Origin of the sequence: Ruminococcus sp. YE282 (genome assembly GCA_900101355.1) — a bacterium.
Lineage (GTDB): Bacteria > Bacillota > Clostridia > Oscillospirales > Acutalibacteraceae > Ruminococcoides > Ruminococcoides bromii_A.
In genome coordinates this window covers 115,344-207,456 of sequence record FMUV01000001.1, presented here as the reverse complement: position 1 = coordinate 207,456, position 92,113 = coordinate 115,344, and the positions used below count along the sequence as shown (strand labels likewise).

The window sequence follows — 92,113 nt, the reverse complement described above, 5'->3', positions numbered from 1 at the left end:
CCCCCCCCCCGAAGCGTAGCGTTCAACAAGTTCGCCAATCGGTTTTATTTTGAATGTATTTTTGTGCGGCATTGCCCAAACTCTATTTACGACCACTAAAGAACCTCTTAATTCTTTCTCGTAAGGTCGGCTCATATTTCGGGCATTTGCACGGCTTTCTATGAACAGAGTTGTCTCTACGACAACGTGTGTATTCTTTGCCTAAAACTGATTTCATTTTGTGCTTACAACTCATTTTTATCTCCTATTTAATTCCAAAAGGTCGGCAAGGTCATAATCCATAGTAGAAAACCCGATTCTTTCAAAACCCTCTTGATTTTCTAAATCTACGATATTCTTATCAAAGCAATCTTCGGCGTTCTTTAATGCCTTAAAATCCTTCATAGATTGTGTTTCGTCAAAACGATAACGAAGTTTAGCAATCCAAGCATCTTTTAGAGCGCGAGTTGGATATACGATTACTTGTTTGCTCGCCGGATGTCGCGCAAGTTCCTTTCTGACTTCCTTGTGAGATGAAATGCAAACGATATATCCTTGCTTGCACAATGCTCGTGCAATATTGCAGTAGATGATGTGCCAATTCGCGGGACGTTCGCCATCCACAAAGAAGTTGCTGCTTTCGAGGTCAATCACACGATTATTGTGAAATGCAAGAGTTGATTTGCCAACGCCTTGATAACCTACGACTACTTTTCCGTATTCTGAATACATTGTTTTTCCTCATTTTCAATGATTTTATATGCTGCTCTTAAACCACTACTACCAATGTTTGTGGTTAGAGTACCTATTGTGTTCTGGTCATCTCTTACTCTGCTATTATAGTCATCATAAATTATTGTTTCTCTCCCCCGGATTTCGCGGGAATAACAGCACTATCGCCGTTCTGAACCACATCAAACAATCTATCGAGTGCAATTTCAAAAGCTCCTATCCCAGAGAAATAACTGCTCACTTTCAAATCATCGAATAGATAAGGCATTGCTTGATATAGTTCATAAAATATGTAAAACAATACATCGGTAACTATTGAATTTCCTGCTTGTTTATAAAGCTGAGAACTTGACCTATCATTGCCTTTGTAAAACTTATCGTTCAGTGCTTTTCTTGCTCTTTCAAAAGCCTCATCAGAAAATCCCATTAGTCTAAAACATTCTTTTGGGGTTAATTTTCTGATTCTGAAACCATCGGAAGAATTATTTATCATTTTTATTCCACTCCTACTTGCTCTTTGTGTAGGACAAAAATCTGTCGTTTTCTCCCCCCCAGCCGATGTCGCGGTCGTCATAAAAGCAAGGGAGTTCTGTATGTCTTAAATCCATATACTAATTGTCCTTTATTTGGATAATTTCTTTATTTATTTCTTGTACCCAACGCTCTAATAGATACGTTGCCTGTGTTGCTCCACAATTTGCTTGAAGCGCGGGATGAATAAATCTAATCTCTCTTTTTCTGGTTTTTGTGCCATCTCCTGCTTTATGAGCGAAATTATTCGGAGTCAACAAACATATCGGTATTCTCATTTGATTTCTCCTGAACCAACACCAAAACTTTTGGCGGCTCTTTGTAATCTGTCGCTCTTAAAGATTGGCAACTCCACCGAACGAGAGAACGCGAACCCTATCCTGTACCTCTTTTTGCGGATTAAGCGAACCAATAACCTCGATTCCACTATCTTTTCTCATCTTTTTCTTCCTTCACGATAACCATTGGTTGATTTCCTCCCCCCTGACAAGTACGAATTGTCGGGCAATAGTATTCTTTATCCCATACATTACCGGCATATCCCGTACCGAACTGTTTACCATAAACATTGCCCAAGAGGACGGTGTTATCTTTGTTTATCATTTACTCTCACCAAATATAAATATGTATATCCGCCAGTATTACCGACAGGAGATGAATTTAACGCCATAGCAATATGTTCGGAATCATAAACTCTGTTGCCTTGCCGATATTGTTTTCCAAAATTTATTTCTCCAAAACCACAGACTAAAAGTGGTTTGTCGGTATTCTTTGAACTAAATGATAGATTCTTTTGATTTTCTTTTATCATTCGATATTATCCTTTGCGAATGTTTATAATCAGTAGCGTCAATACATCGACTTAGACCGTTTTTACTATAAACCATATTGGATTGGTGTTTTCCTGTGCCATTATCAATAAATCCCATTGATTTTACACTTGAATCGCATCCCATTGGTGTCGGTCTATACTTCCTCTCCCCCCCGGCGCGTACAGCATTAGAATAACTCTTATCTAATTTACCGCTGCTAACTAAATCATTAATTAGCTCCTGTGCTTTTTGGGTGTTAATATAGTATTTTTGATCAACCTCATCTTCGAGCATATCCTTGAGGCGAAGTCCATTGTCAAATCCTTCGGGAAATTTGAACTTGCCATTATCCAAATCTTTTTGAATGATAATCAAATATACTCTTTCGCGGTTCTGAGGAATACCATAATCTTTAGCATTGAGAACCTGATAATAGGTGTTATAACCGTATTCATTAAGTTCATCAATAAACATTTGAAATGTATCTTTGAACTTTTTACCGACAATATTTTTGACGTTTTCATAAATGCCCCATTTAGGCTTATTTGCGCGAATGACACGCAACCATTCAACTAAGAGTGAACTGCGTGTCTTATCAAGGTTTTCGCTTCCGCAATTAGGACATTTGTGCCGCTCAGAATAATGCACGGTCAAAGGATTATATTCGTGTTCACAATCCTTGCACTTCCATTTGCTTCCTGCTTGATTGCCCGCAACGCTGAAATCCTGACACGGGCTTCCGCCACAAATCATTGTGAAAGGTTTGATTTTGGTTTCATCGACCTTTGTTATATCTCCGAGGTTAAGACTTTCATCTGCTCCGTGGATTGCACAATAACTTGTCGCTGCGTATTTATCAAATTCGCAAAAGTTCGTAAGTTCATATCCGTGTGTCGTTGAATTATTGTTTTTATAGACGTTTTTAGCATAGTAACCCCTCTATTTTTGAGGGGTTGCGTATGATTAATATTTCGGATTAAGCAATAAATCAAAAGAAAAGTTAGAAAGATAGGTAATTTAAGACATATATGTGCAATAAAAACAATATTTTATTTACTGTGAATATTTTTTGTGCTATTTACTTTAGAGAACGACAAAATCCTGAATAAGCGAATAAATATCGGTCTCACATTCGCACCAAATGGTGTTCCAGTCAACATCGTGCGCGGTGTGCTCTCTGCCCTCCTGCGCCCTCTGCGAAAGAATCAAGGAACAAAGCAAAGATTTTGCCGACATTTCCCACGGCATACCATTCTCATCCTTACCCTTAACTCTTACATCTTCCTTAACTTTACAAACTGCTTCGTGGAACTTCTTTACATCATCAATGTTGGTTAATTCAATTCTTACTCTCATTTCTTTTCACCTCTTTTCGTTTACAAGGCTATTATAGCACTTCTCAAAAAATTTGTCAATATGTTTTTTGCTATTTACATTAAAAATTTTTATCTCCCAAACAATACTCTGCTTCGGTGATGATTTTCGTTCCGTATTTTGCCGCAGCCTTGTTTTTAGAACTGCCGGAGGTCTTATCATTCGTAATCAAATAATCTGTCTTTTTAGTCACAGACGAAACAACCTTGCCGCCAGCGGATTCAATATTATAAACCAAAGCCGCGCGGTTATCAAAATGCTCTAACTTACCTGTGATACAAAATGTTTTGCCACTCCGCCAATCATCTTGATTTGTTTTGCTCAGTGCCGGCATTTTGACATTTAGATTATTATTCAACCTCATTATTAAACCCGCGTTAGCAAATACATAGTCATTAATTGCATTGCTCGTCAGTTCGCCGATTGATGGCAACTCGCTCCAATCGTATTCACCGGTTGCTAACCATATCAGAGTGCTAATAGCGTTTCTATCTATGATAGGATTGAAATTTCGCGCACATTCCTCTGCGATAATCTTTGCCGTGGATTTGCCGATATTCGGAATACCAATCGCAACAATAACATTTGCCATCTCGCAATCTTTGCTATTTTCTATGGCTTGGAGCATATTATTCACGCTATCCTCGCCAAAGCCAGACAGTTTGGTAAGCTCATCCTTGCGGTATTTCAAATCATATAGGTCGGCATAATCCTCGATAAATCCTTCGTCAATCAAAACCCGCAATCTTTCGTCTGAGATACCGACGATATTCATAGCGTTTCTGCTTGCGAAATTCGCTATTGAATCGTGCAGCACAGCTTTACATTGCCGATTTGTGCAATAAAGCATTTCTCTGCCGTTATCATTTTTGATAACAGTTGGATGTCCGCACGAAGGGCAAACTTCGGGAATTTTATATGTATTACTTCTTGAAAGGTTTTGAGTAACCATAGGAATAATCTGATTACTCTTAATGACCGTAATTGTATCGCCTATACCAAGCTCAAATTCCTTTATGCAACTCACATTGTTCAGCGTTGCCCGCGAAACAGTTGTACCGTCAATTTCGACCGGCTCAAACACAGCAACAGGATTAACTTGCCCCGTGCGGCTCGTAGCCCATTCAATATCCTTTAACGTGGTTTCGTTTTCTTCTTGATAGAACTTAAAAGCAAGAGAATGGCGCGGATGATGACCCGTCATTCCGAGCGATTCACCATATTTAATATCGTCAAACATTCCAACCATACCATCAATAGGTATGCTCATAGACTTACATTTATCCTTGATTACTTCAATTCCTAATTGACAACTCTCGTCATTGATTTGGTTTACCATTGTATCAAAATAATCACAAGGCACAATATCAAATCCAAGATTATTCAAGGCAATCAATCTGCGATAATGCGAGTCTATTTTCTTGTCTTTCCCTATTGAATATAACTTCCACGCCAAAAACTTGACATTTCTGCTTTTGACTATTTTGTTATCGAGTTGCCGAACAGTGCCACTCACGAGATTTCGCGGGTTGGCGAACGAATTTTTGTGTACATAATCCGCCAAATCTTTACCTTGCAGACCTTTCGCTTTACCCTCTACCTCTGCTTTTTTAATAAGAGGATTGTTAATTCGTTCAAAATCCTCCTGAGAAATAATACATTCCCCATCAATGACTAATTCACCATTATAGGGAATTGTTAGAGGAAGATTTGAGAATACTCTTGCATTGACGGTAATATCTTCTCCGATTTCGCCATCACCGCGAGTTTCCGCGCGGAATAACTTACCATTTTTATAGGTAATAGAGCAAGTCAACCCGTCTAATTTAGCCATAAGCAGACAATCTCTGCTTTTGAAATAATCAGCAAATTCGTTTATTTTCGTGGTTTTATCAAGAGAAAGCAACGGATGGTTATGCTTAACCTTTTCTAATTTGCTTGATACGGTATATCCAACGGATTGAGTGGGCGAGTTTGACAAAATCAACCCGCTCTCCACTTCCATTTGACAGAGTTTATCATATAAACTGTCGTATTCCCTGTCGGTAATTAAACTCGTATTTTGATTGTAATAAGCATCTCGGTACTTGTTTAACTTTTCAACAAGTTCTTTCATTTCCGCGACATCAAACAATAGTATTACCTCTTTTCTTGCCGACTAAAGATACACAAATCACCAGCGCAACCGTATATAATATCACGCCAATCAGAACAACGCTCGTATAACTTCCCGTGCTATTCAAAATCAGTTCCGAGGTGTTATTGCCAGTTAATCCCGCGATAGCCCAAGCAGACAAAGCAAGTCCGTGGATTTGGCTTATCTTCTTCATTCCAAATCTTTCTGACAGAAGTGCTGGTAAGGTCGAAAAACCGCCGCCATATCCTGCGTTGATAATAAATAGAAAAGCGATTACCATTATTCCAAGTGCGATATTTGTTGCTCCTTCGACCGCGTGGAATAGCACGACCATAGAAGAAATTACTATACAGCTTGTGAAAATGATAATGTAAATTGAATTGCGTTCCTTAAGTCTATCGGATAGTGTTGAATAGCCAATCCGCCCGAGAGCATTAAATCCTGCGGTAAACGAAGGAACGATACTCAAAATCAGTGCCAAACTTGCCGCAGTTGCGAATGTAACGCTCAAAATCTGCTTTTCATAAGAAATAATCATTAACCCGCAATGGATATTCAAGAAGAACATTAACCAAATGCCGATAAATTGCTTATTCTTAAATATAGTGAGGGCGTTGAATCCCTCGTTTGTCTGTGGTTCAACCCAGACTTCGGGCTTTTTAAGTAATATGTGTCCGAGGAACATCAAGCAGAAATATGCCACGCCAAGTATTATAAACATTGGTGCTATTCCAAAACTGCCCTGCAACCACTCCATAATAGGCGTTGCAATGGCTTTTGCGAGTCCAAATCCCATAATTGAAATTCCTGTTGCAAGTCCTTTATTCTCGGAAAACCACAACATAAGAGTTTTCACGGGAGTTAGGTAACCGATACCGAGTCCGATACCCATTATTACGCCGTAGCATAAATATATTCCTATCATTGCCGCCCAGCCTGTCAAAAACTGAATTGACAATCCTGTGCCAATCATTCCCGTTGTAAAACAGATGCAAGCAATCAATGATGACTTATGTATGTCACGTTCCACGAATTTGCCGACAAAAGCCGCCGACATTCCGAGGAAAAAGATAGCCAACGAGAACGCCCAGCCGACAGCAAAAGGCGACATACCAATCTGTTCAGCTATGGATTGTTTGAACGTTGACCAACAATAGACCGTGCCGACGGAGCAATGTATCAAAAGCGCGGGAATCGCAACCCTAATCCATTTGTTATTCATTTTTTGCTCCTTAATTTCCTATCGCTTTATTTATAACGGCATTAATATCTATTAAATCAGCCAGTTTTTCACCAATCCGCGATTTCACTTCGGTTTCAATCATCTTTTTTGCTTCGTCTCGTATTTTGATTGCTATATTATCAATTTCATATTTTAGACTGCTATCAACAATTTGATTAAGTACATATTCATATCTTGGCTTTGTAGGACGATATGAGCTTCCCTTTGTAACATTTCCGCTTGAATCCACCTTTTCCGTTAGGAATGAATCACAACGAGCTTTTAGTTTTTCGTTTATTGTTACATTTTTTTCAACAACATCGCCATAAGCGTCCGTAATGGTTTTCGGCGTAGAAAAAAAGTTCACAATTATTTGATTAAACCTTTTCGAAATAGTTTCATCGACCTTGCAAAGTTTTTCTTCTAATTTCTTTTTGGCTTCATCTTCAATCGAATTATCAATTTTAGATATTATCTTGTTTACTACCGTATCAGTAATCTCATCTCGCAAATCATCGTCTAAATTTTCAAATTCATCAATGTAATCTAAATCTAAAGTAAAAGTTATTTTTGCCATATCAATCTACCTCTCCATTGTCAATTTCAAACGCCTCAAGCACTTTGCGGTAAACCCATCTGTTCGGATTATACCAACGGCTGTCGAAAATCATATCGTCATTTCCTGTATAGTGTTTGAGGATTGCCGCTACAACTGCGGAAGAACGAGAAATGCCGGCATCGCAATGCACCAAAATACGCTTATCCTTGTATTGCTCAACGAACGCAACAATCTTTTTGGCATCCTCGTCGGTCATAAGGTCGTCAATGGTTGTTATAGAGCCATAAACGTCGTAATCGCCGGGATTGTCAGCATCCATAAATTCAATCGAAAGAATAGCAATAACTCTATTTTCGTCGTCTGCTTCAATAGGATAGCCAGTATAATCTACGTTTGGCGTGGAGATTGAGATAATCACAGAATCGGTTTTATGCTTGATTTGACAGTATTCAGAAGCCTGAAATCGGCTGAGAATACCTATTGAAATATTATTTATATTATAAACCCTCATTGTTAATGTTCATCTTCTTCCCACGGTATTTTCACCTTGTATTTTGATTGATAATATGTTGTTTTCACTCCCGAATTTTCACACCAATTATTCAAGAACTCCTGCAACTCATCAAACTTTTCATCTGAAATATCGCTTATAGCATCCTCATATAAATCTTCTGTTGCCCTTTCGATAATGCTATCCGCGCTAATCGACATTTTATATGGTTCTGTTGCCCATACATATTCTGGTCGCGGGTCATCTACACTATGATTTTCATACCAACACTCAAAGAAATCTTCCCAATCGGAAAAGTAACCATCGTCATATCCGTAGTCCTCGGAATAGAAAAGCGACGATTTTTCTAACACTTCCTGCGGAGCTTCAAATGCCTTCATCAATTTTTCATTTTCTTTGTTTTGCAATTCGATGAAATCAATTTCTCTTTGTTTTTCGCAATTACATTTTGTCCGATGTCTTGGAATAATTTCGCCGCAATATTCGCACCGATGAACCACGCCATTATAACAGTCCGAGCAAAATCTTAAAGATTGATGTTTGTATGGGAACGTTGGCAAATGATTATTGTTTGTACTATCTTCTAAACCATAACTATTGTTGGCAATAACAAGCCCAACACCATTGCAGGTAGGGCAGATTTCTTCGTTGCCGTGCAAATCCTTATGTAATTTTACCGTAATGTCAACCGGTTTAATATCTGAATTACTCATTTTATAACCTCAGTTACTTCAACATATCCATCAAATTTACTGGCTTACCGTCAGCTCCGATAATTGGGGTGCTGATTTCTTCAATGTGTTTATTATATGCCGCACTTTCTTCTGGTGTGAAATCTCTCATTTCCTCAATCGGCGGGAGAAGCGATTCCGCGATTTTTAACGCTTCTGGCTTTTCATAGCAGAATAACTCAACAATTTCCAAATCGTCGGGATGAGATAATTTACCTCTATAACTTCCCTCAGTTATTAAATATTCGTAACGAATAGCATAGGTTTTTAGTGCGGTTTCGCAACTACCTTTCTTTTCCCAAAATTTATGTTTTGGATTAGTTATGTTATTTACGAATTTGCCGGACTTTTTATCGCGAACGGCATATAGTTTTATTTCTGTATCAATCAATAGTGTTTTCTCCACCACTCAATAAGCTCGTCCGCAGTTCGCGGAGTGTAGTTCATATAATCCATCATACAACCAACATTGATAATATGACCTCTGTTCAAATGCTGATAATCTCGACCCGCCAATTTTGCCAGTTTACGTTCACCAATTATATCACAAACATAATTTTGCCTTAAATCTTCCTCGGCTGTGCGATTATGCGTATGCCCGCAAAAATGCCAAACACCCTCGTTATAACTTGACCGATAGAACAAAATCGGGTAATGGCTCATAATGATACGTTTGCCGTTGTCTGTTATTTCTTTGTAGTCTGTGATTTGGCAGAATTTGTTTTTGACTGCTGCCGGCGGGTTCTTCAAATCGTGATTACCGCGAATCAAATATTTACTGCCATTCAGTTGGTCGAGGATTTTGAGCCATTCACTCTTTTCCTTGCTCCAACAAAAATCGCCGAGTATGTAAACGACATCTTCTTTGGTTACTTTCTCATTCCAATTCTTGATTAGCGTTTGTTCCATTTCAAGCGTGTCTTTGAATGGGCGACCGTCAAAATGGATTATGTTTGCGTGACCAAAATGCTAATGTAAGTCAGAAATATAAAAATTCTGGCTCATTTTACATCACCACCTTATTTTTACGTTATTCCCAATTTATCTTTTATTCTTTTCTCTCTTTTTCTCAATTCTTCTAATTGCTGATTTAATGCCTGTTTGCTTTCTCCTGTTTTTAGCAACCACGAAACTTCCTTGCAAAACTCATCAAAATCAAAATTTCCTTTTGTAAGTTCATTTGCCATACGCTCCATTATCATCTCAGTATAAGCCTCATAACGATATGGCGATGGTGGATATGGGAGCGCACCAAAAAAGGAATTACACCATTCTCGAATCATTGGGAACTTTCTTGATTCTATAATATCGAGCGCAGACTTCACTTCGATTATTTGTTTTTGTATATCCTTTAATTCAGTTAAGACATCATTATCTGAAACTATAATTTCTTCCTTTTCTGCTTCTTTCTCTTTTTGAGATAACATTTTTAGCAATAACCACATTAGAACCCCTCCGTTAAATCACATATACTTCCGCACGAACATTCAACACTTACGATATATCCGAGTCCTGTGCCTGTGATGTGAAATGTATCTGCGCCGCCGGCAGCTCCGACGTATCTAATACCGTTCTTGCGGAAAGAACATTTATGCCGCTTCCGCCATCTATCATACTTCTTTTGTTGCTCGTCCGACAACTGAAAACGAAAATTCTTTGGCTCTTTCGGCTTCTCACTGTCAAGAGGAATCTTTTTGAAGAACTCTCTTGCTTCTTTTCCTCTCAGTATCTTAACAGGAATATTTCTTTTCTTTTTCATCGTGTCACCATTTATCAAAGAACCAAACGCCTTGATAATCTAATATGTATTGCTGTGTTCCGTGCCAACCGCCGGGAGAATTATTCATATATAATATTCTATGCTGCACCGCCGCATTTCCGTCGAATATCCAGTCAACAGCTTCGTAACTGCTTGAATTTGGGTCGCCGTTATATCCGTAATAACCCATACTTGAAGTGACGGAGCTTGCGGAATAGCCATACTCAGCCATAGCATCTCTTATGGATTGTGCAATCAAAGCGCAACCTGTAAATCCGCCGCCGCCAAACTCACCCATAACAACACAAGCAATTTGGTATCGCTCGGAATCCGATAAACTGAAGGATTGTGGAGTGTAGTTTGGGTCGGGATTGTCAATATCCAAAAGATATTCTACTTCTTTTGGCTCGGTTTCCGCGACTTCTTCTACCTCATTATCCTGCGAATCTGCGTTTTTTGGTTCTTCCTCTTGCGGCTCTGTTACAATCGGCTCAGTAGTTTGCGCCTCTATTGGTTTTGGTTCTGTTGGTTTTGTAGTTCCCGCGACGGTCGTTTCAATCGCTTTTGCGGTCGTCATATGAACCGTCGCCGTTGTTGTTACTTCATCTATTGTTGCTTGGTCGGGTGTCGAGGCTTCATCGGGTGTAACCACTTCTGGATGTGGAGTGTTTACCGCCACGATGGATGCACTCGCAATCGCCAAGAACATAACTGCTATTATAATTCCTTTTATTAGAGCTAACTTCAAAAATCGCGCTCCTTTCTCAATCCTCCGCCTTATCTTTCATTTCTTCGGCTTTTATTTGCTCATACATTCTTTCGTCAACAATTTTTTGCCATTTTTAAGCACGAAAATAGGGTAATTATGAAGAAAAATAACAAAATTATACCAAAAATTATCAATAAAACTCCCATTTTATTTTCTCCTTAAAAAATCAGCGATTCCGTGCTAAATCCGGCAGCTCCTTTATGACCTCCGCCACCAAATTTACCCGCAAGCTCTGCGCAATCAACCTTCTCCGAACGTAATGAGTAATTCCAAGCCTTGCCGTCATAGGAGAACGAAACCAACAACTCATAGTCATTAACATTTGGGATAACAAAATCGTCTGTTCCCATTAAAGCCATATTGACAGCAAATGCCTTGTAGCCAAGCGCGTCAGTTTCAAAACCTTTCTTCTCACAATAGTCTTGCATATAGTTATAACGGTATGCCGTGATAGTCTTACCATTATCAATTATTGTTTGAATATTTTTTGGCAAATTCCATTCGTCAACTGAACCGCGATATTTAATCTTGAACAAAGAATCTTCTGTTAAAAGAGTTTTCCAAATATCATCTTCCGGCTCGTGTGGGAAAAGTGAAAATCCTTTTTCAAAAAAATTTGTGTTATCTCCGTATTCAAATTTCCATACATCATAATCTGCGATAAACTTTGTAAACCACGGAGCATTTTTATCTAACATTGGCTTAAAATCGCGGATAATCTCGCCATTTGAATTTGTCATTTCATTGAGATAGATATAAGTGAGCATACATCCCGCGATTCCGTCATATCTCAGACCGGCAATCTCTTTATCATAATCCTTGTACATTTCAATCGCTGACTTGTGGTGGTCAATAAAAACGACGTTGGGCGTGATTTCGAGAAGTTTGTCCATCTGCTCGGGCGGGATAGAATAATCCACAATGTAAACTCTTTCATCTTTATGAATTATATCAAACGGGAAATCAATGCCATAATCAATCTTAAAGAAATTTTTACCGTACTTATCTGTAAGTCCACATTTGTTTACCCAAAATCCCGCGCATTTGCCGTCATTATCGGCGTGATAAAAACAAATCATTTCTTATTCCTCTTTTCATAAAAATCATAAGGTCTTGGAACAAACTTCATTTTTGTGCCGCTTCTATCTTCGTATGTTGATTCTTCAATCATCAAATCGTTTTTATTGCAGTAAAGATTAACAGCCTTTAATGCAAGTTCCGCCGTATCTTCGGTTATCTCTAAACTGCAACCGATACCAAAATTAAGATTTGCCATATCATTCACCTAACTTGATACACTTGTTTTCCCACTTCTTATACGCATCGAAGTAGATTTCGTTCTTGTCGCCATTGTATGTAATCTCGTAGTACATACCGTCGAAAAGCGTGGTGCTTGCGAGTGCCTTATTGTTCTGCAAGGTTTTACAAAACCAAACAATAAAGACATCATCTACTGTAATCTGTTTGTTATCGGACTTGTCCAAATGCTCATTAGCATATTCCGCAACAAGCTCCTTAACCTTAAAAATAAAATCTTTTGAACCCATATTTATTCCCTTTCTTTCTTAAATGGTATTATCTTTTCGTGCGGAGGATTATCTGTCGGAGTAAGTGCGCTTGAACCTACGTATTTAGTTTTTGTTCCGCATCTTACTGCACGGCTTGTCATAATATGTACATAACCCGCAAGGAGCATAATACCTACATTCTTCTCGCATAAACATTAGCAGCACTTCCTTTTGCAATGCCGCGCGAGGTAATCCTTCAGCATAACATCGTGAATGTCGTGAGAAATCAGAATGTCGTCCTGCATTGCAATATCAATACCATCATTCATCATTTTCTTTATCTCGTTCTCATTTGTTACCCACATACAACACAAATCTCCGATTTCTTTTTCAACCTCGGTGAATGTATCTATGAGCATATCCTGTTCTTGCTGAGTAGAATAAACAAACATAATGTGTTTATCGGTACGCCGCGCTAAAATTTTCGTCCAAGCCTTATTTAATGTATGCAACATAAACTTTAGTCCTTTATCCTTACCTTATATTGTTGTATTGTTTCTATGACTTTATCTGGTATTTTACCTCTATATGTTTCAGCAAGGCGACATATTTCGGATTCTTTAGCCTTTTTATAAGCCAAAAATGCTTCTAATTCAGTTGTAAATAAACCAAGATATTTTGTTTTCCCATTTATATTGCAATTTGAAATAAATTTTCCATTAGGTGTTTGCGAAACACCTATTGCGTATTTACCCCCTATTATTACTCCTATTGCAAATAATAGAATTAATTTTATGAGGAACATACATACATTTTTGTGGGCAATATTCTTTATTATCCCTTTCTAATATATCTTTATCTAATTCAACTCTTTCATTTTCTAAAAGGTAATAATTCTCATAATGCCATTTGGCAAAATTTTGATAATTCATCCATTCATCGCAAACAAAACAATCTTGATAAGTAATTTCTTTATATTTACTCGAATAGCATCTTGTAAGCATTGAACCCCATTTTACATATGCAGATGTCTTAATGCCATTTTCTCTTGTTTTATATTCACCGATGCCCAGAAATCCCTTATTCAAATAGCTTGGGAATAATGGATTTAATATAGAACCATTGCAAAACTCCATATAAGTAGTTTCATTAACTATATATCCATTATCAAATTTTACATCAATATTATGTCTATCTCGATAATTGATAATAACCATTTGCAATCCCTGTTTATTAATATTCTTTTCACCTATTCGATAAATCTTTCTTTTACTATTCATATAATCCTTTTTATATCTTCAAAAATAACATTATATTTTCCAAAAATATTATACTCATTTTTGTGCAAATGCCCGCTCCAAAATTCCTTAAACTTCAACCCGCGCTCTAACAATTCGTCAAAGTAATCAATCAATTTATCGGAATCGTAATATCCAAACCATTTGCAAACTTCCCTCGGCGGGCAATGCGTGATAACATAATCAACTGTCCAGTTCACCTTTTCGAGATTCTTTATTCCGCGCTTCATTTCAGCACTTGTCGGCAATTCGTCTTTCCACCAAGAAATTTCGTCAATCCTTAACATCTCACCCATTTTGGTTCGTCTGTTATAATCGTCAACTAAATCTCTCAGGCTTGCATAATCTTTTTGATAAAGAATACCGTCTTGAATGTCGTGGCTTTTTGCGCCGCCAAACGTGAATATCTTTTTACCGTTAATCTCAAAAACGTAACCACGCATTAAATGATAGACGTTATCCCTGATTTTATGCGCCATCCCGCCGTGGAATTTTACGCGCGGAAATTCTTTTAATCTCGTATGGTTACTATGGTTTCCGTCAACAAATAATGTTGTGAATGGTTTGTTGTTTAACCAATCGAGCCAGTAACTTTCTTCCGGCGAGGATAACTTGTAATCCCAAACTCCCGCGAAATCACCACAAATGATAACGTAATCATCTCTTGTCATTTCCTTTTGTGCGGAAAATCGCTTTGTGCTAAAACGATTAAACTCAGCGTGGGTATCGCCGCTGATGTATAAAATTGTACCACACCCCCATTCAATCTGTTATTTCTATCTTATATCTTAATAATGCGTTATAACAATCTTCCGTTATATTTTTGAGTTCAAATTCTTGTTTTGCTCTTTCTTTGATTATTTTTTCTTTTAATTCTTTATATTTATAAAATGCAATAGTTGGATTTTGAAATCCATATAAATGAATTTTTTTCTTATCAGTCAATATGCCATCATTAACTATCACATCGAAACAATCATCTCTTTTATTATAAATTACACCAACTGGATATTCGCCTCTCGCGCTTTTGTGATTGGTAAGCAACAGATTTATATAATATGGCACTAAACAACATTTTGAAGGTTCATATATTTTATTTCCCTTTTGTATAATATCTTTGTCAATCGTATATTTTTCTGTTTTCCACTTTTCATAATTTGATTGACTATGTAACCATTCGTAAAAATTCGGATAATACAACCATTCTTTGCAAACAGAACATCCAATGTATGATTTATTTTTATTGCTTCTATTATTCTTATAGCATCTTTCCAACATTTTTGACCAAACTAAATATTCTTTACAAAGTTGTTTATTTTCACGAATAGGATATTTATTCCCGACAATTCCTACTCCGCAAACAGAAATGCTATTAGGATTTTTTACTCCACCAGCCCGGAAACTATTCATACTGCATTTTACAATCGTTCCATCATCAAATTTCACAAAAACATTATGACAATCTTGATAATCAATAATTTCCATCATTTGCCCAACATTATTCATTCGCTTTATTCCTATATTATTCAAACTTAATCTCTCTCTTTATTCGTAAATATTCAATAAAATAAGGGAGTGCTATCCGCGCTCCCTCAAATTTACTCTGACTTCATCGCGCGGCGGTACGCTTCTGCCTGAATCTCAATCTGTTCCTCTCTCAGCTTTGCCTTGTGCTTTGCTCTCTTTTTGCGGATTCTGTCAATCTTCCTTTGTTCGGCATCTTTCTCAGCCTTTTTCGCCGCGATTGCTTCTTTGATTTCTTTCTGCTTCTTGTCGTAGACCTTTAAGCCATAATCAACGAGCTTGTTGTACGCGGAAGTGCCGCTCGCGCCCTTTAGCACCTTGTTCAAAATCTTCTTTGTAATGCAGATTGACACACCCTGTTCGAGAGAGAAGGTGTCGTTCTCGCTTAGAACCGCCTTTTCGGAAGTGCCGTCGGCAAACTTGACGATTACAACCTTGTTGTTGATAGATTGAACGTCCTCGATTTCGGGAATAACCGCATCCGTGACAATATCAAATAGCCCGGGAGAGACGATATAAGCAAATTTTACCTCACCGTCCTCTTTAATCATTCTGTTTCCCGTTACTGTTAAAGCATAACTCATTTCTTCATTCTCCTTAATCATTGTGTTAAATTCCTCTTTGTGTTGATTGTAATATGTGAGAAGCGCATCATTTGGAATTTTGCCATCCACAACACGCACAAATCCAGGATTTGGATTAAGATACGCTCTAATTTCGCTGCGCGCATATTTTGTTACTTCTTCTGCTGTCATTTCTTTTTCTTCTTCGGGCGGTGCCCAATATCCAAGCAAAGTGCTTTTACGCAATTCTTTTGGTAGTATTTTATCGGACAAACCCATTGTTTTTATGTATCTTTCAAATTTGCGAAAAGCACACAATCTCGCTCAATCCTCCTTTTATGAACAATATCGTCATAGAAATCCCACGGAATCGGCGTATATTCACCCGTTACATCTCCCGTGATGTCATATAACCGACCATCAATCTCAACCATAAAATGGTTTTCAGTTAGGTCGTACATAAGTTCTGCTTGCGGAAATCTGCCACAGAGGATATACGCAAACCAATAGCAACACCCGCGAGTGAAAACTTCGATTGTTTCTTTCGTGCGGAAACGCTCAATGAACTTTTCGACCTCAGACATAAATCAAGCCCTCGATATAGTTACGACCCTCGCCTTTGAAAATCGGGATTTCATTGTCGATTCTCCATTCACTTCTGCCGGTCTGCTCGTTCACGGTTTTAATACAACAACTCCCGCGCTGAAATTTTGTCGGCAAATCATTCCAGTTAATGCCCTTTTCACTCAAAAGCATTTCTTTGATTTCGGTTGTGTTTTTGCTGTGCATTTGCTTGTCGGAGAAATTTGCGTGACCGACCATTTGGATGGAGTTGCGTATCGCATCCTGTTGTTGCCATAAGATGTTGTTGCACACTTCCTCTTTTGGAATATTGAAAATGCGGGCATCAAACATTGCACCTTTATTATAAAGTGCTTCGCAATGTCGATTATAAATATCTATATCCGAACTCGTAAATGAATTACCCTTATCTGATTTTTCATACCAACAATTATTTTGATAATCAAAAAACTGCTTAAATACCAATGTAGCCATACTTGCGGCAACACTCGCACATTTCTGAATGTTGTAATCAAACCAAGCACAAGTATCAATACCCTTATAATCAACTAAAACCAATGTGATTTCATCTGATTGAGTATATCCAAGAACGCAACCTTGAATGTTTTCACAAAGATATTTCATTGTTGCTTGCATAGCGTTGGAAAGGACATCATCAAATGGTTTCTTAAACCCTCTGGTGAATATATGAAAACTTTTGCCATCTATCCTAATGATTGCGGGAGTTCGTGTTGTCAAATATGTTCGCGTGACATATTCATACTTTTTCATACGTTTGTCGAACTCACTGTATTTTTTACTCATTTCAATCCCTCTTTTAATTTTGGTACGGGCGACAGGACTCAAACCTGCGACCCCCTGCTCCCAAAGCAGGTACTCTAATCAAACTGAGTTATGCCCGTATGTGTAGACGTTTTTGGTGAGAACGTCCGAAACTCATATGAATGAATAATAAAGGACTAAATTAATCTATACTGAGCCACTTTCTTGGAAGTATATTCGCAAACAGTTTTACCAACTACTTCAACCAAGCCATCATTCACAAGCTCTGTTAATCGCGGAGCCGCAAAATTTCGTTCCGATGTCGGCGTTAATCCGCGCCTGTTCATCTCAACTGCTACTTCCTTCGCGGTCATCGTGCGACCTTTTAGAATGTGCAGGATTTGATTGTATCGCTTTTGCCGGTCAACTTTCTTGTTGGATTCTCGCCTTGTTTCGTAAGTGGTCATAAAAATCGCCCTTTTCTTTTGTAGTGCGCGGAATAGAGTTATCACCGCGCCATAGGCTCTGCTCCCTGCCCTTTGTCGGATATTTTTTGTACAGAGTTTTCCGCGTTCTCTGCCAACAACAACAACGCCGCCGCTGCGAACAACGAACAACAACGGCTGGTACGAGCGGTGGGACTCGAACCCACACGCCTTTCGGCAACAGATTTTGAATCTGCAACGTCTACCCGTTCCGTCACGCTCGCAAATGTCATCAATACCGCTCCAACGGGATAATTCCTACTCAATGCCTAAACACTATTCAATGTCCTGCTATTTGTGATATCTTGATTTAACGTATCGGTACTCACAATTCATATACACACGTGAGTTGCAGTTTGTCAACCTATCGTAATAGGATTTTCTGAAAGTTCACAATTCACACATATACGCAAGTTACAACCAAACCTTGCTTGCAGTTGCTCTGACTTTCTTACTCACAATTCATATATACAGTAGAATGGGTTCACAATTCATACATATGCGTGAGTTATAACCCTTGAAACAGCATTATCACGATTGCCATTTGTGCTCACAATTCGTATATACACGTGAGTTATAACTTATAACCGACAAAATTATTGGTGTCAAGAAAGCTCACAATTCATATATACCCGTGAGTTATAACAAGACGTTTGAGTAAATACTTGATAGCCTTTTGACTCACAATTCATATATCCGTGAGTTATAACCATTTGAGTTGGAATAGTTCTTCGCGGTTAAGCCTCACAATTCATATATACCCGTGAGTTATAACCGCAACATATTGTGTTTGATATTTCAATTCGCGCATATATAGTGATTGCATAAGCAATATCTACTTTGTATTGCCGATTTTACAGCATATACTACCGATTTCTTATGCCTACTTGGTGCGAACCTCCCACATAATTTATGGTTACTTGTGGCTCGCACAGGGCGGCGTTGTGCCTGCAACCCTTTTATTATCAGTGCTATGCACATAATAATTGAAAATTATTATTCAATTTTTCAAAAATTTCTTTGCCTTTTTCTTCGCCGTAATAAATTAACAAAGCATAGTAAAGAATATTTATTGCGGCATTTACATCTCTATCGTGAAACGTTCCGCATTTTGGACATTGCCACTCTCTGATATGTAAGCCCAACTTTGGTCTAATATATCCGCAGCAACTACACCGTTTACTTGATGGCGACCATTGACTGATGGGTTGAATGATTCTGTCATACCATTCTGCTTTATATTTAAGCATTGACAAAATTTCTCCCATAGCGGCATCCGACAAAGCATTTGATAAATGTCTGTTTCTAAACATACCAGTTACATTCAGAGTTTCAATACCAATGAACGAATATGTATTTATAATCTTTGTGGTTATATTATGATTATAGTTCTCCCTCTTACGAGCGATTTTTCTGTGTAATTTAGAAAGTTTAAGCTGTGTTCTCTGATATGTTTTTGATACAATCATATCTTTGTTCTGCTTATAGCCATCTCTAAATTCTTCGTTAGACCAACCTTGCCTTCTGCTCAATCGCCTATTCAAAAATTTAATATGCTGTTTTTCTTCATCCTTAAATTTTCGATTTTCAAATTTTGTATTATCAGAAAGAATAGCAATATCTTTTATTCCAACATCAATACCACCAAATGTATTTTGTGGATTTGCCATTGACTTATAAACATTGGTCAGTGAAAAAACAATCCAATAATCACCACAATTATCCTTTTCGATTTTAATAGTAATCCTTTTGTTTGGATTGGATTTGAAATAATCTATAAAATTTATTTCCCCGTATCTATCAAAACGAATTTTTTTATTCCAACCGCGAATTTTACACTTTGCAGGATTTGAGCGTGTGCCGCCAAATTTCTCTGGCAGTTTAATAAACAATACATTTTTATTATCGGTTTCAACTAATTTACCTAATACATCTTGATAAGAAAAACTCTGTCTTGGCTTTTTCTTGCTATAATACTTTGGTTTCTGAAATTCGATTGGAAGTTTGCCGAGCGATTTCTTAACATCGGACATAAGACCAATCTTTGCTGTGATTGCAGAAGCCGGAGCATTAGCGATTACGGGATGTTCTTCGATTAACTTGTTCTTATACTCTGCGGAAAATGCGTAATTCAAATTCGGGAAATGAATTATATCGCCCTCTTTGTACTTTTGCTTTTGTTCATAAGAGTAAAGACGTTGCCGATAATCAAAATCGCTTTCATTTTTCTTTTTCTCAGGCTTTGATTCCTTTTTTGGCTTATATGGCTTTGCAGTAGATTCAATGTTTCCATTAAAAATATCGTATAAAAGGCAATTATGATAACAATGAATAGCTTGAATTGCCTTATCAAAACCTTTAGCAACCGTTTTATTCGGATAAAGTCGGCATTTCATTGTATATTGTGAAATTTTATAGTATTTCTTATCTGTACTCAACGCAAACTTCTCCTTAAATGATTTTGACTATGTTTGTGGTACTCCGAGATGGGATTGAACCAATCGTCAATCGCTTATAAGGCGAACGCTCTAACCTATTGAGCTATCGGAGCATATGGTGCGGGTGACAAGACTCGAACTTGCACGGGCAAACGCCCATCGGGGCTTAAACCCGATGTGTCTACCAATTCCACCACACCCGCATTTTTGCCGTCTATCCGGCTGTCAAACGTCTTTCCGCTTTGCCTTTAAAGGAGGTGATTATCATATCGAAATTTCGTTAATGTCTGTGATTTGAATTGACCCACCGAAATCAGGATTTGCAATATAACCCGCGCCCTCGGCTTCATCTGTCAACTTGTAATCCTTAAACTCCTGCTTTGTAGTATTAACATTGCAATAAACAATCCACGCGATAACAGGAATTAAAAGAATGAGCATTTCGCCGCCAAATGCTTGACTTCCTCTTTCGACAATCGCTGTGGCTCTTGCGAAAGTGAAAATTATACCAGTTATTGCAATTACCGTGAACATAATGCTCAAAATCTTTTTCATATGGTTCTCCTTAATTTTGGTGCGGATAGAGGGACTTGAACCCACACGCCACAGGGACACGTGAACCTAAATCACGCGCGTCTACCTATTCCGCCATATCCGCATTTATGTTTTGTGCTATTTATTTTGCGGGAATTTGAATATCGTACATAACTGCTGTCTTACCACTTGACCACCACCCAAAGGTTGGATGAGCGGGAATCGAACCCGCGATTGCAGTTTGGAGCTGTAAGAAGGATGATACTCGTTAGCCGCCCAAATTCAATTATTGTTCGGAAATTGAAACATCGACTTTTCGCTGTTGCTCTACCAACTGAGCTACACCCTACATTCGTAGCGTGGTGGGACTCGAACCCACGACAAACAGATTAACACTTTTTAGAAGGATGATGTTTCTTAGCCGATTAAACTATGTAAAAGTGGAAATTCAAAATTCAATAGACAAACTACCAATTTTGTTCCCATACGGGTAGAAGGATGAATTTTGTTAGCCACAATAGTTTGTTTAACTTACATTTAAGATTATATCATAGAATGATATTTCTGTCAATATGTTTTTTGCTATTTACATTAATTTTTTTGCGGAAATTATCGTAACAAAATCTTATGTATTTAGTCGCGCCTAAAGCGCAAGTTCTTTTTTTAGAAGGATGTTATGATTTAGCCGCAGGATGTGAATTAAAGCGCGGGAATTGTGCAATCAAATTTTGGGGCTAACCACGACGGTTAGCATTATTTTCTTCATTATGTAAAAATAGAAGGATGATTGCACTTAGCCGCAAAAATGAGTGTAATTGCGGAAATTGAGTTTCCTACATTGTAAACCACACTTACAACAGGAGTTGAACCTATCATTAGAAGGATGGAATCTCTTAGCCGCCAAATTGTATTATAACAGCTCTCCGACAAGAAAATCGAAGTTATAGCTGTCTATAATCGGAACTTCCGTTTTGTCGCGGAGTGTGCGAGAAGGTAATCCCGTAACCTCGTCAACGGTTTCGACAACCTCATAAGGAATCGTCTTATCATTGTCGAAGATAATATCCGCCGCGTTTCTGTCGGTGGTTATCTCACCTCTTGCAAAAGCATTGAGGTAAACCAACTCATACAGATTGGGCTTGTTGAAATGAGTGAGCGCATAGCAAGTAGCAGTTGTACCTTTGAGATTGCTTTCAAGGTTATTGCCGCCCAATCTCGTCTGTGCAATGCGGAGGTTCATATCACACCAAATGAATTTGCGCTCCACGCAGTCGAAGATAACGGGAATTGCAACGTCACTCTCGGAAGTGAGGTCAATCTTCATCTCAACCGTCTTTGGTTCAAAGATTTCACCACTATCAACGTCCTCACGCTCCATCCAACCGAATCGGCAGTTGGGCATTTCAGAGAACTTCTGCCTTGTGAAACTGTAAACCTGATAGACGATATATCTTCCTGCATTTCTTGCAACGGAATCAATATCCACATCAAGGAACTCAGCCACGCCGTCGCCGTTTACAGACCCGCCGTTCGTGATGTCGCCGGAATGACAAGCGTTGTACTTCTTAGAGCGGAGATTAGTATAGGAAACGTGTTCAACGTAGTTCCAATTCTCATCATAGATTGCCGCTGAAAGGTCAATGTCAACTCTGCCATCGTACATATCATTGCTACCCATATTTGTCCACCAAATAAATCCGCGAACAGCTTTTGCCTTTGGATTGATGGGCAACTTACTTCCGCGCACAACGATTTTATTCGCGGAACTTGCGCTTCTCTGGCTGAACGGCACGAGATAGTTCTTGAAATCGGGATTGATATAAACCTTACCCATAGGCTCTTTCGTCTTGAACTGCGCGACCAAAGCCTTGTTGCAAGTATCAACAATTTGCTGACAAGCGGTGACAGAAATTGCCGGCAGGTCATTCGGGATAACCATAGCTTTTGCAACATTGCCCTTCGGGAAGAACACTCTTATAGGCATTTTCTCGCCCTTGCGCTCGATAAAGTGTTCTCTGACCTGCAACAGAACAGGAGTTGAAACTTTCTCCGCGACTTCCGCAAACGCAGCCGTGATATATGCAATGTGCTTTTCATCGCTATCTCTGAGCAACTTGTCAAGCTGTCTTGCAAAATCGCCGGGTCTTGATTTCAGCATATTTGCCGCCTCAAGCATATCGTTTTTGAGAATAGCTGCCTGAACCTTGCCAGCCATAAACATAGGCTTCTTCTCGTTGCGGAAGGTATAGAAAGCACCTCTGACGTTGTTGTACTTCTTCATATACCAATACTCGCCAACGTGGAGCATTTTGCCAATGTACAACCACTCATACTTATAGCAGTACAAATCCTCCAAGATATTTCCGCAATTTGCAAGTAAGTTCATTATAATCCTGCGTTCTGCTCGACGAAGGTTTCTGTACTGAGTCTTTGTCGCAAGGCTGATGTCGCCGTCAGACAATGCAGTGACCAAACGAAGAACATCTGTCGCAGTTTTGAAATATTTTTCGATATTTCGGCTGGTTTTAATCGGAGTTTGCTCAATAATGAGTTTTCCCAAGAAAGCAACGTTTTCTTTGAGCGGAATCTCGTCCGGCAAAAATTCTGCATAATTTGGCATATTTTTTATGCAAGTTGCTATGTCATTTCTGTCATTTTCAGACAGATTTGTAGGAGATTTAAGCAAATTTTGCAAGATTTCGCCTACGTTCTTGCAATTTCCTGTCGATAAAACCGTCATTTTATTGTCATCAATTAAAGGCAGTCTTTCCTGCTTCTCGTACTGCGGGAGAAGCGTTCCAAACGACCAATAATGAATAATGGCGTTAATGAACAGTTCCGCATCGCTTGCTTCCATTACCTGCTGCGGGAAGTTCGGGTACATAGGATTGTACTGAACGTCTGCGCCGACAAGTTTCTTCAACTCGGGAATGAGGTCACGATAGAATGACTCTAACTCCGCGCGGTTATAGTGAAACAGAATTTCAAGCACATCGCGGGCAAACGTAAATCCAAGTGACTGAACATTTTTGAGGATTGCGCCGACCATTGCCTTTTCACTGTCGGTCTGTCCATAATCCGGGTTTACATTTTCGAGAATGAGCTGATTTTTTCTTCTCAACAAAATTTCATTTAATACATTCATTTCTTTTTCTCCTTTTTTGTTTTTTAATTTCGCGGGAATTGCAAAAACTATAATTTCATATGGTCGAAATCCACCTCTGTATGTGAGACGGAAGAAGGAAGTTTCTACATAGCCGCTAAAAAGGTAACGGGAATTTTGCAATCTATGAGTGGTATCGGATTTACAGTCCAATGATAGAAGGAAGATTACAAATAGCCGTCTATGGTGTGCGTAGTCAGGCTCGAACTGACAATCTCTTGATTAAAAGTCAAGTGCATTACCAATTTTGCTATACGCACAAGTATACTCCTCGTCTTTCCGAGGTGCCCAACACTTTTTGGCACTCAACCAAGTTGTATTACACTTGTTTCGCATCCACAATGTCGCGAATCACTGTGAGAGGTCTTGTGAGTTGGGCGTATGACCTTCTAAAGCCCAACCGATGGGTGGAATCGAACCACCGACACCGCGGATTATCCGTCCGCTGCTCTACCTGACTGAGCTACATCGGCGTATACCTTTGTCTTTCCAAAGTGTCAACGCGACTTTCCACGCGGTCATCGTGCTTTCCTCCGATTTTTCGGCAACGCACCACACAAATTTTATGTTGGCGAGGCAAGTGTCGAACTTGCGCCTCCACCCTTCCGGTGGTGTTCTTTACCCATTAAACTATCTCGCCATATGGGTGGAAGTGTAGGGGTCGAACCTACGCTAATAGCGTCACAAGCTACCGTGCTACCGTTACACCAACAACCACATATTTAATTGTATTCCGTTCCGCAATATTCGCATTGATTTCCGTGTAATACTGCGCCACAGTTCACACAATTTGTTGGATAATGTTTTGGCTTGCTAATATTATCATTTGTAACTTTCTCTATATTAAGCATCTCTCTCATTTCATTCATAGTAAATCCGTTACAACCCAATTTGAGACAAGTTTCTAACAACTCATTTATATCGCTATCGCCATTCACAGTTTTATCCATAACAGGAGTATGTGGAATACTATGAAGTAAGTGTTCGTGACATTGTTTCTCTTTTTCATTTTGGATTATTGCACTAATAATGATTATTAAATTCAGTAATATAGGAACAACAAATGTAATTATTATTTCAATCATTTTCAGCACCAACCTATATGGAGCGAATAAAGGGATTTGAACCCTCACAATCAGATTGGGAATCTGATATGCTACCATTACATCATATCCGCAGGTTGCTCGTCTTTCCGAGCCGCCAAGATGAATTTATTCCGAATCCAAGAATAAACTATCTAATGAGAAGAAGTTCAAAATGAACTTATGGTAGCGGGTGCGGGAATTGAACCCAGCGTCACGCGATTGAAAGCCGCGTATCTTAACCTCTTGACTAACCCGCCACATATATGCCTCGTCTTTCCGAGGTGTCAGATGGTTATTGGTTGTCAAATCCCTACGTCAACCACCAATCGCGGATAGCTTCTTGACCGTAGTGCTACCAACTATGCTGCTAATTATACGAGCCGAACAGTTCACCCCTTATAGTTGGGGAGGTCTTTCACCAGCTCAATCAGCATTGGAGCAGATAACGAGATTTGAACTCGCCCATTCAGCTTGGAAGGCTGATATGCTACCAGCTACATCATATCTGCAAATTGCCCGTCTTTCCGGGCTGTCCGGAGTCGTAAAAACAACACACCCACCACCAACTCTTTTTAACGATGTGAGTTAGGTTCATCGGGTGAATACAAAGATTCCACTACCACCAATCCTTTTTATAGATGTGGATTTGGTTCATCTTTCTTCAAAACCTGGACTTTCCCACTGTCCAGCGACTCCCTTCCCTCACCATAGTTGCTCACGTTATTACTAACTTTATTGCCTTCGTAATGCACGAAATACGTGCAATCGGGGGAGTCCCTGATGCCCTTAGTCGATTCTCGTTTCAAAAGGAACAGGATGGACTACTTATCCTCGACATATAGCAACTTCTCTGAATTTCTTCTCCATCACTTATATCAGTCCTGCTATTCCGCACCGCATCCTTTAGAAACATAGCCGGAATCAACCTCTTTCTATCCGGCATTGGCAAAACCCTCATTTCCCTTTGGCATTACAGTAATATGCCAAATTAGGAAAGCACACTAACAAATTGCCTAACCCTATAACTGGTGGAACTGACGGGAATCGAACCCGTGTCCAAAACACATACCCACACTAACTCTTTTCACGCAATAGCCGATTTTGCTCCGTGGCAATCTGCAAACCACAACATTGTTTTAATTCGCGGGAAACGAATGGAGATGTAAGGAATTACACCCACTCCAACACTTACCTTTTACGGAGGCAAGAAACCGTTGTTTGCTATTCTATTTCCGTCCGATAAGTTAGACCGAATAGCAGGTGCTTATCGGAATCTCACGCTACGGCTCTCTGACCGAGAACTGCTAAAAGCGCGGGATGAAGCGTAACAACAGTAGTGTCGTTTATTTTTAAGATGTACTTTAAGGATGTTACATTCCTGCGAAGTTATATGTTTTCTGCGCCCTGTCGAATCTATTTCAGCCCCATATATACGGTTTTTCTTACTCCATTTCTTCACGCGAAATCCTCTGCGAAAAACCGCAAAATCCAAGCATTTTAACACGCAGCCGCTATCTCAGCATTGTCTGACTGACAGACTTCACGCCCGCTTCTCATTGGGCATCGCTCGTTATTCTGGGTCAACGAGAACCATTGGCGGCGCGGGTGAGACTTGAACTCACACACCGAGATAAACCCGGCTACTATTGTCTTAGCAGGACAACTCCTTACCAATTAGGATTACCGCGCCATATAACCCGCGACTTCCGCCAAAGTCATAATATGTGGTCGCTCTTTGCGAGCCGCGAGCCATTAAATTTATTGACTATTGTTATCTTTTGCGGTTGAAAGTAGGTTGTCATCCTAATCTGTGTAATCAATATCTCGCAGCCAACCCGGAATATGATTACTTGTAATCTCCGATATACAAGGCACGAATCCTGCCTTACCCATTCGCTTTCCATAGGTCAGAATGAATAAACTTCCCTCGGCTTAAATTGAAACCGTACTCCACGCTCTTATTAAGTAAAACGCGCAAACCTTACTTCCGATAAACAAAAGTATGAAAACAAACTCTTTTGGCTAAAGGCAGTTCGACCTCTGGCTGGGCTATCTGGATTTGAACCAGAGATGGCAGAGTCAAAGTCCGCTGTGTTACCGCTACACCATAGCCCATTGAAAATCGAGCCATAGGACTCTCACCTATGGGAGTAGAGGTTGATTCAACCCGCGCGTAGTATCATCAACGGTTTTCTTCTATTCTCATTTTCCTGTCACTACTTTTTCATAATCTGTGCTTTTAAGAGATTTTCTTTTCAGCCAGAACCAGCAGGAATCGAACCTGCTTTCCGCGCTAACTATCGCGCGATGCTAAACCAAACTACACAAGGCTCCTAATCTCTGCCGCCCGATAGCGAATTTGTACGGATTCAGCTAACGGTTGTACGTCGCGGCGCACTTCATATGGCTCTATACTCACTACTCGATTTATATTTTTTGTGCTATTTACATTAAAGATTTTAAGAATTGCCGACCCACATCGGCTTCTCTTGACTACATTTAGAATTATACCACAACTCTAAAATTTTGTCAATATGTTTTTTGCTATTTACATTAATTTTTTTTTGAAAAATTTTATTTCAACGGTCACTCCCGCTTTTTTGGCGGTTTTAATCATATGCCGTGTTCCCTTGCTCTGACCATCCCAAAATGCCAATACATATCCCTCACAATCATTTTGCTTGATATAATCCAGCATTTGAGTATTGCGAATATATCCTGCACTCCGTCCAAGGTTATTCCAGTCCGCAGGAAAACGCTTTAATTGAATACATTTCTCTCTTGCGTATTTCTCTCCGAGTTGGTCTGCTCCACGGGCTGCACCACTAACAATAGTAAATCTCCTATTCTGGTGGTCTTTGATAAATTTAGACAGTTGTTTCTTTAGAAATTCGTAATCATTGAAATCTCTACTTCCGGCAATAATTATTCTTAATTCTGTTTTCTGCTCATTCATTAATTCATCCATAAATAAATCCATTTCATAAATCAGTTTAAAACAATTACCGTGAGAAGCGTGATTTCGCCACGATTGATATATCTCATTAAAGCGTTTTCTCTCCATTCTGCCATCAAAAACTAACTTTGCATATTTTCTCAAACGCTTTTTAATATGTCTTTTGTTATCACTGTTAAGTTTGCGGATAATCTTGCCCTCCTCGGTAAGATATGTATGAAATCCGAGAAATCGTATTCCCTTACTCATTGAAACAATCTCGGTTTTGTTATTCAATGTTAATTTGAGATTAGCCAAATATTTTTTAATTTTAGCCAAACATTCTTTGAGATATTCTCTATCATCAGAAAGTAAATAAAAATCGTCCATATATCGACCATAATACTTGCAACCTAATTCCTTGGTTATGTAATGGTCAAGACCGTTAAGATATATAAGTGCGAAAACTTGACTACTTTGATTTCCGAGAGGTAGACCATCACCATCCACACTGTCAATAAATGAATTACAAATCCATTGAATATCCTCATCAGTAAATAATTCTTTAATCAATTTCTTCATTACATTATGGTTAATTGAATAAAAGAATTTAGTTATATCACATTTTAAAATATAACCATTACAACCGCGTTCGGAATAGAAATCTAATAGATGCTTCGATAATCTATCCAAACCAAACAAAGTACCTTTGCCAATCTGTCCGGCATAATTATCAAGTATAAATTCATTATTAAGTTTTGGTATCAACACATAATCGCATAAACAATGTTGTAATACCTTATCGCGAAATGAACCAGATTTTATAATTCTTTCTTTTGGTTCTTTAACTACAAACTCTGAATACGGCGAAATTCGATATGTATGGTTTAAAAGACGTTGCTTCATTACATAAAGGTTTTCGAGTGCCATAATATTAAATCTCGCCGCACTCTTTATCTTACCTTTGCCTTTTAACGAAACAAGGTAAGAATTATAGAGATTCCCAAAATCAGTAAGTGTTTGAAAATCATCCATAATAATCTTTTGTATTTATCCCAACCTCCGTGAGAAAGGTTATGCGCTCTTTTGATGATGTGGCGTACTCCTTGTAATCGCTGTTGTTGCGATTTATAGTCCTCACTAATCCACCAGAACGGGCGCACACCGTAAGTCCAGCCACAGTCATTCCAGTTCGGAACACCGTTGGAATTGACGTAGCAAACGTTGCGAGCAACAGCGCATAACCTATATGTATTAATTTATGTTTTTCTCCAAGCGAGCGACATAAATTTAACATCGTGTGCTAATCGTGTCCATTCCTCGCTTATTGCAAAACTTATTAGTTTTGCGTGCAAACTATATCTTGTTAAACTTAAAAATTTGTTACAAGTCGTAATTGCTTTAGTTTGTAAATCATATTTTGTTGTTCGGTGTTGCAGAGTATCCGCCTTGAATGAATTAGCATCAATTAAATTACTATATATATCAAGAGCGTATTCTTGCAACTTGTCCGACAACCTGCGAAATCTAACAGGATAATGATGGCGGTTGGTTGTAGCATCAAACACCGCAAAATACAACTTTTCCGCCTTATTTCCTATCTCAAATTGTGATTCGTCCATTTAAGAGTTCAAGATGTCAAGATACCAAGACAGAAGATTTCAAGATACAAAACGGGCGCACACCGCAAGTCCAGCCACAGCCACACCAGCTCGGAACACCGCTGGAACGGACGCAGCAAACGCTGCGAGCGTAATCCTTATCGAGAACAGTTACGTCTGTTGCTGTCCAGAACGTCTTGCCAATCGCGGGAAGCTGCTCACGATAGCGGCGATAATTAGCCATAGTAAGAATTGATACATTATCCTTACATACAATGCCCTTATTTGAACCATCATCACACATAAGATTGACCGTATGGGGAATGATATTGTCTGCTCCCACAGCTTTTACAAGTCCCCTATAAAATTCGCCGTTGCAATAATCACGCACATAACTCTTGCGATAGTCGCCGGAAGTACCAAACTCCATTGTTTTCGCAATATCCTTTGTAACAAGCGCAGTTGTTTCGTTTGCGTGACCGAGGACGATGTATTCACGTTCGCCAATAGTTGCGGTTTCACCAGGCTTATACTCTGAAAGCGGTTTGCCATTTGGCTTAACATCTACGATAATTGCAACAGAACCGTCCAAATTATCTTTAACCTCAACATTGACGTTGGACGAATTGTTGATTACATTAAATTTCATATTATATACCTCTTTTTTTAAAATTCTGTTAAGAAATTTCATATTAATTACTCCACATAAACCGTTATTTTCCCATTATAAGGAAATGTCGGCATTGGTAACAGCTTAAATATATTCTTTTCGTGCATAGCGACAATTCGCTCTCTTATAATACTGTCTGCACATACTCCTGTGCGGATATACTTATTCAGAACAGCATATGAGAAACCGATAATCCGAGGATTTTGCCAGTCTGCTAGTCGCGATTTTTCGCGGCGTATGCACATTCCAAGCCGTAGCTCTCGGAGTATCGTTTCGTTGCGCCCTCATCGGGATAAAAAGCCATCAGCGGACTAAACTCAATTTCATAATATATTTTCTGTATTGCCTTATCACAATAATATTCGGGAGATTCTACGATGATTTTATCAATCAGTGCCGCGCTAACATTAGAACGAGGGTCTAACACAAATACTCTATCGAAATCAAGAGAGTTGATGAACTCCGCGAAATATTTGAGTGTGAATACGTCATTTTCTCCTTTTACTCTATCCTGCCGAGCATTTGGGATATACGGCATATCCAAACTGACATTATATCCAAGATTTTTAAGGTGCTTAGTCAAGAATAGGATTGCCGCCATTTCCTCATCGCTCTCGTAGTTCCAAGCAATGAGAGCATACGCTTATGATGATTCTTCTAACGAAATATTGGGAAGATTTGGTATCAGGCGCAGAGTTCCGTCGGGAAATCTCGACAAAGTGATTTCGTCGCCCTTAATCCTAATCATTTTGCTACCTCCAAAATATCAATCTGACGCATCTTCATTGTGGTAAGTGCCGCATCGTGGGTTTCGGGAGTTACGCCCGCGCAGCAAGACGGGTCAACGACAATCTGGGCTTCGAGCAGAAAAGCCTTCGCCATAATCGCGTTACTTGCAACGCAAATGTCCGTGCATAGTCCGATAAACTCAACATACTCATAACCGATTGCGCTAATGTAGTTCATAAGGTCAAGCGAACCGAAAGTATCTTTTAGGAATGAAACGCCCTGAAATACCTTTGCATCCATCTTTTCTTTGACAGCCTTTGCAACCTCCGCGCGAAGTTCCCAACCGTCCGTATTCTGTACGCAATGTACGACCGGCAAATGCTTGCCCTCGTTGGCTTCAAGGTAATTTTCGCCGTGAGTGTCGGCAGTAAAAGCGATGTCGCCATCCCAATCGTTGATTTTGTTTACCACGTTTGGCACGATTTCCACAGCTTCGGAAGTTCCGAGCGCACCGTCAATAAAGTCATTCTGAAAATCTACAACAACAAGTAATTTTTTTCATTCTCTGTTCTCCTTATGTATTATTATACCTTTTCGATTTTGTAGCCCAACTTCATAATGAGTTTGAGTGTTTCCATCGCGGTATTGCGGTCGTATTCCTTTTCGGAATCGGACAAATCTCCATATGGAACAAGACAAGGATGTTGCTTTAGTTCATCATTTCTCGTTTCGCCATATGTCCATCCCTCTTTAACCCGACCTTCCGTCCATACATCGTGGACGCTCTCTGTAATTTTCTCGCCCAACTCAACAATGTCAGGACTTAGTGTAACATCTGCCGTATCGACAGGCTTTGGTACATACATTATAATTCTCCTTAACGATAGTAATTATTGTTTCGCGGAATAATCCATTCGTAATCCCGCCATCTTATGTACAACATATGTGGATATATTTGGATTCGCGGCTTGTTATAATAAAGCCATAGTTTTAATTTCTTCGTTCCGACCACCCCGAAAATAACTCTGTGAATTTGCGCGGCTTATACACTTTATTCTGTGCCTCCGCCACGCTGTCCGAAAGTGCCTTGATTGCTTCTTTGGATATTGGGCAGCTCTTTATCTTTTGCAAAACCTGCATTTCGTTCTTGTATTGCCGGCGTTGCTGAAGGAGATTCTGCAACATCTTGAAACATATCCAACCTTGATAAGCATTGAACTTACCAAACTCTATATAATGCTCAACATCTACAATCTTTTTGTCCACGTCGCTCAGTTTTTCGGAGAGTTCACTTGTGCGATTATCCGTCCCGCCGAACAGGTCAAGCAACTGCATAATCCGCTTTTGCCAATCCGCGATTTCGTTGTTTTCAATTTCACGAAAGCAAATTTCGCTTTGCCGCTCCGTTTCAATCTTTTCAACGATTTCCTCTGTCTTGTGGTACTCGGGCATATAATGGCTGCGGATTGACGTTGTAATTGAGTTATTGAGAACATTCATTGCGCGTTTCAAGTCAGGAAACTTATGTGCCGCGTTTGAGCTTCTTATTGGTATATACTTATTCCCGCTCTTATCAAGCGTGATGTAACTTCCTTCTCCATTTGTCAATACATAATATCCCAACTTCTGCACCTCGTATTAAATGTTTTGTGATATTTATTTTAATTTGTTTGTGTTAGGCTGCCTTTCGACAGCCCAACTTTTATTCTTCTTCTGGTTTAACAAACATTCTCAGCCGCCTTTTCAAATGAGATACGTTTTCATATTTGAAACCATACTCACGCGCGGCTTGCTGCAACTGCTGAACGGCTTCGCTATCATAATTAGACAAGAGCATTTCATTAACTCTGCCCTCGCCAAATTTGCCGACCAAATAATCATAGAATCCAAGCAAATAAAGGTTGCTATAATTGATATGCGTGTTATACTCATTGTTTACATACTTGCATAGATAAACATTGATATTCTCACGCATAACCTTCAGCGGTCGTTCATCAATCTCATCCGCCTTGCTTGCTCTAACAATGAACTTGAAATAACTTCCGTGCCAGCTTGCCAACACAAAGTTCCGCCAACCCTCTAATTCGGTCATTGAATTAAACTTTGTAAGCAAATTATAACATCTGTCCGACAAATGAATTGTCTTGCCCGGCAGGAGAACAGCCTTCATCTTGTGGTTTACATCTTGTTCCTGCATTTCCACGATTTCAGTTGCGTTCTCAAATCCGTTATAGTAGAGCAACATAATCAATTCGATATAATCCGCGCGGGCTTGATTGTCGCCTGAGTGAAGTTTGCATATAATATCCTCAACCATTTCCCAAGAAAAGCGTTCCTTGTTTTCATAGAGCCGATTATACAACTCTGTGCCGCGCAGTTTGGGATTGCGGAATGGATTTTTTATAACTTCAAATTCTTCAATGTAGTAATCAAAAACTTTGCGGTATATGACTAACACTTGGTCTAACGAGTAATTGTTCATTACTGTGTTCGTTTCCGCGCTGTTCCTGCGTGTTTTCATATTAGACAAGAAGCCAATTATCTCATCAGCATCCATATCGACAATTTCTTTGCCGATTTCCATTTCATACTCATATAATTGTTCTTCTCTAATTAGTTTTCGTTTACTTGCGTATTTCGCACCTTCGGGGCTTCCAAAGAAACGGTCTAATAACTTTTCTGTTGACACTTTACCCATAATTCACACCTCAAACAGATTATTACACATACATTATAGCAAAGCCGATTATAAATGTCAATCTTTTTTGCTATTGTTTTTAACAACCCGCGAAAATCGGGAACTGAACGATAATCGCCCTGCCGATGCTCGCCAAGATTGCGTGGTCGCTAATTGCTCCGATTTTTCTTTCAAGACTTTCAATGGAAACCGTTGTCGTCTGTTCGACCATCATTGTGCTTGGAGTTTTTAATCCGAATATTGCGTAATTCCAAAGTTCAACGTGAACTGGCAGTTTCCTCTTATTCATCTTGGATGTAATAGGAATAACATTTAGCGTGGAGCTATATGTATTATTCTGATTGTTAGACAGAATGAACACAGGTCTATAACCACTCTGTACGCTTCCGCCCTTGTCTGTGAGATGGCACATCCACACTTCACCAAATCGAGGGCGAATCTTTTCATTAATCTTTAACATAAATCCGCACCTACCTTGTGTAAGAATATGTAACCCGCGTAGGCTGGATTTAGTGCCTCTATGTGAATTATTCAGTTGTCAGTTGAAAAGCATTAACACTCCTTCCACCCGTCGGGTTATCTTGTAACACTATTGTAACACAAGGTAACAACTTTGTCAATATGTTTTGTGAGATTTATTTCAAAAATTTTTCTTCAAGTTCCGTAGGTGTTCTTGCTCGTCCGAGTTTCTGTGCTTTGCCATCAACTATTTTATAAAGGTAGTAATAATCTCTGTTGTTGGTTTTCGCCGTGATATGGTAAACCTCGCCTTTTTCAGAGGTGTATGTCACCCATATTGTTTCCGTTTTCGGGATTCCTGCGATTGCAGTCATTTATTCCTCCGTATAACCGATATTAGATTTGCCGTATTAAACAGCACAAGCGTTGCGTTTAACCCGCCTAAAACGATTTGGAAAGGTCTGTCTGTTGCAATCCCAACATATAAACACAACACAGTTGCAGCCACACTTAAAACAAGTGCAAGGACAATCAGAGCGATTGATGCTTTCATTATCTCACCTCACTTTTGCGATGGAATAACCGATACCAAAAATGACTCATACGCTCAGCTTCTTCTGCTTCTTTTTGCTTGCGTTCTTCTTCCTCTTTTGCAAGCCATTTCTTTTCTCTATCCATAAGATATTTTTCACATTTGCTTTGATATGCAACATTGACAACCTCATAATCATCACTGATAATGCGAATTATATCTTCCGGCAAAAATGTGATAATAAATTCTTTCCCAGATACCCTTTGAATACAACGAATAGTGCCTTTCATAGACTGAAATTCAGAGTATTTATTCGCAGGGATTATCGCTTTTAACGAAACATTGTTACCCTCTCTAATTAAATCAAACTCAACGCTAATTCTTTCGTCCTTCCACTTAAATGGAGTATTCAAAGAGTATTTTTCGTTTTCGCTATAAATACAGCCATCAAGTAAAAAATTATTATACATACAAAATATACCTCATTTCTGCAATCCGTCAATCATAGCGAGAAGATTATTCATAGCCTCAAGGTGAACGGCGGGGTCTGTCGTTCCGGCATTATCCGCGCCAGCCTTATAAGCCATCTTGATAACATCTCGCAGGTCGTTTACGTCAATACTCACAACAGGAGCTTCCGCGACTTCTGTGAATGTCTTTTCACCCGTCACATAATCATCAAAGAACTCGCCCATATCGTCGAAATACTGGTCAACCTTCTTCTTGGTTAATCCAATGTAGCTCTTTGTGGTTTTTGTGTCGGAATGGTTGTAGATAGTTTGCAGAAGTTCCATCGAGTCATAATCGCCCGCGTGGAGCATACGAGAAACCATACCGAAAGTCTTTCGTGTACTGTGCGTTCCGACGTTATACTCAACACCGAGTTCGTCCGCAGCTTTCTTCAAGCAAAGGCGATAAGCATTATAAGAAATAACTCTACCTTTGTAGTTTCCGCTCGTTTGAACAAATACGTAGTTCTGATAACCGTTATCCGCAGGATTCACGCCCGTTTTCTCGACATACAGATTGATTGCTTTTCTTACTGCCGAGTTGATGTGCGGGTTAGCAAGTTTATCTGTCTTGTCCTCTACGATTTCAAGCAAATCCGCGCGGAATGTACCGTTTGCATTAAAGAAATGCTCCCATCTCAGTGCAAGCGTATCACCTGCGCGACGTGCCATATTGATACCGATGACAAAAGCAAGGTAGCACTCCCACTTGCCGTGGTCTGCAAACCAATCCATAAATCTGCGGATGTCGCTGACCTGAATGGGATAAACCTCAGACTTTTTGCCGCGCTGCTTGTTGCACTTTACGCGCTTGGGCGTTCCGTCCTTTTTGAGTTTCGGCTGTTCCGCCGGAGCTTCCATATAAAATTCCTGATTCGGGAAAAGAAATGGAGATGTAATTGTAAGTGTATTAGCGTTCAACATTATAATCACTCCTAAATGTTTTTTACTATTTACATTATACCTCCGATTCTTTCATTTGTCAATAGAAATATGAAAGTTTTTTGCTATTTATTTTAGATTTTTTGATATAATCCTTTTCGCTGATTTATTCTCATTTTCGCAAGAAGATTTTTAATGTATAAATTACCACGCTTTATAGTTTTTAACTGCTGCTGGCTCAACTCTAAATCGGCTAACATCTCTTTAATATAAAATGTTTCGCCAATAGACTTTTTATCAAGCCATTCTAAAACCCTTTTAACATTACTTTTGCATTGTCTTTGTCGAATTTTAAGTTCAGGCACAACAACTACTTTGCCATCACGCACATAGCGCAATATAATCCATTCAAAATGTTTTGGCAATAAACTATTTATACCATAATTAGATTTATCCTTATTTTGACGGAGAAATGTTTCATATAATGAAATCAAATGGCTTTCTAAAGCATATGCTTCGCTTTTATTTATCACCTCGATATAATCAATGCGATAAAATCCATTTTTACACCAATCATCTTGGTAATTATGGTTATATACACGCCTCATCAATTCGTTTATCGTATTCCCAAAATTCACGCCAACATATTCAAATTGGTCTGTCATTATATTATAATATCTATATACAAACATATCTCACAATCATTTGTGCTATTTATTTTACTTGCGTTTATTTGCGGACGAGATTACACGTCCCGCCCACATACTATATATTGTGTTTGGTTTTTCTTATACCACTATATATTGTGGTTATTCCGTCGATAAAAAACATATTTTATTTGCAGTCATTTGCGGGTGAGGATTTGCACCTCACATAAGACCGATTATTACCAACACGAGCCTCTTTGCTATGGCTACTACGCCTACAAGTTGCAAAGGGTGGAATCGAACCACTGTCTGTCTCTACCTCTCGTTATAGCGTCTACCTATTCCGCCACCGCAAACAACTCTTAGTCCGTTTGAATATCGTTGAGTTTATTTTTCAACTCTTTAAGACATTTATCACAAAGCCTAATACAAATAAATGAACCGCTGCCGTTTTCGGTGGAAATATGCGTTAAATAATCAACAGTATCATTCCATTCCGATTCATAATTCGTTGCTCCGCAATTATTGCAGTTAAAAAATTTTTTGTCTGTCCGTCTTTCAACGTTTAACATTCATAACACCTCTTAATCGAAATACACCTGTTCGAGTAAAGCCTTGTTCTGAGCTTCAATTTCAGCCGCGCGGTCGGACTGTTCCTCAATGTATTCATCAAGGTTGTCATAGTAGGAATTTTCGTCCTCAAAGTACCAATCTTCCCACTCGCCGCTTTCTTCATTGAAGTATTCCAAGCCGCCCGTGTTGGCATAATCCGGCTTAACATTGTGGTTATACCGGAAACAGTCATAGGTCGCAAGGATATTCATTACCTTTTGACCTTCTTCGGGCGATTCGACAGGAATGTAAAAGGCTTCCATTGGAACTTGCGGAATCCACCACACTCTCAGTTTTGTCATAATAACCTCATTTCTCATTTATTATTGTTCGCGCTTCATCAAGATATTTTTGCCGTGCCTGTTCTTTGGTATATCCATAGTATTGCTTAATTCCTTCCAATCCATAGATAACCCAAGCACCACGGATATTTTTCTCGATAAAGAATATTATTCCTCTACGCTGAATCTTCGGCATTGCTTGACCTTGATATTACTGCTTGTATTCATAGTTTTCCGCGCCGGTTAGATACTTCTCATAGTCCACGCGGATTAACTTCTGGTCGCCAATCTTCTTCGCTCCGCTGCCGAAAGCAATCCTGCCGTTCGCGCCGACAAAGTTGATTGTCTTGTTTCCGTTGACCGCCATAATCTCAGCATAGCAGCGTTCCGTGGGTTTTGCGCCGTCCGCGAAGTTAAAACCCTCATCTTCGGCTTGCTGAAGGAACTGCTCGCCGACCTCTACATTGGCAAGAAATACATATACTCTGCCATTCTTTTTGCTTAATTCTTTGATTGTTCTGTTGTTTGTCATTGTTTCAAATCCTCTCTAATTTATCTCATTAGAGGTGTAAAAGATTCCCATTGGTTCTATATCATTGTAGCGATACAGACAAGCATTACCACCTTGCCACTCGGTAGGTTGGTGTACGGTCATTGGGCTTGTTCCCTTACGCACTCTTAATGGTCTTTATTATTATATCACGGTTTTCCGCGAATGTCAATAGAAATATAAAAGTTTTTTGCTATTTATTTTAGTTATACCTCGATGTTATTCCATCTTTTGTTTCGGTCATATTTCCACTGAATCGTACCGTCGCTCAGTCGGACAACGACATCCTCAATGTTATCCAAAGACAAAAGAAATTTTCTGTACTGTTCCCTATCCGTTTCCGACATAGAGATTTTCGACAAGGTTCTGTCAATCTGATAGATAGACCATTCCTCATCCGACATCTCGGACTCGATTTGTAACTGTCGCTCCTCTGCTTTGATTACTTCCTCGGCTTCTTCGTATGTTTGGTAAATCTCATACGTTGCCTTATATGTATTTAGCAATGGCGTAGAAAACGGCGTACTTCTCTTGACAATCTGCCATCCGTCACCTTTAGAAAAGTTGGTTTCGATATTACTATAATCCACGTCGCGACGATTAACGATAAATCCGATGTCAATAGCTCGCCTAACATCCTCGGCTTTGCGCGGAGAAAGATGTTTAGCTTCTTCCGCGACTTCGGGCGGGTAAGGCAAATATGTCACCTTATATAATTCCGTGTCATACGTCCAGTTCTTCGGTAATTTCTTGAATGGCGTAGGAAATTGCATTTGGTCAATAGGAACGCCGTCTATGGCTCTTTTACGCGGAACGTCATATAGTGCAAGGCTGACCGCGCCGGGATAATGAAAGTCAATAGTTCCAAAATCAACTCTCCGTTTACCTATTGAACCGCTAATAAAGAACACTACCATTCCTATTTTCAACTCACGGTTGATTTTATCTAATTCAAACTGCCGTCTTGCTTTTTCCGCCCAATCGTAGCCAAGAGCCTTCCGCTCGGCTTTGGTCGGGTCATAATCATAAAGAGTGTTAGTCATTTATATACCTCGTTTCTTTGCATTACCACGGTGCTTTTTCATTCAAACATTCACACCATAAATCTTTATATGCCGATTCAATTTCAGCCGCGTATTCGTCTTAACCTTTTTCTTCCATAAGTTTCCGATAACTCACAAGAAGGTTATACGCAGCCTTTACAGCTTTATCGTGTCTATGTGATTTCTTTCTTGAATCTTTCATTTTATCCTCCTGCATTAAATACAAAAGTGATTATTACACCACATAGTATTGTTAAAAGTACAAGCAAAAATAACCCAAACATCACAATCAATGTGATTAATAGCCATTTTGATTCCAAAAAACTGATTTTATCAAGTATTAATTCAATCAATAAGCGGAATATAATATATGCCCCTGTAATTATTCCACCAAAGAGGAAACAAGTAGCTATTCCTATAAAATTTTCCATAGTTTATTCCTCCGTAATTGGTATAACAATATCTTTGTTTAGTATCAAAATGCTATCACAATCCCAGCCGTACAGACACCAATACAGGCTATCAAATGCAAATGCTCCAACTTCATCGCTCAGACGATAATCAATAGCGTCATAACCCAAAGACATTATTTCTTCAAAATCAGGTTTATAATCAACGATTCCAGCTTTGCCGAGCATTGGCATAGCTTTTACATCATCTGCACATAGTAGAGTAAGGATTTTTGCATTTTCTGCAATCGTGAATTTGAAATAATTATCCGCTCTGTAATGGTCGGTACGGTAATTCTCACCTTCACACCATCGTTTCCAACTGTATCGAGCACCAACTTCGGAAGCCCATAACCCGCCAATAGGCTTATTTCGCGGATAACAATTTTGAATTGGTGTAAAACGCTCTTTGTCGAATTGTTTTGAGCCATAATGGATGTATGTTTTCATTTAGTTTTCCCCCCCCCATAAAACCCACTAAAAACGGACAAACTATTTAGGAATATAATATCATTCCTAACTTTTTTTCTCCGCAAAAACCGCGCGTAGGACACGCTTAAATCGAAAAGAAAGCCATTTATGCAAAAGCGTTCCTCACATACGATTCTGCATCATCTTTTACGTCGCCTTCCATCCTGCCCGGCGCGACCAATCCAACATAATTGTCGTTGTAAAATTTCCACGGAGTAATCTCTGTTCCGCACTCAATGGTAATATCTGTGCCATTGAAAGTTTTCATAATATCATACAGATATTTGGAATCCAACAGAATATGGAATCCTTCGGGCAAATTCCCGCCCAAAATATCCACACAACCTGCCGTTCGGAAATCAAACGTCCTCGTGGTCGTCGCAAGTTTTCCGTTAAGCTCAATACAATGAATATGCGTTTTATCCTTTGAAACCGCAGCATATTCCTTTGCAATAGCACACAATCCCGCAGAGTCCGCGCTGAAGCTGAATGAGTGTTTATAACTGCCGTCGCCATCGACAATCCGCGCAAAAACGCAGAAGTTTCCATCAATAACCTTCGTTGCGAGGACATAATCGTAGCCAACATAAAAGATATATTTGCCGCCGTCCTCATAGTAAAGTTCCAACGAATTTGTTTCTGCTTTGATATTGGAAACTTTCTTCAACATTTTGTATGTATAGCCGGGAATTACAGTGTCGAATGTCCTTCCCTGTTCGCACCACGGGTTTAAGAAACTCAATGCGTGATAACCGTCTATTGCGATAATTCCATACTTGCCGCTGTTGATGTTATATCCCGTGTAAATAACTCTTGCGGGGTCAGGACTCAAGCAAGGCGCGAGATTTTCCAAAACCTTAATGAAGTCTGCTTTGTCCGGCACGGTCATAATCGCGGATTCGCGCGGAGGATTATTCGGAAACTCGGGCATAAGTTCATTCTGAGATTCGGGATAACAAGGTATCTCATTCTTTTTCTTTCCGTTGGATGCGCTGAATTTTATGCCGTCCCGCTCGAATGTAACATCGCCGCTGACTGTGTACAGTTTCTTAATGCTGCTGAGTTCGACAATAGCAGTTCCATTCTCGATTACCTCAGTGTTCGCCGTGATGGTTACATACGCCTCAAGGTCTGTCGTTCGGAACATAACAGTGTCATCGTTAGCAATAATCTGCACACATTCAAGTATGGGCAGAGGTGATTTCTTCGCAGCAACAACGGCTACGCGCTCGATAATGTTTTTGAAGTCTTTAGCTGAGAGTTTGAATTTCATAATTTCTCCTTAGACCGGCTGCTTCTTTTGCGCCGGATTGTATGTATAATTTTCCACGAATTGCCTGACCGCATTTTTCCCTTGATACACCAACATTTGACAAAAGAAATAATCAATGTATTCGACGGATTCGATTTCCTTCGTTCCGCTTGAAAGAGTTATATATCCTTCAATGTCGTTTTCAAAAGATTTTCCGCTCTGTTTACAGTATTTCTTTATTATGTTTTCAACTGCCCACTTAATCAAACGATGGTCGCTTTTTGTAAAGTCGCCAAAACATTCATAACAAAGATACGATGTGCGAGATTTTTCTTTTGAAACATATTTCAGCCTATCCATCGGGAATTTCCGTCCGCAGCATCCGCAAGTTCTGTTTTGATTTTTGTTTGCCCTACTTTGGCATATCGGGCAACGCTTAATTACATTTGTATAGCTTTTGTCAATCATAAAAGATTTTCCGCAATCCTGACAAATCACAGAAATGTATTCGTCGCTTTTATTAAATGGCAAGGTTATCACTTCCAATCTACTTCATATCTTCTCTCTTGTAATAGTCGGCATAATTTCCATCGCGCAGGAAGTGTCCCAGTTTTTTTATTTCGTGTATTTCTAACTCCTGACCCGCGCGACTACCCTTCGTATAGACTAACCGCTGTCTTATGATTTTATCCGATTCACTAAGCCTTCTTGTGTGGATTCCAACGCCGAGCTTTAGCATATTTTTTGCTCCGCCGGTTTTAAGGATATACGAACAAATTTGTTTCGTTGCTTCGTTCATATGGTCATTCGTCAATGGAACGCCCAAAAACAATTTATCGCAGAGTTCAAAATATCCAAAACAGTTATAGACCATAGTTATTCCTCCTTGTTGAAAACATAGGGAACGCCAACCCGATAAGGATATAACGTAAATGAATTGCCCGACCAAGTATGAATAGCGTGTTTGCTCGGCTTATCGCGCCTAATAGCAACGCGCTTGTTATCTCTGAACATATCGGCAATCTGCGGCGCATATCCGTGATTTTCGATGAAGTCAACCAAATTAAAGATATACGATTTTTCCGTTACCTTAACATCAATGACTACTTGATATTTCAAAAGCGGCGTTCCCTGTGATGTTGTATATGCTTTTCCAGTGCTGAAATCTTCGTAATATTCCGTTGAAACATATCTGCCGGATGTAATCTCTGACATTACAATTCCTCCGTTAAGCCCTTATAGTGTCGCATAAGAATACCAACTGTCGTGTCGTTCAGATAGTACACATTCTTTCCGATTTTCACGCGCCTATTCTCTACCATATCCGCGACTTTTTCCACGAACGCTGCGGCAGTTTTAACACTTGCAAGTGCCGTTTTGACATATGATGCCTGAACGTGCGGCAGATAATATTCCGCTGACCAAATATTGTTTCTGAGTTTGGATAATTTAACCACACAACAGAAATCATTTATCTTTTTTACGCCCTCGATTTCCGTGGTTTCAGTCTCTTTTATGATGTCATCCCGCGCGGATTTGAGCAATTCAGATATTGATTGCTCTATCCGCAGAATTTCCTGTAAACTTACAATGTCGTTCATTTCACACCTCATATCCAAGCATCAGCAGCGCAAACGCGGGTATATTTTCCAACGACCTGCATAGGCTGTTTACATTCGGGATAGCCCTCATCGCATTTTCCAAATTCTTCGCCAGAGCCGCAACCGCAGAGGTCAAGTCCGAAATGGTTTACGCAATGATTGCAACAGTAACTTTCCGGCAACCTCTCGATTTTGCGGAGGTCGATGTTCGGGAAGAACTTGCGGAGATTTTTCTGCTTGCAAGAATAAGCATCGCCGTTATTCGTATATAACGTGATTGCTCCGCAGGAACATTTTTGATATTCAGTAATGTTTACCATTATGCTTCCTCCCTCTGATAGATTGCTTTGCCGCGATACATAATCTTGACAATATCCTTTGTTGTCAGCCTGTTCTGGTTTTCTCCCCATCCTCTGTCTGTCGCGCCGATTTCAAAGAACATTCTCTTTGCTTCTTCGCCGTTCATAAATACATAAGTAGAGAAGTAATCAAACTTGCGGATTAACACTCTCTGAATGTTCTGCGGAGAAATCTTTGCCGATGACTGCTTGTTGTGCTTTTCAAACCACACAACAACGTTCTTCGCTTCGGTGTTCCTGATTGCCTCGGCAATTCTCAGTTCGTAATCCTTAACAACGTCGTGTTCTGCGATATATCTTGCTGTCGCAACTTCGCGGGACTTTCTGCTGTTGTAAATTCCTGCGCTTCTGTTCACACATTCTGCGAAAATTTCCTGTTCGTTTTCAAACCCGGCAAGGAGCTTCGCAATGTCGTATTCAGTTACTTTGGAATCCCTGTCAAGCTGACCTTTGTGCGGTTCGCCGTTTCCGAGAAGTTCAATCCTTGCAAGTTCTTCAAGCCTTGAATCCTCATAGCTGTCCACGCCTGTCGGAACAAGGTTTTCATAATAGCGCGGGAAGAACTCGTTTGTGAGTTTTTCATTGAGTTCATTGTAATAGTCGCCAAGCCATCTCACGCCATCTGGTAATTCTTTGCCAGACCTCGTAATTTCATAGTCGCTGAACATATAAGTGTCAACGATATAAACCACATTATCCGCAGCGATGGCAACCACCTCAAATTTCTTATCCAAATGAACAAAGAAATCCTTGTCGAAACCATACTCACCATAGATGTATGTTGCCTTGCCGACGGTATCTTTGATGAGGTGGATAATCTTGCCGTTCTCACCGAAGGTTGTGTTTGTTTCTTTTGAATTGCAAAACTCAACTAATTTATTAATGTTGTCATATGCTCTTTCTAATCCTGTCATAGCGATAACCTCCTAAAATGTTTTGTGATATTTATTTTACCCGATTTATTTATGAGCGGATGTCCGCCCTTTACTGTTACCTATTCTACCACAAGTTTTATAACTTGTCAATATGTTTTGTGAGATTTATTTTAGATTTTTTGAAAATGTCCGCCGCAGCCGGTATGGATAAACCTTTCGGGATTGCGCGTAAACCTACTCGCTCTTGCCCTGCCGATTACTTTACCGCATTTCTCACAGCGGAACTGATACTTATATTCTATCTGTCTTGTGGATTCAATAACTCCCTTATCCTCCGCGCTGTCAGTCCTTTTAATTTCATAACCATAGGCTGAATAAATGCGGCTTGCAACAGCTTTCCAATTTGCGCCGTGGTTCATACATCCGTCTACGCTATGCGCCAGCTCGTGCAAGATTGTATTCATCAGACCGTCCTCGCTGTTTTGCTCGTCAAGAAGGACAGCATTGATATTGATTGTATAACCGCCGGGAACTTTTCTACATTGACCCCAACGCTTTTGTGCTCGTGTGTTCACAGTGCAATCAATAATGTTTCCATATTTAATGCCGATGGAATCCAACATATCCATAGCCTTGCAACGTACTCTGTTAAATCTCTCATAACATACACTCCTTTATATTTCTGTAACCAAACCTTGATTACAATAACCAGTATAACATAATGTTCATAGTATGTCAATACCTTTTTGAAAAATTTTTTGTGTGATTTACATTAGATATGAAGAAACCACAGGAAATAGCTCTGTTATTGCGAGAATCGCTCTGTATCGCGTTTTTATAATAAAGGAATGAAATTACATTAGTGAATAAAAAGTCCGTCAGAACGCAAATAAAACCATAAGAGAAAATGGCGGGATATATAGTCGTAAATTTAATATATCTCTAAAATCCGTCAGAATCGTCTGTATTGCATTTTTAATGTTAGCAATGAATTGATATTACTTAGTGATAAAAGTGCAGGAGAAGTCAAATCTCGCAAAAAGAAAAGGTATTTAACCATAAGAAGGATATTTGGATTGTTGGTTGCGAAAAATCCGGCAATGCTGTAAACCAACAAGACAAATTAAGGCTGCAAGCCGCACCAATATCCTCTTATATAATATATATATATATATATATATATAATTAAGAATAGTCTTAAATGAGTGTATATAAATTAAGAATAGTCTTAATGTTATATATAATAATTAAGAATAGTCTTAAAGGAGTATATAAATTAAGAATAGTCTTAAATTAATACATAGAAATTAAGAATAGTATTAATTTATATTAACACTATTATATACTGAACAGTATATAATAGTGAATAGTATATAAGTATATAATAGTGTGTTGTTTACCACCTTGTTTTTATCGAACATCTTGTGTTATGGTTTTTGAAACGGTGTTAAACAAATCTATCTTTTTTTATTAGAAGAATCAATTTAGTTCCGCAGGAGCTAAATTGCAAATATCATTCGTGCTATACATAATCCTTTAACAACAGAACACTTGTCTATCCGTCAAAAGTTTTCTGTTGTGGTTACAAAACTGCGGATGGGCAAGTGTACTTTATTATATACTTTAATACTAAATATAAATTAATGTATGAATAGTATATAATAAAGTGTATAATAATTAAGAATAGTCTTAAATTAATATATAGAAATTAAGAATAGTCTTACATATATATAACAATTAAGAATAGTCTTAAATATTATATATATAATTAAGAATAGTCTTACATATATTACATAGAAATTAAGAATAGTCTTAATTATATATATATATATATATTATATAAATACTATAATCCCGTCTTGCGCGGCAAGCCGTGATATTTTCCTTCTATGGTTTAGGGAACATTTATGCTGAACACACAACATCAATGTTCCCTATTTTGGTTATCTATTAATATCTGCGCGAATCAAATCTTTTATATAGCCGGAAACATTATCAACAGCATCCAAATGGTCAAGAATATCCTTGTCTTGCGGCAACCATAGAAAGAAAGATTTTTGTTTTTTCCTTTCTTTGTTTTCCTCGTTCCATTTGCGTTGTGCTGCACCTTTGGTTTGCTTTACATACTCGGCATTGTATTTGTTTTTATGCTGTCTCGCTTCGTCTGATAGTTTTTGCGCCATATTTAATCCTCCGCGCGGGATATACTTAATAAATCCATAGAACCATACAAACATTGGTTACTGATTTTCCGCGCTTTTGCTCGTGCCTGTTGAGCATTTGTAGCCTCAATTTCTCTTGTGGTTTCATACCCGCCATTTTTTAATTGTGGATTACTACGCCAGAATTTAGCAATATATGTCATAGTGTGCCTCACTTTCTTTTGGATAAATTTTTAAGATATTTCTGCCGCGCCTTTTTGTCCGGCAACTGCTGAATTGTTTTGCAATGCTCCTGAATGTTATCTATCGGCGGTAATGTGGGTTTAGTAGCATCCCTAATAGCAATTACCGCCCAAGCAATTAAAATTAAAACGACTGCAAGTAAAGCCATATAATCACCTCAATTTTTCCGTCTATGGTTATTATAATATACTGTTCATATTATGTCAATACTAATCCTCGAATTTTTTATCAAGGATATAATCGTATCGCTCAATAATATCGTCCTCGTAGTTTGTGTTTGGATTGTACATCAAATATGTAACGATTATTGTGCCGGTCGTGTACTCTAAATCACATCCGTTATAACTGATATAATTGTACTGCTCGCTATCCGTGTTGAGAATCCTGCCGTCGCCTTTGCGTTCCTTGTTGGTTACAATTCCGATTACACGCTCGACAATAGCCCTTTGAAGATTTGTGCGGTTGGTTAGCATTTCCGCCGTTAATGTTTTTGTATCGTAAATATCAAACTTTTTATATCCTTTGTCTGCCATCTGCATTACATAATTATCCTCGATGGGATAATAAGGCAATACCGTATGTTCCGCGCCGTTGAATGTGAATGTCAGGTTTGTTTTCTTTGCGGTTGCTCCTGTTGTTTCTGCCTGTCCGCAAGCTGCAAGAGAAACAACCATAATGATAATCAATGTGATAGCAATAATCTTTTTCATAGTCTAAACTCCTTTATTTTGGCTCGTGCCGCGATTTTTTCCGTTGGTAGTATGTTTATATTCCTTGCCGAGAAAATGCGATACAGGCAAATTCTCGCAAAAATAAAGCTATTTATGCGAGTACAAATGCGCTTGCATTTGATTCTCGGCGTTTTAGAATGTTTTGTGCTATTTACAATTTGTAAATCTTAATGCAGAGTTTGTCGCCATCCGCGCGGATTTTGCTCACGCGATAGTCAGAGTATTTTGATTTCTTAACTTCTGTCGCTGCTCCGACAAAACACTTGCGCCCCGTGTCCTCTCTGGTTAATCTTATTATCTGCTTGTCCTCTCGTTCAACGATGCAGCAGATGTCATATACAGAAACTAACATATTAGCACCTCTCATACTTTCTTGCAAAAAGTTCCATATCGTCCGGCAGCAGATTGTCGTTTGCATACTGCTCGGAGATTTCATTGTGAAGCCTGTCAACAAACCTTGTGAACGCCTTGATTATCTTCTCGGCATCGCCTGTTGTCTTGCGGAAAGAAACCTTTGTGTACTTGCAATAAAGATATGACTCATCCTGCGGCGGCTTGTGCTTGATTGAATTTCTGATAGCCTCAAGGGTCATCGTGTCCGGCAGTTCGTTTTCTTCCGTCCAGTTTCTCGTCGGAAGGTCGATTGTCAACTTTGTGTAAATTGCATCGTTCTCCGCGATTCTGTGTGGGAACTCGTCATCACCTGCACCGAGGTAACAATCAATGATGATGTATTTTCCGAAACCTTTAATAAGCGTGCAGGTGCATAAACTCTTAGGAAATTTCGCGGCATAAACTGCCATAATCCTGTCCTGAAACTCCTTAAATTTCATTTTGTTTACCTCCTTAAAATAATTCGTCCTCAGTTCTGCTTTCCGTATATGTTACGTCTTTGAATGTTCCGAGGCGTTTCTTCGTTGCAGAGATTTTATCGTTGTCGTTATCAACAATATAACCCTCTCCACTTACGATATATCCGCCATCTGTCTTTATATATTTGATTTCGTTATCAATCGGGCAAACAATAACCCGATTTTCCTCTGTGCCAATGTTGAACGGCTCAGAAATGTATATGTGTTTTGTGTTTAATCTTCTTACGAAAATGCGGGATGTCATTATAATCACCTCTTAATGTCAATCAAATTCTTGTTTTATTTACGCTATGTTTTCTAACGCCATCTGAATAATGAAATATTCTATGGCTTTGTCGTCGGTTAATGCTTGCTTTAATTCTGGATGTGAATTGATTTCATTCATACAGATTGATTTCAATTTTTCCATTTGTTTTGTTTGATTTTGGCAATCGTGCATATAATAGATATGGTAAATCATATCTTCAATTTTTCTGCTCCAAATCATTTTGCCACCTCCCGTTTTAAGGTCGTATTATTCTTTAATAATTATCGTTCTCTGTGTAGCCGTCCGCCTTTGCCTGTGCTAAAATTGACTTCATATCGGTAGCCTTGATTTCCGCGCCGTCAACTACAATCCGGCGGCAGAACGTTGAATACTCTTTTTTCTCTGTATCTATCCTCAGATAGTTACGATGTCCGTATGTGTTTCTCTTTGTTTTGAACTCTAAAAGCATAATCAACCTCCGCAATGTTTTGTGTTATTTACTTTAGATTTTGAAATACAAGGGGGATTTCCGCTCCCTCATTACGCTAACCATTATAACATACTATGAATATTATGTCAATAGTTTTTTGAAAAAATTTTGCGGGTTATGCGCCGACAATCCAACCGATGCCGCGCACCTTATATTTGATTTTGCAGCGGTCAAGAATTGGCAGTATAGTCGCCTGTATGAACTCGTATGAGCGTTTTTCCGTTAGGTTAATATAGATACTCTCTAACAGGCGAAAATCCGTCAGAGACAAACCTCGCGGGATTTTGCCCTCATTATATGCTCCGTCTATAATCTGCTTTAATTTTTTCATTGTCTGCTCCTTTACAGCTTGTATATTTTGTTTTTCTTTGTGCCTGTTCCTTTTTTATACTCGGCAATCCAAATGACCTTACCGCCCTTTAAGTGTCTGAAATGTCCGCGCACATTGAATTGACCGCGCGGAGAACGTCTCTCGCCTTTCCGCTTTACGCTCAGTTTGCCCGAAGGCTCTTTGTTGAAAAGATAAATCACATTGTCGCGCTTGATGTGTGTTTGCTTTTGCGCGGGCTTTGCTTTCGATTTTTCCGTTGTGATGCTATCAATAATATCAAGTTCCTGCTCTGTATATTGCACATCGTCGCCATAGACTATTAGAGCCATAAGCGCAAAATACATTCCGACAATATCCTCGATGAATGTTTGTTGTGCGCCGAAACCTTTGGCGGGCTGCTTTGCGATTTTCCATTTGCCTGTAATGATTTCAATTTTATAATTGAATGATTCATTAGCCACAACATAATGGATGTTTAATATATTTTCCGTTCGTAGATATTTGACCCTTGATTTTACGTCGGGCAAAATGACCTCGATGCCTTTCATCGGATTTGCGCCGCGCCTTACAAGGTCTTTATTCCTGTCGCGCCACGCGAACAGTGCCTCAACGTCCTTATTCTTTAGAATACATCTATCCATTTTGCCCTCCTTGTCTTATTTTCTGCCGTATCGTTTTAAGATTTTGCGGCACTCTCTTTTGCTTTTGCCGGTCATCTCGATTAGCATATTTTCCGTGTCTTTGTGCGTGTAGTGTTTGTGTCGGTCTGCGCCGGCAGCTCCCGCCGCTCCGCAAACCGCGAGGATTCCGATAATAATAATCAGCGGCATAATCTCACCTCTCCTTATTCTGCGGCTCTCTGAATTGCATATGCCGCATCGCGCTTTTTCTTGTATTTTCCGAAACACAAAAGCGTTGAATACTTTTGTTTCTCTGTATCGAACACACACCACCAAACCTTGCCGTCCAGTGCCGTTCTTTGTCTGGGTTCGAGCATATTTTCCTCCTTGATTATTTCATATTCGATAATCTGCAAAGCTCAGAGCAACGGAGATGTGACGGAAATAATGACCAACTTTTTCCATTTTTATCTGTGCCGTGCCAGCCGTATTCATCTTTTTTCGCTTTCATTTTTGTACCGGGATTTCCGGCGGATGTTGCTGTCAAAAATTCAACGTCCATTTCTGTGATATGTCGCGGGATTCTGTTTGCCATATTTTCCTCCTTAAACCTGATGGATTGTATAGCGCAGAATAGCTCTACCCCTTACGGAATTGTCAACGACTTTTCCGTTATAGTTATAGCGTTTGCCGCGCACCGTTTCATATCCTGCCATCCACGGACAAGAGCTGTTTGCAAAATAATGTTTGCACTCCCAAAATCCGCCGTTACCATACGGATTTACTTTCATATGTCTGTCACGGATTTTCTGTGCGCCGTCAAGTACGGACTGTTCCTCCGGTGTTACGTCGCGTTCTCCGGCGGCATAGATAGTCAGAGATTTTCCATCATATTCAACCAGCTTTGCGCCGTTAAACCTCAACTCGCTTTCTTTTCCGTCGGCGGTCACAAGAATAATTGCAACTGTATTGACCCTTGCAACCTCGCGGATTCCGCGACAAAAATCAGGGATTTCATCACCGGTTTTGCCGAAGCGTTCGGTTAATTCAAATTTGATTTTGCCGGCTCGCGCCTGTCTTTTAAGTTCTGCTAATGACATAGTGATTCCTCCTTGTTTACCATCCTGATTTTACAACTTTTCCGTCAACAAATACTCTATAAGCCATTCCCAGGTCTTTCGCGTATCGGACGGCTTCTCTGATGCTCTTACATTCGCGCGGAGTCATACAATAACCCCACTTTGTATTGCAAATTACTGTACATTTAATTCCCTTTGCCATTTCGTTCACTCCTTTGAATTTTTCCGTTAAACCATAATTAAAACGGTCAATATATAATCGCTTTAATTGTGTTTTAATTTGCCCGTCAAGCCGATAGCACAGCTATGTAATTATTTAATGAGATTGACCGCTAAAAACTTGATACCCTTTAGCAGCCACGCCGGAGAATAAAAGATGTTTGTTGCGATTCTTCCGACAACATTCTGACCGGCAATAAACTTTCCCGCCATTTCCTTTGCCGACATCCGCTTGCTGACAATGCAGTTAAAAACGATATAAGCGATTCCGACGGCAATGATAATAATTTTTCCAACCATTTCAAATACCTCATTTCTTTTGTTTATGTTTTGTGCTATTTATTTTAGGCTGTCAAGAATTTTTCCGTGACATCCTCATCAGTAAAGCAATTACGATGTGTGCCAATCCGTACCGCGCGGCTGATTTTGTAGCCGTTCTTCGTTGCCGTTCTTTTCGCATTTTCAATGCAGTTTGGATGTTCGGCAAGATTTGCGAATAATAAGGACTCCGCGCCGTTCTTCATTCCGTAAACTCTTAAAGTTTCCATTTATTTCCTCCTTGTCAATTTTTCCGTGTTATACTCTTACACACGCCGGAGCAGTCCCGCGGAATTTCCAACCGTAAACCGCGCCTATATAGTCGCCGAGTCTGACCGTATAGCGGTTAATATCTGCCGTTGTTGCTTTTCCGCAGTAGATTTTATAAAGCAATTTTTCCTTCTGTCCGTCAGAGAGTCCGGGCTTCCACATTCTGTATAAATAGGCGTTTGTGCCGTCGTGATGGGCTTCTGTTCCGCGTAAATTTCCGTACTGGTCAACATACCATTCACAATATGAAATTTCGCCCACGTTTGAATAAAGGCAGCTTTCAAGGTCATCAAATTCGCGATAACCACAGACGCGCCCGTTCCATCTTCCGATGTCGGCAACGCAGAGGATGGACTCCGGCAGGTCGATGCCTTCCAGATTTTCGCGCTCGTCGTCAAGGCGCATTGCATTATCTTCCGCGATGCGTTCGTCCATTGCATAGCCTTCCGGCGTTTCCTCGTCCATTTCCGCGCAAATCTCGCGGATATCTCGCGCATAGTTTTCCACTTCTTCCGATGTCATAAAAACGACATCACACCAGATTGTATATTTTTTCATAGTAATACCTCCTTGAAATTTGGCAGCGGCTTGCAACGCTCCGCCTGGCTGCATTATACCGGCGGGAGTCTGTCACCTCCTCACGCTCCCGCGCGGTATGCTCTGCATTTGTATATATTTATTTTGTTGTTTCTTCCATCATCTCGCGGAAGGCGTAGCACACACGGGCGGCGGCTTGATATAATGCGCGGGCTTGCGTGTCTAACCATTCCTCCCGAGCGTTCGGGCGGCGTTCGCCGTTTCTTGTCTTTTTCAGCTCCGACGGCGTGCAGAGTCTTTCTGCGATATCCCCGTTATAAATCAGGCTGCAACCTCCCCAAGAATATTGTTCCCAGTCGCTCGCGCCGTTGAGCATCCACTTTTTAAGCTCGGCAGTATCGCGGGCATCGCGTTCGTTATAGTTGCGGGCTTCCTCGTATTCGTCCACAAGCTCAAGCGCATACTCACGAACTCCGCGACTCCACGCGCTGCGGGCTTGCCTTGTTTCAACTTTATTTCTTAAAGTATCAATATTTAACATAGTAATAACCTCCTTAGTATTCTCTATTATTAAATTTTTCTATTGCCTCGGCATCGTTGCCGGCGTGAATTTCTGAATAATAACATCCGTCACGGGTAACAATATATTTGTACCCTATACTAATTAAAGCATCAAAATAATTTCTTGTTAATTCCTGCATAATAGCCTCCTATAATTTAATAGCAATTAGTTTGTATAAGCTCCCGCGCCGCGTCAAGGCTTGCTATTTTTGCGGGAGTACCGGCATCGCGCCGGCGTTATTTGTTTATATGTTTTGTGCTATTTACTTTTAGATGAAAGAAATATTGACCTCCTCCCGCTCCGTCATTATTGTTTCTTGATTTAATAATTCTTTGAGCGTCTCGCAAATTTGCGCGGCGGGAATATCGGCATCGCTTGCAATTTCTACGCGGATGGACGGCTCAAAAATAATATTGCCCGTGCTGCCCATCTTGTAAACGCCTTCGGCATCCATCATTGTAAATGCAAAAATATTATACTGGTTTAATAATGTATTTGCTATAATCTTTTTAGCATCGCCGGCTTTTATGATTTGTGTTTCTGTATCTTTATCATATAAGCCTATTGTAAATAATGTTTTAATCATTTTTGTTTGTCTCCCTTCTCTTATCTTGATTTAATTATAACATACTATTAATAGTATGTCAATAGTTTTTTGAAAGTTTTTTAATAATTTTTTGTGTAGATGTTTTGTGTGATTTACTGTACCTATAATATAACATACTATTAATACTATGTCAATACTTTTTTTGAAATTTTTTTGAAAAATTATTGATTTGTCACATTGCACAATGCAAGTATAATGTAATTGTATAATATGCACAACTCTATTATATCGGTATAATTGCGCCGGTATAACTAAATATAAATAGCTCTATTTGTGCAAGCATCAAAGCGTATTTATATTAAATATATATTAGTAATATAAATATATAATCAAATAATAAAACGCAATACAAATAAAATAAAAGCATATTAGAATAATATGGATATTTAGCGCGGGAGTCAGATATAAGTTCCTGGACGGCTGCCGGGTTAGATATAAATATTTTAATATGGTATAGTGCTAAAATATATTTATATGCTAAAGATTGTTAAAATATTAACAATATAACGCGCGGGTTATGATTTAACGCTTTAATATGTTAAAATATTATTGCTGCTAAAAAGATTGTTAAATTAATAACAATGTTATGCAAAAGATTGTTAATTTTTTGTCAATGTATTGAGATGGTAAAGATTGTTAAAGTTTTGTCAATGTAAAAAGCGGTAAAAGATTGTAAACAAATATAAAATATTGTAAAAGATTGTTAAAAATTTAACAATGTAAAGTAATTTACTTTACACCTTCCCGAAAAATCTAAAACTATACAAAATGTTATATAATCAGAATTACAAATTGTATATTGCTAAAATAGAATAATATCACAATAAAATAAATGTTTTATAGTCAAAAATCAACTTCATAAAATGCACAAATATGAAGATACCGCCGGAATAGCCCAAAAATAGAGGGGGGCTTTAACATAGTAAAGCGATAAAGCGTTACCGTCAGGAGTGTTATGTGTCCCATTCTATCCACATTTCTTCTACTAACCAAACCCCATCCTATCCCTCAAAAATAGAGGTTTACCGAAAAATCAAATTTTTCATTACAAGTCACCATAAATAGACGTTTTGCAATACATACCGAAACAGTCATTCCTTAATAGCTACTCCGCGAAAATAGAGGGTTTACTGCCCAAAAAATTCGATTATCGAAAACCACCTATAAAAACCACATCAGAACAGTAATCACAATCCCTCTATTTTAGACGGTTTCTTATCCCGCAGAATTTAGCTGATATGGTTTTTCGGATTATGTTTTAACAGATAACCCGCGAAATTTGCGTGATAAACTATTCCGAATTTATGCAAAAAATAATCCGAATGTTGGTTAAAAATATACCCTACCGTCAGGTAGGGAAGGTGTACTTTATTATATACTTTAATACTAAAGATACATTAATGTATGAATAGTATATAATAAAGTGTATAATAATTAAGACTATTCTTAATTTCTATGTATTAATTTAAGACTATTCTTAATTTATATATAACATTTAAGAATAGTCTTAATTTATATATATATATATATATATATATATTATATATATTAATATATACTATTTACTTTATAATGCAAAAATCCGGCGGAGTTCGCAGACTTCCCTCTGTGGCTTCTACAAAAAAATAAAAAAAATTAATGTAAATAGCAAAAAACATATTGACAAAACTTTTGTAAAGTGTTACAATAGCTATGGATTGAATAAATAAACCGCCGCGAGGTGGGACTACATTTACAAACAAAGAAAGGAGGTGCTTATGATTGAACGATAGACCGCCCAAAGAATACACGAACGAAGAATGGCTATCTGATTTTGAAAACCTTAAACGAACAGTCATTCCCGCGCAAGAGGACAGAATGAGGGTAATCCCCGATACTCCCTCTTATGGTTCATATCACGGTAAAACTCAGTATCAGAATTATTGCAGCTTTATCAATAACATTTTGAGGAACATCCGGCGCGGAGAGGTTGATTACTGTTATTACATATATCAAATAGCGGATTTACTAAAATATGAGAAAGAAAGGTTAGAGGTTCAATGGTTACAGTCTGAACGCTGTTTCCGCATATCTCTAAAATAAATAGCACAAATGTTTAATATTGATATTAAGAAAAAGAACAAACTTATACCCATTGTGGTTATCTTACTAATCGCCTGTTTGGTTTTAGTTATCCTATTGTTTTCTAAATGCGGGAACGAACAGCCGGCGCAAAATCTAAATCCTGATGATGCCGCTGTTACTTGGAACGGAGAGCAAGAAGTATCAAAACCAACAGTTGATAATAAACCTGCCATCGCTGTTCCCGGCATAAAAGAAATGATTTTTATTGCCAACCAAAAAGAACAGAAGGTTAATCTTTATAACCCGCGAGAAAACAACTGCTACTTTCAAATGAACTTGTATGCCGAGGACGAGCTTGTTTGGAAGTTGGGCAACGTTTCTCCCGGCGATGGATTTTATGATATTGAATTAACCAAGACTTTGCCTCAAGGCGAACGGCAGGGTTATCTATTAATCAAATGTTACAAACAAGACGGAACGGAATTAAACTCCGCGAGGGAGGTATGTGAGTGGAGCAAAAAAGCCCACATAAGCTCATATACAAAATAGAGAGCAAAATGTTGAAGCGGAACAAGTGGAAACTTAACCTCCCGCTTGAAACCGCGTGGAAAGAATGTCCAAGCGTTATTGTGGCTCTGAACGATAGTCAATGTCTGAGATTTATAGATGAAATCAACGGCGCGGAAAACGTAAGTGAGAAAATCTATAACTTACAAAGAAGAATCCGCAATATCAAGAAGAAACCCAAAAGCATTGAAAACAAACGATTGATTGGCAATTACTATAACACTCTATATCATCTTCAATTCCAACAAGATTATGTTTGTGTGGTTATGAACTCCAAAAAGGATTACGACCGCGCCAATCAAGGATTTTCAATTACATACGAAAACAATCATACAGTAAAATACCGCCGCTTGCTCGGCACAAATGGCGGTATCAAAAACTCAACTATTGTCTATGTCAATGAACTTCTATACGACAAGATAAAAAGCAAATTAGATAACGGCAGGAAAATGGATATGAAGCTTGTTCCCGCCAAGCTCGAAGCATATCAAGCCCTTATCTGTTCTGGCTCAATTCCGCTGCCAATGCCAAAAGGTTTCATTGTGGTTAAGGATTGCATAACGAAATTCAAAGAGGATGTTTATGTGATTGATGATAGCGGTGACGGAGAACCAAAACTGACGTTTGAGAAAGATTATGAAATTGAACACAACGGCTCGGATGGGTTTGGGTTAATGTCTCCCTCATACTCCCGCGAAGTAAACGGCTACCTGACAGGGTGTGAAGATACCCTGTCGGGTATGACTGTTAGATACGCTTGGACTAAAGGGATGCTTTATACTATGGATTTTGTGGAGTTTGCGGAAAAAATTGCCGGCACATACGAAATCATAGATGTTTGGGGGCAAAAGCGCGATGTCCGCGAAGCAGATGTTATCCTTACGGAATCTATGTTAAAGTTGTGGGATTCATATGACAGTTGGGAAGATTACTTTGAGAATTGTCAAAAAAACAATTATGAGTTTGCAGTAACTAAAACCACGCCTCAAGAGCTTGAAAACGTAAGAGATACAAACTATCAGTTTTTGCAATCCTATCAATTCACAGATGAGGAAATCAAAGAGTTGTGTCAGCCGACGGTTGATGAAATAAAGTCTGTTATTGGTTTGGATTACAGAAAGAGTTTAGCATTTCTCGCGGGATTTAGTTTAACTGAGGATAATTGTTTCACAAAAGATACTGAGAGTTATGTTAAAGCGTTAATGATTGAATCAGATATGATTAACGACCCATTCATCCGTAGAAAGATATACAGTATGATTCGCAAGCGGATTGAAATGGGCGAACGCGGAGCAATTCGCATTAATGCAAATTTCGCTATGGTTAGCGGAGACCCTTATGCCTTATTGCAATCTATCTTTGGTTTGGAGATTACAGGATTACTAAAGGCAGGAGAAGTTTATCACAAATATTGGATTGATAAAGGAGCGGAGGAAATCGCTTGTTTTCGCGCTCCAATGAGTCAAAGTTCCAACATAAGGAAATTAAAACTTGTAAAATCAGATATTGTTGCTTATTGGTTTAGATATATTCAGACGGCTTGCATTATCAATGATTGGGATTCTACGGCAGAGGCGGAAAATGGGTGCGATTTTGACGGAGATAGTTTCTTCTGTACGGATAATAGAGTTCTTTTGGATAATACCGATAATCTTCCTACAATTATTTGTTTACAAAAACGAGCAGAAAAGGTTATTGCCTCAGAGGAAGATATTATTGCTGCCAACAAACTTGCGTTTAGTGATGAAATAGGCGAAGTTACAAACCACGTTACAGCAATGACGGTTGTACGTGATAGATTTCCAAAAGATTCTGTTGAATACGAAATGTTGACATACAGGATTAGATGTGGGCAGCATTTTCAGCAGTGTTGTATTGATAAATGCAAAGGAATTATTGCAAAGTCTATGCCAGAGTATTGGTATTCAATGCGCAGCTTAAAAATAAAAGAAAATGATACACAAGAGGTTATTGATTGGAAAACAATCAACGAGCGAATTGCCGCGACAAAGAAACCCTACTTTATGTGCTATGTTTATCCCAAGCTCAAATCGGAATACAACAAATACGTTAAGAACAATAATAACTCAGCAATCCGCAAATATGGTAAGTATGGAATAAAGTGCGTAGACGATATTCGTAACTATCCCGCGCAATCGCCTGAGATGTCGGACTTCATAAAATTCTACGACAAACTCTCCCCTGTTGATTGCGGCGACTCGACAATAAATCGTATCTGTTGGTTTTTTGAGGATTCGTTTAGAGATTGCTTATCTAATATCAGCGAATATATGATTAAAATAACTCAAAAGCCGTTTGATTATACGATTTTGAAAAGTAAAACTGAATATAGCAAATCAGACTATGTAGGAATCTCAAAGATTTTTAATGATTATAAAGCCAAAACCAAAAACCATATGAAAAATCTAACCGAGCGCAAGGTTTCCTCAGAGCAGGAGTTCGCGGACTATATGATTATGATAAATCATTTCAGAAAGCAATGCTTTGAGATTTGTCCGAGTGAAGAAGAAATGTGTAATATCGTTTTGGATTTATGCTATCAAAGTGAAAATTCAAAGAAGTTTGCTTGGGATGTATGCGGCGATGTTATTATCAAAAATCTGTTACAGAGAAATGATAATGTAATTCACTTCCCGCAAGTGGTTTCCGGCGAGGGTGAGTTTGAATATTGTGGTCGGCAGTTTACAATGAAAGAATTGGAGGTGGATTATGGGAAAATTGACCCCGATGAGGGCAATCCGCGCCAAGTGTCTTGACTGTTGTTGTGATAGTCCAACAGAGGTAAAACTGTGCGATATTAAGACTTGCCCTTTATACCCCTATAAAAGTGGGCATAAACCGAGAAAAGGTACTGAGGAATATAATTTCATTACCGAGGGTAGTTTTACAAAAAAATGTGCCTCTACGCCCCCTCTAAATGAAAAAGAAAGCCATTTACAAGGAGGTGACGAAGAATGATTGTATTAAATGAGAAAGATTATGCTATCGAACACCTTGAAAGTGGCGATGTCGGCGAAAAACCGTTTTTCACATTATCTATGATTGCGAAGTATTATTATCACTGTTTGGGATATAAGAAAAGCAAAATCAATAAACTGCTAAATGAGTTTATGCAGAAAAATTATTTTGGCTATCAAAACGATAAACTCACTTGGGAGGAAACCATAGATAAAATTGTTAGGAATGTAAACAGGTATGAGTTACTTGAACTCGCGGGAGTTAGTATCACGGAATCTGAGCTTGAAAAAATAGCTACGCTTGATAATCCTGAAAAAGAGCGGGTTATGTTTACAATCTTATGTCTTGCCAAACTTGGGCAGTTAAGAAACCCGAATAGTGACGGCTGGGTAAATGAAAGCACAAAGGATATTTTCAAAATGGCGCGGGTTTCCTCTAAACGATTTGACCGTGAATTATGTATCGGTGAATTAACCGATAATGGTTTTCTTGAATTGCCGCTGCGAAACGCAAACAACAGTGTGAGAGTGACATTCATCGACAATGAGGGCGAACAGAAGCTATTGGTATCTGACTTCCGTGAACTTGGATATGAGTATTTGAAATACAAGGGCGGCAATTTTATTCGATGTGCTGAGTGCGGGATTTTAACTCGCGGGAATAAATATGGTAATAAAAAATATTGTAATAATTGTAAATCATATAATCCAATGCTCGTAAAAATCATTAAATGTATTGATTGCGGCAAAGAGTTTGAGGTAAATTCCAAAGATAACTGTACTTGTAGATGTGATACTTGTAATTTGGAGTATAAAAGGAAGTATTACCGTGAATATAGAAGAAATCAAAGGGAAAAACAAAAGAAATGAACCATTATGTATATTTAACTACCAATTTAGTGAATGGCAAGAAATATATTGGAAAACATTCAACCGATAAAAGTATCGAAGATGACAATTATTTAGGTAGTGGAGTGCTAATTGCTAAAGCAATATCAAAATATGGCAGAAATAGTTTTCGCAGAGAAATATTGCATCATTGTGATTCAGAGGAAGAAGCGTTTAATTTGGAAATAGAAGAAATTAAAAAGCGCAACGCCATTGATGATGATATGTATTATAATCTCGCAACTGGCGGAGAAGGAATTGCCGTTGGTTCTGCTGTTGCTCCTGGCAACTTCAAAAAGCACCCAGAAATATATAATCCTAAAAAATATATTTCAGAAATTAATAGAGATTTTGTTAAGGCGCAAGGTCGGACACTTTTCAAGTTGAAGTATTATTGTATGTATTTACGGTTAAATGGATTTTCTAAATCAATAGCTAAAGATATTTTGATTGAAATAAGCAAAAAGGCAAAAGAAAAATTTTTAACAAATAATGTCAGAAGAAATATTTTTATGCAAGAATTAATTGACCAAATATATGGTTTATCAGAATCTCAAATCGTTGATTTTATAGGTAATACAAAGTTTACTTTGTACGAGTCGGAGCTAAATTATATTTGCGGGATAAAGAATAAAAAAATAAAAAAGATTGCATTTGGAACATTAATTTATTATAAACTAAAGTCAAACAATAATTGCGACTACATTGAATTTAATAATTCTGCAATATGTAAATTAGGTAAGGTATCAGTTAAAAAGCAAGAACGACAGAATTTAATAAAGCAATTAGAGGATGATGGTTACATAGAGATTTATGGGAATCGTTACCGTATTCCTTATTGTGCTAACGAAAGTGCTTGCGATGTTTATAAAACAATTTCTTCTTTTACGATAGATGAAAATATATATTTACTCTTAGAAGAATATGTGGGTAATCAAAATGTATCAAAGTGCGAAAAGTGTGGTTCATTTATTATGAACAATAAGAACAGAACGAGAAAGTATTGCGATTATTGTTCAACCTATAAATTGCAGAGATACAAAATTCAAAAATGTATTGATTGTGGCAAAGAATATGTTATATCGGCGCACTCACGTCAAATTCGTTGTGAAACTTGCCATCGCAATGAAAGAAAAAGAATCGACAAAGAGCGTAAATATCGGTATAGGCATAAAATTTGTTCATAGCGCAAATATGAGAGAAATCAAAGAAATTTGTGCATTTTTCACAACAAAAACGCCCTATTTTAGAGGGTTTACAGGGTATTTTGTGCAATTTACACAAACGAATCCTTTTATTTATATGAGTGGGGGATAACCCACTTATACTCTCATTTCTTTATCTTTCTCTTTCAGAATTGGCGTTGGCGCGGCAAAAGCTGCGTCGGCGCATCTTAAAACAACGCGGCTAAACACAATCATCCTTCTACATTATCTACATTATAAAAAAGACTAACTATCTGCTTTTACAATTTAATCGTTGTATGAGTAGATGTAATTGATTGTGCAATTCCCGCGATTTACATATTTTGCATAATAGTTCAATCAAATGGCGGATTAGTCAAGCGGTCAAGATACTCGGCTTTCAATCGAGTGGCGCACGGTTCAACTCCGGCATCCGCTACCATATGGGTAGGTATGCAAGTCTGGTCAAAGCAAGCAGTCTGTAAAACTGTTTCGGCAACGATTCAAAGGTTCAAATCCTTTCCTGCCCACCATATGGCTTTATAGTTTAACTGGTTAAAGCACCGCCCTGTCACGGCGGAGTTTAGGGTTCGAGTCCCCATAGAGCCGCCATATATTCTCGTGTAGCTCAGTTGGTAGAGTTATACTGATTTGATATTTTATTAAACATCGTTTGTTTCTATTGTTTTTAGAAATCGAAAGTTTTTTGTTCACAATCGAATACATTTGTCAAAATACAAAGTTAGGACAGAGAGTCGCTCTCTTTTTGTTGCTGCAACAACAATTACTAACTTTGTTTTTTTATATCTTTTTGCAGAAAGGAAGTTTTATTATGATAGGAATATACAAATTTACGAACAAAATAACAGGTGAATCTTATATTGGACAAAGTACAAATATAAAAAGAAGATATAATCAACATAAAAAATAAGAGTGATGTCAAAAGAGATACTGGTAAATCAACAGAAAATTCTTACTTTCATCATATGCTTAACTATTTTGGATTTAACAATTTTAATTTTGAGGTTATCGAAGGATATAAAAAAGAAGAATTAAAAGAAAAAGAAATATATTATATTGCTAAATATAACACCAAATATCCAAATGGTTATAATCTCACTGCTGGAGGCGATATGCTATACTATAAAAAATTAAATCAAGATACTGTTAATAAAATAATTGTTGATTTAGAAGAAAACATTTTAACTGAAAATGAAATTGCAAAAAAGTATTCACTGCATTTTAATACAATCTCTCAAATAAATGTTGGAAATACTTGGAAAGATGACAATAAACAATACCCGATTAGGCAAACTGCAATAAAAAACAATAAAAAATCTTTTGCACAAAGGCAAGAAGAAAATAAAGATGTTTCTATTAGAGTAAAAAGAGATTATGCGTGTTTGCAGTGTGGTAAAAAATTAAGTGGAAAATGCAAAACACTATTATGTCCTGATTGTTATAACAAACAATTAATTCAATATATACCAAGTAAGAAAGAATTAATTGATTTACTATCAAAAAATTCTTTTGTAAGTGTCGGTAAAATATATGGAGTAACAGACAATGCGGTTCGTAAATGGTGCGATAAATATAATATCCCGCGACATTCATCATATTATCGAAATGCCGCTTAATACCCGCAAGGGTAATATGCTGAAATAGTATAATGGTAGTACCGTAGATTTGTAACCTACTAATCCGAGTCCGACTCTCGGTTTCAGCTCCAAACATAGCGAAAGCTAAATTTACAAAAGGTGGTTACACCAAAATTGAAAGAAATAACAAAAAAGGAAATGGAAGCACTAATTGAAAAAGGTGTTATCCGCAATTCAACAAGAGGTTATGTTAAACAAAACGGCGACATCGTAGGATTTTATCGTACCCGCCACAGAAGATACTTAGAGGACAAATATGTAGACATAGCCAAAAAACTCACATAAGGAGCGTATATGGCTAAAAAGAAACTAAAATCAAATGGCATATTCTTCACGGGAAAGGCATCCGAGGATGTAACGGGTTCTCAGTATCTTATTAAATTCGGACATACCCAATGCTTGCTTGAATGTGGATTATTTCAATCTAACGATTACATAGAATCATATCGAGCAAATTCCGCGAAATATCAGTTCAAACCCTCAGAAATTGATTTTGTTTTCCTAAATCATATTCATATCGACCACTCAGGTTGCATAGGTAGATTAGTCCGCGAGGGTTTTCGTGGTAAAATTATAGCCACAAAAGAAACTGCGGAATTGCTAAAACCAATGTTATTAAACTCCTGTGCAATACTTAAAGAAGAAGCACGGATTTTATCTCGAAAATACAAGCGAGATTATAAGCCTCTATACGAAGAAGAAGATGTTTACAAAGCATTGGAATTGGTTGAGGTATATAACGAATATAACAAAGATTATGTTTTGAACGACAATGTAAGTTTTCAATGGTTAAGAAATTCTCATTGTCTTGGCGCGGCTCAGTTGTTACTAACACTCCGCGACAAAAATTCAACGAAAAGAGTTTTATATACGTCAGACATCGGAGCATTAAAATCCAAAAATCATTATGTTACGAATACTGAAATTCCGAGCCGGCACATAGATGTTTGTCTTTTAGAGAGTACCTACGGATTGGCTAAACGGCAAACCAAAAAGAAACGCTCATATGACATCAAATTGCTTGAGTCCGCGATAAATACAGTTATCGAGCGCAAAGGTACGGTACTTCTCCCCTGTTTCAGTTTTAGCCGCACACAAGAATTACTTACAACATTATACGAAATTTATGGCGCACAGAAGAATTTCTGTACGCCTATTTTTATTGATTCAATGTTGAGTTGTGAAATATCAAGAATGTATTCACGATTGCTCGATGGAGATAACGCTGAAAAATGGCGGGAAGTTTTTGAATGGGAGAATGTGCATTTCATTGAAGATAAAGACGAATCCAACAATGTTATTGCAAACCGTATGCCAAAGATAATTATTTCTTCTTCTGGATTTTGCACGAACGGCAGAATTGTCGGATATTTGAAAAGATATTTACGCGACCCAAACTCAATGGTTATCTTTTCTGGTTACACAGGCGATAACCCATCTTACTTGTCTTATCGGATTAAGAATTATCGTGATAACAAGTTCATTAAGATAAATGGCGAACAAGTGCCAAACCGCGCGGATTGTATAAATCTCACGACTTTCAGTAGCCACGCAAGTTTCAACGATTTGGTGGAATACGGAAGTTCGCTGAATACAAACAAATTGGTTTTGGTACACGGCGCGGCAGATGCTAAAAAGTGTTTGGCTGAGAAATTAGAAGAAGAAATATCAAAAAATGATAAAACATATCGTGTCATTCAATCCTTTAAGGGAATGATGATACATTTATAGGAGATACATTATGGTTGAGAATATTGAAGAAATGCGAGATATAGAAGAATCGTTTTCTTATGATTATAACGATAAATTCATAATGGAAGATAATCTTGATAGAAGGATTTATCTTAATTCTGAAATAAACGAAAGCGCGGTTGACGTAATTGTATATCAAATTATGCGTTGCAATCGTTTAGATAGAGATATTGACATTGAAGATAGAGAACCGATAAGGCTGTATATAAATAGCCCCGGCGGTTCAGTAATTGACGGTTTTTCACTCATTGACTGTATCAAATTATCAAAAACGCCCGTTTATACAATCAATTTGGGAATGTGTTTCTCTATGGCTTTATTAGTTTTTATGGCGGGTCATAAGAGATTTAGTTTCCCGCACAGTGAATTTCTATTGCACGACGGGCAAAGTTCAGATGCTAACAGCACAGCAAAAGTGAAAGACTATTTAGATTTTTCAATTAATCAAATCGAGAAGATGACCAAAGATTATGTTATTGCACAATCCGCGATTTCGGGGGATAGCTTCGACAATAATTATCGGAGAGAATGGTATTTCCTACCCAAAGAAGGCAAAGATATTGGTGTTGTGGATTACATAGTCGGTCAAGATTGTGATATGGATGAAATTTTATAGGTTTGCGGATATTCTTTCCGCTAAACTTCAAGAAAGGTGGAAAGAGATTGTTTAGAAGATTTGAGGATGAAAACGAACAGAGTTATTTATGGCGACTTGGACAAGCCAAAGACAATGGATTAGTTGAATATAGTTGGGACGATATTGCCGATATTATGAATAAAGAATTTAGAGATGATATTTCAGATTATCGTAGTGAAGCGGCATATAGGAAACCATATCAACAAGCAAAGTGTTTTTATGAATCTGGCGTGTTTAAGGATTTTTCGCAAGAGCAGTACATCGAGGAATTAAGAGAAGCCAAGCAAGAGGTCAGAAAAGCAAAGCAACAATTATTCGACGAGCGCACAGCTTATAACAAGTCACTCCGCGAACAAGCTCGTCGCGAATCAATGTTTGATATTGTAAAACGTGCCATTGAAGAATACCGCCCGATTAGATTTGACTATCAGCCGCCAACTGCGCGGAAGGGCGATAACGACCTGATTATTCATTTAACGGACATTCATTGCGGAGTTAATATCAATTCGCCAATGAATCAGTTTAATACTGAAATCTTGAAAGAGCGTTTACAAAAATATCTCGATGAGATTATTGAAATCCAAAGAATGTATCAGTCGGAAAATGCTTACCTGATTTTGGGCGGCGACAATATTAGCGGCATCATCCACTTAAATGCGCGGATTGAAGCCAAAGAAAATATTATTACTCAGATTATGGTCGTTACAGATTTGATAAGCGACTTCATTTATGAACTGAGTAAAGTCTTTAATAAAGTCGAAGTACATACAACCGCAGGAAATCATTCACGCTCAACCGCGAGTAAAGAAGAAACCATAAAAGGCGAGAATTTTGATTTATTAGTTCCCTACATTTGCGGGAAAGACTTGAAAAACGTTGAGAATGTTGAATTTGTCAGTAATTATCTTGATTGCGATATAGCTACTTTTATGGTTAGAGGACATATGGTTTATGCCACGCACGGCGACAAAGATACCGTCAAAAATGTGGTTTATCATATGACTAATTTTGCGCGGAAGGCTAAATTGCCGCTGCCGGATATGTGTTATTTAGGACATAGACACACAAATTCGATGGAAACCATAGACGATGTTAAGGTTATTCAGAGCGGTTGTGTTGACGGAATGGATAGTTACACAATAGACTCAAGACTTGTCGGCACACCAGAGCAAACCGTTACTGTGGTTACAGAAAAACATAGAGTGAAAGCATTATGCGATATTCCACTTGATTAGAAGGAGAGAGAAAAATGGGAAAGAATGAGATTGTTAAACAATTAGCCGAGCGAATTGACGGAAATATTACCGAGGAAACTACGCAAAAATATTCGGAAGTCTGCGATACGCTCGTTGACATATTTACCGATGCACTGATTGAGGAAAAGCGAATTTTGTGGAAAGGCTTCCTAAGTATGGAAGTTAGAGACCGCGCCGCGAGAAAGGCGAGAAATCCCGCGACAAATCAAATTGAATTATTCCCCGCAACAAAAGTTGTTAGGTGTAAGGTAAGCGATACAATAAAAAATATTATTGCTGAAAAGTGAGGATAAGAAAATGAAAGAAAAAACTTTTGATAGCATTATAGACCTCGGTTGCCATATGTACGATGTTGCCGAGGGCGGAAAGACCATTACCGCAGTTGTTTTTGAGGAAGGCGCGAAAGAATTGTGGCAATGGCTTATTGATTATGATGAAACTAAAACTGGCGTTATCTTTATCCACGGAGATTATGAAAAAGAGTATTATGTTACTCTTACTAACGAATTTGTGTTAAGTATTGTTCCTGTTTTTATGGATGAGGGCAAAATGCTGAGTGCGGAAACAGACATTATGTTATTTGATGGTGATGTTTCAAATAAAATTGCGCTCGGTAATAATTGCGAACAGTATGAAATCGTTTACGAAGATGACGACGATGATATATATAGCGTTCTTCTTGATGACGAATTTGACGGTCTTTACGATTTCGATGAGGACGACGAAATTTATGATTTCTTTGAAGAAGATGACGAAGATTGCGGCGAATGTTGCGAAGATTGTTCAAACTGCGAACGCAGGCTTGCAGTTCAAGCAATAGGTGCTGCTTTGGATTATTTCAGTTACATATTGAACCAATATGATAATGTAGATGATTAAATCGGAGCTACCCGTTTGGGTGGCTCTTTTTAGTTAAAATTGCAGAAATTAGTTGAGATGGAGGTGCGGCAAATATGCCGAAGCAAAACGAAAAGCGGGTTTGCTGCGCTTGCGGTAAACCGCTGGCACTAAATAAATATTATAAAACATATAGCAATTTATATACAGATTCTATGTTGCCGATTTGCAAGGATTGTTTCTCCCACAAATTTTGGGAATACGGAAATCTATATAAAAGCAACAAAATGGCTATGCAGAGAATGTGTATGTTATTTGATATATATTTTAATGAGGATATGTTCGATAGTTGCGATACCAACAACGAAACAGTTATTGGAAACTATTTCAGAAAATTAAATATGACACAATATCGCGGGAAAACTTTTGAGGATTCTTTGAACGATGGCATTTTTGAATTGTCGGGAGACAGGAAGAAAGTAAAAGGTAAACGTGTAGCTATCGTTGACGAATATGACAATGTACAAGAAGAAGCACCCGATGAAAAGATTAACCCTAAAGATTTGGAAAAGTGGGGAGTCGGATTTGACCTTATGGATTACTCAATCCTGAACTCTCACTATAAATTCCTCAAAAATTCAAACCCGAATTGCGATAGTAACCAAGAAATATTTATTACGACGTTGTGTTATACCTATATGAAACAAATGAAATCTTTGCGGGAAGGCGATATAAAGACATATAAGGATATGTCTGAATTATACCTTAGAACGTTCAAAGAGGCGGGATTAAAAACCGTTAAGGACACTACTGAAAGCAAGGATTTTGTTACAGGGGTTTCTATTGCGACTATTGAAAAATATACTCCTTCAGAGTTTTACAAAGACCAAAAGTTATATAAAGACTTTGACGGAATTGGCGAGATAATTAAACGTTTCTTCACGCGCCCATTGAAAAACTTACAGTTCGGCACGAACGAGCAGGACGAAGAATATTCAATACAAGACGGTGATGAAGATGATTAGTACGACAAAGACCGCCAAGAAACAGACGGTAGTTACGATTGACCCGCGCGTAATGAAAAAACTCTACGAACACGCAGATGAGAAACAGAAAATGTTATCTCAGAATTTCCCAAGTACAACGCTTTTGGGCGATGCGAATTTCTTGGGGCATTTTTTATTGTGGGTAACTTTTTGGCGGAGAAATCTGCATAGGTTTGCTACTGACTATCTCGGACTATCACTAAAGTTGTATCAGGTGATAATGCTTTACTTGATGGGGGTTAATAATACATTTGTTTGTATCGCAAGCCGCGCGAGTGCTAAATCATTTGTTATTGCGATTTACGCTTGTTGTAAGGCTATTCTTTATCCTCAGTCAAGTATTGTGCTTTGTTCGGGAACGAAAAATCAGGCAAAATTACTGGTGTCGGAGAAAATTGAAAAGGAATTATGTTCTTGGTCGCCGGTGCTTAAACGAGAGATAAAAAAGATTATTACAAATAACAACAATGTTGAAGTAATCTTTTATAACGGAAGCAAAATAAACGTCGTTGTAGCCTCCGATGCTGCACGCGGATATAGAGCCACGGACATAGTAAGAGAGGAATGTCGTCAAATTCCAAAATGGATTGATGATAGTGTTCTTTCGCCGTTCAAATTTATTAGACCTACTCCCTATCTATCTACACCATTCTACTCAAAAGTAGCTGAGTTGCAAGAGGATGCAACGGATATATATATTAGTTCAAGCTATTTTGATAATGGCGGAGAAGATACTTGGATGTGGGAAATAGTTGATATGGCATTTGATGATATGCTTAATGGAAAACCATCTTGCCTGTTAGCCTTTGATGAAACCGTCGCTCTGTATTTTGGCATTAAAAAGCGCGAAGATTTATTAAAAGAGAAGAAAAAACAAGATAGGCTTACTTGGTTATTAGAGTTTAAGAATTGTCGCTTAAAAGATAACCAATCAGCTTATTTCTCATATAAGTTACTAAGCCAAAATCAAGTAAATAAGCATCCTTTCTATCCACGCACTTTAATTGATTTTAGGATGGGAAAGAAAAATCCTTATGATATTCCAAAACAAAAGAATGAGGTAAGAATAATATCCTGCGATATAGCTTTTGTTACAAATAAAAATAACGATAATTCTATTTTTACTTGTATGAGAGGTTTACCGGAAGCCACGACTATCCATAGAGAAAATCAAGAATCTATCACTATTGATAACGGTTATCGTAGAGTGGTTTCATATATTGATTCAATGCAAGGTGGAGATGTTACAAAGCAAGCATTGAGAATAAGACAATTATATGAAGATTTCGGCGCAGATTTCATAGTATTGGACACAAGAAATGGCGGTATAACAATTCTTTCTTTGTTATCAAAGGTTATGTATGACGAAGAACGTGGGAAAGAATATTCCCCTTTAGCTTGTATGAATAATGATGAATATAAAGCAATGACCTATGTAGAAGGAGCAAAAGAGTGTATTTATGCTGTAAATGCAACTCAAAAATTAAACAGTGATATTGCTCAGAATTTCAAAGGAACATTGCAAGCGCAGAGAATTGATTTGCCTGTAACTTTTGAAAAGGCAAAAGAGGATATTCTGCCAAACATTAAGGAATACTTAGAAGCCGAAGATGGAGAAATGCAAGCATTTTACGAATCTCCATATTTAGAAACGCAAGCACTTATAAGTGAAACTACAAGCCTTCTTTATGAGAGAAAAGAACAAACTGGCGTGATTGTTGTGCACGAACAAGGTAAAAATCGCAAAGATAGATATACCAGCGTTTCTTACGGGGATATGTTTTTCACACAACTTGAAAAAGATTTAATGAATAATATTCAAGAATATGAAGTGGGCGTTTTTGTTAATTAGAAAGGAGGTAGAAAATGTCGAACAAAAAGAAAAGATACTATCAAAACAATAGACCATATAATAATTCAAAGCCTGTTGAAACAAATAGCATAGAGATATCTTCTACCGCCCCCGTTGCTGAATTTAATTCATATTCAACAAGCCAATCATTGTCTTACTATTATTTTGGTTTGGATATATTGGAGTTATATGATACCAAACAACTTATGGCGATGATACGTGACCCAATGGGGCATAATAAAGAACTCCGTGAAATTGCGCGTATGTTATACAACACAAATGGCACTTATACTCATACCGTAGATTACCTTACTGCAATGTTGACATTGGACAAGGTTATTTCTACAAGCGGAAAAAGTAAATCTAAGAAAAAGAAAAATCAGGAAGCAATGAACTCAACGTTGAAAATGATTAAAGACAAGGAATTTATTAGAGATGCTTTATGGCGTGGTATGGTAGACGGAATTGCCTTTTATTATTTTGAAACGGCGCAAAGACCGATAAGTAATCAAAAATACTACAATGATTTTGACATTTCTTCTATTGTCGAAATTAACGATGCAGAAATTAAAGCATCAATTATTCCATTGCCAACTGATTTCACTCGGATTATACATAGACGAAATAATTATTATCAAATAGCTTTTAATTTGGATTATTTTCTACTTAATTCCAATGAACCTGTTGAGCGCAAATTAAGAAAGTTCCCCAAAGAAATCCGAGATGCTTATTACGAAAGAGACAAACAAGGATTTAAGGAAAATGGTAATTGGGTCGTGTTAAACGTAAAGAATACACTTGTTCATAAAATACGCAGTGAAATGAGTGAGCCGTATGGTAGACCACTTGTATTAGCTGCAATCAATGACATTTTATATAATGATTATTTTATTGCTACAAAACGTGGCGTACTTGATGAAATCAATAATAAAGTATTTTATCAAACATTTCCGGAAGGTAAGGAAAAGGGTACAAGCGCATTGACAACCAAACAGCAAGAGAATCAGCACAGAACCGTTAAAAACGCTATTTTGACTAAACAGAATAAGAGTGGTTCAACGGTTGTTTCTGTTGCTGCTGGCACAAAAATCAATATGCTTGACACAAGTAATACTAATATTTTTGATAGTAAAAATGAAGAAAACTTAAATGACAGAATGTCTCTCGGACTTGGTGTCGCGGGAGCTTTATTAAATGGTGTTGGCAGTGGTAGTTATGCCGCGCAAGAGCAGAACCTTGAATTGATTACAAGACAAGTTTGCCAATGGGTTGAGCAAATAGCCAATGAATTAAATAAATGTATTGCTGAAAATATTATTAAAGATAGAAATAATAAAGCAGAAGTGAACTATTTGCCTATTACTTGTGTAAATCAAAAGCAAAAAGTTGCTGATTTTAAGGATTTATATTTACAAGGCAATGGTTCAATAACCGCTTGGGCGGCGGCTTGCGGATTATCAGAAGAAGTATTTACGGCATTGTTAGACCACGAAAAAGAAGAAAAGTTTGCGGAAAAATATCCTCCGCACCAAACAAGTTTTACGTTATCAAAAACAGATAATAAGGGTGGTAGACCAGAAACCGATAATCCTACTGAAAATACAATTAAATCACAAGGAAACAACGGCAATAATATGCCGTCACCTTCCGATAAAAAGTAATGCACCCAATGGGTGCTTTTTTTTGTTGATAAAAGGTAAATTTTATTACCTTTTTCATATATACAAAATTCCAAAGAAAGGCGGTGAAGATGAATGAAAACATTTGAGATTTTTAGCGAGTCTAAAAAGAAAGGTCAAAATGGTCGGCGCAAATTCAAACTCGTGTTGTATAAGATTCAACCCGATAGCTGCATTGACGAAGAAAACGAAGTGGGTACTGAGTATAACCTAAATGGTATCACTTGGATAAGAGAATATTGTGAACAAGCATTAGGCAGTATTGAGGGTATGTTTCTGCGTTGTGAGTTTTTAGACGAGGATAGAACTGAAATTTGCGGACACGGAATGACTGAAATCGAAGATGGAGTACCTATCTTTGAAAACGCGACCACAATCGGTAGATTCACCAAAGGTTATATCCAAGAAATTGAAGATGAAAACGGTGAAACGATTTTGGCTTGTATCGGCGAAGGAGAGATAGATTCCAGTTGTTATAAGAATTTCTGTGACAAACTTGACGAAGATATTGCGCAAGGCATTTATCCACAGGGCAGCGTGGAAATTATGCGGGCGGAAGATGAGGACAGAATTGTTTATAAGTATGGTTACAAAGATTTAGGAAGAATCCCGATGAAATTCATTCACAGTGGATATGCGCTAATTGGCATAAAACCAAGTGATTCCGCAGCTAAGTTATTGGAATTAAATTCACAAAACAAGGAGGAAACGACTATGACCGAAGCTGAAATTAAAGCTCTTGTCGAGCAGACCGTTTCTGCATATACAAATGCAGAGGTTGAAATCAACCAATGCAAAGAAGATTGCGATAAAAAGGTTGCTGATGCTAATGCCGCTACTGATGCTGCTATCGTTGAAAAGAACGAATTGCAAGCCACTGTTGACGAGTTACACGCAGCTATCGAAAAGTGGGAATCTGATTACAAAGAGCTGAATCAGAAGTATTCTGAACTTTGGGCTGCCAAAGAAGCTCTTGATAAGGCTCTTGGCGAAGCAAAGGCTAAGGAGCTTATCGGCGAAATGAACGCTGCGATTGCTAAGTTCTCTGACACAGAGAAAGAATATGCAAAGGCTGAAATCGAAGCCTTTACTGCTGACCCTGAAAACGTTGAAATCAATTCCGTTGTTAGCAAGATTTACGAGGGCATTGGTAAAACCGCGAAGGCAGAAACCGACAAAAAGGTTGCCGAACAGAACGCGGCTAAAACACAAGTTGAGGACATTTTTGCCGCAGTAGAAGTTAATACTCCTGCTGTTGAGGAAGATGTCGATATTTTTGCTTAATTTACAAATAGAAAGGAAGATGACAAATGATTAAATTTGCAACTTTGGGTGCTGGCATCGCTGCCAAGAATGACCCTACTATCACTTCTGAAAGCGCAGTAGCAAATTATACTTTCCTTACTTACGAAGGAACTCTTTATCTTATTATGAACATCATCAATGGCGATGATTCTTATGTTGACGATATTACTATTCCTGCTGGCGAATACCTAAGAGGAATTGACGTTAAGAGTATCGAAGGCTTGAAACTGATTGTTGATGGCAAACACGTTACATATGCTTCTGGCAAAACCGTTGCAGATATTGAGGAAGAAGATATTTTAACTGTTGGTAACGATGGCAAACTGGCTGTTGCGGAGTCTGCTCCCGGCAGCGGCGTGTATTTCACTGTTACCAAAACTGGCATTAGACTAACCGAGGCTGCTTTTGAAGTTAAGGTTTGTGTTGCTGATGCGACTGAGTAATTAAAACTTTTATAGAAAGGAAGTTGTGACTTATGTTTAATACTACTATTGAACTTAATAATGCGCGTAAAGACGCTAACTATATTACCAACTCTGACCTTCACGCTCATTCCGCTGTTGTAGAGATTTTCTCTGCTATGGTTAATGGTGAAGAAGTTGGCAAGTTCGGCGCAAAGGCTGACAAGGCTGTTGCTTACATTAAGAAACTCGGCGAAAGAGCTGAGAGTGGCGACACTGCTGCTGTTGCAGAGTTGAACACTATTAGACGTTATGTTATTGAACCCGCTGTTCTAAAGGAAATGAAACTGCTTGGTCTTTTCGGTTCTTTTGAACAGGTTGGTTTCGACGAGTCTATTGAGCGTGAAGTTCCTGGTTTCGTAGGTGAGGGTGCGCGTGAGCAAGCTAATAATGGCGACGTTCCCTTTATTGCTGTTGCAAAAGAGAGATACCCTGTTGGCACACAGACCATCTCTGGTGGTTACGCTGTTGACTATCGTAGGGTAGCTCTTGGTGATATGCAGTACGAAAACGAGGGTCTTGCTCTTGTTAAGACTCAGATTTACAACAAGACAATCAAGTATGTTCTTGTTACTGTTTACAATGCAATTAAGAACGCTACTGGCGTTAAGTATTGGGTAGAGGCTGCTGGTCTTACAAAGGCTGGTGCTGACGACGTTATCAACAAGGTACGTCCTAACGGCAAACCCACTGTATTCGGTGCTTATGGTCTTGTAGGTCAGTTTACTCCGTGGGCTGGTTATGTTGGTTCTATCAACAGCAACACCATCACTGGTATTTCTGAAAAGACTATGAACGAGATTGCTTCTCGCGGTTTGCTTGCTACATACAACGGTGCAAACATCGTTGAAGTTCCCAATCCTTACAATGAGTACGAGCTTATTGCTGATGGTACTAACTTCGCTAAGTTAATGCCTGAAGGTCTTGGCTTTGTTGTTCCTACTGGCGGTCAGTCACCCATTAAGACTTGGTTGCGTGGCGGATTGACTTCTATGACTGGTGAGGATGTCAAGACTGGTAAGTACATCACAAGGTTCGATACCGAGGTAGCTGCGGACGTAGCAAAAGGTAAAGAGCATCAAATCGGTGTTCTTATGGACACAAATCTTAGCACTCTTTAATTGCTGATAAATTTTGGGCGGGTATTTCTTAATTGAGATACCCGCTCTTGTTAGGAGAAAAATCCAATGCAAAATAATGTTAATTTTTACTGTTATTCTCTGAGATTATATCATTTTATATCAGCCTTTTCGGAGAAGTGCTATGCTTCAAAGATTAATTCTGTAAGCAATACAAGATATTGGATTTTCAGAAAAAATGAGAGGCTTGATAAGATAATCGCCTTATACAATGAGGTTAAACATACTATTTAGTTGAAATCACAAAACAGTCTATCCCGCGCGGGACGGGCTGAATAATAATTGAAACGAGGTATTGAAAATGGCAGAAACAAAAGTCAAAAAGACTGCGACAAAGAAAGCCGCAGCAAATGAAGATATAGTTGAAACCGTGGATTTTGATGACAAGGATTTAGATAAAAGCGTTGTTATCCACAATATCGCGGGTTGGAATGTAACTTTTGCACTGAGAAACAGAGAGGGCGACGTATTGCTCACTAAAAAGAGTAAGCAGAGATTGCCGAGAAACGAAATTCAGGCACAGATTTATAATGGCAATAAACTGTTTAGCGGAACTGACGGAAATGGTAGCCACGCCACTATTTATATTGAGGATAAGGCTACTCGTATTTGGCTTGGTTTTGAAACGGCAGATGAGCCGCAAAAAATCTTTACTGACGATATAGCGAGGAAATTGTTTGCTATGTCACAATCTGAATTTGAGCAGGAGCTTCCCAACTATATTGCAACAAGCGCGGAGAAATATGCGCTAAACGAGGCTATTGAACGTCTTGGATTCAACGACTATCGCAAGATTGTTTACGCTTCAAAATACACGGGCTATCCGTTGAGATAAAACCAAGAAGGAAGGTGCTTGTGAATGAATACTACCGCAAGTGATGTTTTTGACAGCTTTGAGAGTTCATTCAAAGATAAAGTTGTCATTCCCGAAGCCCTTGAAATCGTGTGGTTAAAGAAAGCGGTTGGTAGATATTCAATCGAACTTTCCCCTATTAGCTTTGATTCAGATATGATGGAATTTGACCGAGAACTCGACCAATATTCCATTGATACATTAGCTGCCTTTATGAAACAAAGTTATCAGGAGCGCGAGGTTTCGAGGATAAATAAGCAGGTTTCCATAACTGGTAAAGATGTAAGTATAACTATGGGTCAGGGCGGCAAAGCAGCCGTCAAAGAGGAATTGGATTATTGCGATTCTCAAAGTGAACAGATGATTGCGAACCAAAAGCCTACTGCTTATAATTAGGCGGTGATTGAATGGCACAAGAATGGTATTTAATGAACACTAATCACGATACAGTTAGTGGATTTGAAACAGAGGATTTTGAGAATTTTGCAAAAGATGGTTTTGAGGAAGCGTTGCAATCCGCAATGGCTGAAAGTGTTGAGATATGTAATTATGATTTGACGGAAAGAACACCCGCAAGAGTTATTATGAACGGCAAAGTGCAAGATACAAAACTTAACTCTATCTCGCGGCAAATGCTGTTCCCTATCGGTTTATGCCGAGCGGGGCAATATGTTTACTATAAAGAAAGATATTGGATTATTGTCGGATTAGAGGACGACAATGGTATCTATGGCAAAGCGGTTTTAGCATTGTGTAATTATTATATAACGTGGTTAAACGACCGCAAACAGATTGTTCAAAGGTGGGCAAATATTACCTCTGCTTCACAATATAATACAGGTGAAACGAGTGACCAATATGCCTTTATACGAACAGACCAATTATTGCTAATAATGCCTAATGATGATGAATGTATTGCGTTGCCGCACAGAAAACGTTTTGTTATTGATAAGCGTTGCAAATTATATGAAAAGTCGTTCTCGCCGGATGTAACAGTTGATACATCGAAACCACTTATAACTTACTTTATTACTCGTACAGACAATGTGTTATATGATTATCAAAAAAGCGGTCATTCAGAATATATGATTACGCAAGAAGAACAGCACGATAATGATGGTTATTATGTGATTGACGGTAAGGGATATTGGTTATGTGATATTCCCGCCGAAAATGACGATAAAACGAACAGTTTATCGTGCGAAATCGTATGCGAAGAACCCGTCATTTATAACGGACTTGAACCAAGCGTGTTCTTGGCGAAGTTCTATGACGAGGCTGGGAAAGAAATCGCGGCAAGCCCACAATGGAGTATTAACTGTGATTTTAAGAATGACCTTGATATTCAGTACATAGATAATTCAATCAGTATTTCTGTCAACAACGAAAAGTTGCTCAATAAATCGTTTGAGTTATCATTAAGTGCGTTTGAATACGAAACAGCCAAGTTAGTTGTCACGATTAAAGGATTTCTGTAAGGAGGGGCGGATATGAATATGAAGAAAGATACTTCCGAGCGCGGAAAATTCAAAAATAAAATCCATAATGCCCTCTACCATAGTGACGGAATTAAAGAAGTATTACTTGGTGACGTTTCGGGGATGACTTCAAGCGAGGTGCGAAAATTATTTAAGGAACACGTCAAGTCGCACCTATTTGTTGATGAAGTCATACAAGATACGCAATCCTATATATTTTATGACGTGGCTTTAACATATATGAGAGAGAATATAAAAACTTGCACGGTTATGATGTATGTCGTGTGTCACCGCGACATACTTGATAATTATTCAAAAGAGGGTTATTACGGAAACCGCGCGGATATTCTTTCACAAATGGTTGAAGATTGCCTAATCAATGATGAAAAAGTGGTGCGAGATTTCGGCATTGGGGATTTGAAATTGGACGGCGTAGAACCCTTTAATGGTCGTTATTTATACGGATGCGTTATGACATTCGTAGTGCCTAACTTCCGATGAGATTTGATTACGGTACACAAATCTCTCCATTCCCTATTCCGCTGTCTGTGGGAATGTTGAGGAAACCTAAACTGCGGGACATTGCAGACCCAAAATCTAAGCCGGCAATGTCATTTACGAAGTTTATGTTTTATGAGTTTTTAATCTCTATGACCCCCAAAGAATTTTTTACAAAAGCCGAGGTTGAAAAAGGACAGGAATTTTGGGATTCTCTGTCCGAAGAAGAAAAGCGCGAGTTGACTGTATATGATTTAATACAACTCAATCCAACATTAATGCAAAACTTCTTGGAAGTGTTCAACTTCTTTTTCGAGGAAACGGTTTTATTTGTTGAAGGAGTGTTTGTTTTGGTTAATCCAGACAAGGATTATTCGATTGATACTCCGCAGCGTGAAGATATTGTCGGGGTTATAGATTCACATAACTTTTCGGAAATCTTGAACTATATACAGCAAGTGTGTTGTATTGCAGAGGAGGAAGAAGAAATCCCCAAGTTCAAGAACAAAATCGCGGAAAGATTATACTATCAAATCAAAGAAGGCGAGCGAGAACGAAATAAAAGGGCAGATAAGAATTTAACTTTGCCCAATGTAATTTCGGCGGTGACTGCTAAACATTATTCCCTGAATTATACAAACATTTGGGATTTAACTATTTTCCAGTTATTGGATAATTTCGGGCGTATGCGTGAAGGGTCTATTTATGAAATTGAATGGACGAGAGTTGCCGTTTGGGGCGACGAGAAAAACACGTTTGACCCCGCTCGGTGGTATAAAAATGATTTTGATAAAAAATGAATCCTCGCGGATTCACTAAACACGAGCCGAAAGGCTCTTTTTTAATACTCAAATATAACAAGGAGGAAAACTATGGATATTAACAGAGCTAATAGACAAGTGGCTGATGTTCTGATTCAGGATAAGAAAACCAAAGCATTATTCCTTGATTTTAAGACTGCAAATACAACCACAACAAATATTAGTGCTGATAGCGTATATGCAAAAGCGAAGGGTTCAAACCGTATTGCGTTCCCGAACTCTCCTGAAGGTACGCTAACTATCGAAGCACAGGTATATCCTTTCAAGATGTTCGCTTTATTTAGCGACGGTAAGATTGATACTACTGCTGTATATGGTGAAACTCAAATTATTAAGGCAACTACTGCTGGTGAGCTTTCAATCACAGTTCCAACCAATGGAACAATTCAATCTGGCACTTTATTTGCATATCCAGCCGATTCCGCTGGTGATGAAACTGCTGTAATCGCTGGTACTTTTGCAGAAGGCAAATTTACCGCCACAACTGCTGGTGATATTGCAGTAGACACCGAATATGCTGTAAGTTATATTCTTAACCGTACTGGTGTTAAGAAAGTTGCTTTCAATTCAAAGAGAACTCCAAAGGATTACTTTATTACAATGTCAACTGTTGACAAGGATGAAGATGGCGTTCTGACACCATTCAAGCAAACTTTCTACAAGGCTACACCTCAAAGAAACTTTGAGATTGCTTTGAGTTCTGACGGTGAGCCTGTTTCCATCTCAGCTCAGTTCACGTTACTCGAAGATGCTAATGGTGATTTCGTTGATATGATTGAAATTGAGGACGATGCTGAATAATATTTGAATTTAAGCCGTGATGAGTTTGTCTTGTCACGGCTTTTTTATTAAGGATGATTATATGTCAACTTTGAAATTTCAAAGAGAAATTGGAGATAAGGTGGACACATTTGACCGTAATTTAATTATTATCGACAGAGAAATCCGCCCTAAAATTGCCCACAAAAATGGGAAACCATATAACCTCAATCAAAAGTTTTACAAATATAGATGTTTGGATTGCGGTAACGAAGATTGGTCTGTTGAGTATGTTTTGGGAGAGAAAATGCACTGTGGATGCAATGCTTGTTGCCATCCACCCAAAAAGGTTGTCGTGGGAGTAAACGATATAACAACTACCGCACCGTGGATGGTGAAATACTTTCCAAAAGGAATAACGGAGGCTCAGAAATACACAAAATATTCAAATGAAATTGTCGAATTAGTATGTCCCGATTGTGGCAGGGTTTATAAAAAGCAAATTAAGGCTTTTTGCTCGGCAAAGACATTGGCTTGTGTTTGCGGTGATGGAATTAGTTATCCTAATAAGTATATGTATGCGCTATTAGAACAATTAAATATCTGCTTTGAAAAAGAGAAATCTTTTTCTTGGTCAGAGTCAAAAAGATATGATTTTTATATAAATGATAATGAAAAAATAATTGTTGAGATGAATGGCAAACAACATTACTCAAAGCCAATAAATCCCAAAGCGCGGACTTTAGAAGAAGAACAGGAAAACGATAGATATAAGAGAAAAATTGCTTTTGAAAATGGTATTGACAAATATTTTTCTATTGATTGCTCGGAATCCGATGGTGATTTTATAAAAAATAATATTATTAAATCTGGGCTACTCGAAAGCCTAAATGTTTCTGAGGAACAAATAGACTGGCAAAAATGTGATGAGATTGCAACTTCAAATCTTGTAAAAGCAGTTTGTGAATACAAAAAAGCAAATCCGCATCTTACAATACCAGAAATTGCAAAATACTTCAAAACTGCATATGGTGTAGTTCAAAACTATATAAAGAAGGGCGCGAAATTGGGCTGGTGTACCTACGACATCAATGAGAGCCGGCAAATTTTAGAATCCCAAAATCGCATAGACCATAAACAAAAGCCTATTTATTGCATAACGAATGATACTTATTATCGCAGTTCTGGCGTGGCAGAAAAATCGCTTTCTACTCCCCGCCAAACATTTTATTCAAGACAAATTCGCAAGTCCATCCAACGCGAACAAAACTACTTAAATCACAAGTTTATATATATAACCCGCGCAAAATTCAACGAAGCCAAAATCCTATACCCGACCAAAACTGTTGGCAATCCGTTCAGATAGGAGAAATAAAAATGATTAAAAATTGCAGAGTAACGCTCAATAACGAGTGTGTAACTGTGGTTGATTTTGAAGGAATTGACGTGCAACTTCCCGCGATTGGTCGTAAAGCGAACCAAATTAAAGTGAAATATCAAGACGGCAAATATACCGTTGTACCCGATGACTATACTGAGGCAGTAGAAGAAGTTAAGGAAGTTACAGTCGAGGAAACAAAATCGAAACCAAAGAGAAAGAAAACAAAGAAAACAACAAATGAAACGCAAGAATGATAATATGCCGAAGTTAGTTGTATTAAGTTTATATAAGGGAGATGATACCTACTAATTATCGGTACGTCTCCCTTTTCTTTTTGCGTTTAATGATAGTCAAAATTAAGGAGAGAATTAATGAAAACATTACAATTTAAGTCATTAGAAGATGTGTTTGATTGTTATGGGCGGGAAAATCTCATAGCAATCGACTACTTACCGCAAATTATTTTCTACACAACAAAAGGTGTTCAACCAAAGTTTGTAATTGAAAATGAAACCAAGCCCGGCAGAATATCTTGTTGGTTTCTAAAATCTGAGTCCGCTTACATTTACAAACAATGGCAAAAGCACAGTTCAAAGAAGAAATGAATATAGGGAAACTATTTGAAACACAAATAAAGAAATCCGTGCCGGGCTATGCCCTACTTTATCGCTTGCCCGACCCGCCGCAATCGTTTGGCGGAGGCAACTTACGATTTAGCAGCCGCAACCCATTCGACTTTTTGCTTTGGGATTCAACTAAACGCATCTTATATGCATTAGAAATGAAAACCGTGGCGGGAAAATCAATTTCGTTTGAGAGAACCAAAGAGGAAAAAGGTGAGATACATTTTCACCAAATCGCGGGATTGAATGAATGGAATGAGTACGACGGAATTATTTGTGGTTTTGTAATTGAGTTCCGCAAAATCGAAACGACGGTTTTTATTGAAATATCTGAGTTCAATAAACTCATAAATGCGATACCCAAGAAAAGTTTTAATTATGACGATTTGGAGAAATATGGTGTTCAGTATGTGATTATTGAACAGCAAATGGCGCGGACTCGATATACATACAATATGGATAAATTCTTACAGAATTGTAATATTTAAGCCTGTGGCTTGCTCTACCGCGATTTTAGGCTAAAAACGTTAAACTATATTCCTAAAATAAAAATGCGATACAGAGCAAATTTCGGCGTTTTAGAGCTATTGTGTGTAAATAAAATATTAGTTTGATTGAACCGTGCATTTGGCGCGGGTTTTTTATTAAGAAAGGAAGATGAAAATGTTTAAGATAAAGGATAACTTGGATATTGTTGCGTATGGCGCGGCAGTTCAAGAAATAGCGCAAAAATTCTTTGACGGAGATGGAAATTATGCTCCGCATATTGGAAAAGCAAATGCTATGTTGGTTTTTTATAACTATTTCGTAACAGAAAGTAAATTCAATGATATCCCCGCCGAGGAATTTGATACTGACCAATTTTTCGCGGACGAGGAATTTTTAGAGGAATACAACAAAGCATTAACCGATAACCAAAGAGTAAGATTTAATTTTGGAAATGCTTATGCCGATGCTTTGGAGATTGTTAATACAAGAAAGTCGTCTATTTATACCATTATAGACAGGATTCAGGCAGGACTTGAAGGACTTGTTGATAAAATTTCCCCTGTGATTACGGAAGAAAATTTGAACAAACTTGCAAAAATTTCTGACGATGTTGCAAAGGGTGATTTGAGTGCGGAATCCGTATTGAAAGCGATAGGTAAATAAAATGCCCACAGCAAGAAATATGACACAGTTAAACCAAATGCTTATGCGTTCACTAAAGGACTCTATGAAAAAGGTTAATAAGAAAGCAAAAAAGGATATGCAAGAGGCAACTTCGTGGTTTTATAAAGGCAAAAAGCCTGTGATGTATGTTAGAACTGGCGAGCTGGGGAAAACTCCAAAGACAACCTATAATGAGAGCCAACAATTCACAGATGGAGGAGAGGTTTCTTTTACAGCTTATTTAGATACTGAACATAATTATTCGACTGGCGATAAACCAAATATGGAGCAAGCGTTGGAACTTGCGGATAAGGGCAAGCGTTGGATAGTTTCGAGCGGACATTGGGCAAGACCAACCGTGGGAAACAAAGAATTTTGGCAAAGAGCAAAAGATAATATTGAGAAAGATTTCAATGATACATTGAGTATGACTTTTACTCCAAAATAAAGAGGTGATTTTATGGCGAAAGCTGGTAGGTCAACTGTATATAACGATTTAACTTCCGAGGAAAAGTTAGCGAAGGCTAACGAAGAAAGTCTTGACCTTGAAGAAGATTTTCTTGAACATTTAGTTTCTGTTGATAGAGCTGAAACTACAATTACTCAGTACCGCGCGGCATTACACATTCTTTGGTGTTGGAATTTAGACTATAACAAAAATAAAAGTTTTGTTGAAATGAAGAAACGTGAGGTGTCTAAATTTCAGAATATGGCATTGAATGAATGGGGTTGGTCGCCAAGAAGAATGAGATTTGTAAAATCTGTTATGCGTAGTTTAGAAAATTTCATAATCAAAATTCTTGATGACGAATATCCAAATTATCAAAGAATATGGGATAAGATTGAAAATCCCGTCAACGAAGCTGTGCGAGAACAGCCGGTTTTTACAGATGAAGAGTTGGAAGATTTACTTAATAAACTGGTTGAAAAGAAAGAATATATGAAAGCCTGTGTTTTAGCATTAATGATATATGGCGGAAGAAGAAAGGCAGAAATCCCGCGCTTTAAGGTTTCTTATTTTAACAAAGAAAATTTAATTTGCGAAGGAGCATTATACAAAACACCTGAAAAGATAAAAACCAAAGGTCGCGGGCAAAGAGGGAAACTCTTATACTGCTATACTCTTGCAAAACCATTCCAACCTTATTTGGATATGTGGTTAGAGGAACGTGTTCGATTAAATATTACGAGCGATTGGTTATTCCCTATGTATAAAGATGGCAAATGGCTGGACGAGCCAATGAACACTACAACAATGGACTCGTATTCGAGAACATTTACAAGATTGGCTGGTAAACCCTGGTTTCCCCACCTTTGTAGGCATCGTGCAACCACGAGATATGTTGAAGCTGGAATCCCCGCGAACGTCATTAAAGATATATTTGGATGGTCTGATGTTAGTCTTGTTGATGTATATTCTGACCTTGAGGCGGAAAATACATTTGACAAGTATTTCGGAGCTGAAGGAATCAAAAAAGTTGAACAAAAGGGATTAGAGGATTTGTAATGAAAAATTTATTCGCCTACAAGGGCGATTTTTTATTTTAGAGAAAGGAGGTTTTTATGGCTAATAATTTTGAAGCTATTATCAAAGCGAGATTAGATACCTCTGGCGTAGAAAATCAAATCAAAAACGAAATCAATAATCGCCAAGTAAATTTACACAATGTAACTGTCAACACTGCGAATCTCATTCAGCAAATTCAAGAAGCGTTTAGCAATCATACGTTTGCAATAAATGTCAATAGCGCAAATGTTCAAAATGTTGTTCAGCAAATGGGCAATATTGGACAATCGGCGGGGCAGCAATTCGCGCAGAATTTTAGCGGAGAAATACATCGAATTACGTTGAACAACGGTGGGCTTGGTGATGTCGGCAATTTATTGCACCAAATGGGTCTTGACCAAAACGCAATCAATAATGCTACGCGGGGATTGCAGAATATGGTCGTTTCGATTGATGAGATAAGAACCCGCCAGTTGAGCAACGGAAATATTAGTATTCGATTAACTGGTGTCGATGAGTTAAATCGCGGAGTTGAAGTTCTTAGGGTATTTGAAAATGAAACCGGTGATATTATTCATTCTCAAAATCAGTTTACTCAGTCCTTTGAGCAAAGAAGGCGGGCGGTTGAAGAATTTAACAGTTCTTTACAAAGAGCTACTAATGCTTTGGCTAATGGCGATATTGGCGCACAAATAAGTAAAGTCCAACAATCATTTTCTGCGGTTAGTGGTAAAGTTGATTCCGCGCAATTAAGTGAAGCTACATATCAAGAATTACACAATACTTTGTTACAAGTTGAAACAGACCTTGAACATTTGAATACGCTTGAACAAACATTTGCTAATTCTGGTAATTTAACATCGGAACAACTTGTTGCACATTTCAATGATTATGAGTCTACTTTGAATAGAGTGCGGAATAGTTTAACAACTGTAAATAATACTCAGAGGCAGTTTGCTACATCTATCGAAGTGACGACTTTGCGTAATCAAATGGAATCTTGGCTCAACAAAAATTCAAGAGCAGCAAAAACATATGGGCAAATAGTCCGCAATTTAATTAACCAACTTGATTCTGCGACGGCAAGTGGAAACGTTCACAAGAACACTCTTAATCAGCTTAGAAATTCTTACAAAGAAGTTGACAGTGCTGCTTCTGCGGCAGGGCTAAAAGGTAAAACATTTGGAGATAGTTTAAAAGGTGCGGTTTCGAGTATTACAAGATATATTAGTGCTTCAACACTTATTTATTCTGCTATAAGGGCAGTAAAGACTGGCGTTAGTGATGTTATAAGCCTTGATACTGCGTTGGTTGATTTAAAGAAAACCACTGATGCTACAGAAACTCAATTAAAGGAGTTTTATTATACTGCCAACGATACCGCCAAGCAATTAGGTGTAACAACCAAAGAAGTAATTAGCGCAGCTGCCGAATGGTCGCGTTTGGGATATTCGATTAAAGATGCCGAAACAATGGCTAAAACATCTTCTATCTTTGCTTCTATTTCGCCCGGAGTAGATATTGAAAAGGCTACTGATGGTTTGGTTAGCGCAATGAAAGCGTTTGATATAGAAGCCGATGATGCACTTGATGGAGTTGCAAGTAAAATAAATGCTATTGGTAACTCACAAGCAGTTTCTAATGAAAACATTGTTGACTTTTTGACCCGTTCATCTTCGGCAATGAAAGAAGCAAATAATACGTTAGAGGAAACTATTGCGCTTGGTACGGCAGCAACAGAAATCACAAGAGATGCTGCATCTGTTGGTAATGCCTTGAAAACTGTTTCAATGCGTATTCGCGGTTACGATGAAGAAACCGAAGAATTTATTGGTGGCGTAGAAGTATTAAATGGTGAAATAGCAGAACTCACAAAAACAGCTAATCATCCAGGTGGAATCTCATTATTTAGAGATAAAGATAAAACTGAATATAAATCAACAACTGAATTATTAAGAGATATTTCGGATATTTATGATGAACTTACAGACAAACAACAAGCAGATTTGCTTGAAAAACTTGCCGGTAAACGTCAAGGACAAATCATCGCAAGTATCATCGGAAACTTTGGCGCAGTAGATAAATCTCTTGACACTATGGCTAATAGTGCCGGCAATGCAGAAAACGAAATGTCAATTATTATGGAGTCGCTTGATTACAAAATTAATGCGCTCAAAGAAACAGGAGTGGGTATTTTTCAAAATATTTTCCAAACAAATGAAATGGGAGCTATTATTGATTTACTCACTGGATTATTAAATGTACTTGATGGATTAACAAGTACATTTGGACTTTTAGGAACGGCAATGATAGCAATTCCTATAGTCGCATTTATCAAGAACTTCGGTTACTCCAACAGGAGTATAACGCTACCCAGAGGCGTTAATTGGTCTATTATGGGGAAGATTTATCATAATGGCGAGAAAATCAATTCCATAAGAAGAAAGTTCTAAAACAACAAAAGGAGAAATTGCTTGAAGTCATAATGCTCACTACACAAATTTAGTTGCAATTATTGAAAACACTTGCGAAAATGGCTTAACTAAGCCATTATTTATTTGCAGTTATTTGCAATTATAATTTGTAGCCGAAAAATAAGGCAAATAGTCAAACCGCCGTGTACGGGAGTGAGATTTCTACGGTTAAAAAATAACGCCGGACAGATATATAATTGATAACGAGCAGCGCACCCATTGAGTGTATTCTTTGACTATATAATCCGATAGGTAGAAGTTGTGAAAGCAATGTCGGGATAAAAGTCTTAACAATGGGAACGTTCAGAGGACACCATTCCTTATAGTAGATAAAAGCCTTATTTTATTTGCTATTAACGTATGTTCCAAACACAAAAAAGACCGTCCAGAGTGAACGGTCTATAATTAAAAATCACTTTTACAATTATTACAATGCCATTGATGTACGAGTTTGCTTGCCGCGAAAATGCCAAACGTTATTCCGTGTACTAATTTTGAAGATTTAGAAATCTTTTTAATATTAGTTGATTGACAATATGGACATTTAATTAACGGTTTAGATTGTTTTTCTTGTGAAGTTATAGGATTTAGTATTTTATGATATGTCATTTTGCCGCAATTAACACATTCGCCAAACTCTGTTATTTGGTCGTTCATTATGCGTTGATTTGAGATATTATGTTTACAATTAGGACAAGTTATTTTGATTGTCCCTATTATTTTAGAATATTCACTCATATTAGCTCACCTCTTTTTAATTATAACACAGTTATAATAATAATGCAATTAAAACTTCTGGGTTTAGAGGGAGCTGCAAATATAAATCTCGTCAGAAACGCTACTGTTGGTATGGCTGAAAGTGACCTTTCTGCTACTTTAGCGAAAACGAGTTTAACTGCCGCAGAGCAAGCACAAATTTTAACGGAGTCTGGTCTTTCTGCTTCGCGAGCAACTATGATTGCTTCTGCAAATACAATGAGTGCAAGTGATTTATATGCGGCATTAACCAAAACATCTTTGGTAGAAGCAATCACTGCCGAATCCCTTGCTGAGAGTGGATTAACACAACAGCAAATAGCTGCCGCAATAGCGGCTTCAAATCTAAACGCTACAAATTTAGCTTTAATTATATCTACTTCTGGATTGAACGCTGAACAGCAAATTTCAATTTTAATGAATAAAGGAATGTCCGCAGCGGAGGCAGAAGCCGCTGTTTCAACCGCTGCACATTCGGCGGCAAATGTAGCTGCTACTGCTACAACTTCTGGATTGTCTGCGGCAACAGGTGGATTAACTGCGGCTCTTAACGGATTAAAGGTGGCTTTTTCTTCGCATCCAATTTTGCTATTTGCTACCATTGCAGCAACGGCGATTGCTGTGATTGTTTCATTGGTAAGCAAGATTAAAAGTGCCTCTGAGAGATTAGAAGAAAGTGCCAGTGAGGTTAAAGAGTTACAGGATAAAATATCTGGACTTAATGATGACCTAAATACTACTAAAAAACGTATTGATGAATTATTAAGAAAAGACACTTTAACGATTGTTGAACAAGCCGAACTTAGTCGTCTAAGAAAGGTCAACGCTGAACTTGAAAAACAAATTGCTCTTGAAAAAAAGAACTTAGAAACTGCAAAAGGTAAAAATGAAAAGAATTTTGTAGATTCGGTTAATGAACAATTCAACCAGCAAAATCCCTTGGCGGGCGGCGGCGCATATATGTCTAATGAAGATTACTTCCGTTTTATGCTTGGTGAATATCTTAACCCTACCAACGAAAAGACCAAAGATGTAGCAGAACAATGGTTAGATGAGTTTGTTCCTAAACTTAATGAATTAAGAGAAAAAATAGCTGATTATGATTATACTACTTTGTCAGACGATGCTAAAGCAGCTTATGACAAAATAATGGATGTGCAAAACGCCTATTTAGCTGCAACATCTGATAACTTTGATTTGGTATTTAAAGATATTTTTAATTCAGACCGTTTTGCCAAAGGTAGAGAAGAATTAGAAAAAGCTGCAAAAGATGGTTTAACAGCCGCAGAAGTTGAAAATTTATATAATAGCAATGATGATGTAAAAGCTATGGTAGATAATATGAAGGATGTCGGTCTTATTACCGACACAACTTCTGAATCTTTTAAAGGGCTTGCCGCTCAAATTGAACAAGCAGAACAAGTGACTGGCTCGATAGCCTCAGATGCAAAAGTGGCATTTAGCGATTTAATATCAAACGAAAATGTCCAAGAAGTCGTTAATGGATTTAAGACAAGGCTTACCGAATTATCAGATGCACTTGAAGGAATTAAAAACGGAGATTTATCAGAGAGCGATTTAATTGATTTATTTGAAAAGTTCCCCGAACTTGCTAACCGCACAGATGACTTAGATGTAGCATTAGAAGAACTTATTAATAGCACCCAAACTGAAATTGATAATCAATTTGAGAGTTGGGCAAAGAATATGCCAACCAGTGAGGATGCAAACAGCCTTAATGCAGTAAAAGAATCACTTGATGGGATTGCAAGTAAAGCCATAGGAATTAAAGTACTTTCAGCAGAAATTGAAAAATTGTCAAATGATTTAGATGATTTACAATCTGTTGTTTCGGACATTCAAGATATTCAAGAAAACTTCAATGATAATGGCTATTATTCAACGGATGATTTACAAAAATTATTAGAGCTTGAACCCGAATATTTAAATCTTTTAATTGACGAAAATGGTCAAATTAATACTAATTCCCAGGCATACAAGAATTACATAGCCGCAAAAGCTAAATCTCTATTATTAGACCAAGTTACGTCTTTATATGAATCTATCTTGAATATGAGTGTTGAAGAAGCCCAAGCCTATGCGACTGCAAAAGCATATGATGAAGAATCTAATAGTATCGAAAGCCTTACAAAACACTATTATGCTTTAGCCCAAGCAAAAGATGTAGCAAATAAAACTACGGCTTATACAGATGCTATGAAACAGTCGTTTAATACTGTTGCCAATTATGCTGCAATTTACGACAGTTGGCTTAGTAGTTTAAATTCTTCGACAAATGAGTTCACAAGTAAAACTAATGGCGCAACATCCGCCCTCGAATCCCAAAAAGATGCGCTTGAATCGCAGAAATCCGCACTTCAAGATTACAAGGATGGTTTAGAGGATGCCAAAGATGCTCTCGAAGATTACAAAGATAGTTTAGAGGGTGCGCAGGACGATATTCAATCTTTAATTGACCTTACAATCGATTATATTAAACAAACTAAAGAAAATGAAAAATCCGCACTTCAAGATAGTATTGATTCCTTAGAGGATAAGAAATCTGCACTCGATGACCAAAAGGATGCCTATTCTAAATTAATTAGTAAACGCAAAGAGGAAATCGAGGCTTTATATGAAGAAAAGAAAGCACAGGATGAATTATCCGAAAAGCAAAAGTCCGCCGCCAAAGATGCCCTCGCACTTGCAATCGCGCAACTCGACGACAGTTCTGCCGGCAAAAAATCTCAAAAACAAGCCGCCGACAATTACGCCGAAAGCAGCAAAGACCTCAAAGACTATCTTGACGAGCAGGAAAAAGATAAACGTATTTCCGCGCTTGAAGAAGAAGAAACAAGATATTCAGAAATGATTGAACAGCGCAAGGCTGCTATTGACGCGCAAGTTGAACACCTTGAGTCCAAGATTGACGAGATAGACGCTTATCTTGATAATTCCCGCAAGTTATATGAAGATGCTTGTCGTATGATTGACAATGATAATGGCACTTTGTATAGCAATTTATGGAATTATACTTATACTTATACAACTAAAACCCGCGCAGAGTTTGATTATCTATGGAGTAGCGCACAAGCCGCGATTCAGAGATATAAGGGCGACAACGATACTCTTATCGGTACAATGGAATTTTTACAAGGTAAAATTTATGATACCGATAGACAAATTAATGACCTTAACACGCAAATTGATAATTGTGAAACTCAAATAGGTTATCTTGATGACGCTATTAGTTCTACAAGTGATGCTATTAGTGCAACTTCGGATTCTATTGACAGTGTGTCTGGTAGCCTTGATGGTTTGGGTAATAGTATTTCTGATTATATAAACAAGTTAAATCAGCTTACAGGCATTAACGTTGGTGGAACTGATAATAGTGATACAACCCCAAAATATTTGGGTCACGGTTATGATGCAGCAAGTGGCAATTATTACTATAAAGTCAAATTCCGCGGCAGAGATTATTATGGTTATGTTGGCGACAGTTCTGACACTACTTCGGTAAGAGAACGAGCTTATAATGCCATAATGAAAGAGGTTTATAAGTATAACAATTTCAATGACGTTAATCCGCTGTTGTTCAAAAACGCCATCGTTAATCATCACGCTAAAGGTACACGTCATTCTGCCGGTGGAGTATCAGTCACCCAAGAAGAAGGTTTAGAAGCCATTTTTGGCAAACTCAGTCAGGGTCAATATACTATGATGCCGCAAGGCTCACAAGTATTTAATGCAGGTATGACCGACAACTTATGGAAGTTTTCTTCTGACCCGCAAAAATTCATCTCAGACGTTATCGGCAAAATGAGCAGTTTCTTATCTTCAAGTTACGGCAATTTTGCAGACAGCGCAAGAGGTGTGACAAACAAGGTAACGAAGTACGGCGGCGATGTGACACTAAGTTCCGCGCCAGTCTATCACATCTACGGCAACATAGACAAAAACACATTAAGCACAATGGACAAGCAAGAAAGACAGAGATACGAATTGTTCAAAAAGCAATTTATGTTAGAAATGTTAAGAGAGAAAAATAATTTATAAGAAAGGAAGTGGGTAAACAATGGGCAGATTTGATATTTTTGAATATGCCGGCAAAAGTTCGAGCATATACAATCTTGTTTCCTGCGAAATAAATAAAGACTATCAAAGCATAATTTCGGGTGCTGAATATGAACCCACCGTTGATACCCTCCCCCATTCTGCAAGTCAATTACTCTTGGGGCTTGATTATTCTAACAAGCCCCTTGAATTTGATTTGGAGATAATTAATCCCGACGAAAATATTCCTTATACCCAAGTTGAGGAAATAAAGGATTGGCTATTTGGTCAAAATGGTTGGAAGAAATTTGTTGTAATAAATGAGAGGCAAGATTATTATTTAAGAGCGTTATTAATTCCAAGTGAAGATATAATGGATGTTAATGGATATAGAGGATTTAGATGTAAGGTAAGAAATGATAGTGGATTTTGGTATCGAGATGAAAATATTGATTTACCGCTAAGTTTCACTGATGGAGTAAACACAGGAATTTCTACTATAAAAAAAACTATAAAATTGAACGGTTTACCTGATAGAATGGAAATTAATCCAAAAATTAGTTTTAAGACAGTTCCGTTAAAAAGGAGTAAACATACCGCAACAATACAATGTGCCGTTCCTGGTAAACTTACAATTACAGATACATCTGGTAACATACTGGAATATGTAGTTGTAGCACACGATGATGGGTTTACTAACAAAATCGCCGGAGAATATGATACTGAAACAAATATTTTTACGGCAACCACATCCGAAAATTTAGTTGTTGGAACTTATTATTATGTTGCTTATTGGATTACGGATAATCCGTCGAGCGAGGATAAATGGAACGAAGGAACTACTTTTTTGTTGAAAATTTTTAATAAATCAAATGATTCTGTAATGGCGCTTGATGGAAATGCAGATGAATTTTCTGTAGTTGCTGATTGTAAATATGGAACTTATAAAAA

116 protein-coding genes, 20 tRNA genes, 1 other RNA gene, 2 pseudogenes and 1 riboswitch (1 of these 140 running past the window's edge) are annotated in these 92,113 nt (G+C 38.2%); of the genes and pseudogenes, 39 read left to right on the top strand and 100 right to left on the bottom strand.

The annotated features are described in order from the left end of the window. Window positions 1-237: 237 nt before the first annotated feature. From BLP46_RS01225 to BLP46_RS00765, 100 genes and pseudogenes are all read right to left on the bottom strand, one after another. Complete coding sequence (locus BLP46_RS01225) at window positions 238-711, bottom strand: hypothetical protein (RefSeq protein ID WP_092974338.1); 474 nt, start codon at window positions 709-711, stop codon at window positions 238-240. A 121-nt stretch (window positions 712-832) separates the two neighbouring features. Continuing rightward, window positions 833-1,204, bottom strand: a complete 372-nt coding sequence (locus BLP46_RS01220) for a DNA cytosine methyltransferase (protein ID WP_318259391.1) — start codon at window positions 1,202-1,204, stop codon at window positions 833-835. Between the two features lie 118 nt (window positions 1,205-1,322). Further along, entirely contained in the window at window positions 1,323-1,520 is a 198-nt protein-coding gene (locus tag BLP46_RS01215) for a hypothetical protein (RefSeq protein WP_092974332.1), read from the bottom strand. A gap of 148 nt (window positions 1,521-1,668) precedes the next feature. Continuing rightward, on the bottom strand, window positions 1,669-1,845 hold the full coding sequence (locus tag BLP46_RS12920; RefSeq protein WP_167669134.1) for a hypothetical protein: 177 nt from the start codon (window positions 1,843-1,845) through the stop codon (window positions 1,669-1,671). Further along, the gene (locus tag BLP46_RS01210; RefSeq protein WP_092974329.1) at window positions 1,829-2,053 is read right to left on the bottom strand and encodes a hypothetical protein; all 225 of its coding nucleotides are present in this window, start codon (window positions 2,051-2,053) and stop codon (window positions 1,829-1,831) included. The genes BLP46_RS12920 and BLP46_RS01210 overlap by 17 nt, the downstream gene beginning before the upstream one ends. Next, window positions 2,019-2,933: pseudogene (locus tag BLP46_RS01205) on the bottom strand (DNA cytosine methyltransferase); the annotation flags it as partial. The gene BLP46_RS01210 and the pseudogene BLP46_RS01205, both read right to left, overlap by 35 nt. Window positions 2,934-3,137: 204 nt before the next feature. After that, window positions 3,138-3,410, bottom strand: a complete 273-nt coding sequence (locus tag BLP46_RS01200) for a hypothetical protein (RefSeq protein ID WP_092974326.1) — start codon at window positions 3,408-3,410, stop codon at window positions 3,138-3,140. 79 nt (window positions 3,411-3,489) lie between these two features. Continuing rightward, a complete protein-coding gene (gene ligA, locus BLP46_RS01195) occupies window positions 3,490-5,562 on the bottom strand; it encodes an NAD-dependent DNA ligase LigA (protein WP_092974323.1) in 2,073 nt (690 codons plus the stop codon). Further along, window positions 5,555-6,787: an OFA family MFS transporter gene (locus BLP46_RS01190; protein WP_092974320.1), complete on the bottom strand. Its 1,233-nt coding sequence runs from the start codon at window positions 6,785-6,787 to the stop codon at window positions 5,555-5,557. The genes ligA and BLP46_RS01190 overlap by 8 nt, the downstream gene beginning before the upstream one ends. 10 nt (window positions 6,788-6,797) lie before the next feature. Continuing rightward, complete coding sequence (locus BLP46_RS01185) at window positions 6,798-7,364, bottom strand: hypothetical protein (protein WP_092974317.1); 567 nt, start codon at window positions 7,362-7,364, stop codon at window positions 6,798-6,800. Window position 7,365: 1 nt separating this feature from the next. Continuing rightward, window positions 7,366-7,857 (bottom strand): dual specificity protein phosphatase family protein, encoded by a 492-nt coding sequence (locus tag BLP46_RS01180; RefSeq protein WP_092974314.1) that lies wholly within the window; start codon window positions 7,855-7,857, stop codon window positions 7,366-7,368. A 2-nt stretch (window positions 7,858-7,859) separates the two neighbouring features. Further along, window positions 7,860-8,570, bottom strand: a complete 711-nt coding sequence (locus tag BLP46_RS01175; RefSeq protein ID WP_092974311.1) for a hypothetical protein — start codon at window positions 8,568-8,570, stop codon at window positions 7,860-7,862. Between the two features lie 13 nt (window positions 8,571-8,583). After that, window positions 8,584-8,979: a hypothetical protein gene (locus BLP46_RS01170; protein ID WP_092974308.1), complete on the bottom strand. Its 396-nt coding sequence runs from the start codon at window positions 8,977-8,979 to the stop codon at window positions 8,584-8,586. Next, entirely contained in the window at window positions 8,976-9,497 is a 522-nt protein-coding gene (locus BLP46_RS01165) for a metallophosphoesterase family protein (protein ID WP_092974305.1), read from the bottom strand. The genes BLP46_RS01170 and BLP46_RS01165 overlap by 4 nt, the downstream gene beginning before the upstream one ends. Before the next feature lie 116 nt (window positions 9,498-9,613). Further along, complete coding sequence (locus tag BLP46_RS01160) at window positions 9,614-10,033, bottom strand: hypothetical protein (protein ID WP_092974302.1); 420 nt, start codon at window positions 10,031-10,033, stop codon at window positions 9,614-9,616. After that, complete coding sequence (locus BLP46_RS01155) at window positions 10,033-10,347, bottom strand: hypothetical protein (protein WP_092974300.1); 315 nt, start codon at window positions 10,345-10,347, stop codon at window positions 10,033-10,035. The genes BLP46_RS01160 and BLP46_RS01155 overlap by 1 nt, the downstream gene beginning before the upstream one ends. A gap of 4 nt (window positions 10,348-10,351) precedes the next feature. Next, complete coding sequence (locus BLP46_RS01150) at window positions 10,352-11,095, bottom strand: hypothetical protein (protein ID WP_092974297.1); 744 nt, start codon at window positions 11,093-11,095, stop codon at window positions 10,352-10,354. A 179-nt stretch (window positions 11,096-11,274) separates the two neighbouring features. Beyond that, window positions 11,275-12,195 (bottom strand): DHHA1 domain-containing protein, encoded by a 921-nt coding sequence (locus BLP46_RS01145; RefSeq protein ID WP_092974294.1) that lies wholly within the window; start codon window positions 12,193-12,195, stop codon window positions 11,275-11,277. Continuing rightward, window positions 12,192-12,392 (bottom strand): hypothetical protein, encoded by a 201-nt coding sequence (locus BLP46_RS01140; RefSeq protein ID WP_092974291.1) that lies wholly within the window; start codon window positions 12,390-12,392, stop codon window positions 12,192-12,194. The genes BLP46_RS01145 and BLP46_RS01140 overlap by 4 nt, the downstream gene beginning before the upstream one ends. A gap of 1 nt (window position 12,393) precedes the next feature. Next, window positions 12,394-12,663 (bottom strand): DUF6275 family protein, encoded by a 270-nt coding sequence (locus BLP46_RS01135; protein ID WP_092974288.1) that lies wholly within the window; start codon window positions 12,661-12,663, stop codon window positions 12,394-12,396. 2 nt (window positions 12,664-12,665) lie between these two features. After that, a complete protein-coding gene (locus BLP46_RS12915; RefSeq protein ID WP_167669133.1) occupies window positions 12,666-12,812 on the bottom strand; it encodes a hypothetical protein in 147 nt (48 codons plus the stop codon). A gap of 27 nt (window positions 12,813-12,839) precedes the next feature. Beyond that, on the bottom strand, window positions 12,840-13,139 hold the full coding sequence (locus tag BLP46_RS01130) for a hypothetical protein (protein WP_092974285.1): 300 nt from the start codon (window positions 13,137-13,139) through the stop codon (window positions 12,840-12,842). A gap of 234 nt (window positions 13,140-13,373) precedes the next feature. Beyond that, entirely contained in the window at window positions 13,374-13,904 is a 531-nt protein-coding gene (locus tag BLP46_RS01120) for a hypothetical protein (protein ID WP_092974279.1), read from the bottom strand. Next, window positions 13,901-14,593 (bottom strand): metallophosphatase, encoded by a 693-nt coding sequence (locus BLP46_RS01115; protein WP_318259390.1) that lies wholly within the window; start codon window positions 14,591-14,593, stop codon window positions 13,901-13,903. The genes BLP46_RS01120 and BLP46_RS01115 overlap by 4 nt, the downstream gene beginning before the upstream one ends. A gap of 91 nt (window positions 14,594-14,684) precedes the next feature. Next, entirely contained in the window at window positions 14,685-15,428 is a 744-nt protein-coding gene (locus tag BLP46_RS01110; protein WP_092974273.1) for a hypothetical protein, read from the bottom strand. 92 nt (window positions 15,429-15,520) lie between these two features. After that, window positions 15,521-16,327 carry a hypothetical protein gene (locus tag BLP46_RS01105; protein ID WP_143000423.1) on the bottom strand — a complete coding sequence of 269 codons (807 nt, stop codon included), beginning with the start codon at window positions 16,325-16,327 and terminating at the stop codon, window positions 15,521-15,523. Beyond that, window positions 16,294-16,593: a hypothetical protein gene (locus tag BLP46_RS01100; protein ID WP_092974267.1), complete on the bottom strand. Its 300-nt coding sequence runs from the start codon at window positions 16,591-16,593 to the stop codon at window positions 16,294-16,296. Before BLP46_RS01100 ends, BLP46_RS01105 begins: the two co-directional genes overlap by 34 nt. Continuing rightward, complete coding sequence (locus tag BLP46_RS01095; RefSeq protein WP_092974265.1) at window positions 16,586-17,395, bottom strand: tRNA(His) guanylyltransferase Thg1 family protein; 810 nt, start codon at window positions 17,393-17,395, stop codon at window positions 16,586-16,588. Before BLP46_RS01095 ends, BLP46_RS01100 begins: the two co-directional genes overlap by 8 nt. Before the next feature lie 20 nt (window positions 17,396-17,415). Further along, window positions 17,416-17,493, bottom strand: a tRNA-Pro gene (locus BLP46_RS01090). 57 nt (window positions 17,494-17,550) lie between these two features. Then, window positions 17,551-17,820, bottom strand: coding sequence for a DNA gyrase (locus tag BLP46_RS12785; RefSeq protein ID WP_143000422.1), 270 nt, complete (start codon window positions 17,818-17,820; stop codon window positions 17,551-17,553). A 157-nt stretch (window positions 17,821-17,977) separates the two neighbouring features. Then, a tRNA-Leu gene (locus BLP46_RS01080) sits at window positions 17,978-18,062 on the bottom strand. Between the two features lie 747 nt (window positions 18,063-18,809). Beyond that, on the bottom strand, window positions 18,810-20,276 hold the full coding sequence (locus BLP46_RS01075; RefSeq protein WP_092974259.1) for an RNA-guided endonuclease InsQ/TnpB family protein: 1,467 nt from the start codon (window positions 20,274-20,276) through the stop codon (window positions 18,810-18,812). Between the two features lie 36 nt (window positions 20,277-20,312). Continuing rightward, window positions 20,313-20,389 (bottom strand) — tRNA-Ile (locus BLP46_RS01070). Window positions 20,390-20,392: 3 nt separating this feature from the next. After that, window positions 20,393-20,479: transfer RNA gene (locus BLP46_RS01065), tRNA-Leu, on the bottom strand. 61 nt (window positions 20,480-20,540) lie between these two features. After that, the gene (locus BLP46_RS01060; RefSeq protein WP_092974256.1) at window positions 20,541-20,831 is read right to left on the bottom strand and encodes a hypothetical protein; all 291 of its coding nucleotides are present in this window, start codon (window positions 20,829-20,831) and stop codon (window positions 20,541-20,543) included. Window positions 20,832-20,848: 17 nt separating this feature from the next. Continuing rightward, a tRNA-Leu gene (locus BLP46_RS01055) sits at window positions 20,849-20,934 on the bottom strand. 84 nt (window positions 20,935-21,018) lie between these two features. Next, window positions 21,019-21,157: transfer RNA gene (locus BLP46_RS12910), tRNA-OTHER, on the bottom strand. A 14-nt stretch (window positions 21,158-21,171) separates the two neighbouring features. Further along, window positions 21,172-21,242 (bottom strand) — tRNA-OTHER (locus tag BLP46_RS12905). 478 nt (window positions 21,243-21,720) lie between these two features. Beyond that, on the bottom strand, window positions 21,721-23,955 hold the full coding sequence (locus BLP46_RS01050) for a TerD family protein (RefSeq protein WP_092974253.1): 2,235 nt from the start codon (window positions 23,953-23,955) through the stop codon (window positions 21,721-21,723). 202 nt (window positions 23,956-24,157) lie between these two features. Then, window positions 24,158-24,233 (bottom strand) — tRNA-Lys (locus BLP46_RS01045). Between the two features lie 138 nt (window positions 24,234-24,371). Next, window positions 24,372-24,446, bottom strand: a tRNA-Ile gene (locus BLP46_RS01040). Window positions 24,447-24,542: 96 nt separating this feature from the next. Beyond that, window positions 24,543-24,613, bottom strand: a tRNA-Phe gene (locus tag BLP46_RS01035). A gap of 3 nt (window positions 24,614-24,616) precedes the next feature. Beyond that, window positions 24,617-24,690, bottom strand: a tRNA-His gene (locus BLP46_RS01030). Window positions 24,691-24,695: 5 nt separating this feature from the next. Then, entirely contained in the window at window positions 24,696-25,058 is a 363-nt protein-coding gene (locus BLP46_RS01025; protein WP_092974250.1) for a hypothetical protein, read from the bottom strand. Between the two features lie 18 nt (window positions 25,059-25,076). Next, a tRNA-Gly gene (locus BLP46_RS01020) sits at window positions 25,077-25,150 on the bottom strand. 89 nt (window positions 25,151-25,239) lie between these two features. Further along, window positions 25,240-25,315 (bottom strand) — tRNA-Glu (locus BLP46_RS01015). Window positions 25,316-25,492: 177 nt separating this feature from the next. Next, window positions 25,493-25,567: transfer RNA gene (locus BLP46_RS01010), tRNA-Gly, on the bottom strand. Window positions 25,568-26,084: 517 nt separating this feature from the next. Continuing rightward, window positions 26,085-26,484: a transfer-messenger RNA gene (gene ssrA / locus BLP46_RS01005) on the bottom strand. Window positions 26,485-26,652: 168 nt separating this feature from the next. Then, window positions 26,653-26,748 (bottom strand) — tRNA-Ser (locus BLP46_RS01000). Between the two features lie 351 nt (window positions 26,749-27,099). Then, a tRNA-Gln gene (locus tag BLP46_RS00995) sits at window positions 27,100-27,173 on the bottom strand. A 433-nt stretch (window positions 27,174-27,606) separates the two neighbouring features. Then, on the bottom strand, window positions 27,607-29,028 hold the full coding sequence (locus BLP46_RS00990) for a reverse transcriptase domain-containing protein (RefSeq protein WP_207645189.1): 1,422 nt from the start codon (window positions 29,026-29,028) through the stop codon (window positions 27,607-27,609). Window positions 29,029-29,252: 224 nt separating this feature from the next. Continuing rightward, a complete protein-coding gene (locus BLP46_RS00985) occupies window positions 29,253-29,615 on the bottom strand; it encodes a four helix bundle protein (protein ID WP_092974247.1) in 363 nt (120 codons plus the stop codon). 16 nt (window positions 29,616-29,631) lie between these two features. Next, entirely contained in the window at window positions 29,632-30,285 is a 654-nt protein-coding gene (locus tag BLP46_RS00980) for a hypothetical protein (RefSeq protein ID WP_092974244.1), read from the bottom strand. A 193-nt stretch (window positions 30,286-30,478) separates the two neighbouring features. After that, complete coding sequence (locus BLP46_RS00975; RefSeq protein ID WP_092974241.1) at window positions 30,479-30,865, bottom strand: phosphoribosyltransferase family protein; 387 nt, start codon at window positions 30,863-30,865, stop codon at window positions 30,479-30,481. Between the two features lie 143 nt (window positions 30,866-31,008). Then, a pseudogene (locus tag BLP46_RS00970) lies at window positions 31,009-31,533 on the bottom strand (cysteine hydrolase family protein); the annotation flags it as partial. 44 nt (window positions 31,534-31,577) lie between these two features. Continuing rightward, on the bottom strand, window positions 31,578-31,859 hold the full coding sequence (locus tag BLP46_RS00965; RefSeq protein WP_092974235.1) for a RyR domain-containing protein: 282 nt from the start codon (window positions 31,857-31,859) through the stop codon (window positions 31,578-31,580). 124 nt (window positions 31,860-31,983) lie between these two features. Then, window positions 31,984-32,601, bottom strand: coding sequence for a hypothetical protein (locus tag BLP46_RS00960; protein ID WP_143000421.1), 618 nt, complete (start codon window positions 32,599-32,601; stop codon window positions 31,984-31,986). A gap of 94 nt (window positions 32,602-32,695) precedes the next feature. Further along, window positions 32,696-33,691, bottom strand: coding sequence for a site-specific integrase (locus BLP46_RS00955; RefSeq protein ID WP_092974228.1), 996 nt, complete (start codon window positions 33,689-33,691; stop codon window positions 32,696-32,698). Window positions 33,692-33,770: 79 nt separating this feature from the next. Then, a complete protein-coding gene (locus tag BLP46_RS00950; RefSeq protein WP_092974225.1) occupies window positions 33,771-34,151 on the bottom strand; it encodes a type II toxin-antitoxin system PemK/MazF family toxin in 381 nt (126 codons plus the stop codon). A gap of 175 nt (window positions 34,152-34,326) precedes the next feature. After that, entirely contained in the window at window positions 34,327-34,524 is a 198-nt protein-coding gene (locus tag BLP46_RS00945) for a hypothetical protein (RefSeq protein ID WP_092974222.1), read from the bottom strand. Between the two features lie 178 nt (window positions 34,525-34,702). Continuing rightward, the gene (locus tag BLP46_RS00935) at window positions 34,703-35,152 is read right to left on the bottom strand and encodes a hypothetical protein (RefSeq protein WP_092974217.1); all 450 of its coding nucleotides are present in this window, start codon (window positions 35,150-35,152) and stop codon (window positions 34,703-34,705) included. A gap of 12 nt (window positions 35,153-35,164) precedes the next feature. Continuing rightward, complete coding sequence (locus BLP46_RS00930) at window positions 35,165-36,115, bottom strand: tyrosine-type recombinase/integrase (protein WP_092974214.1); 951 nt, start codon at window positions 36,113-36,115, stop codon at window positions 35,165-35,167. Between the two features lie 92 nt (window positions 36,116-36,207). Beyond that, entirely contained in the window at window positions 36,208-36,765 is a 558-nt protein-coding gene (locus tag BLP46_RS00925; RefSeq protein WP_092974210.1) for a hypothetical protein, read from the bottom strand. A 317-nt stretch (window positions 36,766-37,082) separates the two neighbouring features. Then, entirely contained in the window at window positions 37,083-37,292 is a 210-nt protein-coding gene (locus BLP46_RS00920) for a hypothetical protein (RefSeq protein WP_092974207.1), read from the bottom strand. A 12-nt stretch (window positions 37,293-37,304) separates the two neighbouring features. Then, the gene (locus tag BLP46_RS00915) at window positions 37,305-37,634 is read right to left on the bottom strand and encodes a hypothetical protein (protein WP_092974204.1); all 330 of its coding nucleotides are present in this window, start codon (window positions 37,632-37,634) and stop codon (window positions 37,305-37,307) included. A 7-nt stretch (window positions 37,635-37,641) separates the two neighbouring features. Continuing rightward, on the bottom strand, window positions 37,642-37,809 hold the full coding sequence (locus BLP46_RS12900; RefSeq protein WP_167669132.1) for a hypothetical protein: 168 nt from the start codon (window positions 37,807-37,809) through the stop codon (window positions 37,642-37,644). 15 nt (window positions 37,810-37,824) lie between these two features. Further along, window positions 37,825-38,145, bottom strand: a complete 321-nt coding sequence (locus BLP46_RS00910; protein WP_092974200.1) for a hypothetical protein — start codon at window positions 38,143-38,145, stop codon at window positions 37,825-37,827. A 47-nt stretch (window positions 38,146-38,192) separates the two neighbouring features. Then, window positions 38,193-38,298, bottom strand: a riboswitch (SAM riboswitch). Window positions 38,299-38,369: 71 nt separating this feature from the next. Continuing rightward, window positions 38,370-39,206: a hypothetical protein gene (locus BLP46_RS00905; RefSeq protein WP_092974197.1), complete on the bottom strand. Its 837-nt coding sequence runs from the start codon at window positions 39,204-39,206 to the stop codon at window positions 38,370-38,372. Between the two features lie 203 nt (window positions 39,207-39,409). Continuing rightward, the gene (locus tag BLP46_RS00900; protein ID WP_092974194.1) at window positions 39,410-39,637 is read right to left on the bottom strand and encodes a hypothetical protein; all 228 of its coding nucleotides are present in this window, start codon (window positions 39,635-39,637) and stop codon (window positions 39,410-39,412) included. Between the two features lie 3 nt (window positions 39,638-39,640). Continuing rightward, a complete protein-coding gene (locus tag BLP46_RS00895) occupies window positions 39,641-40,105 on the bottom strand; it encodes a hypothetical protein (RefSeq protein ID WP_092974191.1) in 465 nt (154 codons plus the stop codon). Window positions 40,106-40,232: 127 nt separating this feature from the next. After that, window positions 40,233-41,399, bottom strand: a complete 1,167-nt coding sequence (locus tag BLP46_RS00890) for a DNA polymerase III subunit beta (RefSeq protein ID WP_092974188.1) — start codon at window positions 41,397-41,399, stop codon at window positions 40,233-40,235. A 9-nt stretch (window positions 41,400-41,408) separates the two neighbouring features. Then, window positions 41,409-41,909 (bottom strand): hypothetical protein, encoded by a 501-nt coding sequence (locus BLP46_RS00885; protein ID WP_092974185.1) that lies wholly within the window; start codon window positions 41,907-41,909, stop codon window positions 41,409-41,411. Between the two features lie 16 nt (window positions 41,910-41,925). Then, on the bottom strand, window positions 41,926-42,252 hold the full coding sequence (locus tag BLP46_RS00880; protein WP_092974182.1) for a hypothetical protein: 327 nt from the start codon (window positions 42,250-42,252) through the stop codon (window positions 41,926-41,928). Between the two features lie 2 nt (window positions 42,253-42,254). After that, window positions 42,255-42,593 (bottom strand): hypothetical protein, encoded by a 339-nt coding sequence (locus BLP46_RS00875; RefSeq protein ID WP_092974179.1) that lies wholly within the window; start codon window positions 42,591-42,593, stop codon window positions 42,255-42,257. Further along, window positions 42,593-42,979 carry a hypothetical protein gene (locus tag BLP46_RS00870; protein ID WP_092974176.1) on the bottom strand — a complete coding sequence of 129 codons (387 nt, stop codon included), beginning with the start codon at window positions 42,977-42,979 and terminating at the stop codon, window positions 42,593-42,595. Before BLP46_RS00870 ends, BLP46_RS00875 begins: the two co-directional genes overlap by 1 nt. Window positions 42,980-42,987: 8 nt before the next feature. Beyond that, window positions 42,988-43,299: a hypothetical protein gene (locus BLP46_RS00865; RefSeq protein WP_092974173.1), complete on the bottom strand. Its 312-nt coding sequence runs from the start codon at window positions 43,297-43,299 to the stop codon at window positions 42,988-42,990. Next, entirely contained in the window at window positions 43,299-44,252 is a 954-nt protein-coding gene (locus tag BLP46_RS00860) for a hypothetical protein (protein ID WP_092974170.1), read from the bottom strand. The genes BLP46_RS00865 and BLP46_RS00860 overlap by 1 nt, the downstream gene beginning before the upstream one ends. 131 nt (window positions 44,253-44,383) lie before the next feature. Continuing rightward, a complete protein-coding gene (locus BLP46_RS00855; RefSeq protein ID WP_092974167.1) occupies window positions 44,384-44,842 on the bottom strand; it encodes a SprT-like domain-containing protein in 459 nt (152 codons plus the stop codon). Between the two features lie 1,314 nt (window positions 44,843-46,156). Further along, window positions 46,157-46,396, bottom strand: a complete 240-nt coding sequence (locus BLP46_RS00850) for a hypothetical protein (RefSeq protein ID WP_092974164.1) — start codon at window positions 46,394-46,396, stop codon at window positions 46,157-46,159. A gap of 2 nt (window positions 46,397-46,398) precedes the next feature. Beyond that, complete coding sequence (locus BLP46_RS00845) at window positions 46,399-46,578, bottom strand: hypothetical protein (RefSeq protein WP_092974161.1); 180 nt, start codon at window positions 46,576-46,578, stop codon at window positions 46,399-46,401. Between the two features lie 8 nt (window positions 46,579-46,586). Beyond that, the gene (locus BLP46_RS00840) at window positions 46,587-46,766 is read right to left on the bottom strand and encodes a hypothetical protein (protein ID WP_092974158.1); all 180 of its coding nucleotides are present in this window, start codon (window positions 46,764-46,766) and stop codon (window positions 46,587-46,589) included. A gap of 61 nt (window positions 46,767-46,827) precedes the next feature. Continuing rightward, a complete protein-coding gene (locus BLP46_RS00835; RefSeq protein WP_092974155.1) occupies window positions 46,828-47,328 on the bottom strand; it encodes a hypothetical protein in 501 nt (166 codons plus the stop codon). Window positions 47,329-47,500: 172 nt separating this feature from the next. After that, complete coding sequence (locus BLP46_RS00830) at window positions 47,501-47,701, bottom strand: hypothetical protein (protein ID WP_092974152.1); 201 nt, start codon at window positions 47,699-47,701, stop codon at window positions 47,501-47,503. A 1-nt stretch (window position 47,702) separates the two neighbouring features. Beyond that, window positions 47,703-48,182 carry a hypothetical protein gene (locus BLP46_RS00825; RefSeq protein ID WP_092974149.1) on the bottom strand — a complete coding sequence of 160 codons (480 nt, stop codon included), beginning with the start codon at window positions 48,180-48,182 and terminating at the stop codon, window positions 47,703-47,705. Between the two features lie 13 nt (window positions 48,183-48,195). Next, entirely contained in the window at window positions 48,196-48,465 is a 270-nt protein-coding gene (locus BLP46_RS00820) for a hypothetical protein (protein WP_092974146.1), read from the bottom strand. Between the two features lie 39 nt (window positions 48,466-48,504). Further along, window positions 48,505-48,708, bottom strand: a complete 204-nt coding sequence (locus BLP46_RS00815) for a hypothetical protein (RefSeq protein ID WP_092974143.1) — start codon at window positions 48,706-48,708, stop codon at window positions 48,505-48,507. A 34-nt stretch (window positions 48,709-48,742) separates the two neighbouring features. Beyond that, a complete protein-coding gene (locus tag BLP46_RS00810) occupies window positions 48,743-48,937 on the bottom strand; it encodes a hypothetical protein (RefSeq protein WP_092974140.1) in 195 nt (64 codons plus the stop codon). A 136-nt stretch (window positions 48,938-49,073) separates the two neighbouring features. Further along, window positions 49,074-49,289 (bottom strand): hypothetical protein, encoded by a 216-nt coding sequence (locus BLP46_RS00805; RefSeq protein WP_092974137.1) that lies wholly within the window; start codon window positions 49,287-49,289, stop codon window positions 49,074-49,076. Window positions 49,290-49,300: 11 nt separating this feature from the next. Further along, window positions 49,301-49,930: a hypothetical protein gene (locus tag BLP46_RS00800; RefSeq protein ID WP_092974134.1), complete on the bottom strand. Its 630-nt coding sequence runs from the start codon at window positions 49,928-49,930 to the stop codon at window positions 49,301-49,303. Between the two features lie 15 nt (window positions 49,931-49,945). Next, complete coding sequence (locus tag BLP46_RS12895) at window positions 49,946-50,119, bottom strand: hypothetical protein (protein ID WP_167669131.1); 174 nt, start codon at window positions 50,117-50,119, stop codon at window positions 49,946-49,948. A gap of 14 nt (window positions 50,120-50,133) precedes the next feature. Next, on the bottom strand, window positions 50,134-50,286 hold the full coding sequence (locus tag BLP46_RS12890) for a hypothetical protein (RefSeq protein ID WP_167669130.1): 153 nt from the start codon (window positions 50,284-50,286) through the stop codon (window positions 50,134-50,136). A 14-nt stretch (window positions 50,287-50,300) separates the two neighbouring features. After that, window positions 50,301-50,504, bottom strand: a complete 204-nt coding sequence (locus BLP46_RS00795; protein ID WP_092974131.1) for a hypothetical protein — start codon at window positions 50,502-50,504, stop codon at window positions 50,301-50,303. Window positions 50,505-50,514: 10 nt separating this feature from the next. Continuing rightward, the gene (locus BLP46_RS00790; RefSeq protein WP_092974129.1) at window positions 50,515-51,009 is read right to left on the bottom strand and encodes a hypothetical protein; all 495 of its coding nucleotides are present in this window, start codon (window positions 51,007-51,009) and stop codon (window positions 50,515-50,517) included. Between the two features lie 16 nt (window positions 51,010-51,025). Next, window positions 51,026-51,190: a hypothetical protein gene (locus BLP46_RS12885; protein ID WP_167669129.1), complete on the bottom strand. Its 165-nt coding sequence runs from the start codon at window positions 51,188-51,190 to the stop codon at window positions 51,026-51,028. Window positions 51,191-51,300: 110 nt separating this feature from the next. Beyond that, window positions 51,301-51,507, bottom strand: coding sequence for a hypothetical protein (locus BLP46_RS00785; protein ID WP_092974126.1), 207 nt, complete (start codon window positions 51,505-51,507; stop codon window positions 51,301-51,303). Between the two features lie 44 nt (window positions 51,508-51,551). Next, a complete protein-coding gene (locus BLP46_RS00780; RefSeq protein ID WP_092974123.1) occupies window positions 51,552-51,755 on the bottom strand; it encodes a hypothetical protein in 204 nt (67 codons plus the stop codon). A gap of 28 nt (window positions 51,756-51,783) precedes the next feature. After that, a complete protein-coding gene (locus BLP46_RS00775; protein WP_318259387.1) occupies window positions 51,784-52,353 on the bottom strand; it encodes a hypothetical protein in 570 nt (189 codons plus the stop codon). A gap of 118 nt (window positions 52,354-52,471) precedes the next feature. Continuing rightward, complete coding sequence (locus tag BLP46_RS00770) at window positions 52,472-52,873, bottom strand: hypothetical protein (RefSeq protein ID WP_092974120.1); 402 nt, start codon at window positions 52,871-52,873, stop codon at window positions 52,472-52,474. A gap of 13 nt (window positions 52,874-52,886) precedes the next feature. After that, complete coding sequence (locus tag BLP46_RS12880) at window positions 52,887-53,033, bottom strand: hypothetical protein (protein ID WP_167669128.1); 147 nt, start codon at window positions 53,031-53,033, stop codon at window positions 52,887-52,889. A 129-nt stretch (window positions 53,034-53,162) separates the two neighbouring features. Continuing rightward, the gene (locus BLP46_RS00765; RefSeq protein ID WP_092974117.1) at window positions 53,163-53,480 is read right to left on the bottom strand and encodes a hypothetical protein; all 318 of its coding nucleotides are present in this window, start codon (window positions 53,478-53,480) and stop codon (window positions 53,163-53,165) included. A 1,782-nt stretch (window positions 53,481-55,262) separates the two neighbouring features. Here BLP46_RS00765 and BLP46_RS00760 point away from each other — a divergent pair. The 39 genes from BLP46_RS00760 to BLP46_RS00570 form a co-directional block, all read left to right on the top strand. Continuing rightward, on the top strand, window positions 55,263-55,583 hold the full coding sequence (locus tag BLP46_RS00760) for a hypothetical protein (protein ID WP_092974114.1): 321 nt from the start codon (window positions 55,263-55,265) through the stop codon (window positions 55,581-55,583). A gap of 9 nt (window positions 55,584-55,592) precedes the next feature. Next, complete coding sequence (locus BLP46_RS00755) at window positions 55,593-56,114, top strand: hypothetical protein (protein ID WP_143000420.1); 522 nt, start codon at window positions 55,593-55,595, stop codon at window positions 56,112-56,114. Continuing rightward, the gene (locus tag BLP46_RS00750) at window positions 56,075-58,909 is read left to right on the top strand and encodes a hypothetical protein (protein ID WP_092974108.1); all 2,835 of its coding nucleotides are present in this window, start codon (window positions 56,075-56,077) and stop codon (window positions 58,907-58,909) included. The genes BLP46_RS00755 and BLP46_RS00750 overlap by 40 nt, the downstream gene beginning before the upstream one ends. Before the next feature lie 198 nt (window positions 58,910-59,107). Beyond that, complete coding sequence (locus tag BLP46_RS00745) at window positions 59,108-59,980, top strand: hypothetical protein (protein ID WP_092974105.1); 873 nt, start codon at window positions 59,108-59,110, stop codon at window positions 59,978-59,980. After that, window positions 59,977-61,185, top strand: coding sequence for a GIY-YIG nuclease family protein (locus BLP46_RS00740; RefSeq protein ID WP_092974103.1), 1,209 nt, complete (start codon window positions 59,977-59,979; stop codon window positions 61,183-61,185). Before BLP46_RS00745 ends, BLP46_RS00740 begins: the two co-directional genes overlap by 4 nt. A gap of 363 nt (window positions 61,186-61,548) precedes the next feature. Continuing rightward, window positions 61,549-61,624: transfer RNA gene (locus BLP46_RS00735), tRNA-Glu, on the top strand. 3 nt (window positions 61,625-61,627) lie between these two features. Continuing rightward, window positions 61,628-61,715, top strand: a tRNA-Tyr gene (locus BLP46_RS00730). Window positions 61,716-61,718: 3 nt separating this feature from the next. Next, window positions 61,719-61,794: transfer RNA gene (locus tag BLP46_RS00725), tRNA-Asp, on the top strand. Between the two features lie 220 nt (window positions 61,795-62,014). Then, the gene (locus tag BLP46_RS13465; RefSeq protein WP_143000418.1) at window positions 62,015-62,113 is read left to right on the top strand and encodes a GIY-YIG nuclease family protein; all 99 of its coding nucleotides are present in this window, start codon (window positions 62,015-62,017) and stop codon (window positions 62,111-62,113) included. A 55-nt stretch (window positions 62,114-62,168) separates the two neighbouring features. Then, window positions 62,169-62,819 carry a hypothetical protein gene (locus BLP46_RS00720; protein WP_092974100.1) on the top strand — a complete coding sequence of 217 codons (651 nt, stop codon included), beginning with the start codon at window positions 62,169-62,171 and terminating at the stop codon, window positions 62,817-62,819. Window positions 62,820-62,837: 18 nt separating this feature from the next. After that, window positions 62,838-62,911, top strand: a tRNA-Thr gene (locus tag BLP46_RS00715). A gap of 43 nt (window positions 62,912-62,954) precedes the next feature. After that, complete coding sequence (locus BLP46_RS12875) at window positions 62,955-63,125, top strand: hypothetical protein (RefSeq protein WP_167669127.1); 171 nt, start codon at window positions 62,955-62,957, stop codon at window positions 63,123-63,125. Between the two features lie 9 nt (window positions 63,126-63,134). Then, a complete protein-coding gene (locus BLP46_RS00710; protein ID WP_092974097.1) occupies window positions 63,135-64,571 on the top strand; it encodes an MBL fold metallo-hydrolase in 1,437 nt (478 codons plus the stop codon). A gap of 10 nt (window positions 64,572-64,581) precedes the next feature. Continuing rightward, complete coding sequence (locus tag BLP46_RS00705) at window positions 64,582-65,208, top strand: ATP-dependent Clp protease proteolytic subunit (RefSeq protein WP_092974094.1); 627 nt, start codon at window positions 64,582-64,584, stop codon at window positions 65,206-65,208. A 47-nt stretch (window positions 65,209-65,255) separates the two neighbouring features. Then, a complete protein-coding gene (locus tag BLP46_RS00700) occupies window positions 65,256-66,464 on the top strand; it encodes a metallophosphoesterase family protein (protein WP_092974091.1) in 1,209 nt (402 codons plus the stop codon). 14 nt (window positions 66,465-66,478) lie between these two features. Next, the gene (locus tag BLP46_RS00695; protein ID WP_092974088.1) at window positions 66,479-66,772 is read left to right on the top strand and encodes an HU family DNA-binding protein; all 294 of its coding nucleotides are present in this window, start codon (window positions 66,479-66,481) and stop codon (window positions 66,770-66,772) included. Between the two features lie 10 nt (window positions 66,773-66,782). Then, entirely contained in the window at window positions 66,783-67,364 is a 582-nt protein-coding gene (locus tag BLP46_RS00690) for a hypothetical protein (RefSeq protein WP_092974085.1), read from the top strand. 74 nt (window positions 67,365-67,438) lie between these two features. After that, entirely contained in the window at window positions 67,439-68,347 is a 909-nt protein-coding gene (locus BLP46_RS00685; RefSeq protein WP_092974082.1) for a YonG family phage-derived protein, read from the top strand. After that, complete coding sequence (locus tag BLP46_RS00680) at window positions 68,340-70,220, top strand: hypothetical protein (protein ID WP_318259386.1); 1,881 nt, start codon at window positions 68,340-68,342, stop codon at window positions 70,218-70,220. Before BLP46_RS00685 ends, BLP46_RS00680 begins: the two co-directional genes overlap by 8 nt. A gap of 14 nt (window positions 70,221-70,234) precedes the next feature. Then, window positions 70,235-71,881, top strand: a complete 1,647-nt coding sequence (locus BLP46_RS00675) for a hypothetical protein (protein ID WP_092974079.1) — start codon at window positions 70,235-70,237, stop codon at window positions 71,879-71,881. 93 nt (window positions 71,882-71,974) lie between these two features. Further along, a complete protein-coding gene (locus BLP46_RS00670; RefSeq protein WP_092974076.1) occupies window positions 71,975-73,183 on the top strand; it encodes a hypothetical protein in 1,209 nt (402 codons plus the stop codon). A 26-nt stretch (window positions 73,184-73,209) separates the two neighbouring features. Then, window positions 73,210-73,647 (top strand): hypothetical protein, encoded by a 438-nt coding sequence (locus BLP46_RS00665; RefSeq protein ID WP_092974073.1) that lies wholly within the window; start codon window positions 73,210-73,212, stop codon window positions 73,645-73,647. 32 nt (window positions 73,648-73,679) lie between these two features. Then, window positions 73,680-74,786 (top strand): YonB family capsid-like protein, encoded by a 1,107-nt coding sequence (locus BLP46_RS00660; RefSeq protein ID WP_092974070.1) that lies wholly within the window; start codon window positions 73,680-73,682, stop codon window positions 74,784-74,786. 319 nt (window positions 74,787-75,105) lie between these two features. Further along, entirely contained in the window at window positions 75,106-75,639 is a 534-nt protein-coding gene (locus BLP46_RS00650) for a hypothetical protein (RefSeq protein WP_092974064.1), read from the top strand. Window positions 75,640-75,663: 24 nt separating this feature from the next. Beyond that, window positions 75,664-76,053: a hypothetical protein gene (locus tag BLP46_RS00645; RefSeq protein WP_092974061.1), complete on the top strand. Its 390-nt coding sequence runs from the start codon at window positions 75,664-75,666 to the stop codon at window positions 76,051-76,053. An 11-nt stretch (window positions 76,054-76,064) separates the two neighbouring features. Continuing rightward, window positions 76,065-77,135, top strand: coding sequence for a hypothetical protein (locus tag BLP46_RS00640; protein WP_092974058.1), 1,071 nt, complete (start codon window positions 76,065-76,067; stop codon window positions 77,133-77,135). 12 nt (window positions 77,136-77,147) lie between these two features. Next, window positions 77,148-77,636, top strand: coding sequence for a YomW family phage-derived protein (locus BLP46_RS00635; protein WP_092974055.1), 489 nt, complete (start codon window positions 77,148-77,150; stop codon window positions 77,634-77,636). A 53-nt stretch (window positions 77,637-77,689) separates the two neighbouring features. Next, window positions 77,690-78,433 (top strand): hypothetical protein, encoded by a 744-nt coding sequence (locus BLP46_RS00630; RefSeq protein ID WP_143000417.1) that lies wholly within the window; start codon window positions 77,690-77,692, stop codon window positions 78,431-78,433. A 72-nt stretch (window positions 78,434-78,505) separates the two neighbouring features. Beyond that, on the top strand, window positions 78,506-79,255 hold the full coding sequence (locus BLP46_RS00625) for a YomU family phage tail tube protein (RefSeq protein WP_092974049.1): 750 nt from the start codon (window positions 78,506-78,508) through the stop codon (window positions 79,253-79,255). Between the two features lie 61 nt (window positions 79,256-79,316). After that, the gene (locus BLP46_RS00620; protein WP_092974046.1) at window positions 79,317-80,579 is read left to right on the top strand and encodes a hypothetical protein; all 1,263 of its coding nucleotides are present in this window, start codon (window positions 79,317-79,319) and stop codon (window positions 80,577-80,579) included. 11 nt (window positions 80,580-80,590) lie between these two features. Further along, window positions 80,591-80,848: a hypothetical protein gene (locus BLP46_RS00615; RefSeq protein WP_092974044.1), complete on the top strand. Its 258-nt coding sequence runs from the start codon at window positions 80,591-80,593 to the stop codon at window positions 80,846-80,848. A gap of 117 nt (window positions 80,849-80,965) precedes the next feature. Further along, window positions 80,966-81,199 (top strand): hypothetical protein, encoded by a 234-nt coding sequence (locus BLP46_RS00610; protein ID WP_092974041.1) that lies wholly within the window; start codon window positions 80,966-80,968, stop codon window positions 81,197-81,199. Beyond that, window positions 81,169-81,705: a Holliday junction resolvase RecU gene (locus tag BLP46_RS00605; protein ID WP_092974038.1), complete on the top strand. Its 537-nt coding sequence runs from the start codon at window positions 81,169-81,171 to the stop codon at window positions 81,703-81,705. The genes BLP46_RS00610 and BLP46_RS00605 overlap by 31 nt, the downstream gene beginning before the upstream one ends. Before the next feature lie 175 nt (window positions 81,706-81,880). Then, a complete protein-coding gene (locus tag BLP46_RS00600; RefSeq protein ID WP_092974035.1) occupies window positions 81,881-82,369 on the top strand; it encodes a hypothetical protein in 489 nt (162 codons plus the stop codon). A 19-nt stretch (window positions 82,370-82,388) separates the two neighbouring features. Continuing rightward, window positions 82,389-82,817: a YomN family phage-derived protein gene (locus BLP46_RS00595; protein ID WP_143000416.1), complete on the top strand. Its 429-nt coding sequence runs from the start codon at window positions 82,389-82,391 to the stop codon at window positions 82,815-82,817. Window positions 82,818-82,829: 12 nt separating this feature from the next. Then, complete coding sequence (locus BLP46_RS00590) at window positions 82,830-83,876, top strand: tyrosine-type recombinase/integrase (RefSeq protein WP_092974029.1); 1,047 nt, start codon at window positions 82,830-82,832, stop codon at window positions 83,874-83,876. A 56-nt stretch (window positions 83,877-83,932) separates the two neighbouring features. Further along, window positions 83,933-86,329, top strand: coding sequence for a phage tail tape measure protein (locus BLP46_RS00585; RefSeq protein WP_092974026.1), 2,397 nt, complete (start codon window positions 83,933-83,935; stop codon window positions 86,327-86,329). A gap of 699 nt (window positions 86,330-87,028) precedes the next feature. Then, a complete protein-coding gene (locus BLP46_RS00575; protein WP_143000415.1) occupies window positions 87,029-91,165 on the top strand; it encodes a coiled-coil domain-containing protein in 4,137 nt (1,378 codons plus the stop codon). Window positions 91,166-91,184: 19 nt separating this feature from the next. After that, window positions 91,185-92,113 carry the 5' portion of a phage tail domain-containing protein gene (locus BLP46_RS00570; protein ID WP_092974017.1) on the top strand. Its footprint extends 238 nt past the window's final position, so 929 of the gene's 1,167 nt are visible here — the first part of the coding sequence; its start codon is at window positions 91,185-91,187; the stop codon falls past the right edge of the window.

Bases quoted from the DNA above. Each gene is read 5' to 3' on its own strand.
- BLP46_RS00955 (WP_092974228.1), bottom strand. From the start codon at position 33,691: ATGGGTAAAGTGTCAACAGAAAAGTTATTAGACCGTTTCTTTGGAAGC.
- BLP46_RS00850 (WP_092974164.1), bottom strand. From the start codon at position 46,396: ATGGCGCAAAAACTATCAGACGAAGCGAGACAGCATAAAAACAAATAC.
- BLP46_RS00620 (WP_092974046.1), top strand. From the start codon at position 79,317: ATGTCAACTTTGAAATTTCAAAGAGAAATTGGAGATAAGGTGGACACA.
- BLP46_RS00875 (WP_092974179.1), bottom strand. From the start codon at position 42,593: ATGTCAGAGATTACATCCGGCAGATATGTTTCAACGGAATATTACGAA.
- BLP46_RS00635 (WP_092974055.1), top strand. From the start codon at position 77,148: ATGAATATGAAGAAAGATACTTCCGAGCGCGGAAAATTCAAAAATAAA.
- BLP46_RS01130 (WP_092974285.1), bottom strand. From the start codon at position 13,139: ATGTTGCATACATTAAATAAGGCTTGGACGAAAATTTTAGCGCGGCGT.
- BLP46_RS00830 (WP_092974152.1), bottom strand. From the start codon at position 47,701: ATGTTAGTTTCTGTATATGACATCTGCTGCATCGTTGAACGAGAGGAC.
- BLP46_RS13465 (WP_143000418.1), top strand. From the start codon at position 62,015: ATGATAGGAATATACAAATTTACGAACAAAATAACAGGTGAATCTTAT.
- BLP46_RS00765 (WP_092974117.1), bottom strand. From the start codon at position 53,480: ATGATTAAAACATTATTTACAATAGGCTTATATGATAAAGATACAGAA.
- BLP46_RS00600 (WP_092974035.1), top strand. From the start codon at position 81,881: ATGTTTAAGATAAAGGATAACTTGGATATTGTTGCGTATGGCGCGGCA.
- BLP46_RS00685 (WP_092974082.1), top strand. From the start codon at position 67,439: ATGCCGAAGCAAAACGAAAAGCGGGTTTGCTGCGCTTGCGGTAAACCG.
- BLP46_RS00920 (WP_092974207.1), bottom strand. From the start codon at position 37,292: ATGTTAAACGTTGAAAGACGGACAGACAAAAAATTTTTTAACTGCAAT.
- BLP46_RS00585 (WP_092974026.1), top strand. From the start codon at position 83,933: ATGGCTAATAATTTTGAAGCTATTATCAAAGCGAGATTAGATACCTCT.
- BLP46_RS00985 (WP_092974247.1), bottom strand. From the start codon at position 29,615: ATGGACGAATCACAATTTGAGATAGGAAATAAGGCGGAAAAGTTGTAT.
- BLP46_RS00840 (WP_092974158.1), bottom strand. From the start codon at position 46,766: ATGGCTTTACTTGCAGTCGTTTTAATTTTAATTGCTTGGGCGGTAATT.
- BLP46_RS00915 (WP_092974204.1), bottom strand. From the start codon at position 37,634: ATGACAAAACTGAGAGTGTGGTGGATTCCGCAAGTTCCAATGGAAGCC.
- BLP46_RS12890 (WP_167669130.1), bottom strand. From the start codon at position 50,286: ATGCTCGAACCCAGACAAAGAACGGCACTGGACGGCAAGGTTTGGTGG.
- BLP46_RS00625 (WP_092974049.1), top strand. From the start codon at position 78,506: ATGGATATTAACAGAGCTAATAGACAAGTGGCTGATGTTCTGATTCAG.
- BLP46_RS00755 (WP_143000420.1), top strand. From the start codon at position 55,593: ATGTTTAATATTGATATTAAGAAAAAGAACAAACTTATACCCATTGTG.
- BLP46_RS01100 (WP_092974267.1), bottom strand. From the start codon at position 16,593: ATGTCTGAGGTCGAAAAGTTCATTGAGCGTTTCCGCACGAAAGAAACA.
- BLP46_RS00860 (WP_092974170.1), bottom strand. From the start codon at position 44,252: ATGACAGGATTAGAAAGAGCATATGACAACATTAATAAATTAGTTGAG.
- BLP46_RS00990 (WP_207645189.1), bottom strand. From the start codon at position 29,028: ATGGATGATTTTCAAACACTTACTGATTTTGGGAATCTCTATAATTCT.
- BLP46_RS00770 (WP_092974120.1), bottom strand. From the start codon at position 52,873: ATGTTAAATATTGATACTTTAAGAAATAAAGTTGAAACAAGGCAAGCC.
- BLP46_RS00905 (WP_092974197.1), bottom strand. From the start codon at position 39,206: ATGACTAACACTCTTTATGATTATGACCCGACCAAAGCCGAGCGGAAG.
- BLP46_RS00975 (WP_092974241.1), bottom strand. From the start codon at position 30,865: ATGGCGGCAATCCTATTCTTGACTAAGCACCTTAAAAATCTTGGATAT.
- BLP46_RS00900 (WP_092974194.1), bottom strand. From the start codon at position 39,637: ATGGAAAATTTTATAGGAATAGCTACTTGTTTCCTCTTTGGTGGAATA.
- BLP46_RS12900 (WP_167669132.1), bottom strand. From the start codon at position 37,809: ATGCCGAAGATTCAGCGTAGAGGAATAATATTCTTTATCGAGAAAAAT.
- BLP46_RS00800 (WP_092974134.1), bottom strand. From the start codon at position 49,930: ATGGATAGATGTATTCTAAAGAATAAGGACGTTGAGGCACTGTTCGCG.
- BLP46_RS00925 (WP_092974210.1), bottom strand. From the start codon at position 36,765: ATGTTTGTATATAGATATTATAATATAATGACAGACCAATTTGAATAT.
- BLP46_RS00670 (WP_092974076.1), top strand. From the start codon at position 71,975: ATGAAAACATTTGAGATTTTTAGCGAGTCTAAAAAGAAAGGTCAAAAT.
- BLP46_RS12895 (WP_167669131.1), bottom strand. From the start codon at position 50,119: ATGCCGCTGATTATTATTATCGGAATCCTCGCGGTTTGCGGAGCGGCG.
- BLP46_RS12920 (WP_167669134.1), bottom strand. From the start codon at position 1,845: ATGATAAACAAAGATAACACCGTCCTCTTGGGCAATGTTTATGGTAAA.
- BLP46_RS01185 (WP_092974317.1), bottom strand. From the start codon at position 7,364: ATGGCAAAAATAACTTTTACTTTAGATTTAGATTACATTGATGAATTT.
- BLP46_RS01120 (WP_092974279.1), bottom strand. From the start codon at position 13,904: ATGAATAGTAAAAGAAAGATTTATCGAATAGGTGAAAAGAATATTAAT.
- BLP46_RS00720 (WP_092974100.1), top strand. From the start codon at position 62,169: ATGCTTAACTATTTTGGATTTAACAATTTTAATTTTGAGGTTATCGAA.
- BLP46_RS12785 (WP_143000422.1), bottom strand. From the start codon at position 17,820: ATGACCACTTACGAAACAAGGCGAGAATCCAACAAGAAAGTTGACCGG.
- BLP46_RS00945 (WP_092974222.1), bottom strand. From the start codon at position 34,524: ATGACTGCAATCGCAGGAATCCCGAAAACGGAAACAATATGGGTGACA.
- BLP46_RS00880 (WP_092974182.1), bottom strand. From the start codon at position 42,252: ATGGTCTATAACTGTTTTGGATATTTTGAACTCTGCGATAAATTGTTT.
- BLP46_RS00855 (WP_092974167.1), bottom strand. From the start codon at position 44,842: ATGGATATGTTGGATTCCATCGGCATTAAATATGGAAACATTATTGAT.
- BLP46_RS01140 (WP_092974291.1), bottom strand. From the start codon at position 12,392: ATGGCAAATCTTAATTTTGGTATCGGTTGCAGTTTAGAGATAACCGAA.
- BLP46_RS00815 (WP_092974143.1), bottom strand. From the start codon at position 48,708: ATGATTTGGAGCAGAAAAATTGAAGATATGATTTACCATATCTATTAT.
- BLP46_RS00810 (WP_092974140.1), bottom strand. From the start codon at position 48,937: ATGCTTTTAGAGTTCAAAACAAAGAGAAACACATACGGACATCGTAAC.
- BLP46_RS01215 (WP_092974332.1), bottom strand. From the start codon at position 1,520: ATGAGAATACCGATATGTTTGTTGACTCCGAATAATTTCGCTCATAAA.
- BLP46_RS00865 (WP_092974173.1), bottom strand. From the start codon at position 43,299: ATGGTAAACATTACTGAATATCAAAAATGTTCCTGCGGAGCAATCACG.
- BLP46_RS01095 (WP_092974265.1), bottom strand. From the start codon at position 17,395: ATGAGTAAAAAATACAGTGAGTTCGACAAACGTATGAAAAAGTATGAA.
- BLP46_RS00690 (WP_092974085.1), top strand. From the start codon at position 66,783: ATGAAAGAAAAAACTTTTGATAGCATTATAGACCTCGGTTGCCATATG.
- BLP46_RS00980 (WP_092974244.1), bottom strand. From the start codon at position 30,285: ATGAAATTTCTTAACAGAATTTTAAAAAAAGAGGTATATAATATGAAA.
- BLP46_RS00785 (WP_092974126.1), bottom strand. From the start codon at position 51,507: ATGGTTGGAAAAATTATTATCATTGCCGTCGGAATCGCTTATATCGTT.
- BLP46_RS00930 (WP_092974214.1), bottom strand. From the start codon at position 36,115: ATGTTGAACGCTAATACACTTACAATTACATCTCCATTTCTTTTCCCG.
- BLP46_RS00790 (WP_092974129.1), bottom strand. From the start codon at position 51,009: ATGTCATTAGCAGAACTTAAAAGACAGGCGCGAGCCGGCAAAATCAAA.
- BLP46_RS01025 (WP_092974250.1), bottom strand. From the start codon at position 25,058: ATGATTGAAATAATAATTACATTTGTTGTTCCTATATTACTGAATTTA.
- BLP46_RS01135 (WP_092974288.1), bottom strand. From the start codon at position 12,663: ATGGGTTCAAAAGATTTTATTTTTAAGGTTAAGGAGCTTGTTGCGGAA.
- BLP46_RS00590 (WP_092974029.1), top strand. From the start codon at position 82,830: ATGGCGAAAGCTGGTAGGTCAACTGTATATAACGATTTAACTTCCGAG.
- BLP46_RS00615 (WP_092974044.1), top strand. From the start codon at position 80,591: ATGATTAAAAATTGCAGAGTAACGCTCAATAACGAGTGTGTAACTGTG.
- BLP46_RS01145 (WP_092974294.1), bottom strand. From the start codon at position 12,195: ATGATTTGTTTTTATCACGCCGATAATGACGGCAAATGCGCGGGATTT.
- BLP46_RS01160 (WP_092974302.1), bottom strand. From the start codon at position 10,033: ATGTGGTTATTGCTAAAAATGTTATCTCAAAAAGAGAAAGAAGCAGAA.
- BLP46_RS01050 (WP_092974253.1), bottom strand. From the start codon at position 23,955: ATGAATGTATTAAATGAAATTTTGTTGAGAAGAAAAAATCAGCTCATT.
- BLP46_RS00595 (WP_143000416.1), top strand. From the start codon at position 82,389: ATGACACAGTTAAACCAAATGCTTATGCGTTCACTAAAGGACTCTATG.
- BLP46_RS00675 (WP_092974079.1), top strand. From the start codon at position 70,235: ATGTCGAACAAAAAGAAAAGATACTATCAAAACAATAGACCATATAAT.
- BLP46_RS12885 (WP_167669129.1), bottom strand. From the start codon at position 51,190: ATGGCAAAGGGAATTAAATGTACAGTAATTTGCAATACAAAGTGGGGT.
- BLP46_RS01060 (WP_092974256.1), bottom strand. From the start codon at position 20,831: ATGAAAAAGATTTTGAGCATTATGTTCACGGTAATTGCAATAACTGGT.
- BLP46_RS00825 (WP_092974149.1), bottom strand. From the start codon at position 48,182: ATGAAATTTAAGGAGTTTCAGGACAGGATTATGGCAGTTTATGCCGCG.
- BLP46_RS00695 (WP_092974088.1), top strand. From the start codon at position 66,479: ATGGGAAAGAATGAGATTGTTAAACAATTAGCCGAGCGAATTGACGGA.
- BLP46_RS01190 (WP_092974320.1), bottom strand. From the start codon at position 6,787: ATGAATAACAAATGGATTAGGGTTGCGATTCCCGCGCTTTTGATACAT.
- BLP46_RS00890 (WP_092974188.1), bottom strand. From the start codon at position 41,399: ATGAAATTCAAACTCTCAGCTAAAGACTTCAAAAACATTATCGAGCGC.
- BLP46_RS00835 (WP_092974155.1), bottom strand. From the start codon at position 47,328: ATGAAAAAGATTATTGCTATCACATTGATTATCATTATGGTTGTTTCT.
- BLP46_RS00665 (WP_092974073.1), top strand. From the start codon at position 73,210: ATGATTAAATTTGCAACTTTGGGTGCTGGCATCGCTGCCAAGAATGAC.
- BLP46_RS12915 (WP_167669133.1), bottom strand. From the start codon at position 12,812: ATGCTCCTTGCGGGTTATGTACATATTATGACAAGCCGTGCAGTAAGA.
- BLP46_RS01180 (WP_092974314.1), bottom strand. From the start codon at position 7,857: ATGAGGGTTTATAATATAAATAATATTTCAATAGGTATTCTCAGCCGA.
- BLP46_RS01225 (WP_092974338.1), bottom strand. From the start codon at position 711: ATGTATTCAGAATACGGAAAAGTAGTCGTAGGTTATCAAGGCGTTGGC.
- BLP46_RS01220 (WP_318259391.1), bottom strand. From the start codon at position 1,204: ATGATAAATAATTCTTCCGATGGTTTCAGAATCAGAAAATTAACCCCA.
- BLP46_RS00845 (WP_092974161.1), bottom strand. From the start codon at position 46,578: ATGACATATATTGCTAAATTCTGGCGTAGTAATCCACAATTAAAAAAT.
- BLP46_RS01110 (WP_092974273.1), bottom strand. From the start codon at position 15,428: ATGAATAATGTTGGGCAAATGATGGAAATTATTGATTATCAAGATTGT.
- BLP46_RS00935 (WP_092974217.1), bottom strand. From the start codon at position 35,152: ATGTATAATAATTTTTTACTTGATGGCTGTATTTATAGCGAAAACGAA.
- BLP46_RS01115 (WP_318259390.1), bottom strand. From the start codon at position 14,593: ATGACAAGAGATGATTACGTTATCATTTGTGGTGATTTCGCGGGAGTT.
- BLP46_RS12880 (WP_167669128.1), bottom strand. From the start codon at position 53,033: ATGCAGGAATTAACAAGAAATTATTTTGATGCTTTAATTAGTATAGGG.
- BLP46_RS01155 (WP_092974300.1), bottom strand. From the start codon at position 10,347: ATGAAAAAGAAAAGAAATATTCCTGTTAAGATACTGAGAGGAAAAGAA.
- BLP46_RS00740 (WP_092974103.1), top strand. From the start codon at position 59,977: ATGAACCATTATGTATATTTAACTACCAATTTAGTGAATGGCAAGAAA.
- BLP46_RS00820 (WP_092974146.1), bottom strand. From the start codon at position 48,465: ATGACATCCCGCATTTTCGTAAGAAGATTAAACACAAAACACATATAC.
- BLP46_RS00630 (WP_143000417.1), top strand. From the start codon at position 77,690: ATGTTGAGGAAACCTAAACTGCGGGACATTGCAGACCCAAAATCTAAG.
- BLP46_RS00710 (WP_092974097.1), top strand. From the start codon at position 63,135: ATGGCTAAAAAGAAACTAAAATCAAATGGCATATTCTTCACGGGAAAG.
- BLP46_RS00705 (WP_092974094.1), top strand. From the start codon at position 64,582: ATGGTTGAGAATATTGAAGAAATGCGAGATATAGAAGAATCGTTTTCT.
- BLP46_RS00680 (WP_318259386.1), top strand. From the start codon at position 68,340: ATGATTAGTACGACAAAGACCGCCAAGAAACAGACGGTAGTTACGATT.
- BLP46_RS00610 (WP_092974041.1), top strand. From the start codon at position 80,966: ATGAAAACATTACAATTTAAGTCATTAGAAGATGTGTTTGATTGTTAT.
- BLP46_RS01175 (WP_092974311.1), bottom strand. From the start codon at position 8,570: ATGAGTAATTCAGATATTAAACCGGTTGACATTACGGTAAAATTACAT.
- BLP46_RS00780 (WP_092974123.1), bottom strand. From the start codon at position 51,755: ATGGAAACTTTAAGAGTTTACGGAATGAAGAACGGCGCGGAGTCCTTA.
- BLP46_RS00660 (WP_092974070.1), top strand. From the start codon at position 73,680: ATGTTTAATACTACTATTGAACTTAATAATGCGCGTAAAGACGCTAAC.
- BLP46_RS01200 (WP_092974326.1), bottom strand. From the start codon at position 3,410: ATGAGAGTAAGAATTGAATTAACCAACATTGATGATGTAAAGAAGTTC.
- BLP46_RS00605 (WP_092974038.1), top strand. From the start codon at position 81,169: ATGGCAAAAGCACAGTTCAAAGAAGAAATGAATATAGGGAAACTATTT.
- BLP46_RS00575 (WP_143000415.1), top strand. From the start codon at position 87,029: ATGTTTACAATTAGGACAAGTTATTTTGATTGTCCCTATTATTTTAGA.
- BLP46_RS00640 (WP_092974058.1), top strand. From the start codon at position 76,065: ATGGCACAAGAATGGTATTTAATGAACACTAATCACGATACAGTTAGT.
- BLP46_RS00895 (WP_092974191.1), bottom strand. From the start codon at position 40,105: ATGAAAACATACATCCATTATGGCTCAAAACAATTCGACAAAGAGCGT.
- BLP46_RS00910 (WP_092974200.1), bottom strand. From the start codon at position 38,145: ATGACAAACAACAGAACAATCAAAGAATTAAGCAAAAAGAATGGCAGA.
- BLP46_RS00965 (WP_092974235.1), bottom strand. From the start codon at position 31,859: ATGTATGTACCAAAGCCTGTCGATACGGCAGATGTTACACTAAGTCCT.
- BLP46_RS00645 (WP_092974061.1), top strand. From the start codon at position 75,664: ATGAATACTACCGCAAGTGATGTTTTTGACAGCTTTGAGAGTTCATTC.
- BLP46_RS00870 (WP_092974176.1), bottom strand. From the start codon at position 42,979: ATGAACGACATTGTAAGTTTACAGGAAATTCTGCGGATAGAGCAATCA.
- BLP46_RS00805 (WP_092974137.1), bottom strand. From the start codon at position 49,289: ATGAAAAAATTAAAGCAGATTATAGACGGAGCATATAATGAGGGCAAA.
- BLP46_RS00775 (WP_318259387.1), bottom strand. From the start codon at position 52,353: ATGAAAAAATATACAATCTGGTGTGATGTCGTTTTTATGACATCGGAA.
- BLP46_RS01165 (WP_092974305.1), bottom strand. From the start codon at position 9,497: ATGGAACAAACGCTAATCAAGAATTGGAATGAGAAAGTAACCAAAGAA.
- BLP46_RS01210 (WP_092974329.1), bottom strand. From the start codon at position 2,053: ATGATAAAAGAAAATCAAAAGAATCTATCATTTAGTTCAAAGAATACC.
- BLP46_RS00650 (WP_092974064.1), top strand. From the start codon at position 75,106: ATGGCAGAAACAAAAGTCAAAAAGACTGCGACAAAGAAAGCCGCAGCA.
- BLP46_RS00795 (WP_092974131.1), bottom strand. From the start codon at position 50,504: ATGGCAAACAGAATCCCGCGACATATCACAGAAATGGACGTTGAATTT.
- BLP46_RS00950 (WP_092974225.1), bottom strand. From the start codon at position 34,151: ATGTTAAAGATTAATGAAAAGATTCGCCCTCGATTTGGTGAAGTGTGG.
- BLP46_RS00745 (WP_092974105.1), top strand. From the start codon at position 59,108: ATGATTGTATTAAATGAGAAAGATTATGCTATCGAACACCTTGAAAGT.